General features: G+C 53.9%; 113 protein-coding genes, 1 pseudogene and 2 riboswitches (1 of these 116 only partly in view). Of the genes and pseudogenes, 66 read left to right on the top strand and 48 right to left on the bottom strand.

Annotated features, from left to right (window positions below; all coding sequences use genetic code 11):
- From E1N14_RS21305 to E1N14_RS21240, 14 genes are all read left to right on the top strand, one after another.
- A protein-coding gene (locus tag E1N14_RS21305) for a rod-binding protein (RefSeq protein WP_025009142.1) crosses the window boundary here: on the top strand, positions 1-18 show its end. 381 nt of this gene lie to the left of the window's left edge; only the last 18 of its 399 coding nucleotides appear in the window; the start codon falls outside the window, past its left edge; it ends in the stop codon at positions 16-18.
- Positions 15-1,385 (top strand): flagellar hook-associated protein FlgK, encoded by a 1,371-nt coding sequence (gene flgK, locus E1N14_RS21300; RefSeq protein ID WP_025009143.1) that lies wholly within the window; start codon positions 15-17, stop codon positions 1,383-1,385. Before E1N14_RS21305 ends, flgK begins: the two co-directional genes overlap by 4 nt.
- A gap of 10 nt (positions 1,386-1,395) precedes the next feature.
- Complete coding sequence (flgL, locus tag E1N14_RS21295; RefSeq protein WP_025009144.1) at positions 1,396-2,313, top strand: flagellar hook-associated protein FlgL; 918 nt, start codon at positions 1,396-1,398, stop codon at positions 2,311-2,313.
- 49 nt (positions 2,314-2,362) lie between these two features.
- Positions 2,363-3,343, top strand: a complete 981-nt coding sequence (locus tag E1N14_RS21290; protein WP_025009145.1) for a hypothetical protein — start codon at positions 2,363-2,365, stop codon at positions 3,341-3,343.
- Between the two features lie 101 nt (positions 3,344-3,444).
- The gene (locus tag E1N14_RS21285) at positions 3,445-4,227 is read left to right on the top strand and encodes a flagellin N-terminal helical domain-containing protein (protein ID WP_025009146.1); all 783 of its coding nucleotides are present in this window, start codon (positions 3,445-3,447) and stop codon (positions 4,225-4,227) included.
- A gap of 244 nt (positions 4,228-4,471) precedes the next feature.
- Positions 4,472-5,809 carry a flagellar filament capping protein FliD gene (gene fliD / locus E1N14_RS21280; protein ID WP_025009147.1) on the top strand — a complete coding sequence of 446 codons (1,338 nt, stop codon included), beginning with the start codon at positions 4,472-4,474 and terminating at the stop codon, positions 5,807-5,809.
- A gap of 11 nt (positions 5,810-5,820) precedes the next feature.
- Entirely contained in the window at positions 5,821-6,201 is a 381-nt protein-coding gene (gene fliS, locus E1N14_RS21275; RefSeq protein ID WP_025009148.1) for a flagellar export chaperone FliS, read from the top strand.
- Positions 6,194-6,535, top strand: a complete 342-nt coding sequence (locus E1N14_RS21270) for a hypothetical protein (RefSeq protein ID WP_025009149.1) — start codon at positions 6,194-6,196, stop codon at positions 6,533-6,535. The genes fliS and E1N14_RS21270 overlap by 8 nt, the downstream gene beginning before the upstream one ends.
- Complete coding sequence (locus E1N14_RS21265) at positions 6,532-7,764, top strand: flagellar hook-length control protein FliK (protein ID WP_062793329.1); 1,233 nt, start codon at positions 6,532-6,534, stop codon at positions 7,762-7,764. Before E1N14_RS21270 ends, E1N14_RS21265 begins: the two co-directional genes overlap by 4 nt.
- A 21-nt stretch (positions 7,765-7,785) precedes the next feature.
- Positions 7,786-8,223, top strand: coding sequence for a flagellar basal body-associated FliL family protein (locus tag E1N14_RS21260; protein ID WP_025009152.1), 438 nt, complete (start codon positions 7,786-7,788; stop codon positions 8,221-8,223).
- A gap of 22 nt (positions 8,224-8,245) precedes the next feature.
- Positions 8,246-8,956, top strand: coding sequence for an RNA polymerase sigma factor FliA (locus tag E1N14_RS21255; RefSeq protein ID WP_044736031.1), 711 nt, complete (start codon positions 8,246-8,248; stop codon positions 8,954-8,956).
- 15 nt (positions 8,957-8,971) lie between these two features.
- A complete protein-coding gene (gene motA, locus E1N14_RS21250) occupies positions 8,972-9,829 on the top strand; it encodes a flagellar motor stator protein MotA (protein WP_025009154.1) in 858 nt (285 codons plus the stop codon).
- Entirely contained in the window at positions 9,829-10,797 is a 969-nt protein-coding gene (locus E1N14_RS21245; RefSeq protein WP_025009155.1) for a flagellar motor protein MotB, read from the top strand. Before motA ends, E1N14_RS21245 begins: the two co-directional genes overlap by 1 nt.
- Positions 10,797-11,219: a hypothetical protein gene (locus E1N14_RS21240; RefSeq protein WP_025009156.1), complete on the top strand. Its 423-nt coding sequence runs from the start codon at positions 10,797-10,799 to the stop codon at positions 11,217-11,219. Before E1N14_RS21245 ends, E1N14_RS21240 begins: the two co-directional genes overlap by 1 nt.
- Before the next feature lie 12 nt (positions 11,220-11,231).
- Here the strand turns inward: E1N14_RS21240 and E1N14_RS21235 are convergent, their stop codons facing one another.
- The 4 genes from E1N14_RS21235 to E1N14_RS21220 all read right to left on the bottom strand — a co-directional run bounded on the left by E1N14_RS21235 (position 11,232) and on the right by E1N14_RS21220 (position 17,044).
- The gene (locus E1N14_RS21235; protein WP_025009157.1) at positions 11,232-11,663 is read right to left on the bottom strand and encodes an acyl-CoA thioesterase; all 432 of its coding nucleotides are present in this window, start codon (positions 11,661-11,663) and stop codon (positions 11,232-11,234) included.
- A gap of 173 nt (positions 11,664-11,836) precedes the next feature.
- Positions 11,837-12,517, bottom strand: a complete 681-nt coding sequence (gene mtnC / locus E1N14_RS21230; RefSeq protein ID WP_025009158.1) for an acireductone synthase — start codon at positions 12,515-12,517, stop codon at positions 11,837-11,839.
- Positions 12,518-12,756: 239 nt separating this feature from the next.
- Entirely contained in the window at positions 12,757-15,888 is a 3,132-nt protein-coding gene (locus E1N14_RS21225) for an efflux RND transporter permease subunit (RefSeq protein ID WP_062793330.1), read from the bottom strand.
- Between the two features lie 16 nt (positions 15,889-15,904).
- Positions 15,905-17,044, bottom strand: coding sequence for an efflux RND transporter periplasmic adaptor subunit (locus tag E1N14_RS21220; protein ID WP_025009159.1), 1,140 nt, complete (start codon positions 17,042-17,044; stop codon positions 15,905-15,907).
- 469 nt (positions 17,045-17,513) lie between these two features.
- Here E1N14_RS21220 and E1N14_RS21215 point away from each other — a divergent pair, with 469 nt between their 5' ends.
- Positions 17,514-18,461 carry a LysR family transcriptional regulator gene (locus E1N14_RS21215; protein WP_025009160.1) on the top strand — a complete coding sequence of 316 codons (948 nt, stop codon included), beginning with the start codon at positions 17,514-17,516 and terminating at the stop codon, positions 18,459-18,461.
- Between the two features lie 139 nt (positions 18,462-18,600).
- A complete protein-coding gene (locus tag E1N14_RS21210) occupies positions 18,601-19,338 on the top strand; it encodes a TorF family putative porin (RefSeq protein ID WP_025009161.1) in 738 nt (245 codons plus the stop codon).
- 126 nt (positions 19,339-19,464) lie between these two features.
- On the opposite strand, the gene E1N14_RS21205 is transcribed toward E1N14_RS21210, so the two are convergent.
- Positions 19,465-19,926: a GNAT family N-acetyltransferase gene (locus tag E1N14_RS21205; protein ID WP_025009162.1), complete on the bottom strand. Its 462-nt coding sequence runs from the start codon at positions 19,924-19,926 to the stop codon at positions 19,465-19,467.
- A gap of 87 nt (positions 19,927-20,013) precedes the next feature.
- A complete protein-coding gene (locus tag E1N14_RS21200) occupies positions 20,014-20,673 on the bottom strand; it encodes a 7-cyano-7-deazaguanine/7-aminomethyl-7-deazaguanine transporter (RefSeq protein ID WP_025009163.1) in 660 nt (219 codons plus the stop codon).
- A gap of 168 nt (positions 20,674-20,841) precedes the next feature.
- Here E1N14_RS21200 and E1N14_RS21195 point away from each other — a divergent pair, with 168 nt between their 5' ends.
- Positions 20,842-21,588, top strand: a complete 747-nt coding sequence (locus tag E1N14_RS21195; RefSeq protein WP_062793331.1) for a substrate-binding periplasmic protein — start codon at positions 20,842-20,844, stop codon at positions 21,586-21,588.
- On the opposite strand, the gene E1N14_RS21190 is transcribed toward E1N14_RS21195, so the two are convergent.
- Complete coding sequence (locus tag E1N14_RS21190; RefSeq protein WP_025009164.1) at positions 21,585-22,943, bottom strand: isochorismate synthase; 1,359 nt, start codon at positions 22,941-22,943, stop codon at positions 21,585-21,587. The genes E1N14_RS21195 and E1N14_RS21190 overlap by 4 nt on opposite strands.
- Positions 22,944-23,285: 342 nt before the next feature.
- Between E1N14_RS21190 and E1N14_RS21185 the strand changes: the two genes are divergently transcribed.
- From E1N14_RS21185 to E1N14_RS21150, 8 genes are all read left to right on the top strand, one after another.
- Positions 23,286-25,451: a TonB-dependent receptor plug domain-containing protein gene (locus tag E1N14_RS21185; RefSeq protein WP_062793332.1), complete on the top strand. Its 2,166-nt coding sequence runs from the start codon at positions 23,286-23,288 to the stop codon at positions 25,449-25,451.
- 2 nt (positions 25,452-25,453) lie between these two features.
- Positions 25,454-26,803 carry an ATP-binding cassette domain-containing protein gene (locus E1N14_RS21180; protein ID WP_025009166.1) on the top strand — a complete coding sequence of 450 codons (1,350 nt, stop codon included), beginning with the start codon at positions 25,454-25,456 and terminating at the stop codon, positions 26,801-26,803.
- Positions 26,793-27,476: an energy-coupling factor transporter transmembrane component T gene (locus tag E1N14_RS21175; protein WP_025009167.1), complete on the top strand. Its 684-nt coding sequence runs from the start codon at positions 26,793-26,795 to the stop codon at positions 27,474-27,476. Before E1N14_RS21180 ends, E1N14_RS21175 begins: the two co-directional genes overlap by 11 nt.
- On the top strand, positions 27,463-28,017 hold the full coding sequence (locus E1N14_RS21170; protein WP_037436264.1) for a hypothetical protein: 555 nt from the start codon (positions 27,463-27,465) through the stop codon (positions 28,015-28,017). Before E1N14_RS21175 ends, E1N14_RS21170 begins: the two co-directional genes overlap by 14 nt.
- Positions 28,018-28,030: 13 nt before the next feature.
- Entirely contained in the window at positions 28,031-28,762 is a 732-nt protein-coding gene (locus E1N14_RS21165) for a DNA-binding protein (protein WP_025009170.1), read from the top strand.
- Positions 28,763-28,978 (top strand): hypothetical protein, encoded by a 216-nt coding sequence (locus E1N14_RS21160; protein WP_025009171.1) that lies wholly within the window; start codon positions 28,763-28,765, stop codon positions 28,976-28,978.
- A 161-nt stretch (positions 28,979-29,139) separates the two neighbouring features.
- Entirely contained in the window at positions 29,140-30,321 is a 1,182-nt protein-coding gene (locus E1N14_RS21155) for a cyclic di-GMP phosphodiesterase (protein ID WP_025009172.1), read from the top strand.
- Positions 30,322-30,396: 75 nt separating this feature from the next.
- Entirely contained in the window at positions 30,397-31,014 is a 618-nt protein-coding gene (locus E1N14_RS21150; RefSeq protein WP_025009173.1) for a paraquat-inducible protein A, read from the top strand.
- Here E1N14_RS21150 and E1N14_RS21145 read toward each other — a convergent pair.
- From E1N14_RS21145 to E1N14_RS21130, 4 genes are read right to left on the bottom strand one after another with little or no spacing between them, the layout of a single operon-like run.
- Positions 31,005-31,310, bottom strand: a complete 306-nt coding sequence (locus E1N14_RS21145; protein ID WP_025009174.1) for a DUF3240 family protein — start codon at positions 31,308-31,310, stop codon at positions 31,005-31,007. The genes E1N14_RS21150 and E1N14_RS21145 overlap by 10 nt on opposite strands.
- Positions 31,307-34,360: an efflux RND transporter permease subunit gene (locus E1N14_RS21140; RefSeq protein WP_062793333.1), complete on the bottom strand. Its 3,054-nt coding sequence runs from the start codon at positions 34,358-34,360 to the stop codon at positions 31,307-31,309. The genes E1N14_RS21145 and E1N14_RS21140 overlap by 4 nt, the downstream gene beginning before the upstream one ends.
- A gap of 1 nt (position 34,361) precedes the next feature.
- The gene (locus E1N14_RS21135) at positions 34,362-35,384 is read right to left on the bottom strand and encodes an efflux RND transporter periplasmic adaptor subunit (protein ID WP_025009175.1); all 1,023 of its coding nucleotides are present in this window, start codon (positions 35,382-35,384) and stop codon (positions 34,362-34,364) included.
- Positions 35,381-36,559 carry a TolC family protein gene (locus E1N14_RS21130; protein ID WP_062793334.1) on the bottom strand — a complete coding sequence of 393 codons (1,179 nt, stop codon included), beginning with the start codon at positions 36,557-36,559 and terminating at the stop codon, positions 35,381-35,383. The genes E1N14_RS21135 and E1N14_RS21130 overlap by 4 nt, the downstream gene beginning before the upstream one ends.
- Before the next feature lie 150 nt (positions 36,560-36,709).
- On the opposite strand from E1N14_RS21130, the gene E1N14_RS21125 reads away from it, so the two are divergent.
- Positions 36,710-37,234: a helix-turn-helix transcriptional regulator gene (locus E1N14_RS21125; protein ID WP_025009176.1), complete on the top strand. Its 525-nt coding sequence runs from the start codon at positions 36,710-36,712 to the stop codon at positions 37,232-37,234.
- A 405-nt stretch (positions 37,235-37,639) separates the two neighbouring features.
- Here E1N14_RS21125 and E1N14_RS21120 read toward each other — a convergent pair whose 3' ends face one another.
- Positions 37,640-38,563: a YeiH family protein gene (locus tag E1N14_RS21120; protein WP_025009177.1), complete on the bottom strand. Its 924-nt coding sequence runs from the start codon at positions 38,561-38,563 to the stop codon at positions 37,640-37,642.
- Between the two features lie 227 nt (positions 38,564-38,790).
- Entirely contained in the window at positions 38,791-39,345 is a 555-nt protein-coding gene (locus E1N14_RS21115) for an aldolase/citrate lyase/malate synthase family protein (protein WP_025009178.1), read from the bottom strand.
- 146 nt (positions 39,346-39,491) lie between these two features.
- Between E1N14_RS21115 and E1N14_RS21110 the strand changes: the two genes are divergently transcribed.
- Positions 39,492-41,030 (top strand): DUF3612 domain-containing protein, encoded by a 1,539-nt coding sequence (locus E1N14_RS21110; RefSeq protein WP_062793335.1) that lies wholly within the window; start codon positions 39,492-39,494, stop codon positions 41,028-41,030.
- 104 nt (positions 41,031-41,134) lie between these two features.
- Here the strand turns inward: E1N14_RS21110 and E1N14_RS21105 are convergent, their stop codons facing one another.
- The 3 genes from E1N14_RS21105 to E1N14_RS21095 all read right to left on the bottom strand — a co-directional run bounded on the left by E1N14_RS21105 (position 41,135) and on the right by E1N14_RS21095 (position 45,433).
- Positions 41,135-41,452 (bottom strand): hypothetical protein, encoded by a 318-nt coding sequence (locus tag E1N14_RS21105; RefSeq protein WP_025009179.1) that lies wholly within the window; start codon positions 41,450-41,452, stop codon positions 41,135-41,137.
- A gap of 151 nt (positions 41,453-41,603) precedes the next feature.
- Positions 41,604-43,514: a methyl-accepting chemotaxis protein gene (locus E1N14_RS21100; RefSeq protein ID WP_025009180.1), complete on the bottom strand. Its 1,911-nt coding sequence runs from the start codon at positions 43,512-43,514 to the stop codon at positions 41,604-41,606.
- A 269-nt stretch (positions 43,515-43,783) separates the two neighbouring features.
- Positions 43,784-45,433, bottom strand: coding sequence for an electron transfer flavoprotein-ubiquinone oxidoreductase (locus E1N14_RS21095; RefSeq protein WP_062793351.1), 1,650 nt, complete (start codon positions 45,431-45,433; stop codon positions 43,784-43,786).
- A 232-nt stretch (positions 45,434-45,665) separates the two neighbouring features.
- Positions 45,666-45,801: riboswitch (molybdenum cofactor riboswitch) on the top strand.
- Here E1N14_RS21095 and moaA point away from each other — a divergent pair.
- The 14 genes and pseudogenes from moaA to E1N14_RS21025 all read left to right on the top strand — a co-directional run bounded on the left by moaA (position 45,789) and on the right by E1N14_RS21025 (position 54,807).
- Positions 45,789-46,769: a GTP 3',8-cyclase MoaA gene (moaA, locus tag E1N14_RS21090; RefSeq protein ID WP_025009181.1), complete on the top strand. Its 981-nt coding sequence runs from the start codon at positions 45,789-45,791 to the stop codon at positions 46,767-46,769. Its footprint overlaps the riboswitch before it by 13 nt.
- A gap of 109 nt (positions 46,770-46,878) precedes the next feature.
- A pseudogene (locus tag E1N14_RS21085) lies at positions 46,879-47,028 on the top strand (molybdenum cofactor biosynthesis protein); the annotation flags it as partial.
- Positions 47,021-47,497, top strand: coding sequence for a cyclic pyranopterin monophosphate synthase MoaC (gene moaC, locus E1N14_RS21080; RefSeq protein WP_025009183.1), 477 nt, complete (start codon positions 47,021-47,023; stop codon positions 47,495-47,497). The pseudogene E1N14_RS21085 and the gene moaC, both read left to right, overlap by 8 nt.
- 4 nt (positions 47,498-47,501) lie before the next feature.
- Positions 47,502-47,750 carry a molybdopterin synthase sulfur carrier subunit gene (gene moaD, locus E1N14_RS21075; protein WP_025009184.1) on the top strand — a complete coding sequence of 83 codons (249 nt, stop codon included), beginning with the start codon at positions 47,502-47,504 and terminating at the stop codon, positions 47,748-47,750.
- A gap of 1 nt (position 47,751) precedes the next feature.
- Positions 47,752-48,210 carry a molybdopterin synthase catalytic subunit MoaE gene (moaE, locus tag E1N14_RS21070; RefSeq protein WP_025889201.1) on the top strand — a complete coding sequence of 153 codons (459 nt, stop codon included), beginning with the start codon at positions 47,752-47,754 and terminating at the stop codon, positions 48,208-48,210.
- Positions 48,211-48,222: 12 nt separating this feature from the next.
- The gene (modA, locus tag E1N14_RS21065) at positions 48,223-49,023 is read left to right on the top strand and encodes a molybdate ABC transporter substrate-binding protein (protein ID WP_062793336.1); all 801 of its coding nucleotides are present in this window, start codon (positions 48,223-48,225) and stop codon (positions 49,021-49,023) included.
- Positions 49,024-49,689 (top strand): molybdate ABC transporter permease subunit, encoded by a 666-nt coding sequence (gene modB / locus E1N14_RS21060; RefSeq protein WP_025009185.1) that lies wholly within the window; start codon positions 49,024-49,026, stop codon positions 49,687-49,689.
- On the top strand, positions 49,686-50,780 hold the full coding sequence (locus E1N14_RS21055) for an ABC transporter ATP-binding protein (protein ID WP_025009186.1): 1,095 nt from the start codon (positions 49,686-49,688) through the stop codon (positions 50,778-50,780). Before modB ends, E1N14_RS21055 begins: the two co-directional genes overlap by 4 nt.
- A 123-nt stretch (positions 50,781-50,903) precedes the next feature.
- Complete coding sequence (locus tag E1N14_RS21050; RefSeq protein ID WP_025009187.1) at positions 50,904-51,266, top strand: YgiW/YdeI family stress tolerance OB fold protein; 363 nt, start codon at positions 50,904-50,906, stop codon at positions 51,264-51,266.
- Positions 51,267-51,321: 55 nt separating this feature from the next.
- Positions 51,322-51,843, top strand: coding sequence for a PepSY domain-containing protein (locus E1N14_RS21045; RefSeq protein ID WP_025009188.1), 522 nt, complete (start codon positions 51,322-51,324; stop codon positions 51,841-51,843).
- Positions 51,844-51,845: 2 nt separating this feature from the next.
- On the top strand, positions 51,846-52,523 hold the full coding sequence (locus E1N14_RS21040; protein WP_025009189.1) for a response regulator transcription factor: 678 nt from the start codon (positions 51,846-51,848) through the stop codon (positions 52,521-52,523).
- A gap of 49 nt (positions 52,524-52,572) precedes the next feature.
- Positions 52,573-53,835, top strand: a complete 1,263-nt coding sequence (locus tag E1N14_RS21035; RefSeq protein ID WP_025009190.1) for a sensor histidine kinase — start codon at positions 52,573-52,575, stop codon at positions 53,833-53,835.
- Positions 53,836-53,838: 3 nt separating this feature from the next.
- Positions 53,839-54,519, top strand: coding sequence for a TIGR01621 family pseudouridine synthase (locus tag E1N14_RS21030; RefSeq protein WP_025009191.1), 681 nt, complete (start codon positions 53,839-53,841; stop codon positions 54,517-54,519).
- 120 nt (positions 54,520-54,639) lie between these two features.
- Positions 54,640-54,807 (top strand): YqaE/Pmp3 family membrane protein, encoded by a 168-nt coding sequence (locus E1N14_RS21025; protein ID WP_025009192.1) that lies wholly within the window; start codon positions 54,640-54,642, stop codon positions 54,805-54,807.
- A gap of 51 nt (positions 54,808-54,858) precedes the next feature.
- On the opposite strand, the gene E1N14_RS21020 is transcribed toward E1N14_RS21025, so the two are convergent.
- On the bottom strand, positions 54,859-55,293 hold the full coding sequence (locus E1N14_RS21020) for a hypothetical protein (RefSeq protein WP_025009193.1): 435 nt from the start codon (positions 55,291-55,293) through the stop codon (positions 54,859-54,861).
- A gap of 112 nt (positions 55,294-55,405) precedes the next feature.
- Positions 55,406-56,062, bottom strand: a complete 657-nt coding sequence (locus tag E1N14_RS21015; RefSeq protein ID WP_025009194.1) for an FMN-dependent NADH-azoreductase — start codon at positions 56,060-56,062, stop codon at positions 55,406-55,408.
- Positions 56,063-56,170: 108 nt separating this feature from the next.
- On the opposite strand from E1N14_RS21015, the gene E1N14_RS21010 reads away from it, so the two are divergent.
- Positions 56,171-57,055, top strand: coding sequence for a LysR substrate-binding domain-containing protein (locus E1N14_RS21010; protein WP_025009195.1), 885 nt, complete (start codon positions 56,171-56,173; stop codon positions 57,053-57,055).
- Here E1N14_RS21010 and E1N14_RS21005 read toward each other — a convergent pair.
- The 9 genes from E1N14_RS21005 to E1N14_RS20965 form a co-directional block, all read right to left on the bottom strand.
- A complete protein-coding gene (locus tag E1N14_RS21005) occupies positions 57,024-57,533 on the bottom strand; it encodes a M23 family metallopeptidase (protein ID WP_062793337.1) in 510 nt (169 codons plus the stop codon). The two genes, E1N14_RS21010 and E1N14_RS21005, sit on opposite strands and share 32 nt — an antisense overlap.
- Positions 57,534-57,535: 2 nt before the next feature.
- Positions 57,536-57,778, bottom strand: coding sequence for a hypothetical protein (locus E1N14_RS21000; protein ID WP_025009196.1), 243 nt, complete (start codon positions 57,776-57,778; stop codon positions 57,536-57,538).
- Between the two features lie 60 nt (positions 57,779-57,838).
- A complete protein-coding gene (locus tag E1N14_RS20995) occupies positions 57,839-58,321 on the bottom strand; it encodes a GNAT family N-acetyltransferase (RefSeq protein ID WP_025009197.1) in 483 nt (160 codons plus the stop codon).
- Positions 58,321-58,917, bottom strand: a complete 597-nt coding sequence (locus E1N14_RS20990) for a hypothetical protein (RefSeq protein WP_062793338.1) — start codon at positions 58,915-58,917, stop codon at positions 58,321-58,323. The genes E1N14_RS20995 and E1N14_RS20990 overlap by 1 nt, the downstream gene beginning before the upstream one ends.
- A complete protein-coding gene (locus tag E1N14_RS20985) occupies positions 58,914-59,840 on the bottom strand; it encodes an alpha/beta hydrolase (protein ID WP_062793339.1) in 927 nt (308 codons plus the stop codon). The genes E1N14_RS20990 and E1N14_RS20985 overlap by 4 nt, the downstream gene beginning before the upstream one ends.
- A 79-nt stretch (positions 59,841-59,919) precedes the next feature.
- The gene (locus tag E1N14_RS20980; protein WP_025009199.1) at positions 59,920-60,153 is read right to left on the bottom strand and encodes a hypothetical protein; all 234 of its coding nucleotides are present in this window, start codon (positions 60,151-60,153) and stop codon (positions 59,920-59,922) included.
- A gap of 26 nt (positions 60,154-60,179) precedes the next feature.
- On the bottom strand, positions 60,180-60,575 hold the full coding sequence (locus E1N14_RS20975) for a VOC family protein (protein WP_025009200.1): 396 nt from the start codon (positions 60,573-60,575) through the stop codon (positions 60,180-60,182).
- Positions 60,576-60,602: 27 nt separating this feature from the next.
- On the bottom strand, positions 60,603-61,409 hold the full coding sequence (locus E1N14_RS20970; RefSeq protein ID WP_025009201.1) for a hypothetical protein: 807 nt from the start codon (positions 61,407-61,409) through the stop codon (positions 60,603-60,605).
- Positions 61,410-61,412: 3 nt separating this feature from the next.
- A complete protein-coding gene (locus E1N14_RS20965; RefSeq protein ID WP_025009202.1) occupies positions 61,413-62,072 on the bottom strand; it encodes a Bax inhibitor-1 family protein in 660 nt (219 codons plus the stop codon).
- A gap of 271 nt (positions 62,073-62,343) precedes the next feature.
- Between E1N14_RS20965 and E1N14_RS20960 the strand changes: the two genes are divergently transcribed.
- Positions 62,344-64,173 carry a LamG-like jellyroll fold domain-containing protein gene (locus E1N14_RS20960; RefSeq protein ID WP_062793340.1) on the top strand — a complete coding sequence of 610 codons (1,830 nt, stop codon included), beginning with the start codon at positions 62,344-62,346 and terminating at the stop codon, positions 64,171-64,173.
- A 53-nt stretch (positions 64,174-64,226) separates the two neighbouring features.
- Here the strand turns inward: E1N14_RS20960 and moeB are convergent, their stop codons facing one another.
- Both moeB and moeA read right to left on the bottom strand, forming a co-directional pair.
- The gene (moeB, locus tag E1N14_RS20955) at positions 64,227-64,979 is read right to left on the bottom strand and encodes a molybdopterin-synthase adenylyltransferase MoeB (RefSeq protein WP_062793341.1); all 753 of its coding nucleotides are present in this window, start codon (positions 64,977-64,979) and stop codon (positions 64,227-64,229) included.
- A 7-nt stretch (positions 64,980-64,986) separates the two neighbouring features.
- A complete protein-coding gene (gene moeA, locus E1N14_RS20950; protein WP_062793342.1) occupies positions 64,987-66,231 on the bottom strand; it encodes a molybdopterin molybdotransferase MoeA in 1,245 nt (414 codons plus the stop codon).
- Between the two features lie 274 nt (positions 66,232-66,505).
- Here moeA and ftnA point away from each other — a divergent pair, with 274 nt between their 5' ends.
- Complete coding sequence (ftnA, locus tag E1N14_RS20945) at positions 66,506-67,033, top strand: non-heme ferritin (protein ID WP_028780740.1); 528 nt, start codon at positions 66,506-66,508, stop codon at positions 67,031-67,033.
- 43 nt (positions 67,034-67,076) lie between these two features.
- On the opposite strand, the gene E1N14_RS20940 is transcribed toward ftnA, so the two are convergent.
- Together E1N14_RS20940 and ribB are read right to left on the bottom strand one after the other, a co-directional pair.
- Positions 67,077-70,274: an EAL domain-containing protein gene (locus tag E1N14_RS20940; RefSeq protein WP_037436267.1), complete on the bottom strand. Its 3,198-nt coding sequence runs from the start codon at positions 70,272-70,274 to the stop codon at positions 67,077-67,079.
- 258 nt (positions 70,275-70,532) lie between these two features.
- Positions 70,533-71,186: a 3,4-dihydroxy-2-butanone-4-phosphate synthase gene (gene ribB, locus E1N14_RS20935; protein ID WP_025009206.1), complete on the bottom strand. Its 654-nt coding sequence runs from the start codon at positions 71,184-71,186 to the stop codon at positions 70,533-70,535.
- A 114-nt stretch (positions 71,187-71,300) separates the two neighbouring features.
- Positions 71,301-71,487, bottom strand: a riboswitch (FMN riboswitch).
- A gap of 210 nt (positions 71,488-71,697) precedes the next feature.
- Here ribB and E1N14_RS20930 point away from each other — a divergent pair.
- A complete protein-coding gene (locus E1N14_RS20930; protein WP_062793343.1) occupies positions 71,698-73,836 on the top strand; it encodes a S9 family peptidase in 2,139 nt (712 codons plus the stop codon).
- Positions 73,833-74,108, top strand: coding sequence for a GIY-YIG nuclease family protein (locus E1N14_RS20925; protein ID WP_025009207.1), 276 nt, complete (start codon positions 73,833-73,835; stop codon positions 74,106-74,108). Before E1N14_RS20930 ends, E1N14_RS20925 begins: the two co-directional genes overlap by 4 nt.
- A 295-nt stretch (positions 74,109-74,403) precedes the next feature.
- Here the strand turns inward: E1N14_RS20925 and E1N14_RS20920 are convergent, their stop codons facing one another.
- The 3 genes from E1N14_RS20920 to E1N14_RS20910 all read right to left on the bottom strand — a co-directional run bounded on the left by E1N14_RS20920 (position 74,404) and on the right by E1N14_RS20910 (position 77,145).
- Positions 74,404-75,210: a phosphatase PAP2 family protein gene (locus E1N14_RS20920; RefSeq protein WP_051472817.1), complete on the bottom strand. Its 807-nt coding sequence runs from the start codon at positions 75,208-75,210 to the stop codon at positions 74,404-74,406.
- A 70-nt stretch (positions 75,211-75,280) separates the two neighbouring features.
- A complete protein-coding gene (locus tag E1N14_RS20915) occupies positions 75,281-76,495 on the bottom strand; it encodes a sensor histidine kinase (protein WP_062793344.1) in 1,215 nt (404 codons plus the stop codon).
- Positions 76,492-77,145 (bottom strand): response regulator transcription factor, encoded by a 654-nt coding sequence (locus E1N14_RS20910; protein ID WP_162173412.1) that lies wholly within the window; start codon positions 77,143-77,145, stop codon positions 76,492-76,494. Before E1N14_RS20910 ends, E1N14_RS20915 begins: the two co-directional genes overlap by 4 nt.
- Before the next feature lie 88 nt (positions 77,146-77,233).
- Between E1N14_RS20910 and E1N14_RS20905 the strand changes: the two genes are divergently transcribed.
- Positions 77,234-77,794 carry a class I SAM-dependent methyltransferase gene (locus E1N14_RS20905; RefSeq protein ID WP_062793345.1) on the top strand — a complete coding sequence of 187 codons (561 nt, stop codon included), beginning with the start codon at positions 77,234-77,236 and terminating at the stop codon, positions 77,792-77,794.
- A 90-nt stretch (positions 77,795-77,884) separates the two neighbouring features.
- Positions 77,885-78,676, top strand: a complete 792-nt coding sequence (locus E1N14_RS20900) for a class I SAM-dependent methyltransferase (RefSeq protein ID WP_025009215.1) — start codon at positions 77,885-77,887, stop codon at positions 78,674-78,676.
- Positions 78,677-78,748: 72 nt separating this feature from the next.
- Here the strand turns inward: E1N14_RS20900 and E1N14_RS20895 are convergent, their stop codons facing one another.
- Positions 78,749-79,906 (bottom strand): iron-containing alcohol dehydrogenase, encoded by a 1,158-nt coding sequence (locus E1N14_RS20895; protein WP_025009216.1) that lies wholly within the window; start codon positions 79,904-79,906, stop codon positions 78,749-78,751.
- A 193-nt stretch (positions 79,907-80,099) separates the two neighbouring features.
- On the opposite strand from E1N14_RS20895, the gene E1N14_RS20890 reads away from it, so the two are divergent.
- Positions 80,100-80,969 (top strand): AraC family transcriptional regulator, encoded by an 870-nt coding sequence (locus tag E1N14_RS20890; protein ID WP_025009217.1) that lies wholly within the window; start codon positions 80,100-80,102, stop codon positions 80,967-80,969.
- On the opposite strand, the gene E1N14_RS22185 is transcribed toward E1N14_RS20890, so the two are convergent.
- Both E1N14_RS22185 and E1N14_RS20880 read right to left on the bottom strand, forming a co-directional pair.
- On the bottom strand, positions 80,966-81,508 hold the full coding sequence (locus tag E1N14_RS22185) for a type II secretion system protein (RefSeq protein ID WP_025009218.1): 543 nt from the start codon (positions 81,506-81,508) through the stop codon (positions 80,966-80,968). The two genes, E1N14_RS20890 and E1N14_RS22185, sit on opposite strands and share 4 nt — an antisense overlap.
- Positions 81,509-81,659: 151 nt before the next feature.
- A complete protein-coding gene (locus E1N14_RS20880; RefSeq protein ID WP_025009219.1) occupies positions 81,660-82,724 on the bottom strand; it encodes a type I restriction endonuclease in 1,065 nt (354 codons plus the stop codon).
- 284 nt (positions 82,725-83,008) lie between these two features.
- Here E1N14_RS20880 and E1N14_RS20875 point away from each other — a divergent pair, with 284 nt between their 5' ends.
- Entirely contained in the window at positions 83,009-83,353 is a 345-nt protein-coding gene (locus E1N14_RS20875; RefSeq protein WP_025009220.1) for a hypothetical protein, read from the top strand.
- Positions 83,354-83,439: 86 nt separating this feature from the next.
- Here the strand turns inward: E1N14_RS20875 and E1N14_RS20870 are convergent, their stop codons facing one another.
- Entirely contained in the window at positions 83,440-84,966 is a 1,527-nt protein-coding gene (locus E1N14_RS20870) for a tetratricopeptide repeat protein (protein ID WP_025009221.1), read from the bottom strand.
- Positions 84,967-85,140: 174 nt separating this feature from the next.
- Positions 85,141-87,117 carry a ligand-gated channel protein gene (locus E1N14_RS20865; protein WP_062793346.1) on the bottom strand — a complete coding sequence of 659 codons (1,977 nt, stop codon included), beginning with the start codon at positions 87,115-87,117 and terminating at the stop codon, positions 85,141-85,143.
- 180 nt (positions 87,118-87,297) lie between these two features.
- Between E1N14_RS20865 and E1N14_RS20860 the strand changes: the two genes are divergently transcribed.
- On the top strand, positions 87,298-88,215 hold the full coding sequence (locus tag E1N14_RS20860; RefSeq protein WP_025009223.1) for a LysR family transcriptional regulator: 918 nt from the start codon (positions 87,298-87,300) through the stop codon (positions 88,213-88,215).
- 74 nt (positions 88,216-88,289) lie between these two features.
- On the opposite strand, the gene E1N14_RS22250 is transcribed toward E1N14_RS20860, so the two are convergent.
- Positions 88,290-88,610 (bottom strand): excalibur calcium-binding domain-containing protein, encoded by a 321-nt coding sequence (locus E1N14_RS22250; protein ID WP_025009224.1) that lies wholly within the window; start codon positions 88,608-88,610, stop codon positions 88,290-88,292.
- Between the two features lie 169 nt (positions 88,611-88,779).
- Complete coding sequence (locus tag E1N14_RS20850) at positions 88,780-88,953, bottom strand: hypothetical protein (protein WP_156018539.1); 174 nt, start codon at positions 88,951-88,953, stop codon at positions 88,780-88,782.
- Positions 88,954-89,307: 354 nt separating this feature from the next.
- On the opposite strand from E1N14_RS20850, the gene E1N14_RS20845 reads away from it, so the two are divergent.
- Genes E1N14_RS20845 through E1N14_RS20835 form a run of 3 tightly spaced genes read left to right on the top strand, consistent with a single transcriptional unit; the run spans position 89,308 to position 91,145 of the window.
- Positions 89,308-90,186: a patatin-like phospholipase family protein gene (locus E1N14_RS20845; protein ID WP_025009225.1), complete on the top strand. Its 879-nt coding sequence runs from the start codon at positions 89,308-89,310 to the stop codon at positions 90,184-90,186.
- Positions 90,187-90,189: 3 nt separating this feature from the next.
- Positions 90,190-90,720, top strand: coding sequence for a GNAT family N-acetyltransferase (locus tag E1N14_RS20840; protein ID WP_025009226.1), 531 nt, complete (start codon positions 90,190-90,192; stop codon positions 90,718-90,720).
- On the top strand, positions 90,717-91,145 hold the full coding sequence (locus tag E1N14_RS20835; protein WP_025009227.1) for a GNAT family N-acetyltransferase: 429 nt from the start codon (positions 90,717-90,719) through the stop codon (positions 91,143-91,145). Before E1N14_RS20840 ends, E1N14_RS20835 begins: the two co-directional genes overlap by 4 nt.
- 33 nt (positions 91,146-91,178) lie before the next feature.
- On the opposite strand, the gene E1N14_RS20830 is transcribed toward E1N14_RS20835, so the two are convergent.
- A complete protein-coding gene (locus E1N14_RS20830; RefSeq protein ID WP_025009228.1) occupies positions 91,179-92,345 on the bottom strand; it encodes an MFS transporter in 1,167 nt (388 codons plus the stop codon).
- A 343-nt stretch (positions 92,346-92,688) separates the two neighbouring features.
- On the opposite strand from E1N14_RS20830, the gene E1N14_RS20825 reads away from it, so the two are divergent.
- Positions 92,689-93,537, top strand: coding sequence for a PfkB family carbohydrate kinase (locus E1N14_RS20825; RefSeq protein ID WP_025009229.1), 849 nt, complete (start codon positions 92,689-92,691; stop codon positions 93,535-93,537).
- A gap of 331 nt (positions 93,538-93,868) precedes the next feature.
- Here E1N14_RS20825 and E1N14_RS20820 read toward each other — a convergent pair whose 3' ends face one another.
- The 4 genes from E1N14_RS20820 to E1N14_RS20805 all read right to left on the bottom strand — a co-directional run bounded on the left by E1N14_RS20820 (position 93,869) and on the right by E1N14_RS20805 (position 97,244).
- On the bottom strand, positions 93,869-95,176 hold the full coding sequence (locus E1N14_RS20820) for an ATP-binding protein (RefSeq protein WP_025009230.1): 1,308 nt from the start codon (positions 95,174-95,176) through the stop codon (positions 93,869-93,871).
- Positions 95,176-95,871, bottom strand: a complete 696-nt coding sequence (locus E1N14_RS20815; protein ID WP_025009231.1) for a response regulator — start codon at positions 95,869-95,871, stop codon at positions 95,176-95,178. Before E1N14_RS20815 ends, E1N14_RS20820 begins: the two co-directional genes overlap by 1 nt.
- Before the next feature lie 113 nt (positions 95,872-95,984).
- Entirely contained in the window at positions 95,985-96,440 is a 456-nt protein-coding gene (locus E1N14_RS20810; protein WP_062793347.1) for a CC0125/CC1285 family lipoprotein, read from the bottom strand.
- A 15-nt stretch (positions 96,441-96,455) separates the two neighbouring features.
- Positions 96,456-97,244 carry a MipA/OmpV family protein gene (locus E1N14_RS20805; protein WP_044735470.1) on the bottom strand — a complete coding sequence of 263 codons (789 nt, stop codon included), beginning with the start codon at positions 97,242-97,244 and terminating at the stop codon, positions 96,456-96,458.
- Between the two features lie 147 nt (positions 97,245-97,391).
- On the opposite strand from E1N14_RS20805, the gene E1N14_RS20800 reads away from it, so the two are divergent.
- From E1N14_RS20800 to E1N14_RS20790, 3 genes are read left to right on the top strand one after another with little or no spacing between them, the layout of a single operon-like run.
- The gene (locus tag E1N14_RS20800) at positions 97,392-98,096 is read left to right on the top strand and encodes an MOSC domain-containing protein (protein ID WP_062793348.1); all 705 of its coding nucleotides are present in this window, start codon (positions 97,392-97,394) and stop codon (positions 98,094-98,096) included.
- A gap of 17 nt (positions 98,097-98,113) precedes the next feature.
- Positions 98,114-98,449, top strand: coding sequence for a DUF4870 domain-containing protein (locus E1N14_RS20795; RefSeq protein WP_037436274.1), 336 nt, complete (start codon positions 98,114-98,116; stop codon positions 98,447-98,449).
- Positions 98,450-98,495: 46 nt separating this feature from the next.
- Positions 98,496-98,978, top strand: coding sequence for a hypothetical protein (locus E1N14_RS20790; RefSeq protein WP_025009233.1), 483 nt, complete (start codon positions 98,496-98,498; stop codon positions 98,976-98,978).
- Here the strand turns inward: E1N14_RS20790 and E1N14_RS20785 are convergent.
- Together E1N14_RS20785 and rsmD are read right to left on the bottom strand one after the other, a co-directional pair.
- Positions 98,969-99,271, bottom strand: coding sequence for a DUF1145 domain-containing protein (locus E1N14_RS20785; RefSeq protein WP_044735467.1), 303 nt, complete (start codon positions 99,269-99,271; stop codon positions 98,969-98,971). The genes E1N14_RS20790 and E1N14_RS20785 overlap by 10 nt on opposite strands.
- Positions 99,268-99,855, bottom strand: coding sequence for a 16S rRNA (guanine(966)-N(2))-methyltransferase RsmD (rsmD, locus tag E1N14_RS20780; protein WP_025009234.1), 588 nt, complete (start codon positions 99,853-99,855; stop codon positions 99,268-99,270). Before rsmD ends, E1N14_RS20785 begins: the two co-directional genes overlap by 4 nt.
- Positions 99,856-100,080: 225 nt before the next feature.
- On the opposite strand from rsmD, the gene ftsY reads away from it, so the two are divergent.
- The 8 genes from ftsY (at position 100,081) to E1N14_RS20740 (ending at position 112,004) form a co-directional block, all read left to right on the top strand.
- Positions 100,081-101,787: a signal recognition particle-docking protein FtsY gene (gene ftsY / locus E1N14_RS20775; RefSeq protein WP_062793349.1), complete on the top strand. Its 1,707-nt coding sequence runs from the start codon at positions 100,081-100,083 to the stop codon at positions 101,785-101,787.
- 3 nt (positions 101,788-101,790) lie between these two features.
- Positions 101,791-102,483 (top strand): cell division ATP-binding protein FtsE, encoded by a 693-nt coding sequence (gene ftsE, locus E1N14_RS20770; RefSeq protein ID WP_025012145.1) that lies wholly within the window; start codon positions 101,791-101,793, stop codon positions 102,481-102,483.
- Between the two features lie 3 nt (positions 102,484-102,486).
- Entirely contained in the window at positions 102,487-103,452 is a 966-nt protein-coding gene (gene ftsX / locus E1N14_RS20765; protein ID WP_025012146.1) for a permease-like cell division protein FtsX, read from the top strand.
- A 170-nt stretch (positions 103,453-103,622) separates the two neighbouring features.
- On the top strand, positions 103,623-104,480 hold the full coding sequence (gene rpoH, locus E1N14_RS20760; protein WP_025012147.1) for an RNA polymerase sigma factor RpoH: 858 nt from the start codon (positions 103,623-103,625) through the stop codon (positions 104,478-104,480).
- Positions 104,481-104,648: 168 nt separating this feature from the next.
- Positions 104,649-105,095, top strand: a complete 447-nt coding sequence (gene tnpA, locus E1N14_RS20755) for an IS200/IS605 family transposase (RefSeq protein WP_025012174.1) — start codon at positions 104,649-104,651, stop codon at positions 105,093-105,095.
- Positions 105,096-105,316: 221 nt separating this feature from the next.
- Positions 105,317-107,491, top strand: a complete 2,175-nt coding sequence (katG, locus tag E1N14_RS20750; protein WP_062793414.1) for a catalase/peroxidase HPI — start codon at positions 105,317-105,319, stop codon at positions 107,489-107,491.
- Positions 107,492-107,905: 414 nt separating this feature from the next.
- Positions 107,906-110,062: a hypothetical protein gene (locus tag E1N14_RS20745; protein ID WP_062793413.1), complete on the top strand. Its 2,157-nt coding sequence runs from the start codon at positions 107,906-107,908 to the stop codon at positions 110,060-110,062.
- A 10-nt stretch (positions 110,063-110,072) separates the two neighbouring features.
- A complete protein-coding gene (locus tag E1N14_RS20740) occupies positions 110,073-112,004 on the top strand; it encodes a toxin-antitoxin system YwqK family antitoxin (RefSeq protein ID WP_062793412.1) in 1,932 nt (643 codons plus the stop codon).
- The last annotated feature ends 11 nt before the right edge of the window (positions 112,005-112,015 follow it).

The raw sequence follows: 112,015 nt of genomic DNA, 5'->3' as shown, positions 1-112,015 counted from the left end.
CACAAGGAGACTGAATGAATCTGCTCAATAACGCCATGTCCGGGCTGAATGCCAGCATGGCGGCCTTACAAGTCATGTCCAACAACACCAGCAACGCCATGGTGCCTGGCTATTCCCGCCAGCAGGTGTTGCTCAGCTCAGTCGGTGGTGGCGCCTATGGCGCCGGTAATGGCGTCAGTGTTGATGGGGTGCGGCGGATTTCGGATCAGTATCAGGTGATGCAATTGTGGCGTACCGGCAGTGATGTGGGCTTCGCCGGTGTTAAACAGAGCTATGCCGGCCAGCTGGAACAGCTGATGGCCGCCGACAGCAACAACCTTTCTACCGGTTTGGATCATCTGTTTGCCGCCATGAATGCGGCCATGGAAAAGCCCAATGACCCGGCGCTCAGACAGGCGGTGCTCAATGAAGCCAACGGCGTGGCGCAGCGTTTCAACTCGATAGCCTCAGGGCTGGACAGTCAAGAGCAACAAATCGTCGGCCAGACCCAGGCCAGCATCAAAGAGATCAATACTCTGCTGGAGAAGATAGCTCGCTTGAATGAAGATATCGCCGCCGACGGGGCTGCCAAAGTGCCTTCGGCCTCGCTATTGGATAACCGGGATGCCGCAATAGCTGAATTATCTTCACTCATGGATATCCGGGTAGTGATGGATGACAAGGGCCTGGCCAATATCTCGCTCTCTCAGGGGCAGCCGCTGCTGAGTGGTATTGTTCCGGCAACACTCAAGGGCGTGACAGATCCGGCAAATCCCAAGCAAATCAATTTAGAGCTCAGTTTTGGCCAGTCTCAGTTTAAGTTGCAGGAGACGGGTGGTCAGCTGGGGGCTCTACTTAACTACCGGGATACCAACCTGAAACAGAGTCGGGCTTTCCTGGATGAACTGGCAACCCAGTTGGCACAACAGATGAATGACATTCAGGCTAAAGGCACAGATCTGGCCGGCAATAAGGCGACTCAAGCCATTTGGCACTTGGATGCTTCCAACCCGGCAGGCAGTCTGCGGCTCAATCAGGGCCTGAACTCCGGCGATCTGGCCTTCGGCCTGGATGGTACTCCGGGGGATAACAGCAATCTCAAGGCCTTTGTGGCCTTGGCCAATCAGGAGCTGGACTTTGCCTCCATGGGCAGTCGAGCCACCCTGGGCAATGCCTATGCCAGTAAGGTGGGTGAGCTGGGCAGTATTTCCCGGCAAGCGCAGCAAGAGAACAAGACAGCGCTGGCACTACAGAAAGAAGCACAGAGCCAATGGGCCAGCACCAGTGGCATCAATTTGGACGAGGAAGGGGTCAACCTGATCGTTTATCAACAGTCATACCAGGCCAATGCCAGGGTGATAGCCACGGCCGATAGGCTGTTCCAGTCCCTGCTGGACAGTATTTAAGGAGTCCTGAATGCGGGTAGCCATGTTTAATATGTACAGTGCCAACTTGCACTCAATGCAACAGACACTGAGTCAACTGGGGCAACTGGATCAACAGCTGTCCAGTGGCAAGGCCTTGCTGCGTCCTTCCGATGACCCCATAGGCAAGGTAAAAGTGCTCAACTGCGAGCGGGACCTGGCCAAGACTTCACAGTACATAAGCAATATCGACAGCCTGTCGACCAGTCTCGGACGGGTGGAAACTTATCTCGATAGCCTGGTGCAGGCGCAGACCCGGATGCGGGAAATTGTCATTTCCGCCAACAGTGGTCAACTGTCGGCCGCCGACCAACAGGGTTATGCCGATGAACTATCGGCCCTGATGGACACCTGTGTCGATATCCTCAACGCCAGGGATGCCGACGGCAACTATCTGTTTTCCGGCAACCTTAGCCGTACTCCGGCGGTAGCACTGGACAGCAGTGGCCGCTATCAGTTTCAAGGGGATGCCCAGCATCGTCAGGTGCAGATAGCTGCCGACTCCTGGGTCGATGCCAATGTCACGGCGCAGGAGTTCTGGTTCGGTAACGGTAGCCAGGATCTGCTCAATCAAGCCGCCGAGTATGTCGAAGTGCTGCGGGATCCGGCCAAGGCTCCCGGTGATGCCGACTTTGAAGCCGTGGCAGGCGCCATGATGCAGTCTCTGGATGATACCCTCTCCAGTATAGGCGCGGCGATTACAGACATAGGTGGCAAACAGAACCGCCTGAGTCTTGGCAAGAGCAGTCATCAGGAGATGGCACTGTTCACCAAGGAAGTGATAGGTGAAACCGAGGCGCTGGACTATCCGGCGGCAACCTCAGAGTTTCAGATGAAGCTGACAGCCTTGCGGGTGTCGCAGCAGAGTTTTGTCAAAATCAGCCAACTGACGCTGTTCAACCAGCTTTAATCAGGATTGGGGAGACGCCTAACTTGTTCCAAGACTGTCATAGGGTGCCATGATCCATTCGGTTACCGATGCCCTGCAACTGGCCGGGCAGATAAGACCCATCAGCCAGAGTGCCCCCCTGCTCGATATGACAGTGGTCAACAGCGCTCAGGAGAGTTGGCGCGAGCTGCTGCCTTATCGGCAAGTGGCGTTCGAGCGCTGGGAGCGGGCCACCCGGCTGCAACATAACATCAGTGCCATGCAGCTGGTGGATGCAGGTTTTGAAGAGGTGCTGCGGGTTCTTGAGAGGATGCGGCCCTTGCTGCTTATCAAGCCTTCTGCCGAACAGTTTGAGCGGCTGTTGTCGCTGCAAAAGCAGTTGCAGCAGTTGCAGCCCAGCTATCTGCAGTACCCCTTGTGGGATCCCATGTTCAACATCATCTATCCCAGACGCAGAGCCTTGCGGCGGCGCTTTCGGCTTAGGGCGGTTTCCCTGTTGGAGCCCAAACACAGGGAAGAAAGCCTGCAACTGCTGCTGCCGGGAGTCGATGGGCCACAGAGCCTGTCGTTGCAACTGCCGGCCAATACCGACCCGAGCCGTTTGGCACAGTTAATCAACGAGCAGCTGGCGCCTTTGGGTATCTCACTCAATGTCGAAAACCGAGAGGCTGTGTTTGAATGCGATGACCAACTGTGGCAACAGCTGCAGGGTAATCTCGGTCTCAGTGGCCAGGGTATGCGCCTGCCGGCCGGTGAGATGCACAATATCAGGCTGGAAGAACTGCTCGACTGGCGCGATCCCAGAGAATGGCGTTTCGACAGCCCGGAGATGTTGCGTCAGACCCGGGCCAAGCTGGAGCGTACTGCGCGGCGGATAGAACACTGGCGTCAGGATTGGCAGGCACAGAAACAGCAAGTCACCAGCAATTTATCACAGCAACTGGGGGAAATTTCTCTGCCACCTGTGGATGCTTGCTTCGGCTCGCAACTGGAGGCGTTGCTGGCCCAGGCCAACATCGGCCGAGGTCACGCCGAGGATCTGCTCAAATAATTTGGTCTTTTTAAAGTTTTTTTCAATCAGGCTTTCAGTTTGGTTTTTTCGGGTCGCTTTGTTGTTAATGACACAAATACACTCTTCGGGAGAAACAAACCATGTTGTCTGTACATACTAACTATGCCTCTCTGGTTGCCCAGAACTCCGTAAACAAAAACAACGGCCTGTTGTCTACCGCCATGGAGCGCCTGTCTACCGGTCTGCGCATCAACGGTGCCGATGATGACGCCGCAGGTTTGCAAATTGCCAACCGTCTGAACGCCAACGTTGTTGGTATGAGCACTGCCAGCCGTAACATCTCTGACGGCGTCTCTATGCTGCAAACAGCCGACGGTGCCCTGAGTGAACTGAGCTCTATCGCCAACCGTATGAAAGAGCTGGCAACCCAACACGCCAACGGTGTGAACTCAGCCGATGACAAAGCCGCTCTGGCCGCAGAATTTGATGCACTGACAGCTGAAGCTACCCGTATCAAGGACAGCACTGAATATGCCGGTGAAAAACTTTTCACCAAACTGGGTACAGGTGTTGCCATGCAGATTGGTGCCAGCAAGGCTGAAACCATGACAGTGACTCTGGCTACCCAACCTGATGTAACCAAAGCCAAGATTGACGATCTAGATACCATCAATACCTTCATCGATGAAATCGGTACCAACCGTTCTACTCTGGGTGCCAACATCAACCGTCTGGGCCACACTGCCTCTAACCTGGCCAACGTGACCGAAAACACCAAGGCTGCTGCCGGTCGCATCATGGACGCTGACTTCGCCAACGAATCAGCTGCCATGACCAAGAACCAACTGCTGGTTCAAGCCGGTACCAACGTACTGTCCCGTGCCAACCAGAACACTGGTCTGGTTATGGGTCTGCTGGGCTAAGCAAACATTTTGTTCCAAGCGCCGTCAGTCAAGATGGCGCTTTTTTTTAAGCTCGACAAAGAAACGGCGGAAGAGCTGATTCCTGTTTGAGGCCTTCCGAGGAAGAGACTGTACCAAGCTACAGTAGTCACTCTTAAATAACTTTCAAATTTTACAAAGGGTTAGCTTTGCCGTTTGAATGGCATACCTCTTGCTATCCCCGAATATTCCAAGGACACGAGTCTGTGTCTATGAGGAGTTGAAAATGATTTCCGGAATGAGTGGTGCCCAATTCGCGCAGCAGCTGATCAGTGCCGAGAGGGCCGGTAAAGACAATCTCTATCAAAGCAGCAAAACGGGCTACCAGAAACAGTTGGATGCCTACACCTTGCTGGATAAGGGGCTCGATCGTCTTAACAGCAAGCTGACAACCCTTGGGACCGATGCCTTCAAGGGCAATATCGCCGAGGTCACAGATGAAAACATCTATGTCAGCAGCTCGGCCAAGGCGCCGCAGGGGAATTTTCAGCTGTCGGTAGAGCAGTTGGCTCAGGCACACCAACTGGTCAAGCCCTTTGCATCGGAAGATGCCACTCTGCCGGCATCCGGGATTATTCAGATCAGCATGGGTGGCAAGAGCATGAGTGTGGATCTGGCCATGGTTAACAGCGGTGGCAGCGTTTCTGTCAGTGAGCTGCGGGATATGATCAACCAGCATCCCAATAACCCGGGCGTGCAGGCTAGCCTGGTACGCACCGGCGGCCAGGTGCAGCTGATGCTGACCTCGAAGGAAACCGGCAAGGCCAACAGTATTAGTATCAGTCTGGATGGTGCTGACTGGGGCATGGTCGAGACTCAGGCCGCTCAGGATGCCAAGGCTACGCTCAATGGCATGAGTATCACCTCGGCCAGCAACATGCTGACTCAGGTTGTGGACGGGGTGGATATCGAACTGCGTAAGGTTCATGAAGCCGGTGACAGCAGCAATATCAGTATCAAGGCGGATCAAGAGGCCGGCAAAGAGGCAGTTAAAGCCTATGTGGATACAGTCAATGAGCTGCTGCGGCAGATAAGTCAATTGACTCGAGGCCTGGGGGTTGATGCCCTGGATGACTCGAAAGACAAGGACGACAAGGATAGCAAGAGCAGCAAGATAGATGAGAGTCAGCTGGGGATCCTCAAGGGTGATACCAGCCTGAGAACCCTGCAACAAAGGCTACGTGAGCTGAGTTTCCAGGCTGCCCCCAATGGTTTGACTCTGGCCGATGCCGGTATCGAACTGACCCGTAATGGTGAGCTAAAGCTGGATGAGAAAAAGCTGGAAAATGCCCTGAAGACCCAGCCGCAGGCGATCAGTGATCTCTTCGGAGCCAAGGGCGGCATGGTCGATAAGGTTCAGGAGATCACTAAACCTTATACCCGTTTCGATGGCTATATGGATATGAAGAAGAACAACCTGAAACGCCAGTTGGATCGGGTCGAAGACAATATGGAACGCCATAACCGCATGATGGAACAGCGTTATCAGATCTACCTGAAGCAGTTCACCGCGATGGAAACCACCATCAATGAGTTGAACAGTGCCAGTGGATTGTTTTACTGAGGAATTATTCGATGTTTTATGAGCAGGATCCTTTCAGCGGCTACCGTCAGGCCAGCTTGGATGCCCGGGCCGCGGCGGCCAACCCCCATGAGATGGTGCGTATGTTGCTGGATGGCTTGCTGGATGAACTGGCCAGAGCCTCGGGGCATATGGAACGCAAGGCGTTTGAGGCCAAGGGCCAGAGTATCAACAAGTGTTTGAATGTGATCCATGGGCTTGATGTGTTGTTGGACATTGAAAACGGCGGCGAAGTAGCAACCAACCTCAACCGTCTCTATGACTATTGCAGTCGTCAACTGGTTAGCGCCAGTGTCGAAAATAACCCAGAGGCACTGCAGCCTGTGGTGCAGGTTATTCAACAGATTAGGGAAGGTTGGGCCCAACTTGAGTGAGTATGTGATAGCCCGCTGGCAAGCCTTGGGACAACGCCTGCAACAGCAGGCAGCGGCCGAAGACTGGCAGGGAGTATGCCGGGTCAACCGGCAGATGATCCAGTTGCTCAGGCAGCAGGGAAAGCCCCGTTCTCAGGCTGAGTTACAGGCGCGCAAACAGTTGGAGCTTTGTCACTCGCAAGTGATGCAACAGCTGCAAACCAAGAGTGAATCGCTACAGCGGCAGATGCAGCAACTGCTGGCACAACAAGAGGGCATGTCCGCCTATCAACTGACCCAACTCAGCCAACCCGAGTTTCAAGAGGGAAACATGAGTAAAGGAGACCTGTATTGAGTATTGCGCTGATCCCGGCGCTGGCTGAAACGCCGGCGAAAAAAGTGCCCTTGTCCGCTCACCCGGACAGCAGTGGCAAAAAGGATTCTTATCGGCAGGAAGAACAGTCTCTTTCTCAGGCCGCGACTCAGCCGGCCAACTCCACAGCTTCCGGCATGAATGCCAAAGCGCAGGGGGCTCAAGAGAAGGGCTCTCAGGTAAAGAGTACTCAAGGGCAAAGCAGCACAGTAGAAGATAGGGAATCAGGGACAGAGTCGGCAGGCGAGATGTCGACAAATACTGTGGTGGTAAAGGAACTCTTGCCGCCTTTGATGCAGCCAGCTGCAATCCAAGTGACCACTCCGCCAGGAGCACCCCTGGCGCAATTGCAGGGCCAAGGTCATGATGAAAATACAGTGCCACCTTTGGCCGGCATCACGGCGCAGGGCATTGTGGGCACGCAGCAAACCAATCTGTCACTGGCAGGCATCAGCCAACCTGTGGCAGCGAACCCGTTCAATGGTGAGGGCAGAGGTGTGGGTGATATGCGGGGACAAAGCCTGCAATTGGCCGCCGCCTTGCCTCAAGCGGCTACTCAAGTTTCGAGTGCGACAACTGAGGCCAAAGGCACGCCTTTTCTGCCCGTTGGCACCATGGCGCAGACCGCCATGCCGTCGCAACAGCTAACGGTCAATGCCGCGGCGCAGCTGGCGGCCTGGCATGCTGATCCTTCCAGCAAGCCTGTGGCTGAGCTTGGTCTGCAGCCGGAGGTTGCTGCATTGACAAGCGAGCGCCCGGGCGTGAGCCAGTGGGGCCCCTTGCCTCTGAGCGCTCAGGGAACTCAGGTGCAGCATGCCAGAGAGCTGTTGCTGCCACTCAGAGATCAACTGCGTTTTCAGATAGATCAACGCATTCAAACCGCCGAGCTGCAATTAACCCCGCCAGAGCTTGGACGGATAGAACTGAACATTCGCCTCGACGGTGACCGACTGCATATTCAGATGCATGCGGCCAACAACCATGTGCGCGATGCTCTGCTCAGCGGCCTGGAACGCCTGCGCAATGAACTGGCCATGGAACACAAAGGCAATATTTCCCTGGATGTAGCCACCGACAGCGAGCGACACCAACCTGAGCAGGATGCCAGAGAAGGGTATGCCGGCGCGATCGCTTCATCCCGGGTGGACGAAACCAAAGGTGACACAGAAGCCGAGCGCAGACGCGATAGGCAGCTGAACCTACTGGCCTGATGATAGAGATGAAAGATTGATATGAAACGAAATTTACTCATAGCTGCGTTGCTTATTCTGGCCACTGGAGGCGGTTTTTTCATCGGCCATCAGCCGCCTGCATGGTTGGGGAAATGGTTATCGGCGGAAGAAGAAGTGCAACCACAGGCCAGTTTTTACCCGCTGGATAAGATGATTATTTCGGTACCGGGTGATGAATATCCCCACTACCTGTTGCTCGAGCTGGCGCTCAAGTCCCGCAGTGACAATGCGGCCCAGGAGATCAAGGCGGCCGACCCACTTATTCGCAACACCATGATGCGAATGTTCAGCAGCAAGTCTTTCAACGTGCTGAATCAACCGCAGAATCTGGAAACGCTGCAACTGGAGGCCAGAGAATCCCTGATCAAGGTGCTGACCAAAGATCAATTTACTCTGGATATTGAAGAAGTCCTGTTCACCCGTATGGTCATCCAGTAAAGGAGGCGCCTTGGACAGTGAGATGACAGCCTATGATTTGGGTTATCAGGCGTATGGCAATGAGCGGCAATCCGAGCAGGCGTTGTTACATCAATATCTGCCCTTGGTAAAACGCACAGTTTGTTCCCTCAAGAGTCATTGTGGCCCGCTTATCGGCCAGGAGGACATGGAGCAGATAGCTCTGATGGCCCTGCTGGAGGCTGCCCGGCGCTATCCGGGTGAATATGATGCCGGCTTTATCTCCTTTGCCGGCCAGAGGATCCGTGGCGCCATTCTCGATGAACTGCGGCGCCTGGATTGGCGGCCACGCTCGGTGCGCCAGCAGGCACACTCATTCAACGATGTGGTCAGGCAGTTGACCCGGGAGTTGGGCCGTTACCCGAAAGACAGTGAAGTCACTGCAAGAATGGGCCTGACCCAGGAAGAGTACCGGGATTACCTGCATGCAACCCTGGCAGAATCCATGACCAGTTTGGATGAGATGCTGGGAGAGGGTTTGTCACTGGGCGGTCAGGACAAGGAAATTGTCGATTTTGAACGCAATCAGCTGTTAATTGCGGCAATCAAGCAACTGAGCAACAGAGAACAGGTAATTCTGTCGCTTTATTATCAGCATGAACTCAATCTCAGAGAGATTGCAGCCACCCTGGGGTTAACCGAAACCCGGATATGTCAATTACACAAGGTTGCCGTACGCCAGTTACAGGCGATTTATCGGCAGGCTCAACTCTGATTTGGAAGCCTGATAATGAGTAAGTTTGTTGGTTTAATGGTGATTTTGGTGTGTGTCTTCGGCGGTTATGCCTGGGCCGGCGGCAACCTGCTGGCCTTGTGGCAACCGGCAGAAATCCTGATCATCCTAGGTGCCGGCATCGGCTCTTTGCTGATTGCCAACCCCCGCGCTGTGCTGGTGGAGCTGTGGCAGCAGTTGCGCCAGATCGCCAGACAGGATACTCCTGAGCCGGAACTCTACCCTCAGCTGTTTGGCCTGATGAACATGCTGATGGCGCAGATCCAATCCCAGGGGATGAAGGTGCTGGATGCCCATATCGAAAATCCGGACGAGAGTTCGTTGTTTTTGATGTATCCGGTGGTGCTTGAACACCCTCAGTTGCTGCAGTTTTTGGTTGATAACCTGCGCCTGCAGTCGATAGGTAAAATCTCTCCCCACGATCTGGAAATGATACTCGAGGAAGAGATCCACAGAATCGAAGAAGACAGCCTGCGTCCCTCGCTGGCACTGGGACGAATCGCCGAAGCCATGCCGGGATTCGGTATTCTGGCGGCTGTGATGGGGATCATCATTACCATGTCCAACATTGATGGCCCCATCAGCCTGATCGGGGTCAAGGTAGCGGCTGCTTTGGTGGGCACCTTTATTGGGATTTTCGCCTGTTATTGCTTGCTCGAGCCGTTGTCAAAGGCGCTGGAACATCAAGTGGATCGGCAGATCAGTCAGCTCAAGTGTATTGCCGCCATGCTGACGACGTTCGCCAAGGGCAAACCGCCGATACAGGCGATTGATGCCGGCCGCAAACAGATCCAGACCGAGAGCCGCCCCAGCTTTGTGGAATTGGAACAGATACTGACAGAACAGAGAAGTTAATGGCACCAAGACAGGAAACTATCATTGTCCGTCGTGCTCGGGCGGGCAAACAACACGGTGCCCATGGTGGTGCCTGGAAGGTCGCCTTTGCCGATTTTACCCTGGCAATGATGGCGCTGTTTTTGGTGCTGTGGATCATGCAGGTGGCGGATCAGAAAGAGCGGGAAACCGTGGTTAAGTATTTGAATGGTGAGTTGTATCCCTCCGGCGATATCAACCCTTTCGATCTGCGTAACATCCCCTCGCTCATCGATCTGCAAGGGCAACCCAGTGTGCAGCAACCTGTGGTTCCTACCCCGGCCAGTGGTGATGAGATGCGTGGCCCTGCGCTGCGCACCCATGTACCAGAAGGCAAGTGGCAGCCCAAGGCCGGTATGGGGCCCAAACTGAATGCCATTATCCCAGGCGAGTTCGCCACTCAGGTGCAACTGGAAGTGTTGGCGCGGCAGATCCAGCGGGTCGTCGACCAGGCGGGTATGGGTAAAAACGTACAGTTGGACGCAGTGCCTCAGGGAATAAGGATCCGCATTCACGACAACAATGAACAATCTATGTTCAAAGTGGGCCAGGCGCAGATGCGGCCCTATTTTGAAGATCTGTTGTTGGCCTTGGCGCCTGTTTTGCAACAGGTGAAAAACCAACTGATCATCTCTGGCCATACTGACTCGCTGCCCTATGTCGGTCGCAGCTATACCAATTGGGAGTTGTCCAGTGAAAGGGCGCTGATCGCCAGGCAAACCATAGAGTTTGGTGGCGTGCGTCAGGGGCAGATTCTTCAGGTTAACGGCATGGCCGACCGGGTACCCTTTATCGATAATGAGCCCTTTAACCCGGCCAATCGCAGAGTGGAGATACTGATCCTCACCAAGGAAGCTTCCGAGCAGATCCAGAGCCTGGCGGGCGGAAAGGCACTCTTTGAGGCCAATGAGGCGGCCCGCTTTAATCAGCCAAGGGACAGGTACCAGTGATGACGGACAATAGCAGTGACGAGGCGCAGCGACGCGAGCATTTGCGTATCAGCCTGAGGCTGGGTAATGACGCCGACTTCCTGCTCGACTGTGATGGCATGACGGTGCAACTGGGACACTGGCACTGGTGGCGCCCCGGCAAGCTGGGGCTTGGAAATATCAAAGATATCAGCCGCGGCGGGGTTGGTTTGATCTCCGCCTGCCGTTTGCATCAGGGCATGAAACTGAAATTGCTGCTGAACGATGACCTGGTGTTACCCATCAGCATAACCCATTGCCGACAGTTGTACGGTCCACTGTGGTTTTACGGCGGCCGTTACCTGGAGCTGTCGACAGAAGATCTGTACCGGGCACTGCGCTTGGTACAGCAGCACAGGCGCAAACTGCGACAGGGCCGGCGCCAGCCTGTTCTCGAGCCCTGACTTAGCCTTGGCTTAAGCTTCCTGGCTGTGTTGCCTGAGAATCGTCAGCAGTTCCTGTGGTAGTTTGGCCTTGGTGCCTTTCTTGAAATCGTACATCACGGCGACAGAGCTGCCTGTAGTGGTAATGGCTCGCTGCGCCTTACTGTACGCCTCGTAATGCATGGTAAACCTGTCTTCACCTATGTCGCTTATTCTGATCCCTATCAACAGGGTATCCGGGTAGGTGACCGGGCGCTTGTACCTGGCCTGGTTTTCGCTTATTACCGGCCCCATTCCCTGTTTGTACATCTCACCCAAGGGAAAATGGCGGTTGAAGAAGTCGATTCTGGCGGTCTCAAAGTAGCGGAAATAGACCACATTGTTGACGTGTTGCAGGGCATCCATTTCGCCCCAGGCCACCGGGACTTGTGAGTGTTGTGGGTAACGCTGAGTAAAATTTTCCATATTTAAACGACCGTTTTATTTTTGTTGGCTCAGGATAACAACAGCGGCTCTCTGTCTCAAGAGGGGAACAACATTCCGTACAGGCGTTTATTTTCCGGGATACGAAATAGGTGTTGTAAACAATAAGGGGAGCCATTGGCTCCCCTTGATTTAGCGGTTAACTCTGCTTGTTATCAGTCAATCTTCAGCTCGGCGAAACTCTTCACCTGCCGGAAATCGCCTGTGCGTTGTCCGGCCTCTCGTACCATTTGGCAGGTGATCAGCCCGGCAGCGGCAGCGGCCTTGAGTTCGTCCACCATGTCGGAGACAAACAGTATCTGCTTGGGGCTCAGACTTATGGTGTTAATGATGTTGCAGTAGGCTTGCTTGTCCAGCTTGCCGCCGGTGCGGGTATCAAAATGACCGTTGAACAGCTCGGTCAGATCGCCGCCGTCACTGTGGCTGAACAGTAACTTCTGGGCTTCCACTGAGCCGGAAGAGAAGCTGTATATCCTGAGTCCCTGAGCCTTGTATTCCTTGATGGCTTCAATGAAGTCAGGATAGATGTGACCGGTAAACTCGTTCTTGGCATAGCCCTGTTTCCAGATCAGGCCCTGCAGTGTTTTCAGCGGCGTGGCCTTGCGGTCTTCGGCAACCCACTGCTGGAGTATTTCTGTTACCCGCGGCAGATCGGCATCCGGCTCCAGCGCCATCTCTTTGGTGTCGCTGATACAGTTTTCTACCAGGATATTATCTTGATAGCGTTCCAAAAATTCCGGCAATGCCTTGGCCGAATAGGGGAAAAGCACATCCTGAATAAAGTTAAGATCTGTCGTAGTGCCGGCGGTGTCGACGACTATGGCTCTGATACCCATAAGGTGAATTACTCCAAAAAGTGCTGTTTTCTGTGCAGATCCTAAGCTTTATTGGCGCGCTTGACCAGCTTCTTTAACCCTTTGTTTCCCTCCAATTTTACATTTTGGGCGGCATGCCAAGCCCAGAGGCCGGATGTGAGGTATGCAGCTGTTAAGTGATTGAAGCTCAATGGGGAAGTAGCCTGCTGCAGGCAACAAAAAGCCCGGCAAATAGACCGGGCTTTGAGGTGACAGGCGAATTACTCGGCCTGTTTTCGCTGTTTGCGTTCTTCGCGCTCACGCTTACTGAACATGCGCTCTACCACCACGAAGAAGAGTGGGATAAAGAAGATACCCAGGAAGGTCGAGCTGATCATACCGCCCAGTACCCCGGTACCAATGGCGTTCTGACTGCCTGAACCCACGCCGGTACTGACGGCCAGTGGCACAACCCCGAGGCCGAATGCCAGCGAGGTCATCAGAATTGGCCGCAGACGTACCCGCACCGCGTGCAGTGTCGCGTCAATCAGCTTGGCACCCTGTTCATAGTATTCCTTGGCGAATTCCACGATCAGAATGGCGTTCTTGGTTGCCAGACCCACAGTAGTCAACAGACCCACTTGGAAGAACACGTCGTTTGGCAGGCCGCGGCCATTCATGGCGATCAGGGCACCGATAATACCCAGAGGCACCACCAGAATTACCGCGAAAGGCACAGACCAGCTTTCATACAGGGCCGCCAGTACCAGGAATACCACCAGAATCGACAGCGCGTAGAGCGCAGGCGCCTGGTTGCCTGACAGACGTTCCTCATAGGAGAGGCCGTTCCATTCGATACCAAAGCCTGGAGGCAGTTGGTCAACCATGCCTTCCATGATGTTCATCGCTTCACCGGTACTGAAGCCTGGAACCGTCGCACCCTGGATATTCATCGCCGGCAGGCCGTTGAAGCGTTCCAGACGTGGTGAACCATACTCCCAGCTGCCGGTGGCAAAGGCTGAGAAGGGCACCATGTCTCCCTGGGTGTTACGCACATACCAGGAGTCCAGATCTTCAGGTTGCATCCGATACTTGGCATCGGCTTGAACATAAACCTTCTTCACCCGACCACGGTCGATGAAGTCATTGACATAGGAGCCACCCCAAGCGGCAGAAAGCACGTTGTTGACATCACCTATGTTGACACTCAGCGCCCGCAGCTTGGCATGATCTATGTGTAGCTGATACATGGGCGCATCTTCCTGACCATTGGGGCGTACACCCACCAGGTTGGGATTCTGAGCCGCCATGCCCAGCAGTTGGTTACGGGCCTGAACCAGCTTTTCATGTCCTTGACCATTCTTATCCTGCAGGAAGAGGTCAAAACCGTTGGCCGTCCCCAGCTCAATTACCGCAGGTGGTACGAAGGCAAACACAAAGGCTTCTTTCATCTGGCTGAACACCGCCATGGCGCGGCCGGCAACCGCCTGAACATCACTGCCAGGAGCAGTACGCTCAGACCAGTCTTTCAGTCCAACGAAGGCGATACCCATGTTCTGACCCTGACCGGCGAAACTGAAGCCTGCCACACTCAGAACTGATTTGACGTTTTCGTCTGCCAGGAATTGATCCGAGACCTTCTCCAATACCTTCAGGGTACTTTCCTGAGTGGCGTTGGTTGGCAGAATCGCCTGGGTAAACAGAATGCCCTGATCTTCGTCCGGCAAGAAGGCGGTTGGCATGCGGATAAAGATCCAGCCTACGGCCACAACCAGCGCCAGATAGATGGCACTCATACGTACCGAACGTTTGATGATGCCGGCAACAGTACCTTCGTACTTACCCGTCATGCGCTCGAAGTTGCGGTTAAACCAACCGAAGAAACCGGTTTCTGCGTGGGTATGCCCTTTCTTCAACGGTTTGAGCATAGTGGCACAGAGCGCCGGAGTCAGTACGATTGCCACCAATACCGACAAGGCCATCGCCGATACGATAGTGATGGAGAACTGACGGTAAATAACCCCGGTAGAACCCGACATGAAGGCCATAGGTACAAACACAGCTGACAGTGTCAGACCGATACCCACCAGTGCGCCGGTGATCTGGCCCATGGACTTCCTGGTCGCTTCTTTGGGACTAAGTCCCTCTTCCGACATCACCCGCTCAACGTTCTCCACCACCACAATGGCGTCATCCACCAAGAGACCGATAGCCAGTACCATGGCGAACATGGTTAGGGTGTTGATCGAGAATCCGGTGAAGGACAGGATGGCGAAGGTACCCAGCAAAACCACAGGCACGGCGATCGTTGGAATCAAGGTGGCGCGGAAGTTTTGCAGGAACAGATACATGATGACGAACACCAGTACCACGGCTTCCAGCAGAGTATGAACCACACCTTCGATAGAGTTCTTCACGAAGGGGGTTGTGTCATAGGGATACACCACCTGCATGCCGGCCGGGAAGAAGGGACGCATCTCTTCGACTTTGGCGCGAACAGCTTCTGCAGTATCCAGCGCGTTGGCACCGGTAGCCAGCTTGATTGCCAAACCTGTAGCGGGGCGACCGTTATAGAGTGACTCAATGGCGTAACTCTCGGAACCCAGCTCAACCTTGGCAACATCGCCCAGATAGACGTTGGCGCCCGAAGCGTTGGACTTGAGGATGATGTTGCGGAATTCCTCAGGCGTCTGCAAACGGCTCTGGGCCGAGATAGTCGCATTCAACTCCTGGCCTTGAACCGCAGGGGCCCCACCCAGCTGACCGGCGGAAACCTGGGCATTTTGTTCTCTGATCGCGGCGATCACGTCCAGAGTTGTCAGGTTGTAGTTGGTCAGCTTCAGTGGGTCGACCCAGATACGCATTGAGTACTGGGCACCGAACAGGGTGGTTTCACCCACACCGGGCACACGACTCATGGGGTCCTGAACGTTGGAACCTACGTAATCGGCGAGGTCGGCCTTGGTCATGGAGCCGTCTTCAGAAATAAAGGCGACTACCATCAGGAAGCCGGAGCTGGATTTGTTAACCCGGACACCTTGAGCCGTTACTTCCTGAGGCAGCAGGGCCATGGCGGCCTGCAGCTTGTTCTGAACCTGAACTTGGGCGATGTCGGGATCCGCTTCGGCGTTAAAGGTCAGAGTGATTTCGGCGTTACCGAAGCTGTCACTGGTGGACTTGATATAGCGCAGGTGATCTAGACCTGTCATGCGCTGTTCAATCACCTGGGTCACAGAGTCTTCAACAGTTTTGGCCGACGCACCTGGATAGTTGGCAGCAACCACAATGGTTGGCGGCGCAATATCCGGGTACTGGGAAACCGGCAGGGCCTTAATGGCCAGGACACCTGCCAGCATGATAATAATCGCGATCACCCATGCGAAGATGGGGCGATCGATAAAGAAACGTGCCATAACTTCCGCCCTGTTATTACTGGTTTGCTGTCATGGGTTTAGCCGTCACTGGCATGCCGGGACGGATTTTCTGCAGCCCTTCGACAATCAGTTTGTCACCAGGCTTGAGGCCATCGGTAACCCGCCACTGGTGATTGATGACATCGGCAGTCTTGATAACCCGAGCTTCCACCTTGTTTTCGGCGCCAACCAACATGGCCACAGCTTCACCCTTTGGATTACGGCTGATAGCCTTTTGCGGTACCAGAATGGCTTGAGGATCGACACCTGTGTTGAGAATGGCGCGAACATACATACCTGGCAGTAGTGTGTGATCCGGGTTCGGGAACTCGGCTCTCAGAGTCACAGAACCTGTGCTCTGATCGACACTGACCTCGGCAAACTGTAAGCGACCCTTGTGATCATAAGTCGAGCCATCTTCCAGCAGCAGAGTCACTTCAGCATCATCGGAAGCCTGCAGTTTGCCGGCTTTCAACATGCTCTTGAGACGCAGCATCTGGGTGCTGGACTGAACGATATCCACATTGATGGGATCCAGTTGCTGGATAGTCGCCAGAGGTTGAGCCTGGTTGGCGGTCACCAGCGCACCGGCAGTAACGCTGGACTTACCGATACGGCCGGAGATAGGCGCCTGTACTTCGGTATAGTTGACGTTAATGGTTGCAGTATTGATGGCCGCCTTGGCCACTTCCACCGCCGCCAGCGCTTCTTTATAGGAAGCATCTGCCTTGTCGTACTCTTCTTTACTTATGTACTTGGTCTTGACCAGTTCCTGGTAACGGGCCTGAGTTGCCTTGGCGGACGCCAGAGCCGCTTCGGCGCGGGCCAGATCGGCTCTGGCACTCTGCAAAGACGCCTTATAAGTAGAAGGGTCAATCTGATACAGTGACTCACCCTGCTTCACATCTCCACCTTCGGTAAAGCTGCGCTTCAGAATGATGCCGTTGACCTGAGGCCGAACTTCGGCTTCAAGGAAAGCTACGCTGCGCCCAGGCAGTTGCACTTGCAGTGCCTGCGGAGCCGACTTGACTTCGAGGACACTGACTTCCATAGCGGGGGCCGCCTGATTGCTTTTGGCTTTTTCAGCTTCCGACCCACAGGCCGTCATCCATAACGCCATACTTACAACTGAGGCAACTTTTAATACATGCCGCATGATAACTCCTAATCAGTATCTGCTTGCCGGGAAGGAAAAATGTCTTGTACGACAGGCTTCCTGGCGCAGTTAGCCAGCAAAATTTTCGAACCCATATTTATCGCACAAGCATTCTGTATCAACAAGCTACAGGATAAGCGAAAAGTGTAAATGAATGAAAATTTTTTAATCAATAAACGACACTATTGCCATTTATTTACATTTAGTTGTGAGATTTATGAATTCAACAACTTATGTATCCAAATCCCGTTTTTGCCCGTTTGGGAGAGATTCTGTTTTTGCCTTGGAGGCAGAGAGTTCTTTCCCAACAACAGCAAGCGTTTTATGGTTGAGCGAACCAAGGCAAAACTGCATAAATTTCTCTGCGTCATGCTGGATCCTCCACCGCGAGGCGAGTATTCTACTACTGTCACTATAATTTGATTAGTCACATAGAAATAAACCCACTGTCCCACAGGTGCAACAATAAATGGATCTAAACAGGGTACAAATATTTGCTCAAGTTGTTGAGCAGGGTAGTTTTACCGGCGCGGCCAAGGCGTTGGGGCTTACCAAGACCACCGTCAGTCGTAAAGTTGCCGAATTGGAGAAGGCGACCGGTGTTCAGCTACTGTTCAGAACCACCCGGGCATTGAGGTTAACCGAGGCCGGCGCCGAGTATTACAACAAGATCACCAAGATATTGGTAGACCTGGAAAATGCCGAGGCGCAGCTCAGTGCCAACCAGCAGCGGGTCAAGGGTAACCTAAGGGTAGTCTGCCCGATCGAGATGGGGCAGCTATTTCTCGGTCCGGTATTTGCCCGCTTTCTTGAGGCCTACCCGGATATCACCATAGAAGCTGAGCTGACTAATCGCAAGGTGGACATGGTTGAAGAAGGAATAGACATACTGTTCCACCTGTGTGGTATCGAAGATTCACGCCTGCAGCATTACCAACTGGTGAAGACCAGCACCACCCTGATGGCCAGTCCGGAATACCTTAAACGCCACGGTACTCCGCAGACCCCGGATGATCTTTGGCATCACAAGGGCATAGAACAGGGGGGCATCCAGCTCATCAATGATGGTTGCTGGAAGATTTTCGATGGTAAGGAATGGCAGGTGATCACTCCGGAGGTACAGCTCAAGGTCAACAATATTACCTTGGCCCGGGAAGCGGCCATTGCCGGTTTGGGGATCACTTGTCTGCCTCCCATGATCGCCGATGAAGCCTTGCAAAAGGGGGAGTTGGTCGCCGTGCTGGAAGACTTTCCCATGGAACATAACACCCTGTTGCTGTCTTATCCCAAACGGGCCTACTTACCTCGTAAGTACATAATCTTTATTGATTTTATCTATCAGGCCTTGTTCGGTTACTGGGGCAACATGCTGCTGGAGATCCCCGAGTATGTGAAGCGCCCCGAAGGCTTCGAATAAGCCGCTATGACTGCGGCGTTGCCGCAGTCATTCATAATTGTTCACATTCATTCCTCCATGGTTCATTCATCTAGATAACCCTGTTCACAACTTCTTCTTACTATCCGGGCTAACAATAATCATGCTCTGGTGGATAAAGATGAACCCAACTCATAAGCTGTTTTTATCAGGTTTGCTGCTGTGCAGCAGTTCTATGGCTCTGGCAGACGAAGCTCCCCGTTTCGCCGGTGGCAGTTTTGCCGGCAATCTGACCTTTGCCTCTGACTATGTGTTCCGTGGCGAATCGGAAACCCTGGATGGCGATGTGCCTGTAGTCCAGGGCACATTCAGCTGGAACCATGATGCCGGTTGGTACGCCGGGGTGTTTGCCTCCAATATCAAGTTTGCCGACCCCAACCTTGAGATAGTCACTGCGCCTTTCATCGGCAAGAGTGGTGTGTTGGGTGATTCAGGTTTCACTTATGATGTCATGCTGTTCTCTTATCTCTATCCGGGCGCGTCCTACTCCAACTACACAGAACTGTGGCTGAAACTCGGCAAGTCTTTCGGTCGGGCCCATCTGCAACTGGAAGTGACGCCGACTGTGGATGACTGGTTCGGTGTCGATGGTTGGCACGGGGTCAACTATGCCCTACACCCCAGTTACAGCTTCGAGAACGGTATCAAGGTATCCGGTTCTGTCGGTTATCAGGACCTGAGCGGCAATGGTGCCGAAGGATGGGGACACTGGAACTTGGGGGTAAGTAAGGAGTTCTATGGTTTCAACCTGGATCTGCGCTACCACGGCAGTACAGTTGAATCAGACCACAAGGTTTATGGTACCCAGACAGAGATCTTCGATGACAGATTGGTAATAGGCATCAGCAAGGCGTTTTAAGAACTGCTTCCCTGCAGTCTTTGTGAGTACGCCGGTTGGCGTACTCTTTTTTTAGGTAAGGTGCGAACAAGCTTGGATGCAAGGCGTGGTTCGCAGCAAATGGCCCTAGTCCTTTGCAAGACTTCCTTAGTACATGCTCTTTTCAAGATAGAGACGGTTGTCGGCAATATGTCCAGGCTCGGCGCGGAAGTCCACTACCTGATACTGATGGCTGATCAGCATATTCAACATAGAGCGGAACTGGTTGCGGGTCTTGACCTGGATCTGCTTGTAGCCGGCCTGGGTGGCCCAGCGCTCCTGAGCCTCAAGCATGCTGCGTGCCAGTCCCAGACTGCGATAATCGGGTAATACACCGCCCAGCCAACTGTAAAAACACTGCTCATCCAGAGCATAACCCAGCTTGAATCCCGCCAGCTCACCTTCCACAAAGGCCAACAACAACAAACAGGCATTGCCTGTCAGTCGACGCTCGAACTCCTGCTTTTGGTAGCCGGAATCAAACTCGGGGATCTGGGCACTCAAGGCCATGATCTCATCGATCTGTTGCTGATCTATTTCAGTAATAGCTTTGATTTCAATGGAGTACATCATCATTCTCTCAACGGACCGCAAAATGTCACAGGTTGCGGGATAAAAACTGGCCAAAATTATAACAGGTCTGGCCAGTTGAATGCATCAGGAGAATTGCTGCTGGTTTTCCGTCTGTAAGATCTTATCCTGAAGTACCCGCAGCAGCACGCCATAGGCCGGCAGGAACAGCCCCAGACTGACCAACAGCTTGAAGCCGTAATCCACGGCGGCGATTTCCGGCCAGTTGGCGGCCATGAAGGGGTCGCTGGAGGCGAAGAAGGCGATACTGAAGAACACCAGAGTATCCACCAGGTTGCCCACCAGGGTTGAGGCTGCCGGTGCGACCCACCAGGCACACTGGCGGCGAATTCTGGCAAACACTGCGATATCCATCAGCTGGCCCACCAGATAGGCGGCGAAACTGGCAAAGGCGATACGGAATACAAAGGTATTGAAGTCCGACAGGGCGCTCAGCCCCTGAAAATCACCCTGATGAAACAGTACGCCCATGGCATAGGAGATCACTAATGCTGGCAGCATGGCCTTGAAGATGATCTGCCGGGCGGCGGCCTGGCCGAATATCCGTACCGTCAGATCGGTTGCCAGATAGACGAAAGGAAAGCTGAAGGCACCCCAGGTTGTGTGGAAGCCGAATAGCTGAAACGGGAGCTGCACCAGATAGTTACTGGCACTGATAATAAGGATGTGAAAACTGACCAAGAGGATCAGTGCGCGTTTGAGCTGCGCGCCGGTTAACATTAACATATTGTGACCTTTTTAGTTGGCTGGGCGGGGTGAGGGAACCCGCATCTTCGGTTCGACCGAAAGGGCGCACATTATAGTGCCCATAATCCGGCTGACAAGGGGGAAGCGTAAAAAATGTCCAGTCCATCTCAAGCTACTCTACACTGAAAAGGAAGACAGGAGAGTAAAATGAATCGAATCTGCTGCCTGCTGCTGGCCTTGCTGACTTTTGTCTGGCCGGCCATTGCCGAACCGACCAAGATCCAGATAGCTACCGCCAGTTGGGGCGGTTATACCGAAACCAATGGCGAAGGCTATTATTTTGAGCTGTTGCGAAGGGTCTTTCCCGAGCCGGAATGGCAACTGGAAATCCAGTTTGTTCCCTTTCCCCGTTCCCTCTACATGCTGGAGCGTGAACAGGTGGACATGGTGTTAGGGCTCTATCTGGGGGATATCTCCAAGGGGATTTACAGCGCCAAAAAGGTGGAAACCGAGGTGATAGATGCCGCGGTGACCCCTGAGCTGGCCAGTGTTTGGCAAGGAATGGACTCACTGACCCATCGCAGGGTTCAGGCCCTGATCGCCTATCGCTTTTTTACCCTGACCCAGGTACCCATGCACTATCAGGAAAACAGTAGCCTGCTGGAAATGCTGCGCAAGGTGAATGAAGGCAAAATCGATGCCGTGCTTGACTATAAGCCGGACATCTTGCCGCTGTTGCCACAGTTGGAACAGCCCAGAAGATTGGTGCTTATTGAGGATGTGCTACGGGCAGATGTTTATTTTGCCTTCGCCAATAATCCCAAAGGGCTCGAGCTGAAGGCCTTGTTCGACCAAAGTTTTGAGCAGTTGGAGCGTTCCGGGGAATTGGCGGAGATTAAACAGCAGAGCCTGGAGCAGCTGCAACTGAGGATACAGGAACAGCCATCACCCTAGAAATCCAGCAGAATTGACATTATGGTGGCGAGCTTGTTTTCCAGCTCCTGCCATTCGGCTTCCGGGTCTGAGCCTGCGACTATGCCGGCGCCGGCAAACAGATTGATGCAGCCGGGTTCCAGCAGGGCGCAGCGGATGGCTACCGCAAATTCACTCTCATATTTATTCAGATAACCACAGGCCCCGGCATACCAGCCGCGCATATAGCCTTCCCGTTGGCGTAGAAAACTGATGGCCGATTCCCGTGGCAGGCCGCCGACGGCCGGCGTCGGATGCAGGGCCTGCAGCAGTTGAAAATCTTTTACCCCGTGCCGTAGCTCGGCGCGAATCGATCTGTGCAGATGCTGAATATGGTTGAGTTTGAAGATGGTTGGCGTCTCATCGGCACCGACATAGCGGCTCAGCGGAGTCAGTGCCTTGACAATATGCTCCCTGACCAGCTGATTCTCATGGCTGTTTTTGCTGTCATCCAATAGCTGCTGCGCCAGCAGTTCATCCTCTTCCGGGCTTAGGCCGCGAATGGTAGTGCCCGCCAGTGCTTCGGTATACAGCTCCTGCTGATGGCGGCGATAGAGACGCTCGGGCGAACAGGAGATAAAGCTGCGCTCAGGGCTGAATTCGAAGCCGAATTGAAAACTGTTGGGGTTGCGCCCTTGCCAACTGGCCAACACCTGCCAGGGATCCGGTGTGTCTTTCACTTGCAGCTGAGTCAGGCGCGACAGCACTACTTTGGGCGTGTCCTGGTTGAATCTGGGGGCAGTCACCTGTTCCACCAGTGTCTTCCAGCGTGGATAGTCGGGCCTGTCATTGCGTGACAGCTGTTCTGTCTTGGTCGGTGGCGTCATGGGGCGGGCCGGAACCAAGGCATCCAGCGCTGCTTGTGCCTGGGCTATTTCCGCTTGCCTGTCAGCCTGGCCCAGATTCAGGTTAACCAAGAGGCGGAAATGATCTGAACTGCGTCTCAGCTCTATTCTGGGTAACAGGAATCTGGCGCGGCCAAACTCGGGCCAGGAGGCGATTTCGCGGTCGAAGGCGACGCCGCCGTAGTAGCGGATCTCCTGATTACTGGAGTAGGCGCGCTGCTTTTCATAAATTTCGGCCAGGGCCTCGTCTGTGACTTCATCTTCGAAGCGGAAATCCAGGCAGCAGCCGATGGCGGCAACCTCCTCGAGTCTGTCTCTTCCTTGCCAATAAATTCTGGGATAGCTGGGTTGGGAAGCCAGCCAGGAGATCAGTGGAATTGCCTGTACCTCGGCGGCCAATTGGACAATAGGCTCTGCTGGCGTCAGCTTGGCCAGTTGACACAGCTTGTCTTTGAGTGACGAAATGGCCTGAGGCAGGGTAAGTGCAGACAAGGGGAGCTCCGAACAAAGGGATCCGGAAGCAGAAAGCGTCCGGCTAACAGTATCTTTAACACAAACTAAAGTTCCACACCTTGAGTGTCAAGCCGTCGAACGGGCCTGTGTGACGTGTAGCATGATCCCATTAATCAGCTTAGGTTAATGTGACACGAGTGGACATTTTTGCTCGGCAAATTGTCTTGATGGGACAATCTGTCCGCGACAGACTCTGTTATCTACTCCCTTTGTATTAATTTGTCGATCTGTATTGGTTTTTACCGTCACTGAGCTTGTAGCTTTTTTGGGCGGCGCCAGAATAGCCCGGATAATCCCAATCAGAAATGACAGAAGAGCCTTATGTCCCATATCCCGGTAAAACTCTCTGCCCTCGCACTGGCGTTGGGCTGTGCCATGCAGGCCAATGCGGCCTCTATCGAACGCGATCCACTGGTCAACAATGCAATGGACGTCATAGTGGTGCACGGTGAGCGTGCCAACGCCACTGAAGTTGCCACTACAAGTTGGAGCATTTCCGAAGATGAAATCAAGGCCTTGGGTGCCCAAAGCCTGGATGAAGTGCTGAAAAATGTTCCCGGTGTTTACGTACGTTACGGCGGCGAGGGTACGCCAAGGGTGGATATCCGTGGTTTCAAAACCCGCCATGTGACCCTGTTGGTCAACGGTGTACCGGCCAACAGTGCCGATGATGGTCAGTTTGATCCCAGCGTGATCCCAACCAGCCAGATTTCCAGAGTCGAAGTCTCCGTTGGCCCAACTTCAGTACTCTATGGCCCAGGCGGCGCCGGAGGTGTTATCAACATTATCACCAAGCGTGGCGACAGCGCCCCGGCAGTATCCGGCAACCTGGAATTGTCCAAGGACGATACCTTCAAGGGTGATATCAGTGCCGCCGGCTCGGGCGACAACTGGCAGGGACTCATCAGTGCCGGTTATCAGCACACTGATGGTTTCCCCATGTCTTCTGACTATCAAGTCACTGAGTACCAAGACAAATATCAGCGCAACAACGCAGATAAAGAGCTGACCAATCTGTACGCCCAAGGCAGCTATTGGCTCAGTGATAATACTCAACTCATTGCCAATATGGCGCTGCGTTCAGGCGAGTGGGGCAAGCCACCAAGAGATGGCAGCGGCAGCGGCCGGGTGAAGTTTGAGCGTGTCGATGACTATGATTCACAGACTTTCCAGCTGGGTCTGGCACATAAGTTCAATGATACTTTCACTTTCCGGGGTTTTGGTTATCACAACCAGAGCGACACCTATGAAACTGTGTACGGTGACAACAGCTACGCTGAGCTGACCCAGGCTCAGGACGGCCGCTCCAAAGTACAGGGGGCAAACCTGCAGCTGATCACCGACTTCGACACCGCGGGTATCCTGACCACCTCTGTGATTGCTGAAAAGCAGAGCTGGGAAGCGGTAGCCGAAAGCTTAGGTTCCTCCAAGTCCGGCAGCAGCAAGGTTGCAGCAGCCAAGGGCTCAGGTGGTGGTACTGGTTCAGGCGGCGGTAACGGCTCAGGCGGTAACGGCTCAGGCGGTGGTACTGGTTCAGGCGGCGGTAACGGCTCAGGCGGTGGTACTGGTTCAGGCGGCGGTAACGGCTCAGGTGGTGGTACTGGTTCCGGTGGCGGTAATGGCTCAGGTGGTGGCAGCAGTGAGTCTTTCGATGATTCGGCCTGGGTTTATACTGCGGCGGCCGAATATCAGTTCCAGTCGGAAGGCGATTGGGGCTTTACTCTGGGCGGCGCTTACCACGATATGGACAAGACCGAAGGCAACGAGAACGATTACTCGGCGCTGGCCTCAGGTTTCTGGCAAGCGGCTGACGATACCCGTCTGAGCCTGAGTGTGGCTCGGAAGGTGCGTTTCCCATCCATGCGCAACCTGTACTCCCTGTCTTCAGGCAATCAGGAACTGGAGACGGAAATCTCCAAGCATGTTGAGTTGGGACTGGAGCAAGGCCTGGGTATGAATACCGAGCTGCAACTCTATCTCTATCACACAGATGCCGATGATTACATTGCCAAAGATGCCAGCGGCATGTATCAGAACATGGGCAACTATCGCTTCCAGGGTTTGGATACTGTGCTGTCCAATAACAGCATAGAGAATCTGGATCTGAGCCTGAGTTACAGCTATCTGCATGCCGAAGACAGAGACAGCAGCACAGGTTTTGATGGTCTGGACTATCGTCCCAAGCACCAGCTGCGCTTCCAACTGGGTTACAAGCTGCCTACCGAGACCCGAATCCACCTGAATGTGGAACGCATCATGGATCAGAACTACTACGAGCAGGAGAAGATCGGCGGTCAGAAGGTGTGGCAGGAGAAATCACTGGATGATTACACCCTGGTAGACATCAATCTGGTACAGCCTTTGCTTAAAGATAAGCTAGAGCTCTATTTACGAGCCACCAACCTGCTGGACGAGAACTACTATCAGAGCGATTCTCTGCCTCAGGCAGGTAGACAAGTCTTTGTTGGGATTAACTGGCAGATCTGATAATGCGCTTACTCGAACTCGAAGGGATCAATTTCAATCATGGCTGTTTGCAGCCCTTGATATTGAGGGATCTGGATCTAAAAATAGAATCCGGCTCCTGCCACTGCATCAGTGGTCCCACGGGTTCGGGTAAATCCAGTCTGCTGGCTTTGCTTGCCGGGCTGCAACGGCGTCCCTGTGAAGGCGGCATTTTCCGCCGTCAGGGGTTGTTGGTGGGTCTGGTGATGCAAGATCCCCAGGTGCAGATACTGCGCCAGACCGTCGGGGCCGAAGTGGCCTTTGCCTTGGAAAACCTCGGTGTGCCAAGCGGCCAGATGATCTCCAGAGTGCAGCATGCATTGCGCCGGGTGGGGCTGTTTGTCTCGCTGGAAACTCAAGTCAGCAAGCTGTCTCTCGGACAGAAATATCGCCTGATGATCGCTGCCCAGTTGGTGAGTGAGCCTGCGGTACTGCTGTTGGATGAACCTTGGGCGCAGTTGGATGACGCCGGTGTCGATGAACTGCTGGCAGTAATCCGTAACCTGCTGGCGGAAGGTATGGCTGTGGTACTGGTGGAGCATAATCCCCAGGCTTTTTCCTCAGTTGTTGAACACTTCTGGTACCTGGACCAAGGGCGCCTGTTACCCGGCAGTTACCGGGTCGAATCCGCCAGCCATTTGAAACGCCTGGAGCCGGACCGAAGTCGGGAACTGGTCAGTGCCACTTCATTTGAATTTCGTTATCAGGGGCATTCGCCCCTGTTTGTGTGTCAGCAGGGCCTGTCTTTGGGCGCCGGTGAGCTGGTTACTCTGGTGGGTAACAACGGCTCGGGCAAGAGCAGCCTGCTGAAGGCGATAGCCGGTATTCAACCCGCGGTGGCGTCGATGCCACTGCGGGTCTTTGGCCGTAAGCCCAAGCCTGGTGCCTATGGCCCCATGCTAGGCCTGTTGATGCAGCGCCCCAACCGTCAGTTGTTTGAAGCCACAGTCATAGAGGAGATGCAGTTCAGCCTGCGCCGCTTCGACCTGCCGCTGTCCCGGGCCGAGAGCCTGCTTGAGCAGCTCGACTTGCTGCATCTTGCCCAAAGCTCGCCCCATACGCTTTCCTATGGGCAGCAGCACTTGATTGCCCTGGCCTCTATCGCTTGTTTAACCCCCAGCTTGATGCTGTTGGACGACCCCTTGGCGGGGTTGGATGGCAAGCATCTGGGGCAGCTTTGGCAGATACTCAACTATCTGCGGGAACAGGGCGGCAGCATAGTGATTGCCAGCCACAGACCCCTGCCGGGGTTACCTTGTAGTCAGCTGTGGCAGTTGCAACAAGGCCAACTGGAAATCGAGTTTGCCCCAGAGGAGGTTGCCTGTGTGGGCTAAAGGACGGCGCCACGGCCGTGCTTCTCCCAAGGGGCTGAATTTAGGTTTGTGGGGCAGTGCCACAGCCTTGTTCTTGGTAGTGACTCTGTCATCGGCAGCCTTTCTCCTGCCTCAGGCGCAGCTTCCCTGGCTGGCGGCCATTAATCTTATCTTGGTGGTTCATGGTATGCTGCAGCGCGGCGCCATAGGCGGGGTAATCCGCTTTGTTCTGCTGCAACTCGGCTTTACTTTGGGGCTGTATGCACTGATGCATGGTGGCGAGCAGCTGGGACAAGGTACCTTGGCGGTGGCCCGCATCACCTTGGCGCTGCTGCCGGGATGGTGGCTATCGGTTACCGTGCGCCCGGAGCGGATCGGTGAGGTGTTATGCCTGATCATGCCGGCTAAATGGGCCTTTGTGGTGGCCGCTTCTATAGGTCTGCTGCCCTTTATGACCCAGGAGATTGCCGAAATCTACCAACTGCAGCGGCTGCGGGGGGCGCGAATTGCGCCCAAGCAACTGCTCAACCCCCGCAACTGGCCTGAACTGGCCTACTGTGTGTTATTTCCCCTCTTGATCCAACTGCTTAAATTGGCCAAACAGATGGCGCTTGCCGCCAAGAGTCGCCATTTTGGCCACACTTTCAAGCCGACCCATTGGCAGGACAACCGGAGCGAACATGGCAACAAATAAAATCAAAGGATTTCAATTGCAGGATGCGCTCTTCATCGGCTTTTGTGCCACCTTATTGGTGGCAGTCAAGAGTATGCTCAGGCTGAAACTCGGCTTGTCGGGACATTCTATGTTGCTGATGAGCTTTTTCTATCTCACCTGTTACGGCATTGTCGGACGCATGGGCGCCATGACAGCTTGCGGCGCCTTGGCCGGAGTGGTTGCCATGACCTTGGGCGTGGGCAAAGGCGGCCCGCTTATTCTGCTCAAATTCGTGGTTCCGGCTGTGTCGATGGACCTGGCGCTTCTGCTGCTGGCCAATGCTTTCAATTTGCGCTGGCGTTTCATCGCCCTGGCATTGGTGGGCTGTATCGCCTGGGCCGCTAAAGGGCTGGTAGAGGATTTGCTGGTGGGCATGAGTGAACAGGTGGCCTTGGTGCGCTTTGGTCTCAAGTGTTTACAAGGTGGAGCCTTTGCCATAGTCGGGGCCCTGCTGGTGCCCCCCGTTTTGAGACGCCTCAAGGCTCACGATCTCCTCCACAAAGATACCCAGACAGATTGATTAAGGTTTATTGATGAAAGATTGGCTGATTTGTATAGACGATACCGATGATATTGGCACCAAAGGCACCGGCGAGATCGCTTCCGAGATTGCTGAATTGTTGACCCAGCAAGGCGGGCAAACCTCCCTGGTGACCCGGCATCAGCTCTATGTGCATCCGGACATTCCTTACACTTCCCACAATAGTGCCATGTGCTTTGGTTATCGTGGCGAGCTTACCTTGGAGGCGATACGTGAGGTGGCTATAGCTCATCTTCTCAGGGAATCAGCCAGCGCCGCCGACCCTGGGTTGGCGCTCTTGTCTCTGGCCGATTTCAGCGGCCAGGACGCACTGATGGCTTTTGGCCGTGAGGCCAAGCAAGAGGTCAAGACCAAGGAGCAAGCCTACGGCTTGGCCGAACACTTGGGTATCAGTCTCAGCGAGCACGGTGGCACGGGGCAGGGTGTTATCGGCGCGCTGGCGGGCCTAGGGCTCAGGCTCACAGGGAATGATGGCCGGGTGAAAGGCCAACTGAAATTTGGCCAGACAGATGAAGCGGCGCCCTTCAGCGTTGCCGACATACTAAATCGCTCTGAGCTGGATGGCGTATTGACCACAGATGGTGAGTGGTTGCAGGAAACCGACACTGTCTGGCTCGGCGGCAAGGTCAAAGCGGTGTGGGCCGAGCATAAGTTTGCCCTCCTGGTCAGCAAACGTGGCGCCGAGTGGCACAATGCCGGCAAACAGCAGCTGAAGGAGTTCTGAATGCAGCAATGGTTTGAACTAAAGCAGGGCAAACGCTTGTTTCTCGGTGGCAGCAGCAATCTGCAGGCCGCCCGAGAGGTGGCCGGCCAGTGTGTTTGTTTTGCCGAAGATGACGAAGATGAACAGATAGATGATGTCACTCGCTCCTGTTACAACTGCCAGTATCGCCGCTGGTTGAGTGAAGGCTTTCAATGTCTTGGCCCAATATCTGAATGAGATTGGCATCATAAAGACAAATTTTACCCCCTAGGATGCATAGGCATTTCCGGCTTTGGCTTCTAGAATAAGGCAGAGCCGAGTGACATTTGTTGGAGAGTCGTTAACCCCTGGCAAACGTTTTTCGGATTGAGGCCAAAAGCATTTGCCGGAGTGAAAGAATGACCGATGTGGTATCGACAGCAGCCCTTTTGAAGTTGCCCGTCACTCAATTGGGGATAGGCATGTATGTCTCGGCCATTGAGAACAACGGCCAATTGGCCGTCGCCAATGCCGGCCAGATCAGGAGCCGCCAGGCAATCACTAAACTCAGCAACAGCGGCATTCGCTTTGTCTGGGTCGATGTGGAGCGTTCCAGCGACAACTGTGGCCTGAAAAAACAACGCCCCGCCTTCAATCACCATCCCCGTAAAACCTCGGTGAACCATCAATTGGCAATAGGTCAGGCCAAACAGCTACTGACAGAAGCCAAGGGCTTAGTGCGCAAAGTCCTCAGTGAAACCTTCGAAGGCAAGGCAATAGAAGTCGAGCCTTTTGCGGCACTGGCAGACAATATGATCGAGTCGGTGATGCTCGACTCGGATGCGATGAAGTGCGTTTCCGCGTTGAGATCCAAAGATGCCTACCTGCTGGAACATTCGGTCAATGTTGCCTTCCTGCTGATCACCTTCGGTAAGTATCTCAAGCTAGATCGCGAGATGCTCAGACAGCTGGCCATCGGCGGTATTCTCCACGACATCGGCAAGATCAAAGTGGATAACAAGATACTGCACAAGCCGGGCAAGCTGACGCCGGAAGAGTTTGAGCACATGAAGCTGCATCAGGCCTACGCCATCGAGATCATGGAACAGGCCAAGGGCTTGTCTCAAGTGAGCAAGGATGTGTGTCTGATGCACCATGAAAAACTCGACGGCCGTGGTTACCCGAGGGGCCTGAAAGGAGATGCATTGCCGCTGCATGGGCGTATGAGCTGTATCGTGGATATCTATGATGCCCTTACCGCCACCCGCTGCTATAAAGAGGCGATGAGCCCGGCAGCCGCCTTTAAGATTCTGCTCAGTCTGACGCCCTTTCATCTGGATGAGAGCCTGGTGTACGAATTCATCCGTTGTATCGGTGTCTATCCGGTCGGTTCATTGGTGCAACTGTCCGATGGCCGAGTGGGCATAGTCTGGGAATCCAAAGACAGGGACGTGTTGCACCCCATAGTCAAATGCTTCTATTCATTGAAGTTTAAGCGATATACCGATGTGACCATGGTGGATCTGCAAAAGTCTGATCTCAACATAGACAGAGGTGTATCGCCCAGCTCTTTGGATGTCGACCCCAAGCCCTTCTATTGATCTGGCGGTAAACTGGGTAAACTGTTGGGCCCACCGAGTGGTGGGCCTTTTTGTTGAGTTTGTGGAGTGACCCCGATGCGCCGAATTTTACCTATCATGACCCTGTTATTGTCGCTGGCCTTGCTGATCCCCGGGGTGACTCAACCTATTTTGAGTGTCAGCGGCACGGTGGAAAAGGCCGAGCTGACCGAAGCCGGGTTGGACATGATTGCCGAAGCCGTCAGTGATGGTTCCGGACGCGACAGTGCCAGGGGAATGCTGGCGATGATCAGCGGTATGCTGGGGCTGAACAATCTTCAAGGTGAAATGGAGGTGTTCAACAAGACCCGCAGTATCTGGGGTACAGTGACCGAGCTGCATCAACACGGCAATACCCTGGTGGCGGCGCTGGTGATGCTGTTTTCCGTGATAGTGCCGGCCTGCAAGCTGGGGCTGATGCTGCTGGCTCAGGCGCCGCTGTCCAGTAAGGTGCGGCAGATCATCGACAGTATTACCGCGGCCATTGCCAAATGGTCCATGGCCGACGTATTTGTGGTGGCGCTTATCATCACTTATATGGCCGGCAACGCCTCGGCCGGCATGGGGGATTTGGTTCACACCCACGCCAGCCTGGAGTCGGGCTTTTGGTTCTTCCTCGGCTATTGCCTGTTGGCCATCGCCGGCCAGTATTGGCTCAAACCCCGTCAGTCCTGACCCAGCACGCCGTCTGTCGCTATCGGTACTATCCAATAGCGGCAGGGGTTGTGGCGGCAGACCTCCGCCAGGGTTTGCAGCAGCGCCTGCTGTGACTCTTGCGGGTGCATCACCTCAAACTTGTAGAATTCCCGATAACCTTCCACCTGTTCCTTGAGATTGAAGTGGCTGTGCTCGCGGCTGAAGCCACAGATATTGATCAGGCTGAAGCCTGATAGGTAGTCCAGCGACATCAGGGTGTCGACCACATCGTCTTTTAGATTGTGCTGCACTATCAGCACCAAGAGTTGTTTCATTGGCGTTTCTCCAGGGTTTGATACAGCAGTGGCAACAAATAGAGGGTGGTGATAGTGGAGGTGATCAGCCCGCCTATGACCACGATTGCCAGCGGTCTTTGAATTTCGGCGCCGGGCCCGGTGGCAAAGGCCAGCGGGATCAGGCCGAACATGGCGGTGGTGGCCGTCATCAGAATCGGACGCAGTCGGCGGGCGGCCCCCTGTTCGACCCGCTCACTGAGGCTGGCAAACAGATGCCGCGACTGTTCATAGTAGCTGACCATCACCACACCGTTGAGCACGGCTACCCCCAGCAGGGCGATAAAGCCCACTGAGGCCGGCACCGACAGGTATTCGCCCGAGATAAACAGGCTGAAGATACCGCCCATCATGGCAAAGGGGACGTTGGCCAGGATCAGCAAGGCTTTGGAGATATTGCCGAAGGTGGTGAACAGGATCAGGTTGATCAGCATCAGCGCCACGGGCACCACCAACAGCAGATTACGGGTCGCCCGTTGCTGGTTCTCGAACTCGCCGCCAAAATTCAGGCTGTAACCGCTGGGCAGAGACAGCTCAGAGGCCAGCTTGCCCTGTAGTTCTTCAACAAAGCCGACGATATCGCGGCCGCTGACATTGGTGGTGACCACGGCAAAGCGGTTGCCTTGCTCGCGCTCAATCAGTATCGGCCCTTCGCGATAGCTTATTTGCGCCAGTTCTCCAAGTGGCCTGAGGCTGGCATCCGGCATGACCAATAGCCTTTGCTCCAGTTGCGGCAGGCTGTTGATACCATCTGCTGCCTGGGCGATCAGCACGGGAGTTCGCTTCTTGCCCTGGATTATCTCGGTTATGGCAAGACCTTCCAGTTGGCTCTTGAGATATCGGCCAAACTCATCGGCACTCATGTTGTAACTGCGGGCCAAACCTTCCTTGAGGCGGAGGTTGATAAAGGGGCTGCCTTCGGTCATGGCGGTTTTGACATCCTGGCTGCCGCGAGTGGCGCTGGTCAGGTGTGCCGTCTCACTGGCCAATCTTGAAAGCGTCTCAAGATCTTCACCGAAAATTTTAATCGCCACATCGCCTATGCTGCCGGTAAGCATCTCGGAGACCCGCATCTGGATTGGTTGGGTGAAGTTGAAATTGATCCCCGGAAACTTGAGCACTTCGGTGCGTATGGCATCGATAAGCGCCTCTTTGCTGGCAAAGCGCCACTCTTCAACGGGTTTAAGTTCCATGAAGACATCTGTCTCATTCAGCCCCATGGGATCCAGCCCCAGTTCATCGGCACCGGTGCGGGCGACCAACTGGCGTATTTCGGGCACAGTGGCCAGCAGGTGCTGCTCTATCTGAGTATCCAGTGCCAGCGAGGCCTGCAGCGAAATCGACGGGGACTTCTCCAACTGCAGAATAATGTCACCCTCATCCAGGGTCGGCATAAAGGTTTTACCCACCTGAGTAAACAGCCCCAGGCTCAGTACCAGTGCCACCAGTGCCGTGGCGCAAAATGCCTTACCGTGCTGTAACACCCACTGCAGACTGAGCAGGTAGCGCGCCTTGAGCCAGCCAATGGCCTTGGGTTCGTTGGCCGCTTTTTCATTGACCAGATAGGAGGCCAGCACAGGGATCACCGTCAGCGACAGTGCCAGTGCCGACAGCATGGCAAACACTATGGTGATAGCCACTGGGGTGAACAGTTTGCCTTCGAGGCCGCTGAGGGTCAGTAGCGGTGAGAAGACTATGATCACTATCAGGGTGCCGGACACCACAGGCACGGCCACATCTTTGGTAGCGCGGTAGATGAGGTGCAGCCTGGGCAGGCGTTTGCCGCCGGCAATCTGGTTGACCATGTTCTCCACCACCACCACGGAGGAGTCCACCAACATACCGATGGCGATCACCAGACCGCCGAGGCTCATCAGGTTGGCCGACAGATTGAAGTAGCGCATCAGCATAAAGGTGGCCAGTGCCGCCAGCGGCAGCGACAGTGATACCACCAATGCCGCCCGCAAGTTGCCGAGAAACAGCGCCAGTAACAGAATAACCAACACCACGGCTTCAAACAGGGCATCTGAAATGGTGCCTATGGCCGTGCCTATCAGGTTGGCCCTGTCGTAGAACACATTCAGCTGGCTGCCGGGAGGAAGGGTCTTTTCTATCTGGGCCAGCTTTTCCCTTACCAGTTTGATGACTTGGTCGGTATTGGCATCCTTGAGACCGACGATCAAGGCCTCTGTGGTTTCTTCACCATTACGGGTCACGGCGCCGTAGCGGCTGAGATGGCCTATTTCGACCCGGGCGAGGTCTTGCAGGCGATAGCTGCCGCCCTGATTGGTGGCAATCACCAGTTGTTGCAGGGCCTCCAGCGAGTCGATGCGCCCTTCGGTGCGAACCGTCAGGTTATCTGTCCCTAGCGTGATGCGTCCGGCACCCGTGTTGCTGTTGTTGCTCTCGATACGGGCTATCAACTCTTCCTGGCTGATACCGGCCTGAGCCAGGGCGACTGGGTCAGGGGTGATCTGCAGTGTCTTGGCAAAACCGCCGAGAATGTTGACATCGGCGACTCCGGGCACGGTACGCAGCAGCGGCCTGATTTCCCATTCCAGCAACTGACGGCGTTCCAGCAGCGACAACGAGGGATTCTCCAGCGAGAACATAAAGATTTCACTGAGCGGGGTGCTCATGGGGGCAACGCCGCCTTCCAGATCGGCGGGCAACTTGTCCCATACCGCCGCCAAGCGTTCACTCACCTGTTGTCTGGCCCAGTAAATATCTGTGCCTTCGTTGAAGTCCAGGGTGATGTCGGTAATTGCATACTTGCTGGTGGAACGCAGTATCGCCTGCTTGGGGATCCCCAGTAGCTCAGTCTCAACCGGTACTGTCACCTGGGCCTCTATCTCTTCGGCTGTCATGCCGGGAGCCTTGAGGATGATTTTCACCTGGGTCGGCGAGATATCCGGGAAGGCGTCCAGCGGCAGCCCCAACCAGGAATAGGCGCCGGCACCACAGAGCAGCAGCGCTGTTATCAGGGTAAACAGCCTTTGAGTCAGGGAAAAACGGATAATGGCACTGAGCATGCTATTCGCCCCCCAAACCCAGGAGTATGCCTTTGACGGCCGCCACTGAGTCGCTCAGTACCTCGGCACCGACCAGTGTTTCATTGGGCGCCAGGAAGTAGCTGTCGGCGCTGGCACCTATCACTTGCACGTCGGTTGGCCGCAGCTTGTTTTGGCTGTGACTCAGCACTTGGCTGCCAGTGCCCCAGGAATAGAGACTCTGTTTGGGTACCACCAAGGCATTGATGGCCTGCAATGGAATAACCTGTAATTGCTGCCCGGGTTGCAGGCCGCAGCTTGGGGGAACGGCCTGGCTCCAGGCGTCGACAAAGCCCTGTTTGGCCAGCTGGTCCTTGCGACTTATCTGCAGTTGGCACTCTCCGGCCATCACGGCATTGACACTGTCTTTCTGGGCCAGGGGTAAACGCAGCTTAAGCCTGAGTTCGTCGGCGGGCAGTACCCCCAGCAGTGGGGCGCCGCTCATCAGCGGTTCACTGCTATCGCCGTATTGCAGCAATCCGGCCATGGGCGCGTGTAATGTCAGAGTCTCAGGACTCTCCCCCGGCTTAAGCAATTCACTGAAATGCTGCAGGTGTTCATATTGCAGCAAAGCGTCGAAATACTGCCGGCTTATCTGCGACCAGGTTTCGGCACCTATGGCGCCGTTGGCCCGCAACTTTTGGTTGCGATCATAGCGCTGCTTGGCGAGCTTGAATGCCGCTTCGGCGGCGGCAAATTGCAGTTGAAAGTGGGCAATTTCGGCGCCCTTAAGTTGCACCAGCGCTTGGCCTTCATCGACCCATTCTCCTTCGGCCACCAACCAGCGTCGCTGTTGGATGGTTTCCGGTGCCGTGAGATAGAAGCTGCTGCCGGGCTGAGCCGCCAATATTGCCGGTACAGGGGCGGCCTCTATCTGTTGTACTTGGTTCACTGAGGTGAAGCTGAGTGTCAGCTTGCCTAGGTCCGCAACCGAGATTTCCTGCGCCCACAGCGGGGAGAAGAACAGTGTCGACACCAGTGTGCCAACCAGGGTTTTAGGGGTCATAGGGTAACTCCGAGCGCTTGCAGTTGTTGGGAATGCAGCTGGGCTTGTGCCAGCCGGTTGAGCGACAGCCTGGCTTGGGTATCCAGAGCCTCAAGATGGCGCCGCAGCCAGGACTCATACTGGGCTGGGCCTTGTTCGGCCGTGGTCAGCAGGGTTTGGCTGAGCTGTTTGCTCAGCTGCACGGCTTGCTCCAGCCCTTGCTGCTCTTGTTGTAGCTGGGCTTGACGACGTTTGAGTTGCTGCAACTGCAGTTGGCTCTGCAGTAACTGCTGTTGTTGCTGTTGCTCCAGTTGCAGCCTTTGTTGCTGCAACTCGCCAAGCTGTTGCTGGTTCAGGCCGTTGCCAACAGGCAAGGGGATCTCCAGTGCCAGACCCAGAGACTGTTCATCCAGCCCTTGGGTGGTAGTGTTTTTGGCCGTGACAGACACCAGCCAAGGAGTGTCATCTCCTTCGAGTTGGGCGTTTGTGGTGAGTTGCTGACGTTGCTGCTGCAGCGCCAGCAATTGCCACATGGGATGCCCGGCTCCGGCATCATCCGGCAGTGGGGTATCACTTTCATCCAGCGATGGCAGCTGTTGCAGTCCGGTCAGGCGTATGAGTGCCTCATTGGCTTCTTGTTGTTGTTGCTCCAGTGGGAGTTTAGTGAGCGACAGCTCCAGCAGTTCTCGTTTTAGCAGCAGTACCGCAGTTGCCGGCATTTCACCACTTCGGCTCAGGGCCTGTTGCCGCTGCAGCAGTTGCTGCAGTACTTGTTGCTTGTGGCGCAGTTGCACCAGCTCCTGCTCGGCTTGTGCCTGTTGCCACCAATACTGACGCAACAGGCCAGAGAGATAGAGGCGCTGCAGTTGGCTCTGCAATTCCAGCATGCGTTCGTTAATGGGCTTGAGTTTGGCATTCTGGCGCTGCATGGCCGGCGACTGAAAAGGCAGGTTGAGCGAGAGCTCCTGCTCATAGCTGTTGTGGCTTTCCAGGCTGCCAAGATGGCTCAAACTGATGCTTGGCAAGCCTGTCAGCCAGTCCGAGCTGTGATATATTGGAGCCAGTTGTGCCGAAGATGTGTGCAGCCTGTTTTGACTCAGGGCCAGCAGGGCATCTCTGTCTGTTTCCGGGGCCGCTCTCAGCTGAAACACCATTAACAGCAGGCTACAACCCAGATAGAGGGGGCGGATTTTCATGGGAGTGTCTCTTGGGGAAATACCAGCCGCCAGCCTGGCACTGATTTGGCCTGTTGTCTTCGGCGACCTGTATCATATTTGCGCTTATGGGACATATGTACCATAAGTTAACTGCATGTTTTTAAAGCCTATTAATCGGGAGTTGCGTCAATGAAGGATCTGGTGATGATAGTGCTGCTCAGTGTGATCATGACGCTGAATCTGCTGGATGTGTTGTCAGATATGCAACTTGGTGTGCCGACTTATCACATAGTGCAGGAGAGCATTTTGGTGGCGCTTTCCGCCTGTGGTGCCCTGTATATCAGTGTTGATCTGATCCGCCGCAGCCGAGAGATGCAGTTACTCAAGTCAAAGTTGGCCAATGCCGATGCCAGGATCTGCAATATCTCCAGTCGAATGCAAGCCGCCCGCCAGGAATACACCCAGGCGGTACAGCAACAATTTGAGCTCTGGTCGCTGACCCGCAGTGAGCAGGAAGTGGCTTTATTACTGTTGAAGGGCTTGAGTTTCAAAGAGATTGCCAGTGTTCGCAGCACCAAGGAGAAGACGGTGCGGCAGCAGGCATCGGCAATTTACGCCAAGGCGGATGTTGATGGCCGCCATACCTTCTGTGCCTGGTTTATGGAAGACTTTATTCAACCCGTTGCTAGCGCCGATACTTCACAGGCGGCCTAAGACGCGGTTGGCATCTGTCGTTTTGAAGCGACTTTACACGCGTTTCTTGAAGCTAATCCTGCGGCGGCTGAGCAAGTAGGATTAGGCATTTTCCCCGGCAACTTTCCTCCTTGCTACCAGGCTATCCCCGTCACAGAGAGTGGGTTTCCTGCCAGTTAATGCATATAAAAAGGTATAAAAAATTTTTTCTTAGTGCTTTGGGTTCTTTATTATTGAGAATCGATATTGGCACCTAGGCTCCACAGACACCAATAATAGCTGCATTATTTAACTGTGGAGGTGGCGGTGAAGCCTGGCTATATCCTGCTGTTTCTCTTACTGGTGGTACTGGCATCGACCCAGACCCAAGGCTTGTTGCGGGCTCTGATTGAACTCAGCGCCTTCGCAGGCTTTTGTTACCTGTTTTCAACCCTGCCAGAGAATATAGCCAAGAGACGAGCTGCCGATAAACAGCCAGAGAATCACCCCAAGAAGTAAGGGCTTACTACCACTCTGCTGTAGTTTCCTGAAGGTGATACCACAGCCAATCAGGAACAAACACACCACCAGGGTACGCTTCGCCAGCTCAAATAGTTCCTGATAGATAAATTGACCCTGAGGCAACAAACTGGTGATGGCAATAGCCAGGCAGTAAAACAGAATAAACCCGGGAATATTGAGTTTACCCTTGCCTCCGAACAACAAGGCGCTGATTGCCGCCAGAGGCACTATCCACAAGGCGCGTGCCAGTTTGATGGTGGTCGCCGTCTTAAGTGCTTCCTCACCGTAGGCGGATGCGGCGCCCACCACGGACGAGGTGTCGTGAATGGCGATGGCGCTCCAAACCCCGAAGTCATGTTGGCTCAGCTGCAGCAGATGACCTATCACGGGAAAAACGAACAGGGCAACCGAGTTAAGTACAAAGACGCAGGCCAGTGCAATGGCGGTTTGTTCGTTGCGGGCATTGATAGCCGGTGCCACCGCGGCGATGGCGCTGCCACCACAGATGGCGGTGCCACTGGCAATCAAGTGACCGACTCGTCTATCCAACCCCAAAACCCGAGTCAACGCCGTGCCCGCCAGCAGGGTCAGCAATATTGATCCCAGGATTAACGGCAAGTTGCCCACAGAGGCGTCGATCGCCTGTTGCAGCGGAATGCCAAAACCCAGACCGACAATGGAGATGGCCAGCAGTTTTTTGGTCAGTTTCCCCAGATCCCAGTCCGATGGCAACCAGCCGAGATTAGCCAGCACAAATCCCACCAAGAGTGCCAGAGGTGAGGAGATTGCGGGGTGTAGGCAGGCGATGGCAAGCAGGCAAAACAGCCACTTTTTCTGCAGTTGGCTCATGGACAAGAGATAGCAAGATTCCGGGAGCGTTAGTATAAGTGAGGCAAAATGCTAGGAAAACTAAAATTAACTTAATGTCCAGCGTAAGTTCTACTGAATCTCTGACTAAGACAACAGGATCAGGGAAGCCAGTTCCCCGATCCTGAGTCTATGTCACTTCTGGCAGAAGTTTGCTGTGCCTTTTGCTGTGCCTAATAAGGCCAAGTGCCTATGACGCTCTGTTGCGATTAGACCCGTGAAGACAACTGATATTCATGGCCATCTTTGGTGGTAAAGCGTTTGCAACTCTTGTTGCTGCGTGGCTGACCGCCATCATTGTGCAACAGGCTAATCCACTCACGCTTGAGGCTGTTGTCCTGGCAGCGGCCATCGATGAGACAGCGTTCCAGCTGAATGTCTTCAATGGCGGCGCAGTCGCGGCTGCCGATGCAGCCCTGACGATCAAAACTCAGCTCCAGGTGACAGCCGCAATCATCCTTGAGCAGTATAGCTTCTGGCTCGCTGCGGTGGCCGCTCAGGGCGACAAACTGTTGTGGCTGTTTGAGGCCACACTGGCTGCCATCGGCAAAGCAGGCCAAGAGATGCTGATAGTAAACCACATAGCAAACCACCTCGGCATGTGAGCCGTTTGCCAGTGGGAACAGCCGGTCAAGCAGTTGCTTGGCATTGGCCATCTTGTCGGCGATATGGCGTTCACCGAGTGCTTCCACGGCAAAGACGGCTTCGGCGATGAAAGGGTTGTGCTCTTGATTGATTTTTTGCTGCATAGTGGAGATGTTCATCGTCTCGCCCTCGTGTTTTGCTTTCCTTGACCTGATGGCACTGTCGCCTCATGGCCGAACAATTCCTGTGAATTGCTTAATTTGTAGGCTAGCGTTTTTTTGATTACAATTTCACAATAAAAATTTTACAGTGTGAATTTTACAAAATGCGCCAAGACCAAAGCCTGATCCGTAAGTCACATTTTCTGGGTACTAAAATAAGAAACCTCAGAAAGCGCAATCACTTAACTATGGAAGACTTGTCGGCACGCTGTGTCAGGGTCGATCCTGAGTCGGCGCCGTCTGTGTCATACCTGTCGATGATCGAAAGGGGCAAGCGTGTTCCCAGCGCTGGTATGCTGGCGGTCATAGCCGCAGTTTTTCAGAAAGAGGTGAGTTGGTTTCTGGACGATGCGCCGGAGGAGCAGGCTATCACTCCGGACAAAGGGCGGCGCGGTGGTGTCAGTGGTATGCCGCTGGAGCCGGGCTTCCTGTTTTCCAATGATATTTTGCAGATAGCCATTCCCGAGATGCTGTCACAAACGGGGATCAGCGGCCGCCAGTTTGCCCACCTGTTGATCCGCGCCCATCAGGAACACCATCAAAACCATTTCCCCGATCTGGAACGGGCCGCCGAAGAGGTGGGTAAGAAGCGTCTGCCCTTGTCGGTAGAAGAGATGCTGGATCTCGCCGCGGCGCAGGGACTGAAGATCCAATGGTTCGCCCGGCCGGCAAAACTGCTGACGGATGCCCAGGGGATCTGTGCCGGGGAGTTGGTGACTTCCTACATGGAGCCGCCGGGAACGCTATTTCTCAACGAGATCCTTAAGTCTCAACCAACCAGGCTCAAGTACGATTTGGCGGTGCATATAGGTCACTGTGTGCTGCACAATCGCGATGGGCTGAGCAATGTGTTGACCGTGGGCCGCAGTGGTTTCAGTGAAACCGATCCCCAGATCCAGAGTTCGTCTCTCAATGCCCAGGATATTCTCCAGGCCTGGCGTGGCTTTGAGGCCAGTTTCTTTGCCGGGGCCTTGCTCTGCCCCAAGGTAGCATTCAGGCAACTGCTGGACAGATACGGCTACGAGATAGATGCTCACCGGCTGGCGGGGGTTTCTCCCTCGGTAGCGATGCGGCGTATGACAGTGGTTTCACCTTATCCTCACTGGCATTATTTCGATGCCTATGCTCCGGGCAAGCTAAAAGCTGTGTATCGGGGCAACGGTATTCCGCTACCCTGGGGGAATATGCGGGCGGTGGCCGACCCTTGTCAGCACTGGGCGGTATTTCGGATGATCACCGAGCCCAAGGAGGGCAGTTCGGCGCAGATATCCATTCTGGATGTGGAGCAACAACCCAGAATCTATTGCTGTGAATCGGTCAAGGTAGAAGACTTGGCCGGCAATCATCATGTGCTCTGTGCCGGAATAGATCTCAATCCTGCCATTGAGGCCCAAGGGGAGGATGCCTTGTCATTGGCGCAAGATCTTAAACAGGCTTGTGTCGAGCAGGGCGGAGAAGGTGCCATTCCCAGAAAGATAAAACAGCAACTGCTTACAGTAGCGCGGATACTCAATATTAATTGGGTCGAGCGTGGTATTGCCGGCGATGCCAGATTGATCTGCTCCAGAGGTGCAGTTTGCCCAAGACGACCCACCTGCTATGGCGAGCAGCCTGAGGTGAGTTTTCCCTGGCCCAAACAATAACCTTGGAACACTAGCAGAACTTTGGGTTGGTAAACACAGGCCATAGATAACTTATATTCATCTATAGTCTGTCTTGAATAGCGCTGGGCTTAACGGGTTTTAGCTCATTCCAATATGGCCATTACAAAGCCTATGGTCAACAGAATAGCCATGATCAGTCTAAGGCTGCTCTGTTGTTTCTGATAACGAATAATCACAGGATCCTGGCTGTTGGCCAGAGTGCCAGACTCCAGCGACTGTTTGACTCTTATCGCTATATTTGGTGAATCATTTTCATCTGTATGAGCCAGTTCAGGATACTGAACCCGTATATGTTTCAGTAGCTGCTGCCAACGCCAAAGCTGCAAGACAAAGAAGAGTCCTGCCAGAATAAACATCAGCCAGGCGATATGTGACAGCGCCCATTCTATCTGTGGTTCCATGAATACTCTTTTATTAGCCGAAAGAAAGTTGCGGCTATGTTATACCAATCAGAAGTAAGATTCAGGAGTTGCATGTGTACTCAAGGCTTTGCGGGAATTAGGTTCAGTATTCCCAACGGCAGTTGCAAGGCTGCCGTTGGGGAACCTGAGGTTAAACCTTGAAGCGGGCGACTAAGGTATCCAGCCTATGGGCCAGATTATTGAGTGCGTCACTGGCCGCGGCGGCGGCTTCAGCGGTCTCGGCTGTGCGCTGGGTTATCTCATTGATCTCACTGACGTTACGATTGATATCCTCCACTACAGTGGATTGCTCCTCTGTGGCCGCCGCCACTTGGATATTCATATCGCTTATCTGGGCAATTTGTCCTGAAATACCGCTGAGCGCCTGGCTGGCTTCATCCACGGCCTGAACGCCTTCACGGGAGCGGTTACGACTCAGCTCCATGGCACTGACGGCTCTGGCGGCTTCGGCCTGCAACTTATCTATCATTACCTGCACTTCATCGGTTGAGGCCGCGGTGCGGGAAGCCAGGTTTCGGACTTCATCGGCCACGACCGCAAATCCACGGCCGGCTTCACCGGCCCGAGCCGCTTCAATGGCGGCATTCAGTGCCAGTAGGTTGGTTTGCTCCGAGATGGCACGGATCACATCCAGAATGCCACCGATGGATTTGGTATGGGTCGCCAGAGATTCGATTACTTCGCCGACCTGAGCCACATCCTGCGACAGCTGGTTAATGGTATCCCGGGCGCGGGTCACCACCTGTTGGCCAGTGGCCGATTCGCTGTCGGCATCTTTGGCTGTTACCGCCGCCTGGGCCGCATTGGCGGCAATCTCGTTAACGGTTGCCCCCATTTCGTTGATAGCGGTCACCACCATCATGGTGCGGTCTTTCTGATCCTGGCTGTCGCTCATGGTCTGCTGGGCCTGCGCCGAGACATCCTTGGCTGATAACCCCAACTGTTCGCTGGTGGCGGCCACTTCGACTACAGAGTCCTGGATCTTGGAGATAAAGCTGTTGAAGCCCTTGGCCAGTTGGGCTATTTCATCTTCACCCTCGACCGGCAGACGTTGGCGCAAGTCGCCTTCGCCTTCGCCTATGTCGCGGAACATTTCCGCCACCTTGCTGATGGGGCGGCTAACAGAGCCTGCCACTATCACAGCCAGGAAGATGAAGCCGGCGGCAATCAATGCTGTCCATAACAGAATCTGGTAGGCGGCCTCTTGCAACAGGGCAAAGATTTCCCCTTGAGGAACTTGAGCTACCAGATACCAATCCATTGACGGAATATAGCTGCTGGCAACCAGCATATCGGTACCATTGACTTCGGTTTCGAGCAACTGGAAGTCGCTCTTATTCAACAGGTTGCTGACATTGCCTGGGTAGAGATCCTGCAAGTTACGCTTGCCTGTCAGACTCTTGTCCGGATGCAGTTGGATCTTGCCCTGATTGTCTGTGAGGTACACATAGCCGCTCTGCTCAATCTTGAAGGAGTTGAGCAGGCGCACCATATCGTCGAGTGACTTGGCCAGCCCCACCAGGCCGCGACCGTTGGGCTGTTGATAGTTAATGAAGAGTTTGACCTCGCCGTTGGCTTCGGTGAACACATTCAACATGCGTTCCTGGCGACTGTCTCTGTAGTTGAAGAACCAGCCGTCCTGCTGTTGATTGAGGATCCGCAGGAAACCGTCCTGGGTGTAATAGGCCGCCGTCTCGCGGTCGGCGTAGGAGGCTTGCGCCAAATGATACTGACGGGTCATGTCCTTAAGTTGTGAGATGACCAAGGGGACTTCGGCTTCGGGACGCCCCTGTTCCAACCAGTGTTTGAGCATCTGACTGTGGGCCAGTTGCTCGGCGCCGTTCATCAGTGTACTGATCTCCAGATCCAACTTATTGCGGATCTGCAGCATCAAGCTGGGCAGCTCGGAACCGAGCATACGTTGTTCGACAACTTCACGGGCACTGCGCTGGCTGAGCACACCAACTAGAATAGTCGACATCAGCACGGCCAGAGTCACCGTCAGTAAAATCTTTTGTTTGATGGTAAGCATGAGTTTCATAGCGATCGCCTATCCATATCCTTATTAATGTGGACAACAGCATTAATTAGCCGGCGTTGGTTACGGCCGCGAGCTAACACAGTGGCAGGGACTTTCCCTTAAGTCTTTGTAGAGTATAGGCATGCCAGCTGTTTTATGGGGCTGGATCTTATTGTAGAACCGGGATTATGACTAAAAATTGCCCTTGCTTCAATAGAGCCTAATGTTGCGTTCGGTAAATAAAAAAACGCGCCTTATAAAGACGCGTTTTTGTGGTTTAGGTTAATCAATTACATATTGGGATAGTTGGGACCACCGCCTCCTTCGGGCGTCACCCAGGTGATGTTCTGGCTGGGGTCCTTGATGTCACAGGTCTTGCAGTGAATGCAGTTCTGGCTGTTGATAACAAACTTGGGTTGCCCCTCGTCTTCAACCACCTCATAGACACCCGCAGGGCAGTAACGCTGCGCCGGTTCATCGTATTTCACCAGGTTGACCGCAATAGGGATGTTGGCATCTTTCAAACGCAGATGGCAGGGCTGATCTTCCTCGTGGAAAGTATTGGAAAGATACACTGAAGAGAGCTTGTCGAAGCTAAGCTTGCCGTCCGGCTTGGGGTAGTCAATCTTGCTGTAGGCGCTGGCTTCTCCCATCTGGGCATAGTCGGGATGATCGTCTCTCAGGGTCACAGGGAACTTGCCGCCAAACCAGTTTTGATCGATATAGTTAAAGGCTCCACCCAGGAAGGTGCCGAACTTGTGCATGGCCGGGCCGAAGTTACGCGAGCGGTAAAGCTCATCAAAGAGCCAGCTCTGTTCCAGCCGTTCCTGGAAGCAGTCGAGATCTTTTCCGCCTTCAACCCCGGCAATAAGGCCTTCGGCCAGAGTCTCGGCCGCCAGCATACCGCTCTTGATGGCGGTGTGGGTACCCTTGATCTTGGAGAAGTTGAGTGTCCCGGCATCACAACCTATTACCAGACCGCCTGGGAAGCTCATCTTGGGCAGAGAGTTGAGACCCCCCTTGGTGATGGCGCGGGCACCATAGCTCAAACGCTCGCCGCCGCTTAAGGTCTTGGCGATGACAGGGTGGGTCTTGTAACGCTGAAATTCATCGAAGGGGCTCAGATGCGGGTTCTTGTAGTTGAGGTCGATGATCAGCCCCACGGCAACCTGGTTGTCTTCCATATGGTAGAGGAAACCACCACCGCTGGCGCCTTCCAACAGCGGCCAGCCGCCACTGTGAACCACTTTACCCTGTTGGTGTTGCTCGGCAGGGATCTTCCAAATCTCTTTGAAGCCTATGCCGTAGTGCTGTGGTGTCTTGCCGTTATCCAGGTGGAATTTTTCTATCAGCTGCTTGCCCAGATGGCCGCGGCAGCCTTCGGCAAACACAGTATATTTGGCGTGTAGCTCCATGCCCGGCATGTAGCTGTCTTTGGGCTGGCCATCGGCGCCTATGCCCATGTCGCCAATCAGTATTCCCTTGACGCTGCCATCTTCATTGAACAACAGCTCGCTGGCGGCGAAACCGGGGAATATCTCCACTCCCAGGCCTTCGGCTTGCTCGGCCATCCAGCGGCAGAGATTACCGACGCTGATAATATAGTTGCCATGGTTGTGCATGGTCTTGGGTACCAGACTGTTGGGCAGATGTTTGGCATCTTCGGCCGACTTGAGCAGATAGATTTCATCTTCTGTAACCTGGGTATGTAGGGGCGCTCCCAACTCTTTCCAGTCACCGAAGAGTTCTTCCAATACGCTGGGTTCAAAGACGGCGCCGGAGAGAATATGCGCGCCAACTTCAGAGCCTTTTTCGACCACACAGACACTGATCTCTTTGCCGCTGTCTTTGGAGATCTGCATCAAACGGCAAGCCGTAGCCAGTCCGGCGGGGCCTGCACCGACGATAACAACATCGAATTCCATTGATTCGCGTTCCATCATGTCACCTCTATCCTTCAAAGTCCCCCGATGTAAACGGGTGTTTTATTTTTATCCAGCTCCAACCTTACCTGAAAATCCATCCAGGGCACAGTATTTGATCGGAAAGCGGCACAGGGATTCGATGAAATTTCTGAGTGAGACCTGTCACAAAAAGTCCACGCAGATTTGAGCCAAGTCGGGAAATACATTTTTAGGGGTATGGTTCGCCCCCCTTTTCGTCCTATAATTGGCGCAGACGGTTCTCCGAGCTTTTGGTCCTACGTCAGTGAAGATATGGTCCTTTAGCCGTGGCAATTTTGCCACCGGGGTGAGCAAAGAAATGCCCTCACCTCCCTGACTTGGAAAGGTGATCATGTCCCAGTTACAAGACAATTTTGGTCGAAGATTTCACTATTTGCGGATGTCAGTCACTGACGTCTGTAACTTCAAATGCAGTTATTGCCTGCCGGATGGTTATCGCCCGGAGGGCAAGCCCTCTTTTCTGACGCTCAGCGAGATTGAGAATCTGGTTGCCGCCTTCGCCAAAGTAGGTACCCGCAAAGTGCGGATCACAGGTGGCGAGCCTACGCTGCGCAAAGACTTTACCGATATCATCCGTGCAGTTGCCGATAACAGCGAAATTCACACTATCGCGACTACCACCAATGGTTATAGGCTCGAGAAGCACGCCAAAGAGTGGTACGACGCAGGGCTGAGGCGGATTAACGTGTCTGTGGACAGCCTGGACCCCAGGATGTTTTATCAGATCACCGGCGAGAACAAGTTCGATGAGGTAATGCGCGGTATCGATGCGGCGCTGGACGCCGGCTTTGAGCGGGTCAAGATTAACGCCGTGCTGCTCAAGGATCTCAACGACAAGGATCTGCCGCGTTTCCTGCATTGGATCAAACATACCCCCATAGATCTGCGTTTCATCGAGCTGATGGAAACCGGGTTGGGTCACGACTATTTCAAGGCGCATCACCTGGCCGGAGCCGATATCAAGGCCAGACTCGAGGCCGAAGGTTGGCAGTATGATCAGCCCGCGGCCGAAGATGGCCCGGCGCAAAACTTCAGCCATCCTGATTATCGTGGCCGTATCGGGCTCATCATGCCTTATGCCAAAAACTTCTGCGCCAGCTGCAACAGGTTGCGGGTTTCTGCCAAGGGTAAGCTGCACCTGTGTCTGTTCACCGAACATGGTGTCGATCTTCGGGATCTGCTTCAGAGTCCTGAACAGCAGGATGAGTTGATTGCCCGATTGCATCAGCAGTTGCAGCAGAAGAAAGAGACTCACTATCTGCACCAAGGTATTACCGGTGTGACCCAACACCTGGCCTCTATCGGCGGTTGAGGGTGGCGCTCGTTTGGGCGTCAGATACTTATCATCGCCATCTCGGTAGCATTCAGCAGCAGGAACTGACATGGGACATTGCAGTCATACCCATTTTGAGCCCTTGAATATCGCCAATCAAACGGCGCTGTTTTGTCTGCCCGCTTCCACCGGCGCATGCCGTACGGCCTGGAACAAGATCCTCAAAGAGCAGCCGGATGCCCGGCACCGGCCCTGTAACTTCGTATCCCATTTGAAAAAGGTTGCTATAGATGACTAATGCCTTTACCCATATCAATGCCAATGGCAACGCCCATATGGTGGATGTGACCGAAAAGTCGATTACCGAGCGCGAAGCCCGTGCCGAGGCCTATATTGAGATGTCTGCCGAGACGCTGCAGATGATCATGAGTGGCAGCCACCACAAGGGCGATGTGTTCGCCACTGCCAGAATCGCCGGCATTATGGCCGCGAAGAAAACCTCAGAGCTGATCCCTTTGTGCCACCCCTTGATGCTGACCAAGGTCGAGGTGGATCTACAGGCCGAGCCGGAGCAAAACCGGGTCAGGATCACCAGCCTGTGTAAGCTGGCTGGCAAAACCGGGGTTGAAATGGAAGCCCTGACGGCGGCCTCGGTTGCGGCACTGACTATTTACGATATGTGTAAAGCGGTGCAGAAGGATATGGTGATTACCCAGGTAAGACTGCTGGAAAAACGCGGTGGTAAATCCGGTCATTTTAAGGTGTAACGATATGATTAAAGTGCTGTTTTTTGCTCAAGTACGCGAATTATTGGGAACGGCTGCCATTGACGTCGAGAGCCAGCCGGGTTTGACGGCCGAGGCGCTGCGTGCCCAATTGGCGGCCACAGACGACAAGTGGGCCAGAGTGATGGCGTCCGACAAACTGCTGGTGGCCGTCAACCAAACCCTCAGCCCCTGGCATACAGAGATCAAAGCGGGTGACGAGGTGGCCTTCTTCCCACCGGTAACCGGAGGTTGAGATGCAAAGCGATCGTATTTTGGTACAAACCGCCGACTTCGATGTCCCGGCCGAATATGCCCGCATCGCCGCCGACAACAGCGACGGCGCCGTGGTGACCTTTGTTGGCAAGGTGCGCGACTTCAACGATGGCAGCGCGGTTACCGACCTGACGCTGGAACACTATCCCGGGATGACAGAAGCCGTTTTGGGGCAAATTGCCACTCAAGCCCGTGAGCGCTGGCCGCTGAATCAGCTGACCATAATTCACCGGGTTGGCACTATGCATTTGGGCGAGCAGATAGTGTTTATCGGTGTCAGCAGTGCCCACCGCAAGGCGGCGTTTGCGGCTTGTGAGTTTCTCATCGATTTCCTCAAGACCAAGGCGCCATTCTGGAAACTGGAAGCCGGTGAGAGTGGTCAACACTGGGTTGAGGCTCGCGATGCCGACGAGCAGGCCGCCAAGGCCTGGGAAAAGTAACCGGAGCTTGTGATGGTGCTATTGGAGCGATTGCTGAATTCGACGACCAGGGCCGTGCTGGCCGCGCTGGCGCTGCTCAGTCTGTGTCTGCCGGCTGCGGCGGCGCAAAGCGTTCATGTGGCTGCGGCGGCCAATATCAAGTTTGCCCTGGATGATATTGCCGAGCGTTATCAGCAACAGACAGGACGCCAACTCAAGATCTCCTACGGCTCATCCGGTAACTTTGTGGCGCAGATAAAACATGGTGCGCCGTTCGAGCTGTTTCTCTCGGCCGACGAGCGTTATGTTGACGCGCTGGCTGATGCCGGCATCACCCGTGACAAGGGGGTGGTCTACGCTTACGGGCGCTTGGCGCTGGTGGCTCCCAAGAATTCACCGCTGAAACTGGATCAAGAGTTACTGGGGCTGCAACAAGCACTGGCCGCCGGGCAGATCAAGCGCTTTGCCATCGCCAACCCGGATCATGCTCCCTATGGCGAACGCGCCCGTGCGCTGCTCAAGCAAAAGGGCCTGTGGCAGGAGTTGCAGGCCAACCTCATCTATGGCGAAAACGTTTCCCAGGCGGCGCAGTTTGCCTTGAGTGGTTCGACTCAGGGCGGCATAGTTGCCCTGTCGCTGGCAGTGGCGCCGCAGTTTCAGGCGAGAGGTCACTATCTGGCGTTGCCGGTAGACTCCCATGCCCCGCTGACCCAGCGCATGGTACTGCTTGAGAAAGCCAGCGACGATGCCAAAGCCTTTTATGACTATCTGCAGGGGCCGGAAGCGCGACAAGTGTTCAGCGCCTATGGCTTTGCCTTGCCCGAGGGAGGCTGAATGGATTGGCAGTCGCTGTGGCTCTCGGTCAAACTGGCTGCCATCAGTGTCTTGGTGCTCTTGCCGCTTGCCATCTTGTTGAGCCGCTTGCTGGCCTATCGTGAGTTTCACGGTAAGTCCTGGGTAGAGGCGCTGATCATGGTGCCCCTGGTGTTGCCGCCCACGGTTATAGGCTATTACCTCTTGGTAGGGCTTGGCAGTGAAAGCTGGCTTGGCCAATGGCTGCAGCAAACCCTGGGAGTGCAGCTGGTATTTCATTTCTCCGGCCTGGTGGTCGCCTCGGTACTGGTCAATATTCCCTTTGCGGTGCAGCCTATTCAAAGAGCCTTTGAAGCTATTCCTCAGGATGTGCGCGATGCCTGCGCCTGTTGTGGCATGAGTCGCACCAAACAGCTGTTCAAGGTGGAGTTGCCCTTGGTGTGGCCGGGGATTTTGACGGCCCTGGTGTTGTGTTTCTCCCATGTGCTCGGCGAGTTTGGTGTCGTCCTGATGATGGGGGGCTCCATCGCGGGAGAGACCAAGACGATTTCCATCGCCATCTACGACAGTGTCCAGGCGTTTGACTTCGCCTCTGCCGGTACTATGTCGCTTGTGCTCTTGCTATTTGCCATTACCACACTGGCATTGACCACAGGGCTGTCGCGGCGGCTCGGGAGATTGAAATGACCCCGACAGATCTGCATGTCAGCGTCCATCAAACCAAGGGGATCCCACTGCAGGCCGACTTTGTTTGCCGAGCCGGTGAAGTCCTGGCCGTGGTGGGGCCTTCCGGTGGCGGCAAGACCACGCTGCTGAGGATGATTGCCGGTCTCAATAAGCCGCAATCCGGCAGCATCCGCTATGGTGATAAACCCTGGTTTTCCGAGACGGTGGACCTGAGCCCGCAGCAACGCCATCTGGGGTTTGTGCCGCAACATTTTGGCCTGTTTCCCAACCTGAGTGCGGTCGACAATGTAATCGCCGGGCTGGATCATCTGCCCAAGGCCGAACGCCGGGCCAGGGCGCTGGATTGGCTGGAGCGGGTCAATCTGCACGGTTTGCCGGATCGTTTGCCGGAGCAGTTGTCCGGTGGCCAGAGACAGAGGGTGGCGCTGGCCAGAGCGTTGGCGCGTGAGCCTTCGGTATTGCTGCTGGATGAACCTTTTTCCGCGGTCGATCGCGAGACCCGTGAGCGCCTGTATCTGGAGCTGGCGCGGCTCAAGTCACAGCTGCATATTCCGGTGGTCATGGTGACCCATGACCTCAACGAAGCCTTGTTGCTGGCCGACCGCATGGTGCTTATCAGCCAAGGGCAGTTGCTGCAGCAGGGTGTGCCCCATGAAGTGTTGGCTAAACCCCGCAACGAGGCGGTTGCCCGGCAGATGGGCCTGAGAAACCTGTTTGACTCCGAAGTGGTGGCCCTGGAGCAGGAGCGGCAACTCACCTGGCTCAAGTTTGGCGAGCAACTGATTGCCTGTGACTATGACGCGCGCCTGAATCCGGGAGACAAGGTGCGCTGGGTGGTGCCCAATCAAGGCGTCAGATTTAACTCCATCAGCCGTGGCCGCCTGTGCCGCAGCTTCAATAAACTCAATGTCAGGCTCGAATCCCTGCTGGTAATGGGTGAATCTGTGCGCCTGCTGGCGGCAATCGAAGGCGTGGATCAGACTCTCAGCGCCGAAGTGCCGTTACATCTGGCGCGCAAGTTGGAGCTGGTTGCCGGTATGCAGACCGAAGTCGCGCTCAAATCCGAACAAATTCATATCCTCGAGCGCTGACAAAGGCTGCGTTTTTGTGCCTGTTGTTAACTAGATGATCAAAACTTAATCTTGCTTCCATCCTGGCTTCAAGCGCGGAAATCTATACTGCAGCCATTGAAACAACCACAGGAGTGAAACAAGATGCAAAAGTTAACTTATTTATTGGTATTATCCTCATTCTGCAGTGCCGCTGCTCTGGCTGCTTATACCGGTCCAGGAGCCGAAAATCGGGTTAGTACAGCGTCTCAGGTCGAGCAGGCCAACGATGACACCCAGGTGGAGCTGACAGGTTATCTGGTGAAGAGCCTGGGCGACGAAACTTACCTGTTCCGTGATGATTCCGGAGAGGTTAAAGTCGAAATCGACCATGACCTTTGGCGGAATATCAATGCCGATGTGAAAGAAAGCACTCTGGTGAAACTGACCGGTGAGGTCGACAAGGAGTGGGACGGCAAGGAAGTTGAAATTGAAAGTATCACTCTAGTTGGTGAAACTGCAAAATGAACCATGGCTTGTATGAGTGGCTGGCCTTCAGTGCCAGCGCTCGGATGGAGGCAAAATGAGACGTTTATTGGCGGGGCTGGTACTGTTTTCTTCGGTGGCAGTCGCGGCTCCCTCGCTGCTGGAATTGTTGAATGATAATGAACGCATTCAACCCATAGAGCTGATGCAGCGTATTGAGTCCCAGTTTCCCGGGGTGATCGTCGAGTTTGAAACCGATGTGGAAAATGGGGTCTTGGTCTATGAAATTGACCTGATAAACCCGGATGATCGTACAACTACGGAGCTGGATATACTCGCCAGCAACGGCGAAGTACTCAAGCGCAAAGTCGAACGCCTCGAGGCAGACGATATGGCCGAGTTGGCAGTGGTCAAACTCCTGGTCAAGAAGCAGCTCAGCTTTTCCCAACTGGTGGAAATGGCAATGCAAAACAGCAATGCTCATCTGCTGGAAGCCCAACTGGATAAAGATCTGGGGATTGCCTACCTGGAGCTGAAAGTAATGGATGAACGAGGCAAGCATAAGCTGGCGTTTGATATCGAAAAACAGCGGCCATTGCCTCTACTGAAATGGGACTGACAATGAAGATACTACTGGTCGAAGATGACGCAACCACACAGGACTATATCGTCAAAGGCTTCCTGGAGCAGGGACACAATATTGAAACTGCTGCCGATGGTCATCAGGGTTTGCTGTTGGCGACCAGTAGTCAGTATGACTTGGTAATACTGGATCGCATGTTACCCGGGCTCGACGGCCTCAAGGTGCTGGCGGCGCTCCGGGCCACCGGCAATCAGACCCCAGTACTGATCCTCTCGGCGCTCAGCCATGTCGACGAGAGGGTCAAGGGACTGCGCGCCGGCGGCGATGACTATATGACCAAGCCGTTTGCCTTCTCCGAGCTGCTGGTGCGGGCCGAGAAGCTGATGCTGCGCGGCCAGTCACAGCCGGCCAAGACAGATCTCAAGGTGGGTCTGCTGGAGATGGAGCTGCTGACCCGTAAAGTGACCCTGGACGGCACTGAGCTGATGTTGCAGCCCAAGGAGTTCCAGCTGCTCAAGTACCTGATGGAACATGCCAACCAGGTGATCAGCCGCACCCTGCTGTTTGAAGCCGTATGGGACTACCACTTTGATCCCAGAACCAATGTTATCGATGTGCATATCGCCAAGTTGAGACGCAAGTTTGAAGAGCTGGGTCACGGTGAACTGATTGAAACCATAAGAGGGGCTGGTTATCGTCTCCGCCAAAGCCATTAAGCCTTACCAGAGCAGCGTATGGCGTATCACCATCTTCTTCTCTGTGCTGGTGACTCTGATCATCGGCGCCTTGCTGTTTGCCCTCTATCAACAGCTGGTGACAGAGCAGCAGTCTCAGGTTGAGAAACACCTGGCGTCGGAGGCGCAGCGCTATCAACAGCTGGCCTTGAGTGTGGATCAACGTAGTTTTGCGGCGCAAATTCGCGCCGCCGATCCACAAACCGCACTTATAGCCTGGCAGGGCAGCCCGGATATGGTGGGGGCGCTGACCTTCATGCCCGACAATATGCCGCTGCTACCCAGAACCCGTGATTTCCCCATTCTCACCGGTGGCCCGGATAAGCTGCATATTCTCACAGGCGGCGTGGTGATGACCCGCTATGGCCCTGTGCTGATCGCTACCCGTACCGACCACCTGGCGACGCTGATCGAAAAGTTTCTCAGCGCAGCGGCTACCGCCGTGATGCTGACCGTGGTATTGACTTTGGCCATGGGGTACCTGTTCTCCAAGGCGCTGCTCAGGCGTCTGGTGCAATACAACCGCTTGAGTGAACGCATAGAGCGAGGTTACTACAACACCCGCCTGCCGGTGAGTCGCAACAGTGATGAATTCGACATGCTGGCGCGCCAGTTCAACCGGGTGCTGGATACCCTGGAGCACAACCTGACGGCAGTGCGCGGGGTGACAGACAATATTGCCCATGACCTGCGCACGCCTTTGTCGCACCTGCGGATAGGGCTGGAGCAGTTGCCGCAATATCCGGCGGAAGAGATCCCGGAGCGCAGTGCGATTCTTATTGAAAAGCTGGATCACTGCCTGGCGACCTTCAACGCCATGCTGTCGCTGACCCGCATTGAAGAAGGGCAGCAAAAACTGGAGCTGGAAAGTTTCAGCTTGCAGCAGATGTGCACCGATCTGCTGGATATGGCCGACGTGCTGGCCGAGGCAGAAGGCCAGCAGCTCAAGCTGGAAACCAGTGAGGACTGCCATATCACAGGTGACAAACACCTCTTGTTCCAGGCGCTGTTCAACCTGGTCGACAACGCCATTCGCTATGCGGGCGAGGGTGCCTGTATCACCATCTCGCAGCAAGCCAACCAGGTCATCATCAGCGACAATGGTCCGGGGATCCCGGAGGCGGAGCGTGAGCGGGTCTTTGAGCGTCTGGTGCGGCTGGATCCCAGCCGCCATCAACAAGGTACCGGCTTGGGGCTTTCCATGGTCAAGGCGATTCTATCGCGACACAACGCCAATATTTCGCTGGAAGATAACCATCCAGGTCTCAGAGTCAGAGTGACATTTCAGGTTTAACCCATGTATTCAGTGATAGCCACAGAGCCCGACTTTATCCTGTTGGACAAACGTCCTGGGGTTCATTTTCACAGCCAGCACGGTGAGGCAGGTTTGGTGGCCTGTGCCGAGCAGGATCTGGGCTGCAAGCTCTATCCCGTGCATAGACTCGATACCTTGACCTCCGGCCTATTGCTGCTGGCCCGTTCATCCGAGGCGGCGGCTGAATTTACCCGTATGTTCAGTGAACACAAGGTGCAGAAATATTATTTGGCATTGGCCAAGGGCAAACCGGGAAAAAAGCAGGGTTGGATCATAGGTGATATGGCCAAGTCCCGTCGCAGTCAGTATAAGCTGCTGCGTTCCACCGACAACCCGGCCGTTACCCAGTTCTTTTCCTGGTCGGTTGCCGAAGGGCTGCGCCTGTATCTGCTCAAACCCCACAGCGGCAAGACCCATCAGCTGAGGGTGGCACTTTCCAGTCTGGGGGCGCCTATTCTGGGGGATACTCTCTATGGTGGCAGCGCTGTTGATGCTGACCGTGGTTACCTGCATGCCTATGCGCTGGAGTTTGAATGGCGGGGGCAACCCCTTAGATACCTGAGCTTGCCATCTCAGGGCGACGCCTTTCTGCAGCCGGGAGTGTTGAGTCAGGTGCAAGCGTTAGCGGAACCTTGGACTTTGGACTGGCCCAAGCGCAAATGAATTCCGGCGTGGTCGAAACGTCGGCTGGCTTCGAGGCAAAGGTAAAAAAGGTTGCAAGCCGGGCGTCATGCTGCCAAGTTAAACGGGTTGTCCCTTTAATTCCTCGCCAGGAGTCATACCATGGATACCAACAAACTCTTGCTCGTCATCATCGCTATTTTACTGCCGCCTGTGGCGGTATTTCTCAAAGCGGGTGCCGGTAAAGACCTGCTGATCAATATCATTCTCTGTCTGTTCTTCTGGTTCCCCGGGCTGCTGCATGCGCTCTGGGTGGTGACCAAGAACTGATATCAACAACCGGCTTCAAGCGCAGAGAGCTTGGCGGTAAAGTGGCCGCAGTTACTGAGCGGCCACGATTCTGCCAAGCAGGTTAAAATGCCTGATGCTTGCGCCTTCCTGGCTCTGATTACCGAACAGCTTTAGCCACTTGTCCTGCGGCAGCCTGACTTGACTCTGACTGCTGTAGTGGCTGCTGTTATGATGAAAGTCGGCAGTATAGTTAAGCTGCCAGACACCGCTCTCTATCTCCTGGAGTTGGTAACTCAAGCTGAACTCCTTATCTGTGACCTTGCCTGCATCTTCATCAGGCAACAGGGTTACTGTCAGCAGCTGTGATTTGGCCAGGAACTCCCGGCTGAGTTCCTGTGTCTCCAAAGGAGCAGCACATTGGCAATAACGCAGCTCGAGTTGCAGTGGTTGTGAGTCCTTGGCCAGAGCCATGCCGCTTGCCAACAGGGCCAGCAAGCCAATCACAGGGTTAAGTATCCGCAACATCTTCAATTCTCCCTCCAAATCGTCTTTTGCCCTTGCAATAGAGGTGGGCTTTCAAGACGGGAGAGCCTAGCATCTTCGCCGGTCGATGAAAGGTTATTTACACTTATGAATGCTAGAGCATTTGGGCCAACTCTGTCAGTGAGTCTCTGGCTGCTGCGACGGAAGCCTGATGGCGCTCGTCGGCAAACTCCTGATATTCGCTGCGCACTTCATAAAACTGCTCCACCCCCAGATAGTGGCTCAGGGTCTTGATATGGGGACCCAGGTGATTCATTCCGGCGCGGATCCCTTCTTCGCCAAAGCCAAACTCGCCGCAGGAGTAAACCAAAACCAGTTTTTTGCCACTGAGTATCGGCCGCAGCGGAAAATCGCCGCGCTTTAAGTCGAAGCTGAATGTGCGGTTGATGCGTATGACCTGATCAAACCAGGCCTTGAGTGCCGCCGGCATGCCATAGTTGTACATGGGCGTTGAGATCAGAATGATATCGGCCCGCTGCAGCTCGTCGATAAGGCAGTCCGACAGTTCCAGCAGCCGTTGCTGCTCTGTACTTTGGTGTTCCTCCGGGGTGAATACGGCGGCAATCCAATCTTGGGTGATGGCCGGCAGTGCTTGGTCACCCAGATCACGATAGATGAATTCTGATAGGTTATTTTGGGCTTGCCAGTGATCGCAGAATAGCTGCGCCAACGACTTGGAAATCGAATTATAGCTGGGTTTGCCATTGTCGGTTCTTCTCGCGCTGGCATCGATTCTTAAAAGGGTTTTCATCACTTTCTCCGTTTGTTTGCTCAGGGCATAACTATCTGGAATACCGCTCGAGTTGACAAAGGGTCATTTCTCACTTATAGATGAGTAAAATTCACTTATTTGATCGCAATGTTTGCCCATTTACCCACACTGAATAACTTGAGAGTGTTCGAAGCCGCCGCCAGGCATCTGAGCTTCAAGCTGGCTGCGGAGGAGTTGAGCCTGACTCCGACCGCGGTTTCCCATCAGATAAGAAATCTCGAGACTCAGCTGGACACCCGCCTTTTTATCCGCCAGACCCGGGCGGTATCACTGACACCGCCCGGAGCAGAGTTGGCAGAATCCTGTCGCCAGGCCTTGCTCGGCATAGCTCAGGGGATTGAACGTTTGGGAGTGACACCAAACCAGCTGAGAGTTTCCACCACCCATGGTTTTGCCGCCCTATGGCTGGCGCAGCGATTGCCGGACTTTCAGCAGCGTTTCCCCGATATTCGGGTGTCGGTCAGCAGCGATGAAGGGCTGCAGCCTAGCGACCCTCTGGGTGAGACAGATCTCTGCATACGCTACGGCAAAGCGGCAGAAGGCGAAGAGGTGTTGTTTAGCGAAACGTTCGGCATTTACGCCAGTCCCGGTTATCTCAAGAGCAAGCAACCTCAGGTGACGCTGTTGCAGACCCGCTGGCAGAACCCGGCTCTCGACGGGCTCGATTGGCAGCAATGGCAACAGACCTATCACGAGTTCAAAGGTGCCAGAATGCTGGAGTTTACCCAGGAGGATCACCTCGTGCAGGCAGCTCTGGCCGGTGAAGGCCTGGCACTTGCCAGTTCTGTGCTGGTGGCCTCTTTGGTGGAGCGGGGTTGGTTGAAACCTTGCTTGCCGGGCAAGGTGTTGCCTGGACTCAGTTATCGGCTGCTGCCGGCTCCCGGCCGTGAGCAGAGCCACAGAGTCAGGGTGTTTCTCGAATGGCTCAGGCAGCAGGCACTCAGCGGGGCGCCAGATAGGTCACAGGATTGAGATAAAACGCCTTCTTGTATCCCTGGGGCGCATCATCCATCAACCAAGGCATGGGCATTAGACTGACTATGCTGTAGTGCAGATGGGGCGGCTTGCCTTTGGCATTGCCCGAGTCGCCGACCGTGCCCAGTTTGCTGCCCTGAGGTAGATAAAAACCGTTCGGCTCCAGGCTGTCCAGATGGGCGAAATAATGCAACTTCCAGCCTGGCCCCAAGGCCAGCACCACCTTGCCGCCGAGACGCCACTCCCCTTGATAGAGGCGCAGCATGGGCGTCGGGGCCTGCACTTGAGTGCCGCGGGCGGCGAAGATGTCTATGCCCTTGTGTACCCCTGAGGTGCCCCAGGGATAATACCAGAAACTGTCTTTATGCCAGTCTTTGGCGCTGGCCTGGTGAACCGGCACCTGTGGGGTTTCCGGGATCAGGGCACCGGCAAAGATCAGCAGTAGCAGCAGGATAAAGCCATAACGTTTCTTCATGGTCATAGGTCACGCTGTCGTTGAGCCAACTCTATGATGGCACTGATCGCCGCGCGGGCCTGGGGACTATTGTGCCAGCAGCTCGAGCCCATCAACTGGGCTATGGCGCGGGTGATATCGCTAGCGGATTCATCGGCCAGCTGCGACAGCTGACTGAATCCCAGCTGCTCAAGGCGACCAACGACTGTGGCTCCTACCCCCTTGAGATCGCACATCTGCTGTTTTTCCCGGTCACTGAAGGCCATGGCAACTCTCCTTGTAAATGCTTGTCCCTGGAATAATTCCACTGGATGTTTTTTCTTGGGTTAGATCTCTGCCAGTGGACAAGCCAACAGCAGCAGATCCAGACAGAGAATATCGTTTTCCACTATCGGCTCAGGGTAAGCGGCAAAGAAGTCCGGAACAATACCTTTGATACGAAAACCGCACTTCTGATAGAGGCCAAGCTGAGCCAGGCTGGAGTTGCCCGTGGCTATCCAAAGGCTATCCAGTCCCTTTTCCCGGCTCAGCGTCTGACACTGTTGCAATAGCCATTTACCTATTCCCTGGCCTTGGTGATCCGGATGAACGGCGAGGTTTTTTACCTCAGCCTGAATCTTTGTGGACGCCGGTGTCAGTTGCAGCAGTGCCAGCCCAAGCAGACGGTCTTCTGTATCCAGGGCTCTGAGCAGCAGACAGTCTCTCAGGTAAGCCTGCACGGCTTCGCGGCTGGGGTCGGCCAGCAAGAGTAAGGCCCACTCAGGTTCAGTGAGTGTTATGTCTGCGGTATTTGCCAGCTCCAGCTTCATTAAATTTGCTCCGCAGCCAGTTCCGGCTCGCCGTTGTGCCAGTGACTGTATTCCTCCCAGCGCCGTGCCAGTTCGCCATCACCCAGTTTGGGAATGCCGCTGCGCCTAAGCCACTGCCAATATGGTCCCCAGAGGTAGTCTTGCCAAAAGGCCAGAGAGCCCTGGAGGCCACCCAGGGTATCGGGATCCAGTTCGGGAAAGCTCTCCCAAGGCATGGGTGGAGTCGGCGCGAGCTGCTGGACTTGTGCCAGAAGCTCGCTGTGATCAGATTGCAGACACAGAAGGTAACCACCAAAGTCGGTGGTCAGTTGCAGATAGAGCTTTATCGGTGCCTGAAACTCGGTCTCGAAGTTATCGCCCTGACACTGCAACTGCTGCGCCAGCACTAGATAGTCAGGCAGGCCTTCTCCCAGCTGTTCTATCTCCATGCCATGTTGTTGTAAATAGCGGCGTAGCAGGTCAAGCAGAGCCGGCACCTGGTGCCGGCTTATCAGGCAGGAAAGCGCACCGCCATCGAAAGGACGGCTGATGGATTTTACCTGGGGGTAGCCGTCAGCCAGCGCTTGCCACTGAGTCACATCCGAGCTGCTTGTCATGCCGCTTCTTCACTGTCTCGACGCAGAATGGCCGCCAGTTGGGCCAGACACTCGCGCGCGGCCGAGCTGATATCGGCCAATTGGAAGAAACCATGGATCACGCCCTGAAAGCGGCAGGCTCGGGCATCGACACCGGCGGCTACCAGCTTGTGATACAGGGCTTCTCCCTCATCTCGCAGCGGATCAAATTCGGCGGTAATAATGTGAGTCTGACACAAGCCTTGAAAATCCTCCCGATAGAGGGGGCTGATTTCAGGATGGTTGGCGTCGACACCAGAACCTTGCTGATAGGCTTCAAAACCGCTGAGCAAGGCATCGCGGGTGATAATAAAGTCGTCGCCGTTGCTGCGGTAGCTCGCCATGGCAGCGGTGGCATCCAGCATGGGGTAGATAAGCAACTGCCGTTTCGGTTGCCAGCCCAGTTGTTTCAGGCGCAGGCAGGTGACCAGCGCCAGATGGCCGCCGGCACTGTCGCCGCCCAGAGTGACGCTATCCGGATCCAGCTGTAGCTGCGCCGCCTGGGCCAGTATAGCTTGGGTGGCCTTGAGCGCATCGTCGTGTGCTGCCGGATAGCAGTGTTCCGGTGCCAAGCGGTAGTCGACGGCGATAACCTGGGCTTTGCCATGACAGGCCAGATAGCTGAGCTGCTGCTCGTGAGTCACAAAGCTTCCGGCCACAAAACAGCCGCCATGGAAGTAGATAAGCGTGGGCCAAGGCCCCGGGGTATCAGGCAGGTAACGTCGCAGGCGAATGCCTTCCAGCTCCAGCTCCTGGGTGCAAACCTCGGCGGCGGGGCCCGCCAGCACCGCACTGGCTTCATAGCCCTGACGTCGTTCATTCAGTGGCTGCAGACGCGCGTTGGGACGACCGGTTGCAATAAACTCATCCACCAGTCGTTGTATTCCTGTTTCCAATCCCGTCATGGCGGGAACCTCCTGTGAAAACTTGTCCTGAGCTCAGAGGCGATCCTGTTGCTCGGATACGATATTCTGCACCTGACCATTACTCAGAGTGACTGTTAGCCCCTATGCTGCCTTGCAATCGGTAACTCCATACTTCTACTGTCTTACCGGCGGTGGCTTTGCCGCTGTCGACACCAAGTGTCTGGGTGTATTTATCCATGGGGGAGCGAGCAAGTTCAAGTAGCTTTATGCGGCTCATGCCGCAATACAGCAGTTTTCCGTCCTTGAGACGAAAACTATCGCAGGCAGAGCCAACAAACACAGGGAGAGGCATAAAAGTAATTTCTTCATTTCAAATACCTACTGGGGTTGATGGCATACGGCTTCGACATTGTTGCCATCGGGATCCAACACAAAGGCACCGAAGTAGTGTGCGTGGTAATGAGGCCTCAGCCCAGGCTGACCATTGCACTGACCACCATGTTCAAGTGCCAGCTGATAAAACCGGCTGACGGCATCGCGGTCGGCGGCAGTGAAGGCAATATGCCGCGGCGTATGGGGCGTCTTGGTTTCAATGATCCAAAACACGGGTTTGTTGTCCGGTCCGAAGGCGCACATACGCTGGCTGGGAAACTCGCTGTTCCACTCGGCTACCAGTTCCATCACCAAGGGGTAACCCAAGGCGCTTAGTGTTTCGAGATAGAAGTCGCGTGTCTTGGGGTAATCTGTGGCATAGCTACTGAGGTGATCTATCATTGGCATCCTTCCTTTGATTGTCATGGTTCAGTGCACCGGCACGAAGAGTTCGTCTGTGATGGTCAGTTTATCTTGCTGCAAGCGGTAAACTGAGTCGAGCATAAAAACAGCACTGCCTTGCCAGCAGAATCCGCCACTTCCCGAAATGCGTAATTGCTTATCGCGGCCCAGAGCCAGAGTAGAGAAGCCACAAAAATCGCCACTGCCAAGCTTGCCGTCGGCAAAGGCCAGTTTGTGGCGTTCAGTGGCGGTTATCAGTTCGACATAGGGCGGTATCTGATCGCCGGCGTCAAACTCGGTTTCCGATTGCCCCGGAAACAGCCGCAAACAGGCCTGGCCCATCTGCCAGCTTGAGGGAATAGCCAGCGCATCCGCAGCACCTGCGATTGGACAAGTTTGTTGACTGAAACTGCCGAGCTTTTGTTCTCTGTTGCTCTTGCAGTTGGCGGCGTTGTATTGCAGGGCCGCCAACACGGATTCACCCCCGAGGCGATAAAAGTGGCTGCCCCAATTGAGCTCTTCATATTCGGCCAGAGCTATGCACTCGTTGAGTTGACCACTGCGGGACAGACCCAGCAAGAGATCGCTTATCAGCCAGTAGTAGCGGCGAACATCTTCGATGGCTGGCTCGGTCGCGCCTTTGATTTTGGGGAACAACTCATAGCCACATTCTTGATGAAAGGCGGCGAGTGCCGCCGTTGCCTGTTGATACTCGCCTTTGGCATAACCTCGCTGGAAATCACTCCTGGCCTTGGCCAGAGCCTGAGTGCTGCACTCGGCAGCGCTCAGAGAGGAAAAAGCCATGGGGAGCAGCAACAGCAAGAGTAAACGCATGGGTTAATTCCTTCTTCCCAGAATGCTCAGGATCCGCAGGAATAGGTTGATGATATCCATATAAAGCGCAGCGGCGCTGTCGATGGCGTTGTCGACCGTTTTTTCCTTGGCGTTGGCCTGGCCCCAGTCATAGCCAATGTAGCCACAGAAGATCAATACCACTATCCAGTCGAGAATGCCGTGATGGGTCTTGAAGATAAACAGCTCCACCAGTTCGACAATGATCACCAATAGCAGGGCTATGGTCAGGGCGCCGGCTATGCGGGCAAAGAAGGCGGGAAACAGGGTACCCAATATCATCATCGCCAGAGTCACGATAGTCGTTATCCGCAGCGCCTCCAACACCAGCGTCGGGTCATAGCCGCTGACGACCAGGTTAATTATCAGGCCGAAGGGAACAACAACCAGGTTGTAACCGAGAAAGCTGACTGCAGGCTTGTCCGATGATTGGAACAGATAGATACCCGCCATACAGCAGCCAAAGTAGCCGATAAAGAACAACCAGATTGGAATAGTGGCGATGATTTCGGGGTCGATATTCAGCACCATCAGATAGTTGACCACAAAACCCCAGATCAGGGTCAGGCCGATGACCAGGTTGTATTTGCCGGCACTGATCTGGCCCTTATCGGTGCCGTAGTTGCGTCGCAGGCTGTTGTCCATAGCGGGAAATTTCCTTTTTGCAGATTTCAGGCGAGATTAAAGCGCCACACGATATAGAAAAACACCAAGCTCAACAAGGCGCTATCGCCCAAAACCCTGTGCGACATCTTCCAACCATCAAGCGCTTGTTGTGATAGAGACTTATGTTGTCCGCCTGTGTGTTTTGATAATGGTTTGTAACTTAATGATTTTGAAATAAAAGTGTTTATTTTGCTTCATCTGTCCTTGTTTAAATCCAGACTTTCTTACTAGCCTGAACTGGAGAGATATCATGCGACACTCAATTGGAGCACTGGTTCTGGGTGCCGTGCTTGGCCTGACGGGGTGTAACTCAGATAACGACAGTGGCACTCAAGCCGCAGCCGAGAGTTACACTCTGGTGGTCATGCCCGATACCCAAAAGTACTCCCGCTATAATCCCGAGCGCTACAACGCTCAAACTCAGTGGATTGCCGATAACTACAAGCAACAAAATATCGTCTTCACGGCGCATCTGGGGGATGTGGTCGACCTGCCTGACTCTGAGCAGGAATGGCTCAATGCCCGTGCGGCCATGAGCATTCTGGAAGCCAATCCAGCCACCCCATACAGCATATTGGCGGGCAACCATGATGTGCTGGCTTATCGTCAGTCCGGGGTCGATATCAACAGCAACTTCGACAGCGACAGGACCTTGGCGGCAGAGCCTTTCCTCAAGCATTTCCCGGCGTCTTTGCAGCAAAACAACTTTGCCAGTTTCCAGGGGACAGATGCCACCGGCTTCAACAGTTATCACCTCTTCAAGGGCGGTGAGCGCGAGTATCTGTTGCTGGCGCTCGACTGGCGTACCTCGGCGGCCAGCATAGCCTGGGCACAGTCGGTATTGGATGCCCACCCGGAAACACCGACCATACTCACCACCCATCAGCTGTTGAATGTGGCCGATGATGGCAACAACGCCATATTTACCGACAATGGCGCCATGCTGTGGGACAAGTTGATCAAAGACAACGACCAGATCTTCCTCACCTTTAACGGCCATCACCATGGCGAGGCCAAGATGGTGGCCAAGAACCGCTATGGCCGCGATGTGGTCATGATCTTGGTGGACTATCAATCGGGATTCTGGGGTGGCAACGGTATGCTGCAACTGGTGAGTTTCGATGAAGCCAATAAGCGGTTGCAGTTTCGTTCATTCTCACCTTGGGTTGCGGCCATCCCGGAGGCAGAGAGGCAGCCGCAGGATGTGTTGCAACGCTGGGAGTTTGAACAGCCCCTGGACTTTGAAAAGCGTTTTGCCAAGCTGAATCAGGAAGTGGAAACCGAAGGCCCGGGTAAGCTTGAAGGAACACTCGCCTACTGGATATTCGATGCCGAGCATAAGTTAACCAGTACAGATCCGACCAAGGTGCAGTTTATGGATCTTTCCGGGCGCGGCAATACCTTGAGCCTCAAGACCAAGGCGGGCAGCAGTGGCACTCAGGAGCAATTGTTTGAACTGCTCGGTGAAGCTCCTGGCTTCGGCCACGCCACTGGGGCGGCTCGTTTCAAGGGCGGCAACACCCTGGGCGGCTATTACCTCTCCAGCCAGACACCGACACTGGTTTCTGCCGATGGCCAGGCGGGTGTTCTGCCGCAGTACACCATAGAGATGATAGTGCGTCTGGCACCAGAGTGGCAGGCATCGGAAAATGCCTGGGGCGCCGTCTTTGCCCATAAACCCAGCCAGAGCCAGGTGTGTGAACACCATAAGCTGGATTGTGGCGGCGGCGATCCTTCGCTGGCGTTGACCGCCTCCAGTCTCAAGGAGTTCCAGTGGATCTCCACCTCCAACAATGGCGTGGGGCCCAGCAACTGGTCATGGGAAGTGGACAGGGATTATTGGTATCACGTGGCCATAGTCAACGACGGCCAATACGCCACTATGTATGTGGACAACTCCAGGGTAATGCGTACCGCCGAAGCCGAGCAGCATGGGCTGGTGAGTATTCCCGGCGGCGAATGGATGGTGGGCGCCTCCAGTTGGGACGGTGAGGTGGCCGATCTGTTCCGCGGTGATATTGCCGAGATCCGGATTGTCGACAGGGTATTGCCTGAGTCTGACTGGCTTAACGCCAAGTAAAAAAATGCTGAAAATCAAAGAGGCTGCCCAGGCAGCCTCTTGTTATTGCAGCTTCAACCGCAGACGGGGCAGTTGGGGATCTGCGGCAGCTTCATCTCGCGAAACTCCATGGTCATGGCATCGACCATCAGCAAACGACCATAGAGCGGCTCACCGATACCACTTATCACCTTGATGGCTTCCACCGCTTGCAGGCAGCCCATCATACCGACGACCGGCGCCAGAATACCCGACTCGACACAGCTGAGTTGCTGCTCGCCGAACAGACTGCTGAAACAGTGATAGCAAGGCATCTGTTGCTGATAACCGAAGACGGAGATCACCCCTTCCATACGGATGGCCGCAGCGGACACCAAGGGCACCTTATGCCGAAAACAGCTGCGATTGAGCTGTTCGCGCACCGCAACATTGTCGGTGCAGTCCAGCACCAGATGGTGCTCGGCAACCAGTTGATCCAATTCGGGATCATCCAACACACCATTGATGGTTTCTATCTGCAGATGGGGATTGAGCGCACTCAGGCTCTCTTTGGCCGATTCCACTTTGGGCTGGCCTATATTGCCATCCTGGTGCAGTACCTGGCGCTGCAGGTTGGACAGTTCGACAGTGTCGAAGTCCACCAGGGTCAACTTGCCGACCCCGGCAACCGTCAGATACTGACCGGCAGCGCAGCCTAGGCCACCGGCACCTATCATCAGCACCTTAGCTTGTTTGAGCTTCTCCTGGCCTTCAATGTCCATCGCCTTGATGGAGATCTGCCGGCTGTAGCGCAGCATCTCGGCATCTGTGAGTATCTCGTCGCTCATATCGGCCTCAGCACAGCACGCTGTTAAAGGGTTCTACCGTGACTCTGGTGCCCGCCGGGGTGTCGCCCTGCATCTGCTCCAGAATAATAAAACAGTTGGCCAGGCTCATGGAGGTCAGCATGCCCGAACCCTGTGAGCCGGTTACCGCCACTTCCAGTTCCCCGTCCTGGTTGCGGCTCAGAATACCGCGCTGGTATTCCACCCGTCCGGGCTGTTTACGTATGGGGGCAGTCAATTTGGCATCCAGTAGTAGTGGGGTTGGTTGTGGCAGCCCCTGCAGTTTATGCAGCAAAGGCCACACCAGCTTGTAGAAGGTCACCATGGATGAAACCGGGTTGCCCGGCAGACCACAGAACACCGCCTTGCCTATATGGCCGAGGGCAAAGGGTTTGCCCGGCTTGATCGCCAGTTTCCAGAAGCTTATTTTGCCTTCCTCATCGAGGATCTGCTTGGTGAAGTCGGCCTCACCGACCGAGACACCCCCGGAGGTGATCACCATATCGGCGCTGGCCGAGGCGTTGCGAAATGCCTGACGGATAGCCTCAGGATCATCTGCAATAACGCCGAGATCCTGCCACTCAACACCGGCGCGGCTGAGCAGGCCCTGAATCGAGTAGCGGTTGGAGTCGTAGATCTGGCCGGGAGCCAACTCTGAACCCACAGGGCGCAATTCATCACCGGTGGAGAAGAAAGCGATTTTAACCTTGCGGATCACTCTAAGGCTGCTGATACCTATGGTGGCCATCACCCCCATTTCGGCGGCACCTATCAGAGTGCCGGCCCTGAGGACCTTGGTGCCGGCCAGCAGCTCTTCGCCGCGGCCACGCACGTTGTCTCCGGCCTGCTTGCAAGGTTCTATGGTGATCAGCTCGCCATAGGCCTCGGTTTTCTCCTGCATTTGCACTGTGTCGAAACCCGCAGGCACAGGAGCGCCCGTCATGATGCGGACACAGCCGCCTGGCTGATACTGGCCTTCAAAGGGATGGCCGGCAAAGGAACTGCCCAGTAATTTCAGGCTGGCCTTCTCGGGTAAGTCGGCATAACGATAGGCGTAGCCGTCCATCGCCGAGTTATCGAACGGCGGCAGGTCTATGCTGCTGGCCAAGTCTTCTGCCAGTACCCGTCCCAGAGAATCCGACAGTTGCACGGTTTCGGTATCTTCCAACGGGGTGACCTGCTCGAGTAGCAGGGGCAGAGCGAGATCCGGGTGCATCAGCCCTGGATGGGCACAGACGTCTTGCGGCTTGGACATAGAGCAACCTTATTTGAGCTATTACTGAACCTGGTTGGCTATTATGCCACGCTGAAAGTGGATGACTATGATCTGCATGCCAGTTTTCGTGCCCTGGGCGCAGGCTTTTCCTTTTACAGTCAGCAGATTGCGGCAAATAACAAATGATAATTCAAGTTAAATGAAAAGTGTTTTCATTATAAATCATTGCGTTAGGTAAAGATTCTTGCATTTGTTGTGCCCCTTGATAACAATAGCGCCCATGAAACAGATACCAGAAACGAGAGGCAAGGATATGTTGGCACAAGCCATGATTGATAAGTTGAACGAGCAGATCAATATGGAGTTTTTCTCCTCTAACCTGTATCTGCAGATGAGCGCCTGGTGTGAAGACAAAGGCTTTGAAGGTGCGGCCAAGTTCCTGCGGGATCACGCCGATGAAGAGATGCAGCATATGCGTCGTCTGTTCACCTATGTCAGTGAAACCGGCGGCATGCCTCTGCTGGGCGCCATTGAAGCTCCCAAGGCCAATTTTGAATCCCTGCTGTCCCTGTTCGAGTACACTTACGAGCACGAGCAGCTGATCACCAGCAAGATCAATGCCTTGGCTCATACAGCCTTCACGACTCAAGACTATTCCACTTTCAACTTCCTGCAGTGGTATGTGGCCGAGCAGCACGAAGAAGAGAAGCTGTTCAAGTCGATTGTCGACAAGATCCGCCTGGTGGGCGAGGATGGCAAGGCGCTGTTCCTGGTGGACAAGGATCTGATGCAACTGGCGAGCGAAGGTGGCGAGACTGTGATGAATGCACAGATGGCTTAAGGCCACCTGGTTATAAAAGAGAGCAGCCTTAAGGCTGCTTTTTTTATGCCAGAAGTTGACGGATAAAGGACTCTCCCTGGATGAGGATCGGGGTCAGGCTCTTGGCAGGCAGAGGTCTTGAAAGTAGATAGCCCTGACCAAAATCACAGCCCATGGACTTGAGCAAGATCCATTGCGCGCGGGTCTCTATGCCCTCGGCCACCAGTTGCAAGTCCAGGCTCTTGCCCATCATGACTATCGCTCGCACCAGGCTGGCATCTGCCTCATTCACCAAGGCGTTATCGACAAAGCTCTTGTCGATTTTAATCACAGAGATAGGGAACTTGCGCAGATAGCTCAAGGAGGAGAAGCCGGTTCCGAAGTCATCCATGTGGATTGCCACGCCGAGTTGGCGAATGCTGTTGAGCACCTCCAGACAATGGGGGCTGTCGTCCAGCAGCATGGACTCGGTGATCTCTATATGCAGTCTCTCGGGCGCTATGCCGTGACGCTTGATGGCTTCGGCCAGCAAGGTGTCGAAGCTTACCCCACTGACATTGATGCACTGGCGGCTGGAGACGTTGATCGCCATATCCAGTTTTATTCCTTCGGCATGCCATTGGCTGAGGTCTTTCAGTGCTTGTTCCAGAACCCATTCGCCTATCGGCTCTATCAGGCCATTATTCTCCGCAATGGGAATGAATTTCTCCGGTGAAACCCAGCCGTATTCGGGGTCATTCCAGCGCAGCAGCGCCTCGACTGAGGTGATTTGGCCGGTTTCCATAGAGACTATGGGTTGATAATGCAGACAAAATTCCTGATGTAGCACGGCGCTTCTGAGACGTTGCTCCAGTTGCAAACGCTCCAGCATGCTGGCGTTCATGCTGGGGGTGAAATACTGGTAGTTGTCACGGCCATTGTCCTTGGCGCTGTACATGGCGGTTTCCGTGTTGCGGGTCAGGGCATCTATGTCATCGCCGTCTTCGGGATAGACACCTATACCAAAGCTGACTGAGATCAGGGTGTCCTGGCCATCGATATCGAAGCTGCTGCCGAATAGGGCTTTAACCCTGTCGGCCACGGCTGTCAGGGCGGCATCGTTCTTGTAGTGCGGCAGGATCACGGCAAATTCATCACCCCCTATGCGGGCAACAAACTTTTGTTCATCCGGTAGTGACTCCAGCCTTCTCGCCACCTGTTGCAACAAGAGATCGCCGCGTTTGTGGCCCAGCACATCATTGATATATTTGAACCTGTCGAGATCGATCAGCAGAATCGCCAGTTTGTGACCATGAATATGGGCCTGCAACAGCTCGTGGTGCAGCCTCTCGCTGAACATCTTGCGATTGGGCAACTTGGTCAAAATATCGAAATGGGCCTGATACCAGATGTCCTGCTCGTATTTTTTACGGTGGCTGATATCGACAAACAAACCTATGTGTTTGAGTATGTTGTTGTTATCGTCACGCACCAGGGTGATAGCCAAAAACTCAGGATAGATCTCGCCGTCTTTACGCCTGTTCCAGATCTCGCCTTCCCATTTGTTATTGGTCAGCAGGCTGTCCCACATCTGGCTGAAGAAGGTCTTGTCGTGGCGATAGGAGTTGAGTATTGAAGGATTCTTGCCCTTGACCTCTTCCAGGCTGTAACCGGTAATGCGGCTAAATGCCGGGTTGACCAGCTCAATACGGTTATCGGCATCTGTGATGACAATCCCCTCGCCGGAATAGTCGAATACTGCGGCGGCCTGTTTCAGTTGTTGATAGGATTTTTGCCTTTCGCTGAGCATTTGTCCCAGTGCCTTGGCCATGTCGGCCAATTCATCCTTGCCCTCGACCTTGATATCCAGATCCAGATTGGGATCCCTGGTCATCAAGCGCATGTTGTTGGCGATGGCATAGATCCGTCTGAGCAGATTGTGACTCAGGGCCCGGCCAAGAAACAACAGCAGGCCGATAGTGATGGCAGCCGACAGCAGATAGAGGGCGATAAGGCGCAGTGACTGACCGCGTTGGGCGTTGGAAAGATTGAGAATATCATCGGAAACACTGTCGGCTATGGCATCCATCTGGCGGATCCTTTCGCTGGCCAACTGCCACCAGACTTCGGGAGTCACCGGGGGCTTGGGTTGGCTCAGGGCCTTCAGGGCATCGAGCATCTCATCGTCGGAAATCTGCACCAGGGGGTCTATCTCTTCCACCTTGGCGCCCCGGCTTTGCATGGCCGCTATCAGCTGCATCTTGTGGCGATATTCGTTGAGCTTGTCCCTTATCTGGGCAATCGCCTGTTGCTGATTGGCACTCAGAGCCTTGCTCGATTTCAATTTTTCGAGGATCTGCTCCAGTGATTCCAGCTTGGCGTTAAAGCCTTGTTGGTATTGGCCATCGCCACGCAGCAGGAAATTTTTGAACTCATGCAGCAGGCCACCATACCCCAGCAAAGAGGCAAACTTATGCGCCTGACGCGTGATGGCATCTTGCTGACGCAGCTGCTCCCTGACATTGTTCAATGCCTGACTCTTGCTGTCCTGCAGCATAGCCTCCAGGCGTTGTTTGTGTTCCACAATGGCGCTGGCGCGGAATAGATCTATGCTCTGATCCTGCTCTGTTATCAATGCCAACAGCCGCTCATAACTGTCGGTGTCGAACTGACGCTTCAGCAACATGCCGTTGATCAGGCCGCGCTCACGCACCGCCAACTCCTGAATCCGCAACAGTGCGGCCAGGTCGGCATAGGCTCTGGCCTGCTGCACATTGCTCGACAGGGATTGCAGATTGGCAATGCCCAGCAAGAGTTCGTAGTTGAAATCGGAATAGAAATTCAGCGAGGCGCTCTCATCACGGCTCAAGAGTTCGCGCCGGTTGTTTTCCAGCGCCTGCTTGCCGAGCCGCAGAGCCTCCAGTTTGGTCTGCAATAGATGTTGGGCCGCAGGAGAGAGTTGTCTGGAAAGCTGTAACAGATGGGGAGAGTTTTGCAGGGCTGTTATCTGTGTTGATACCCGCTGCTGCTGCACCTGCAGACTGTCGGCAAAGCATTCACCATTACAGGCGATATAGGCGGCGCTGAGGCCTCTTTCCTGCTGTAGCTCATAGATGAGATCGGCCAGGCGCCGACCCACCTCGACAGCATGATAACTTTGGCTGGCCAAACGGTAGTTGTGCAGCAGTTCAAACAGGCGCACGCAACCCAGTAGACTAAGAACCAAAACAGGCACTAAGGCAAACAAGAGTAATTTGCGCTTTAGGCTCAGTTGGCTTAACACCTATGGCTCTCCTTGAAATTCTACTGACAAAGACCTGCCTGCAATCTACTCGAATACAGGCCATAAGGCTTGATAAGTAACATATTGCCTATCAGGGGGCGACCCGTTGTTCAAGGATTTCTAATCTAGGTCACGAAAATAAACCTTAAAAAGTGGAGGGTTAATGTGAGCCTTGTCGCAACAAAGTTTACCTGTTTGTTTAAAACAAAAGCGGCTATAAAGCCGCTTTTGATCAAATAGTTAAAGAACGCTTGTTTATTAGCCAGCGTTGGCCAGCAGAGATTCGCGATAGCTGACAATATCCTCGATGGAAAGAACCGGCAGGTCGTGTTTGTCACCAAAGGCAATGATTTGTGGCAGTCTGGCCATGGTGCCATCCGGATTGGTTACTTCGCACAGCACTCCGGCGGGTTTTAGGCCAGCCAGTTGCATCAAGTCCACAGTGCCCTCGGTGTGACCGCGGCGGGTCATCACACCACCGGGCTGAGCCCGCAGTGGATAGACGTGTCCTGGGCGGGCCAGGTCTTCCGGTTTGGCGTTGTCTGCAATGGCGGTCTTGATAGTCGTCACCCGGTCGGCAGCGGAAACGCCTGTAGTGACTCCGACTTTGGCCTCAATGCTCACGGTAAAGGCGGTGCCGAACTGGCTGGAGTTGTTTTCCACCATGGGCGGCAACTGCAGCGCCTTGATTTTCTCGTCGGTAAGGCAGAGACAGACAATGCCGCTGCATTCGCGGATCAGCATCGCCATCTGGGCGTTGGTCAGGCTCTCGGCGGCGAAGATAAGATCGCCTTCGTTTTCTCTGTCTTCATCGTCGACCACCAAAACACCGCGGCCTTGACGCAATGCTTCCAGGGCGGTTTCGACTCTTTCAATCGGGGTGCCAAAAGGCGCTAATAATGACTGATTCATGGTAAAAATCCTTAAATTACGGCTTGGGTTTTCCAGAATCAGGGCAAAGAAAGGAATAGCGGGCCTCTCTGCCGCTGGCAGAGACGTATCACTAAGCGGATCGCCTCGCGGCAATCTGATTCTCTTTCATCCGGACTGAGCCATCTAAATGGCAACACCGTCGGCTCTGGAATAGTCACGCTAGGTCGTGATGACACCAGATCTGCTGACCCCGCCAGAATCTGGCGGGCGCTCGCGGGCTTTCATGTCGCTGACACGATTTACCGCCGGTGGGGAATTTCACCCCGCCCTGAGAATTGACCTGTCACTTGTATGTGGCAGGCGGCAACAGCATGCGCCTGTTACATACAAATGACAAGCGACAGGGTCACATTTTCTGCGGGTGAAGGGGGAGCCTTTGAGAGTAGGGCTTAGATGGCAGGGCTTGCCGTTGGCGCCGGTCGGCGTCACTATATGCAGGCGGCCTGTAGTCGAGGGAGTAGGCCGCTGATATTAACGCTAAGGAAGAGTGATGAGTCGAGCAGGATCCCTGATGTTGGTTTTAGGCACAGCCTTGTGGCTGTGCGGATGCAGTGGAATGAATTCAGAAAATAAGCTGGTGGCACCGGTTGCCGAAAAACGTCCCCACACCATGAGTCTTCACGGTGTGACCAGGACAGACGACTATTATTGGCTGCGTGACGATGAGCGCAAGGCCCCGGACGTTATCGACTATCTGGAGCGGGAAAACGCCTATACCGCCGCGCGTCTTAAGCCTTGGGAACCACTGAAACAGAAACTGTTTAAAGAGCTGACCTCCAGGCTGGAGCAGGATGAGAGCAGCGTGCCATATCGCTGGCATAACCATTGGTATTATCGCCGTTTCGAGGCTGGGCTGGAGTATCCGGTGATCGCCAGAAGCCGTGAGCTCAATGGTGAAGAGCAGTTGCTGCTAGATGTTAACCGGCGCGCCGAGGGGCAGGAGTTTTACGCCCTTGGCGGAGTGTCTGTCAGCCCGGATGAGCAGATACTGGCCTTTGCCGAGGATACCCTCAGCCGCCGTATTTACAGCGTCTATTTTAAAGATCTTGCCACCGGAGAACTGCTTGCCGACAAGCTGACGGGCGTCGATGGCCGGGTGGTCTGGAGCAATGACAACCGTTATGTGTTCTATATCGCCAAAGACCCACAGACCCTGCTGGGATACCAGGTTTTTCGGCACAAGCTGGGAAGTCCCCAGAGCGAGGATGTGCTGGTTTATGAAGAGCAGGACGATACCTTCTATATCTCCCTCGGCAAGAGTCTGGATGAATCCCTGATTGTATTGCACCACGAGAGCACCACGACCAGTGAAGTTTCCCTGCTTGATGCCAACGCCCCGCTCGGCGAATTCCGGGCGTTTCTGCCGCGGGAAGAGGGCCACGAATACAGCATCGCCAAGCGTGGAGATGAATTCTTCATCCTCAGCAACTGGCAGGCGACCAATTTCAGGCTGATGAAAACCACGGCTGCCGATGCCGGCGACAAGCGCAAGTGGCAACAGGTGCTGGCCCATGATCCCGAGGTGCGCCTCGAAGACCTGTTATTGCTGGACGATTATCTGATAGTACAGAGCCGCAGCCAGGGACTGAGCCATATCAAGGTCTATCCCCATACCGATCTCAGCCGGGGCTATGAATTGGCCTTTGATGACCCGGCCTATGTAGTTGGTCTGGATATCAATCCCAGCCAGCACAGTCGCGAACTGAGGTTATATTACTCGAGCCCGACTACCCCCGAGAGTATTTACAGCTATCAACTGGATAAGCCGGGCGAGCGCAAACTCCTCAAGCAGGAAAAGGTATTGGGGGACTTCGAGCCCGGCAACTATCAGGCCGAGCGCTTGCTGATCCCGGCCCGTGATGGTGCCCAGGTGCCCGTGACTCTGGTGTATCGCAAGGACAAGTTCCGTAAAGACGGCAGCAACCCGCTGTATCAGTACGGTTATGGTGCCTACGGCCATATCATAGAGCCGGACTTCGACGCCTCTATTCTAAGCCTGCTGGATCGCGGCGTGGTCTATGCCATTGCCCATGTCCGGGGCGGAGAGATGCTCGGCAGGCCTTGGTATGATGATGGCAGGCTGTTTAATAAACGAAACAGTTTCAATGACTTTGAAGACACTACCCGGGCACTTTTGGATCTGGGTTATGCCGCACCCGGCAAAGTGGTTGCCGCCGGTGGTAGTGCCGGTGGTTTATTGATGGGCGCCGTGGTCAATCAGGCTCCGGGTCTTTACCTGGCGGTGGCCGCCCATGTGCCCTTTGTGGATATAGTAACCACCATGCTCGATGAGTCGATTCCGCTGACGACCAATGAATATGATGAGTGGGGCAACCCCAATGACAAGCCCTACTTTGACTATATGCTGAGTTACTCGCCCTATGACAACATTCGCCATCAGGCCTACCCGCATCTGTTGGTGACCACAGGGCTGCACGACTCTCAGGTGCAGTATTTTGAGCCGGCCAAGTGGGTGGCCAAACTCAGGGAGTACAAGACGGACGACAATCTGCTGTTATTACAGACGGATATGGAGGCCGGCCATGGCGGCAAGAGCGGACGTTTCCGGCAATTTGAAGATACCGCGCTGGAATATGCCTTCTTCCTCGGCCTGTTGGGACTGGAATGAGTGGTGATAACTGGCAGTTGTATATCCTGCGCTGCGCCGGGGGCGAACTGTACACAGGGATCACCAAGGATGTGACCCGGCGCCTGCAGGAACATCAGAGTGGCGGCCCCAAAGCCGCCAAATATCTGCGTGGTCGCGGGCCTTTGCAACTCGTTTATCGTGAAGAGATTGGCAGCCACGGTGATGCCTTGCGGCGGGAAATGGCGGTAAAAAAGTTGAGCAAGCGAGCCAAACTGAGTTTGATTGCGAAGTCCGTAGCTATGCCGGGGTGAGTGACCTTAAAAAAGAAAAAGGAGCAGGAGCGCCAATGGCCGGGCCATTACAGCGGGCGCTTCCTGCGGTCGGGAAGAGGGTCCCCAAGGAGGGGCCTATGGCCCATCAGGAAGATAGTGACAAAGAGCAGCGGCCGGCGAGTTCCACAACGCCAGTCGACGACTGTTTCTCTTATCAGCTAAAGCAGAAAACATGCCAAAAAATAACGCATTGTTTATGTTTGTTATTTTTGCAACTACCTTCCAACAAGTGTCCGAAGTAGTGTCCTCTTTCCTTAAAAAGTGACCGATTTGGCTATTCGGGTGTCCGCCGGACACTCGAGCAGGGCCCAGAGTGGTTTTGCCCGAAGCGAGAGTGGGTGATCAACAGCCAGGTGTTGGCCAACAGCGCACCTCCTAGCAGCAAGGCGCGTTGCCAGTGCAACCAATATTGCTCCGGGAAATCACAAGGATGCTTAACAGCCGCAGTCAACACGCTGATAGTCAGTAGTGTCAGCAGGGGTAACTGCCAGGAAGGCGGCAGTATAAGTTTGTGCTGTAGCCGACAGGCCATAATGGCTATCAGCCAGCCCAGCAATGCCCCCAGCGCGACATCCTGCGGCCAGTGTGCGCCAACAGCAATTCGGGACAAACCCACCAAGATAGCCAGTCCCAGTAGGCAGCAGGCCCAAAACCTGTCAGTGAAGAGTTGCCAGGCCAAACCGGCTAAAAGGAATACAGTCGCCGTGTGTCCGGATGGCAAACTATGCCTTAAACGTACTTCTCCAACTATATATGCCTCATCCACTGACATGGCCGGTCGGCCTACATTGAAATAGTGTTTCAGCAAGCTTATCACCAAGGCACAAGTTACCGAGGCAAGCAGAGTCGCCGTCAGCCATTGAGGGCGGCGCATCAGCAGTAAGAGCCAGAGAGAACCGGCCGTGGTGCCGTTACCCCAGTCGGTTAGAAGTGCCAGCGCTTCTTCGGAAAAAGCTTGTCCCAATTGGTTAATTTGAATAAATAATGCCTGATTCATCTCGGCTTTCAACAACAGCAGATGTCCCAAAAACAGCAGCCCTGGAAGTATAAGGCTTGCTGGTGTCGCACTGGGTGAGTGCATACAGGTCTCCGGTCTATGGTCAATACCGGGAGAATAGAGAGCCAAGTGTCGTTGAATTGTCGCAGCCGGTTCAGTTGTCTAGAGTCGTTCCAGCGGGAAAAGTGACGGTTGCACAGTAGCCCAGTGGTGAAGAAGATATTTGGAACCCCCAATGGTAACGGCGGCAGATGTCCCTTACCAACACCAATCCCACCCCGTATCCATCATGAGGGCTTTGGGGCTCGGCAACATAGTTGCCAACACTGATAGATTGCGCATTGGCTTTCAGGCTGACTTGGCCCTGAACACTGTGTTGAAAGGCGTTTTGCAGCAAATTGCTGATCAGCGAAGTCACCAGTTGCGGATGCGCCTGCAGCCTGAATGGCGTTATTGTCATTACCAACTCGCAGTCTGTCGCCTGACGTAGTGGGGTCAAAGGTTGCAACAGAGCTTCAATAAAGGCTTGATCCAACTTCATCCACTCGGCTTCAGCAGTTTTTTTGCGCCGGGCCAGCAGCAATAACACTTCTGCCAGCGACTCCATTTGGGTGACTGCGCGACGGATCCTTTCCCGGGTTTGGGCTCGTTCTGGGGCGAGATTGTGGAGTGAAAGTTTGAGCACAGTCAGAGGTGAACGAAATTCGTGGCTGATGTAATGAGTAAACGCGCGTTCCCGGGCAAGGGCTTGGCTGAGCTCGTTATGGCTTTTGTTCAGTGCGTGCTGCAGTTCAATAAATTCACTGGTATCGTCCTCAATACTTACAGGATCGAGGTTTTCCGGCTCGTTTTTCAGTTTCTTGGTGAGCCGGCTGAACGGCGCTGCAATCGCTGAGGCTTGATGACTGATATAGATACTCGCCAGGGCAAACAATCCAAGGGCGGTAAACACCAAAATCGCATCTACCATGAAGGCATCCCAGCCCTCGAGTTCAAGCAGGTCGACCCTTTGCAACAGGTACAGTTTTTTGCCTTTATGGTTCAATACCAACAAGTTGTATTCGCGGCCATCGGAGAGGTGCAGGTTGTGTAAACCTGGGATAGGTGAACCGAACTCTTGTGCCAGTTCGCCTGGAAGTTGCTCGTACAGGGTCAATAACTCACCAAACTGGCCCGATAAGGTTCCCAGGTTACCTGAGTCATAGAGTGCCAACACATTGGGGGCGATCAATGTTAAATAGCGACTGTGCAAGCGATTTTCCAGCACTCTGGCCCCTGTCTCCACTACCAGAAAGTAAAACAACATCAGGAGCGCGGCTCCTCTGAGAAAGCTGCGATTGATCTTGTGGGCGATGGAAAAAGTTGTCACTGCAACTTGTACCCTATCTTGGCTATGGTCTGGATCCTTGGTGTAGCAAAGGGTTTGTCCAGTTTTTGTCGCAGCAGATAGATGTGCTTTCGCAAGATGTCCTCATCCGGGAGTCCGTCCTGCCAGAGAGCCGACTCCAGCTCTTCTTTGCTGATGACTTGATTGGGGCGACGCATTAGGCAGGTTAACAGGGTAAAGCTGGCTGGGCTGAGACTGATTTGCGCCCCTTCCCGCCACACTTCACGGCGCTTGAGATCCAGGGAGATTTCCTTATAGCTCAGCCTTGAGGCGAAACCTTCTCCTGAGGTGCGGCGCACAACGGCTTGCATTCTCAGCCATAGTTCCTGGGTATCAAAGGGTTTAACCAGATAGTCGTCGGCACCTGTTATCAGCCCGGTATGAATATCTTCACGGGTATCTCTGGCTGTCAGCATGATTACCGGACAGTCGATCCCTTGGTTTCTCAGCTGTTGGCAAAGGCTGATGCCATCTAGCCCTGGCAGATTCAGGTCCAGCAGAATTAATTGATAGTGATGCGAAAGCGCCAATTGCAGCCCTTGGTTACCGTTTCTGGCGAAGTCCCAGTCCAACTGCGGCAGTTGTTCGGCGATCAAGGCGGCAGTATCCGGATTATCTTCAATTAACAACACCCTCACTTTCCTTAATCCCTCTGACAATTCGTAGACACTTGTCCAATTAGAGTTCGCTTCTTTCCTATGGTTCATTTGGAGGCGGAAGATGCGCAACTATTGCTTGGGCACCACGATACAAAGAAAATTCTGGCGTCGATCTTTAGGACATTGGCTCAACCAGCAAGGGTGGCAGAGAGGTGTTGAGCTGGGAGTCAAGAGTGGTCGTTCCACGGCGGCTATGCTATCGGTTAACCCCGGTTTACAACTGACAGGAATAGATCTTTGGCAGAATCAGCCCGGAAACTCTGCCTATGCAAACAATGCCGAGAACGAGAGAAAGGCGAGAAGGATTTGTCGCCGTTACTCGGGTTTAACCTTACTCAAGGGGGATGCCTTACAGCTGGCAGGACATTTTTCCAATGCCAGTCAGGACTTCGTCTTTTACGACCTATATGACTATCGTTGTTCCAACACAGAGTTCGTGACTCAGATATTACGGCTCTGGTATCCCAAAATTGCCCCAGGCGGGGCAATAGTCGGGCGTGACTTTGACAATCAGGACTGTTTGTGGGCCTTTGCCGATTTAGGTCTTCCGCATCCTGTGGCTTGTATTATTCGCGGGCGGGCGCATCCCAGATTAAAGGCGGTGTTTAAGCCTAAGCAATAGCGAATTGCGTGTATGAAGCTAATTTGATCTATCAAAGGGTTAAGTTGTAGCATCCGCCATGTTGACGATTGAATAGACAGGGAGCTTTTGATGACAAGCAAGGCAGAAGCAGAGTACCAAAGGCTGAATCAGCAGGCCTGGAATGAGCGTACCAAGTTACATCTGCAGTCAGAATTTTATGACGTTAAGGGGTTTCTCAGTGGTCGCAGTTCGTTGCGGGAAATAGAGCTGGCCGAACTATCGGTCAAGGGCAAGTCCTTGCTGCATCTCCAGTGTCACTTTGGTCTAGATACTCTCTCCTGGGCCAGAGAAGGGGCCGCCAGTGTCGCAGGCCTGGATTTGTCTGACGAGGCCATTACCAGTGCCCGCCAACTGGCGGAGCAAGCCGCTATCGACGCCGAGTTTGTTTGTGGCGACCTCTATCAGGCGCCGGCTTTGCTGCAGCGCCAATTCGATCTCGTGTATGCCTCTTATGGCGCGCTGGTTTGGTTGCCGGATCTACATCGCTGGGCAGAAACTGTGAGTGCTTGCCTTAAGCCGGGCGGTGAACTCTACCTGGCCGAGTTCCATCCATTGCAGGCATTGTTTGACGGTTATGACTACTTCCACACAGGTAAGGCCGATGTAGAGTTGGAGGGCAGCTATACCGAGAATGCTCAGGAAGCACAGCATACCACGGTTTGTTGGTCACACTCCCTGGCTGATGTCATCAGCGCCTTGTTGGCCAATGGTTTGCAGTTGCGGGCTTTTCGCGAGTATGACTTCAGTCCTTATGACTGTTTCGAGGGCTTGCAGGAGGATACGCCGGGGCGTTTCAGGTTATATCATCAAGGCAAAGCCATTCCCTTGGTCTACAGCTTGAGAGCGGTCAAGGAAGGCTAAAGAAACAGGGCCTAAAGGCCCTGTTTAAACTGTATTTTATCTCAGGCGTGAGAATCGTTTGGCTTGCTGAACTTACCAGGCCAGCTCAAGGATTTCACGGCTGCTGTCCAGACCGAGATCGCCGGTTTCAGATAAGGCGGTCATGCCGTGAGCTTCCAGTGCGGCAACGACATCGGCGATACGCTCTTGCGGTACATCATAGTCGCGCAGACGAGTCTTGAGGCCAACCTGTTCAAAGAAGGCCTGAGTGGCTGCAATGGCTTGCTCTATACGGCTGTCTTCATCACCCGAAGTGATATCCCAAACCCGCTCGGCATATTGCAGCAGTTTGGCGCGTTTCTGTTCCTTGCGCACCCGCCATACAGAGGGTAAGACTACGGCCAGCGTTTGCGCATGATCTATGCCGAACATGGCAGTCAGTTCGTGGCCTATCATATGAGTGGTCCAGTCTGCGGGTACGCCGCTGCCTATCATGCCGTTGAGCGCCGAGGTGGCACTCCACACCAGGTTGGCGCGGGCATCATAGTTCTCCGGCTCGGCCACAGTGACAGGGCCCACTTCAATCAGAGTCTTCAGTATGCCTTCGGCCATTCTGTCCTGAACTCTGGCATCCACGGGGAAGGTGACGTATTGCTCGACCACGTGCACGAAAGAGTCGACTACGCCGTTGGCGACCTGGATCTTCGGCAAACTGAAGGTCAGGCTGGGATCCAGCACGGAGAATACCGGGAAGCTCTGCGGATGAGTCACGGGGAACTTGCCACCCTGATGGCTGACCACGGCAAAAGCATTCATTTCTGAGCCTGTAGCCGGCAGTGTCGCTACCGTACCGACGGGCAGTACCTCTGTCACAGGAACCGGGTTGAAACCGTGATGCAGCAAGCTGCTGCTGTCGCCATCGAATTTTGCCGCCAGGGCAATAAACTTGGTGCCGTCCATCACTGAACCGCCACCGACGGCCAACAGAAAGTCGATGGATTCGCGCCGCGCCAGCTCGGCAGCCCTGGCCAGGGTGTCATATTTAGGGTTGGCTTCAATGCCACCGAATTCAAATACAACACGGTCGCCCAGCGCGGTTATGACCTTGTCCAGAGTGCCGAAGCGTTTGACACTGCCACCGCCGTAAGTCACCAGCACTCTGGCATTGGCCGGTACCAGTTGATCCAGTTCTGCCAGTCTGTCTTTACCAAATACTATGTGGGTAGGGTTGCGATAGTCGAAATTGAGCATGATATTTCTCTCTTCTACAGCCGAAAAACTATGGTTGCCATCTTAGTCCCCTCTGCTTGGATTGAAATACACATTGCTGGAGCATTTATGCCTATTCCTGCCTAGTTTGGTTAATTGGGGCTTGAATATGGCTATTTTGATGCTTTTTTCTGTAATGGTGCTAGTATCCAAACCCTGATGATTGGAGAGTGTTATGAGTGATATTGCAGCCTTAATGGCGGTCCTGGCGGTGGATGAAGGGGTGAACAGCACCAGCCTGCCAGGGGTGCATCTGTTTCGCAGTTCGGCCTATGGCAGCCGTGGCCCCATGTGTTATTCCCAAGGGATCATGATAGTCGGCCAGGGGCGTAAACGTGTCTATCTCGAAGATAAGATCTATGACTATGATCCGCAGAACACCTTGGTGATGACAGTGCCTATGCCGGTGGAGTGTGAAACCTTTGCTTCCGAGGAAGAACCGGTATTGGTACTCATGGTGGATATAGATCTGCAGCAACTGAACCAGTTGATCCGCATGATGGATCAACACCACAAGGTGCCCAAGGATCTCGATGATGCCCGTCAGAGCGGCTTCTTTGTTGCCGCCAACAGCGAAGACATGCTCTGCTGTGTCGAGCGTTTGCTGCTGGCTCTGCAGTCGCCGTTGGAAGCCGAGGTCTTGGGTCAGGCCATGGTGCAGGAGTTGCTGTTTCGGGTATTGGCTTCCGACAATGCGGCGCCTTTATATGCGCTGGCACTCAGTCATACCCGTTTATCCCGAGTAGAGAAGGCGCTCAAATATCTGCATCAGAACTATCGTGAAAGTGTGGAGGTAGAGCAGCTGGCCGAGTTGGTCAACATGAGCCCCTCGGCATTTCATCGCTGTTTCAAGGAGGTCACGGCCTCATCGCCCATTCAGTACTTGAAGAAGATCCGCCTCAATAAGGCCAAAGAGTTACTGCAAAGACAGCGCCTCAAGGTGAAGGAAGCGGCACTGGAAGTGGGCTATGAGAGCCCGGCCCAATTCAGCCGGGAGTTCAAGCGTTACTTCGACCAGAGTCCGGGAGAAGCTGCCAGGCTCTAAGGCTGACTCCAGAAGGTTTTGCGAACCGAGACCTCACCCGTATCCGGCTGATACTCCATGATCATTGTCGGTTCATTTTGCTGGATAAAATACACTGAGCGGTAGATGCAGGTATTGGGCGTTTGCTTATAGGTATAGGCCACGTCGACAGTGGTTGTAGGCAGATTGGCATCTTCTACATAGGCTATGCTGAGGTCGGTATCAGTGAGACCATGCCACAACTGTTCGCAGGCGTTGAAAATATGGGTGTCTTTGCCTGCAGTGGCATAGGGCCAGCCGTTGACACTGGAATCAACACTGCCATCACCAAAGCTGGCCAGATTGTCGATGGCGCCCTGATACCCCTTGGCCAGATAGCCACTGTGATAGAGTTTTACCGCAGATTCAAAGGCGGCATACTGGCCCCTGAACACCTGCTCTGTGGCGTCGTCGCGCAGATTGAGGAACTTGGGTGCGGCCACCACTGCCAGGATCCCGAGGATAATAATCACCACTACAAGTTCAATTAGGGTAAAGCCCTGATACTGCTTTGCTTTCATTACATCGCCCGGTTTATAGAATAGAGATATTGCCAACTGAATCGTCGCTAGCGCGGCAGTCTAGCCAAGCCTCTGACGTCTGGCAAGTCGGGGATAATAAGAATAACGGCGAACTCACTTAATGAAGTGGCTCGCCGTTCTATCTTTTGCTTTACTCGTAGAAGGTGATTGTTTGCAGTAAGGCTTCACTATGCAGGAATATATCGTCTACTGAGTCTAACGGATGACGGGTTTCATTCTTCTCATGATCCATTAATCCGAGATATTTCTGTTTGGTATTAAAGTGCAGTCTGCAAATAGGCTTGCGATTATTGTTGTCCAGTAGAACTCCGAAATAGCTTTGCGTATCTCGTCCGGTGATTCTACTAACATCGACTTTTTGTCTAAGAATCGCCTTGATGACATTGTAGCCTTCAACCTCTTCTTCGGTCGTAATTATCCTTGGCTTATTTTCGATTTCGCCATCTGAGCCTGAGACTTCCTCAACGTCATCGGTCGCTCTATCTCCCATTGCAGACTTAAGTCTTTCATTAATACCGTCCTTCATAAACTGTTTGAGAGCTTTGGCCGTGATCTCAGTAAACTGTTGTTTTACCTTTGGAGTTAGCATGCCGTCATAAACCCTGCTGGCAAAAAAGCGTACAAACTCTTCTTCAGGATTTTTGAACTGATCACTGATAATTCTCTTTATGTCACTTAGATATTTAAGTTCTCCTGCGGCATTGACGATAGATTCCATGTCAAATGTCGATTTTGTCAACTTTTTAACTTCCGGCACTATGTGTTCATCAATATTCTCCAGATCCAATACCAAAAAAGGCTTTTCATCCATCTTGTTGGGAGCGTCCAGATCAGTAAAAAAGAGGTACTGAACACCGTTGGTCAATATGGCAATTCTTGCCTTGGTGACTGAAAAATAGCGGAATAATTGGCTAGCATGTTTTATTGATAGCTTTTCGTTATATTTCTTGCACTCAATCAACATCAATACCTCTCCGTCTTTCATTAGCGCATAGTCGACTTTTTCTCCTTTTTTCGTTGGAGTATCGGCAGTGTACTCAGGGAGTACTTCATCTGGGTTGAATACGTCGTACCCCAATACAGAGCTTAGGAAAGGCATTATTAGTGCGTTTTTAGTTGCTTCTTCGGTTTGAAGGCTGGCGGATATTTGGGGGATGCGCTTTGATAGAGCTTGAATTCGTTCAATAAAATCCATTTCATTCACCTGTCATTTATCTAGAAAATGGGTGCTCCCAAGTACCACCATATAAATAGAAGCAGTTTTAAGGTTTTCGGCACTGACCGATAGTTCTCGTTAGCTGATTTAGGGTTTAGCTTAAAGTTCGCACAATATCCAGGTTAAGGTATTGTTTTGTATCAAACTATAGCTTTGTTCACACTCCGGTAACCTAAAGCATGGCAATCTTCGACTAGGCTGGTTGAGCCTGTGGCGGGATGACGGGCTAATATTGATACAGAAACTATCAGGGAGGAAAACAGATGAAATGGATTGGGATCTTGTGTGGCTTGCTGGTGTCACTGCCGGTAGCCGCGGCCGAAGGGGAATACTTCTCTGAGGAGATAGTTCAGCAAGGCACTTTAGCCAATGAAACCCTGCTCAGGGATGCCATGCCGGGAGTGGCTGCCGAAGTGGCTCGTCGCGGCTGCGAGGTGCCGGAGCAGTTTTTTGCCTTTGTGCTGGCGATGCCCAAAGGCAAAGTCGGTGAGCGCTACTGGCATGAACGCTGGATAGTCGAGGGTTGTGAGCGTGAGTACCCGGTGGATATCGAATTTCGTGAAGATGGTGTCAACGCCGCCTACTGGACCATCAAGAATAAAGGCTGAACCGCTGGGTTAGCGGTTCTGGCAATCATCTCAGAAAAGACAGACCCAGGCCTTGGCCGGGGTCTGTCTTTAAGGTTTAACACAGCTCAGGCGGCTTCTGGGTTGTTTTGCGGCAACTGCGCCCGAACCTCTTCGAGACGCTGCTCATACCAGGCGGTTTCGGCCTCGGTAAAGCTTTGCAACAGTTCCTGTTGCTGCAGTACCTGATCACCCAACAAACCGAACTGGTTATGTTCTTCCAGTTCCAGCTGCAGCCATACGGCGGCGTCTACCCTTTGGTCCAGCTCGAGGTAGGTTTCATACAGTTCTTCATAGGCCAGGGTTTCTCCGCCGAAGGCGGCCTTCTCCAGCCAGGGCAGCGCTTGTTGCAGTTCCTGGTATTCTCGCTTATCCGCATACAGCAAAGCCTGGCCCTTGAGGAGATCCAATCTGGCCTGGGCCAGGCTGTCTATGGGGTGCAGCGCCAGATATTCCTGCTTGAGTGCTTCGGCCTGCTGTTTTTCCGATTGGCTCAGACGCGCCGCCAGTGACTCTTTGGCCGCGATATACTCGGCTTCGTCCCCCATGGAAGCAAACTCGAAATGCATCAGTGCCAGCGGCAACTGGCGATTGACGCCCAGCCCTTGTTCATAGAGTTTACCGAGTTGAAAATGGGCACTAAGATCCCAAACCTGTGCCAGGGGTTCAAGTATTGCCTTGGCACGCAGATGATCCTGACTGTCGCGGGAGTGGTCGAGCAGGAAGCCGGCCAACACAGGACCTGCCACGCTATCATCTTCATCGGCCGCGGCCTTTTCCAACCACTCTCTGGCCTTGTGCAGATCTTGAGGTAATTGGTCACCGCGCAGGTAGCGCTGTCCCAGCATCAACTGAAAGTAACTGCTGTCCTGGGCCTGCTCTATCAACAGCTGCTCGGCCTGGCGTTTATCCACCGGGCCACCTAGGCCTTGCAACATCATTTCCGCCAGATGACCGGCGCTGGCCGCTTCACCCAGCTGGTGTGCCTTGGTGAGCCAGAATCTGGCCTGTTGCAAATCGGCTTCCCCTTGCCTGGGCTCCTGCAGCAATATCCCCAGATGAAAGCAGGCTTCGGGATCATCCTTGGCGGCGGCCAACTCGAGCCATTTCATCGCCTTACTGCCGTCCTTATCGAGTATCGGGTTACGGGAATAGACCCGTCCCAGTTGGCTCTGGCTCTCAGTATCACCGGCTTCGGCTCTGGGGAGTAAGTTTTGCTCCAGCAGCTGAATATTGTCACCAAAAGCAGGGTGTTGGCGCAGCTCCAACATCAGGTCATGGAGCTTGGCAAATTCATTGTCCAATGACGAGGCCTTGGCGGCCCAGTGCATCGCCTTGTCGGCATCGTTGGGCACCATCTCCAGCTCGGGACGGGTATAGAACTCATAGAGCATTTGGGCAGCGGCGGGATGATCTTTATTGGCGGCCTGCTCCAGCAGTGCTATGCCTTCATCGACTCTATTTCTGCCAATCAGTCTCAAGCCTTCATTGGCCATGGCATCCGGGTCGCCGCTTTTTACCGCCTGGGCTCGTTGCCACTTTTTCAGGGCGATAAAGAAGGCCACAAACGCGATAATGATCAGTATCAGTTTCATTGTTTTCCTTAACCTTGGGAATTTGGCGCGGACACAGTAAACGCTGTCATGGCGTTTTTTGCAACAGCTATTAAAAGACCGCGGCGGTGCGCGGTCTTTGGAGTGAGAGAGTTGAACGGCGCCAGTATATCCCAGAACTGTTCTGGCTTATAAAAACGGCATAAGGCTTCCTCGTTAGAAACTCCAGGTCATCCCCAGCCAGTAGCGGCGGCCGTCTTCGATATAGCCGTATTCTTCCTGGGTAATCTCTTTGTCCAGTAAATTATAGATACCGGCGCTGAGTTTGAGGTTTTCCATCAGCTGCAGGTTGGCACCTATATCCACCAGAGTGTAAGAGGGGGCCACCAGAGTCGACGAAGAGGGGCCCGTGGTGGGTTGGCTCTCTTCACCCCGGTAGTGCACTCTGGCCCAACTGCCCCAGCGGTCGTTGATTTGCCAGTTCAGGGAGGTTTGCAGCAGGTGCTTGGGCAATTGATTCAATGGACTGCCCTGATAGCGCCCTGTCTTTTGCTCTGAGTCCGTATAGGTGTAGTTGGCCGAAAGCTGGATGTCATCATTGATGTCATAGTTGAAATCCAGCTCGAACCCTTGAGTTACCGCTTCATCCACATTCACGTAAGTGGTGGGATCGGAGCCAAACTGGTTCGGACCGTCGGTACACTGACTCTCGGGGCAGGGTACCCGGGTGATCTTGTCTTCAAACTCGTTATAGAAGACGGTCAGGGCCGTGGTGATATTGTCGCCGAAGCCGGTGTGCAGCCCCAGTTCGTAGTTGATTGAAGTCTCGGGTTTGAGATCCGGGTTACCATACATATTGCCACCGCGGCTGACCTGGCCCCAATCCGGCACAGTTTGTCTCAGGCTTGGGGCTCTGAAGCCGGTGGAAACACCACCTTTGAGGGTTGTGCTGTCGGTCAGATCCCAGACTCCGTAGATACGGGGGCTGAAGTGCTCGCCAAAGTTTTCGTCATCATCCATGCGTAAACCGGCCGTCAGGGCAAAGGTGCCGCTTATGCGCCATTCGTTTTCGGCAAATACCGACCATTGGCGTCTGCTGATGTCACTACGGTCACCTATCTGGTTACCTGTCTTGTCGCTGAGATCCTGGTAGTTGAAGGCGGCCCCAAAGGTGGTGGTATGACTATCACCAAAGCCGGTGACCAGACTGGTCTGGGCATCAGTGTTTTTGATGGTCATCTCTCGGCTTTTGTTTTCGAACTCTTCATATTTGACCCAGGTATTACTCGTGCCTATTTCCCAGCGGCCCGAGTGTGCCAAGGAGTATTTGCGGCTCTCATATTCAGTGGTGGAGGACGCCGGGCAGCCGTAACGACCGCAGGATTCACCTGGAGCGAGCGGGGCGACGGTTTTGCCCAGGGTGCTGTCCAACTCTTGAACGGCATTGCTGACTTCCAAAATGATGTCGTGGTCGTCACTCGGGGTCAGCGAGAAACGGGCACTGAGATTGTTGGCATCTCGACCGCGGTAACCGCCGGTTATCTGGTCTTCTTCACGCTTGGTGTACTGGCCATAAAGTTGTAACCCCAGCCAGTTAGGGATCAGGGCACCGCTGACAAAGAAGTTACCCTGATAAATATTGCCGGATTCGCTGTGTTCCTGAACTGTGCTGTCCAGTCTGAGTTCTCCCTGCCAGTTTTCCGGAACCTTGCGGGTGATGATATTGATCACCCCGCCTATGGCGTCAGAACCATACAGGGATGACATGGGGCCGCGCACCACTTCGATTCTGTCTATTGCCGACAGTGGCGGAGTCCAGGCGCCTTCGACTCCCGGGCCATCGCTATTGGTGCGAGTCTCCCGGGATGACTGGCGCATGCCGTCCACCAGGATCAGAGTGTATTGGCTTCCCATGCCCCTCAGGCTAATGTCACGGCGATCGCTGCCACCGGTAACCACGACACCGGGAACATCCAACATGGCATCGGTAATATCGCGATAGAAACGGCTATCCAGCTGTTCTCGGGTAAGTACGCTGATAGAGGCGGGAGCATCCTTGAGTTGTTGCTCGTAGCCGGAGGCGGTAACTACTATGACTTCCATGTCTTGGGGCGCTTCATCGGCCTGTGCTGCAGGTATGAGGAAGAGTGCGGCAATGGCGCTGGCCAGAGGGCTGATTCGACACAAAGACATCGGCTTTAAACTCCTGAATGCATAATTGCAAATTTGGTAAATGAGAATGATTTTCAATGGCGAGAATTTACGCCGATGATACAATCCTCTCAAGCGCATTTTTCTGGAAACACAGTTAAGGAATGCTTTATGGCGACCGCCGTAACTGAGATGTTTTTGCTGTTGTGATGGGGCTTAAAGATGAATAGGCAGATGGTCAAGGCGATGCTGGTATTTGCCACCACAGTTGAGAAAGGCACTATGAATGCCGCCGCCAGGCAGTTATGCATGAGTACATCTGCCGTTAGCCAGCAGATCTTCAAGCTGGAGCAGCAACTTGGGCTTGGGCTACTAAATCGCAGCACCAGGGCGTTGACACCGACCGAGGCAGGTAAGCTCTTTTACCAGAGCTGTGTACAGATGATAGCTCTTGCCGATGAGACAGAGGTGCAGTTGAGTCGTTTGAAGGACGGTCCGGCCGGTGAATTGCGGATAGCCGCCCCTGTGGGCTTTGGTGGCGGTCTTCTCAGTGAGCCGCTAAGGCGTCTGTTGGAAGCGCATCCCGGCATTCAATTGTCGCTGCAGCTGCAGGATGAGACTGTGGATCTGGTGGGTAGTGGCATAGATCTGGCCATCTGTATCGGGCCTTTGGCCGATTCGGCGCTGGTGGCTCATCATCTGGCCGATTGGCAGATGCTCTTGTGCGTGGCACCGGACTTTCTGCGTAGGCGAGGGAACTCAATGCCCATGCATCCCGGTGAATTGCAGAACTGGGAGCGTCTGTGCCATAAGGGGAGTATGGTGCAGGACAGTATGTTGAGTCATACCGTCAGTGGTGAGCAGCTGTCTTTGGCGCCAGGGCGTCTGGCGGTCAACAATATGCAGAGTCTGATCCGCTTTACCTTGGATGGTTTGGGTTATGCGGCCTTGCCAGAGCCTGAAGTGCGGCAGTTTTTGCAGCAGGGCACTTTATTGCCTCTATTGCCTGACTGGCAACTGCCGCAGTACAGCGTTTACGCTCTGACCGCGGGACGAGAGGCGCAGGCGCCAAAGATCCGCGAAGCCATAGCAACCCTGAGTGCCTGTTTTGCAGAAGATGGTCCACAGGTTGCTGCTTGACTCAGGGTTGTCATTACCAGTGGATTGTCATTGCCAGTTGGGGAAATGGCTACAGGCCAAGACGGATTATTGCTTTACCAGCGGCTGTCGTTTTCACAGGGGCGGCCATCATTGTCGCCATCCATCTTGGTGTTGGGGCAGTAACGGTTGAAGTACTCGGCTTCGGCTCTGGAGGTCATCTGGCTGCAATACTGGCGTCCATCGCAGTGGAAGCCGGCGTCCATCTCTACAGGCTTACTGGCATAGCGCGGGGCGGTTTGAGCCGCTTCGCGGATGCTATTGCTTATGGTGTCTTGGTGAATGTCGGTCAGCTGCTGCGGTTCATTGCCGCTGAGTTTTACCCAACTCAGGTAACAGGCATAACCAAAAATAAAATAAAAAACAAAGCGTTTCATCTTTTTCCCTTAAGTATTTCGGCATCCTTGGCCAAATTGAAGTTGGCTTTGCATCTTTGAGTGGCTAAACCGCCCAAGGTGAAATTTTGCGTCGCTATTGCAGCCTGTTCCGGGGAAAAATTCAACTTAAATTTGACTTGTGTCACCCTATTACCGGGTGCAATGCAGTTTACTCTTCCGCCAAGGCCTGTAGCCTGTGCATTTCATCCTGCACCTGTTGCACATATTGGTCCCAGTAGCCCAACTGTCGAAATTCTTCCAGACAACAGCGATAGAGCTTGAGTTTGTGCTTGTTGGCCAACTGCGGCAGTAAGCAGATTTCTCCTTGATTGCTAGCATCCATTCCTTTTACTCCTGTCAGGCGATACTGCGTGGCTTCCTGCCACTGCAGATAAGTTACTTTTTAATCAGTTGCCTGATGGTGCCGACTCGACTGATATCGGCGGCATTTGGACCCGGCCAAGCAGGGGCAAGCCCTATGCCACCAGGGGTTGCCAAGGGTGAGTTGACAATCAATTTGAATGTTTTTGGCGGATTTCTTAATGAAAAATCAGCATAAGCTTAAGTAATTCAAGGCAAATTTCTTACTGCTAAAGTACGGGTATTTCAAGAGTGGCTTCCCCTGTGGGCCTTGCTTGGCTATGCTGCGCTATTGGCTGTATTGGGGGGAATCATAATGGTCACAGAGTTTTCGCAACTGCAAGGCACGGCTTTGGTGCTGGAGGGCGGTGGCCTGCGCGCCATTTATACCGCCGGGGTGCTGGATGCTTTCCTGGAAGCCGGAGTCATGTTTGATTATCAGGTAGGGGTTTCCGCTGGAGCCATCTACCCGGCTTCGTACCTTTCCAGACAGAAAGGGCGTAACCTGTTAATTCAGCAGCGTTATCTTGCAGATAAGCGCTACATGGGCATGAGGCATCTGCTAAAGACGGGCAATTATGTCAATACTGACTTCACCTATAGACGTATGGCTCACGAGTTGCTGCCGTTCGATTTTGAGACCTTCCTGTCCTCGGGGGCCGAATTCAAAATAGGTGCTTTCAACTGCCTTTCCGGTGAAACCGACTTCTTTGGCATGAGTGATTTTGGTGGCCACGACGAGCTGTTGCAGATACTGATTGCCTCAAGCAGCCTGCCTTTTATCTCCAAACCCGTCGCCATCAATGGGGTGCCTTATCTTGATGGTGGCATTGCGGCTCCTATCCCGCTGCAGCAAGCCAGAGCTGACGGCTATCAAAAACAGCTGGTTATCCTGACCCAGGCCGCGGATTACAGTAAGTCAGCCTTTAAGTTTAAATGGTTGGCACAAAAGGCCTATCGGCGTTACCCCAAGGTTGCCGAGGCTTTGCTGAGGCGCCATCAGGTGTATAACCAGGCACAACAGCAATTACAACAGGCAGTTGCTGAAGGGAGTGCCATGGTGATCCAACCCAAGATGGCGCTGGACTTGTCGAGGCTGGAGCGCGACATCAACAAGGTAGAGGCTGTGTATCATTTAGGGCTGGCCGATGGCCGTGAAGCGCTACCGGCTGTGCAGCAGTTCTGTTGTTTTGGTGAAAAGCAAAGGGCTGGATAGCGAATGGAGCCAATTACAAGCACCAACCTGACACTGCGCCGCTTAAGAGCGTCAGATCTTGCCGCCTTCAGCCGTTATCGGCAGGAGCCGCAGGTGGCTCGTTATCAAAGCTGGGACACCTTCAGTCTCGAACAAGCCAAGACCTTGTATGAAGCCATTCCAAAAGCTTGGGCGCTGAGCGGTCATTGGTATCAACTGGCTATTGAGCTTACCGACGGCACTCTGGCCGGCGATCTGGCCTTGCACTTCATTGATGAGCAGCAAGTGGAGTTGGGATTCAGCCTGGATCCACTCTGGCAGAGGCGGGGTATCGCCAGGGAAGCGGTATTCGCCGTGCTGGATTACCTGTTTCGTGAGCTTGGCAGACACAGGGTGATCGCAATTACCGACACGGAGAATCGCCCTGCCTGGCGCTTGCTTGAGGCCTTGGGCTTTCGCCGCGAAGGGCATTTTATCGACAATATTTTCTTTAAGGGACGCTGGGGCTGTGAGTATCAATATGCCCTGTTGGCAAAGGAGTGGTTATCCAAATGAAACAGCAAGTTGAAGTTCTGGAGCAAACCGCCGCTGTGGAGGACTTTATCCGTTTGCGGCAGATTACCGGACTGAGCCCTAGGCCGAGAGCCGGTGTCGAAAAGGCGCTGCCCAACAGCCTCTATGGTGTGCAACTTGTTTTCGAGGGTGAGTGTATCGCCATGGCCAGGGTAGTGGGGGACGGCGCAATTAATTTTGAAGTGGTGGATGTGGCTGTCGATCCCCGCTGGCAGGGACAAGGCTTGGGGCGTTTGTTGATGCAAAAGGTGATGGACTATCTGAAAGCTCACGCCTTCGAGGGTGCCTATATCACCTTGATGGCCGATGTGCCGCAACTGTACCTCAAATTTGGTTTCAGTTTCAGTTCACCGGCCAGTGAGGGCATGTATCTTGTCTGGCCGCCCAAGGCCGAGTTGAGTGCCTGAGTCCGGCCAAGGATCCTGAGCCTCAGCAGCGGCTCAGGGACGCAGTGCCGGCATCCGGCCACGGGTTGGTCGCACACTGGACAACAGCATATAGATACAAGTTGTGGTCAGACACAAGCCCAGATACATAGGCAGACCCTGCTGTTGCTGGAAGCCGTTGGCCACCAGAGGCCCGATAACTGAACCCACAGAGTAGCTGAGCAGCATAAGTTCGGTTGCCGCCACTATCTTGCTGCTGTCGAGGCTGTCACAGGCCAGCGTAATAGCGATAGGGTAGAGGGCGAAGGCGGCAGCCCCCAGCAGCAACAGGTTGAAGCCCATCACTAAAGTGCTGTGACTCAGCAAAATACCCACAACCCCGGCGGCGCCCAACAAACAGAAAAATGCCATCAAGAGAGTCTTGCTGAATCTGGGAGACAACCAACTGACCAGGGGTTGCACCAACATGGCTCCCAGGATCACTATGGCCATCAGTTTGCCCGTCAGCTGGTGGTCACCTGTCTGCTCGCTGAGAAACACAGGCATCAGGCCATAGATGGGGCCCAATACCAAACCTGCAACCAGACAGCCCATGATGGCAGGGCGACTGACATGCCTGACTTCTTTGAAGCTAATCTTCTGATGCTGTATTTTTTGTGGCTGGCAGCGCTTGGCCAGCAGTGGCGGCAATACGGCCAACACCAGTACTATAGCCACCAAAATATGCGGCATGGCACCATCGACACCCAACTGTCCCACACCCAGTTGTCCCAGGGCGTTACCGCCATAGAGTGAGCCTGTATAGAAGCCCAAACGCTTGGCTCTCTGCTTGGCGGTGTCGGCTATCAACAACCAGGACTCCACCACTACGAAGATGCCGGCCACGGCAATCCCGGCAATGAAGCGCGCCGCCAGCCAAAACTGACCATTAACCACCAAGGGCATGCCAGCCACTGTCGCCGCCAGTAGCAATAGAAACAGGATGAAGGCACCTCTGTGTCCCAGACGTGCCACGACAGGTGAAATACAAGTTGCCCCGAGCAACAGGCCGAAATAGAAAATACTCGCCAGCCAAGCCGCCAGATCTGTCGCTAAGCCAAAACCGTCCAATGCCAGCGGCAGCAGACTCATGTGATAGCCGGAAGCCAGAGCAAACAGGGTCAAACCCGCAACAGGTACCCAGGCACTGTTGTTGTGAGCGGTGGCGTGAGGTTGGGACAACTCAGACTCCAAATAGAAAAACGACCTTTTAAACGGAGATCAGTTTAAAAAGTCTGAATGGTGAAATTTTCCGCGAATATAGGAGTCTGTAGCGCTCGGGTAAAGTGAGTTTATTTTGTTGTCTTGGAAAGAAAATTTCACCAAAGTCTGGATGTTTAATAGTCTGTTTTAACTTTGAATAAATGTAAATAAAAACTCGCTTGAACGGCAATTTTTGCTGAGTTAAAACGGTGTTTTTAGCCGTTTGGCAATATCACCTCTTGTGGCCTTTGTTGTTGGCTGCGCTGCATTTAGTGTTTGCCCTGGGGTAAGATGGGGTCATTCGTTTCTGTGGACTATTTCTATGGCCAAGATTTTGCTCGTTGCCAACCTTAACTGTGACCGAATCTTATTGCTGGATAAACCCTTGCGTACCGGAGGTAGATTCCATTATCAGGATGGTGGCCAACGCTTGGGTGGTGGTGGCGCCAACACTGGCATAGGGCTGGAATGGGCCGGTCATAATGTGGCTCTGGTCAGTCAGGTTGGGCGAGACGAGATGGGCGATTGGCTGCTGGCCGAAGCCAGTACCCAAGGGCTGGATTGTCGCAGGGTGCAGCGGCGAGCAGGCAATACCTGTGAAATGTTGTTGGTGATGACCCCGGATGGCGAGCGCACCATTATCCGGCCGCAGCGGCCGATATTTGAATTGCCGGCGCCGCCCAAGTGGTCGCAGTGGGATGCGCTCTATATCAACTCCTCTGCCGAAGGGGCGGTCAGTTGGGCGCGAACCGCGCTGGAACACACTCTGGTGGTGGCACAATTGGCCAAAGATGACAGGCCAAGACCCTGCCATGTATTGCTGTCTTCGATAACCGATATGCAAGGGCGCAGCGAGCTCAGCCCCTGGCAGTTTGGGCGTCAGATAGCCGGTGATGCACTTAAATACTTTATTGTGACTCAAGGCGAGCAGGGCGCGGTGTTATACCAGGAGAGTGGTGAGACGCTGATAGCGGCGGTTCCGGCGAAAGTGGTGGATACCACGGGGGCCGGTGATGCCTTTGCCGCCGGGCTTATCCATGGTTTGGTATCGGGAATGGCAGTGGAACAGGCCATGAAGGAAGCCGCTCAGTGGGCGGCTTTCGCGGTTGCCTCGGAAACCTCGATTCCGGGAGACGCCTTGCGTCAGTACCTGCAAGCACAGCAGGATTGAGCTTGTCATAAAAATCCCGCATCAGTGTCATGCCGCTGTCATCAAGTGGGCTTAATCTTGCTGGCGATCTTTGGTTAGAGCTCAAGGGCTCTTCGGGTTTCTCCCTTCTTGTTTATTTATGTGCTAACTGGCTTGCCCTGCTCTTGAAGCAGGGCTTTTTTAATCCTGTTGCCCAAGGTTCGAGGCGATTGTCATCCCGCTGTCGCCTCTGTGTCATGAATGCGTCACCTAATAGCCCCAATATGTGCAGCGAGTCTTCTTTATGGCGCTGTGATTCGCCCGCTGATTCCCAACTGGTTTGCTGGTGCCCCGTTTCTTAACGGGGCTTTTTTTAGCTGCTTTGGCAGCTTGTTGCCGGTCTGGGTAACCAGATATCGAAACTTGGGCCACCGTTTGCTGTGTCGCTGACGCTAATGTCCCCACTGTGCTGGCGAATGATCTGGGCACTGATGGCCAACCCCAGGCCGTGCCCGCCGCTGCCGCGATCCCGTGATTTGTCTATGCGAACGAAGGGATCAAAAATGCGCTGTTTATCTTCATCCTGAATCCCTGGGCCATCGTTGGCAATATGCAGCCAGATCCTGTCAGTGTCGCCGCTGAGCCTTATGCTGACGCTTTGGCTGGCATAGCGGTAGCCGTTGCGGATGATGTTGCTGACAGCTCGGTGCCAGAGGCGCAGATCTACCATGGCCTCCAGTGGTTCTACCTTGGTGAGTTCAAGGGCGATATCGGTTTCAAACTGAAGGTGGGCAATCAACTCCTGCAGCGCGGTATCCAATGATTGGCAGCTCAATTGTAATGGCGCCTGACGTCGCTCCATTCTGGCGTATTGCAGCAACTCGTCCACCATGGTGCCGAGTTCATCCAGGTCCTGATGTATGCCTTCCAGATAAGACATTTGCTCCGGGCGCACGCCGGAATCGTCCAGCATGTCCAGATTGCAACGGATCCTGAATATAGGTGTACGCACTTCATGGGCAACGGCATTGGTGAGTTGTTTGTTGCTGTCGATGAGTTTGGCTATCTTGTCAGCCATCTGATTGAATGACTGGTTCAGATGCCCCACCTTGTGCCAAACACCTGTCTTGGCCCGTACTTTGAAATCTCCATTGGCAAAGGCACTGTGAACCCTTTCCAAGCGGCGCAGACGCCGGGCCAACAGGTAGAGTAGTACAAAGTTGATAAAAGCCAACACGGGAAACAGCACCCAGAGGGCAACGGATTCTTTGAAATAGTATTCCTGCCAGAAAGGAGCGGACTCATCGCGGCTGATGGCATACACCTTATCTGAACCCTGGAACATGATATAGGAGATATCCTCTTCCATATCTTTGACGTAGTGCCGGTTGTCTCTCAGGATCTGTTTTTCTTCAGCCGACAGCTCGGCCGAGTCCAAAGAGATGACCCTCAGCTGTTTGTGCACGTTGCCTAGCACCTGCTCAAGCGAGGCCTCAGCGCTGGCAACACCCTTGGCGGCCGAGATTTCAGACAACAGCTGGCTCAGTGACATATTGGTGCGATCCAGATAGTCGCTTTCCCACTCATCGGAGGAAAAGAAGTCCAACTGAAAGACAAAAATGATGGAGGTGAAAAACAGAAACACCAGCACCAGATAGGAGAAGATAAATAGGCGCTTCATTACCACCTATCCGGCACAAATAGATAACCCTTGCCCCTTACCGTGATTATCTTGCGTGGCAAACTGGGGTTGTCGCCTAATTTTTTACGCAAAATCACTACCTTGTTATCTATGCTGCGGTCTATTCCGTCGTACTCTATGCCGCGGGTTTCTTTGACCAGAAACTCCCGCGACAGTATTTCATCCGGATGTGAGCTCAGCAGCCACAACAGGTCGAATTCGGCAGTGGTGAGGTTGACCTCTGCCTGACTGACGGCGCAGAACTTGCGGGCATTGTCCAGATAGAGTTCACCAAACTGACGTTCACGGTTGCTCTCTGTGACCGCGCTTTCCTGCCGTCTCAGTAACATGCGGATCCTGGCCAGCAGTACCCTGGGCTGAATAGGTTTATTGACAAAGTCATCGGCGCCCATCTCCAGAGCTGCCACTTGATCCATGTCATCTTCACTGGCGGTGAGGATCAGTATCTTGCCTTGGTATTGGGCCCGGATTTCACGGCAGATACTCAAGCCATCGTTTCCCGGCAACATAAGATCCAGGATCACCAGCTCAGGTTGACGCTCGAGTATTTGCTGGCAGGCACAGTTGCCATCGTCTATCCGCTCTACATCGAAATGTTGGTTCCTGAGGTAATTGGTCAGAAGGTCACTGATCTTATTGTCGTCTTCTACGAGTGTTATGCGAGTGTTTGCCATTTCCTGCCGATAAGCTTGTGGATCAAGATAAAGCAAAATTAGCACCCCGATTACATAAGTGACAATTTGATTGGCATAAAGGGGGACTCAGTCACCCCTTTACCAGTGACCATTCAGTCTTTAACGCTGACATTACTGAGAATATAGCTGACTTCATAAACCCGGGTGCCTGGATTTTCCAGCTTCTGGTTCAGGCCGGTGACTTCCACTATCACTGAGGTTTCCCTCTCAATCGAGTTGGAGCCCCAGAGCCAGCTATTGTCATTGCGACCCACACCAAAAGTATTCACCGCATCCCTGTTGGTTTGTTCGCTGTCCAGGGTGAAGAAGGCAAATCCCCCTTGCTGGCTCAACTCTGCCGCTTTGCGCAGAATGTATTTGCGGGCCAGGGCCCTGTCAGTGTTGTTATTGCCGACAAAACTTATTTGCCAGGCATTTGAGGCAATTTGGGTTGTCTCAAAGCCTTTGCCAAAGGTCCAGAAGGATTTCTGGGTGTCATAAGGGGTAGCACAGCCACTGACAACTATGGCTAAGCCTGCGGCAAGCAAGAGGTTTTTAAGCGATTTCATCCAAGGACCTCAGATTCAGAAGTAATAAGTCAGTGCCAGGTTGGCGTTCCACTGCTGTTTGCCATCAACAATCGGCGAGTCGGCAATGGCGGAATCCAGGTAGCTGTAGTTGCTGCTTTGGCTGAGTTCGAGATGTTCCCCCAGAGGCACAATCAGCTTGTAACCTGCGTTGTAGGTGAAGGCTTTGCCCGGTTGGTAGGCCTTATGCTGCTTATTGGCTTCAGCCTTGCTGACTCCGAAGTAGTACTGGGTAAAGTCACTGCTCAGGTAGCTGACGCCGGCGTAGGGAACGACACTGCCCCAGCCCAGGTTCAGTGGTACGGCGTAACGGACCTGGCCGATAAAGCCGTTGTATCTGTTGGTTACGTCATGTTGTACCGAGGTGGACAGAGTACCGAATCCCAGTTGGGTATCCAGGTTGATACCCAGATCGCCACTCAGTTTACGTTCATGGATGCCGCCAAGCGCTGCCGCGTCTGAGTCTTTCAAGGCAATACCCGGACTACCCAGGTACACACTCAGGTTGAACAGATCTTTATCATTGCCGAAGAAACGGTAGTTGATATTGGCCAGTGAGGCGTTGAAGTCCTTGCCGTTATAACCCAGGTTACCGAAGGGACGCAGCTTGGAATCGACGCCTTGATAGAGTTCGCTGCCCTGATAGGCACCGGCAGAGACAAAGAAACTGTTTTCATGGCTGTAAATCTGGCCATTACGGATATAAACGTCAGTGTTGTCCGCCAAGGCGGCACTGCTTACTGCAGCCCCAACAAGGGCCAGGGCGCTGAATCTGAATGCTTTCATATTACTTCTCCTGAATACATAAGAAATCCCTGGTATTGTCCTCGGCGTCACGGCCATACAATAGCGCCGCTTTGTATGGAAATGTCCGTGATCTGTCCCGTAAGCTTGGAGTATGATCGGGCTTTGGCACCCGAAGGGAGACGTAACGTGACCAAGTGTTTGATTGACAAGATTTCTGGGCTGTATGCCGGTGATGAGCTGACATTCAGGGACAAGCTGGCAAGCGGGATAGATAACAAGTCTCGGATGGAGACGCTGGAGGTTTTCGGCGACAGGGTTGCGGGTGATGCCCAGGCGGATCCAAAACATCATGGCGGCCCGGATAGGGTACTGCATCATTTCCCTCGCGAGCACTATGGCCACTACCGGCGCATGGGACTGATAACTTCGGGGCAGGATGCACCTGCCATGGGAGAAAACATCAGCAGTGTTGGCCTGACCGAGGCGGATATTCATATCGGCGATATCCTCAGCTTTGGCGAAGTCGAGCTGCAGGTCACCCAACCACGTTCCCCCTGTTTTAAGCTCAATCACCAATATGGCCAGCGGGACTTTGCCCTTGCCATGCAGCAAACGGGTATGTCAGGTTGGTTCTATCGGGTGCTGAAGCCTGGCATCATAAGCTGTCAGGATGCCATGATACTGAAACAAAGGCGTACCGATATCAGTGTTGCCGAGGCGATGAAGCTGTATTTTCGCCCCGAATTTGATGCGGCCGCCTATGACAGGCTGCTCAGTTGTGAAGGTTTGGCGGCCAGCTGGGTTGGCAGCTTGCAGCGCCGACTGGAGCGGGGCAGCATAGAAGACTGGCAGATGCGCCTCTATGGCCCGGATAGTTTGGCTTTGAACTGAAAAAGTTAGGAAACAACATGGAAAAACAGGAAAGAGACATGGGAATGTTGGTGCACCTGGCGAGTTTTGCCGGTTACCTGATCCCTTTCGGCACTATCTTGGGGCCGTTGATCGTTTGGTTGATGAAACGGGAAGAGTTTGAATTTGTCGATGTTTGCGGCCGTAATTGCCTGAACTTCAAAATCAGTATGATCATTTACACCATCATCAGCCTGATCCTGATCTTTGTTGGCATAGGTTTGGTGCTGGTGGCTGTACTGGCGATTTTCGATGTGGTGGTGACCATAGTCGCAGCGGTCAAGGCCAGTGAGGGGGTGGAATACAAGTACCCCTTGGCAATCAAATTCCTGTGATCCCGGGCCATCCATAGATGGCCTTGTTGCTGACAGCGGAGGAGCAATGCGAGCCTTTTTATCCGGTATCAATAACTTTTGGGTCGGTCTGGTGTTCGGGTTGTCACTGCCGCTGTTGTTGATCGTGCTGACGCTGAGCGTGACCCTCTATCAACTCACTGACTTTGCCAATGATGTTGCCATAACCCCTCTGTATCAGCGTGGAGAGCAGACTTTAGCGCGGGTCGACCAACTGCTGGTGACTCTGGATCAACGACTCAGTGATGACGACCCAGGTTTATTGGCACCATTTAAGCAAATAGAGTTGTTGCCTGAGCTCAAGTTGTTGGCTCTCAGTGTTGCCAAGTTACAGGTTGAAGAGAACCAACCGGCTCTCTCTGCTGTGAAGGCTGAGCTGGCGACTCAACTCGATGCTTCCCTTAAGCAAAGGTTTGCGACAGCCGAGGCTGAAGCCCTGAGCCAGCATTTGCAGCAAATTCTGGAAATATTGGCCAAGGGTAAAGAGGCGCCTTTGCCGCCTCAATCCTGAGTGTTTGCCGAGGTTTCTGCAGCCAGTTGACTCAGCGCTCGTTGGCGGTAATCCAGCAAGGCAAACACCCCGAATAGAAAGGCGTTGAGATAGTCTTTAGCCTTGAGCGGCAACAACTGACAAAATATCGTGTGAAATATCAGCACCTGCAGCCCATGCATCATGGCGGTTACCCCGAGAAGTATGGTGAGTATCACGCCGATATTGCCTTCAAACGGGCTGAACAGGTTGAAAAACATCAACACCCAAGCCAATAGGGTCGCCAGTTTTCCCAACACTAATACGGCTTTCATGACTCTATTCCTCCCGGGAAGCGATACAGGCGGTAGCTGACCTGGCCGGCCTGCTTCTCTTTCAATGCCTCCCAGTCAGCCGGTATCGGCAACTGCTGCAATTCTGATTCCACTTCGAGATAGATAAGGGCGCCTGGGTTGAGCCATTGATGCCGGGCCAGCAGGGTTAGGGTTTGCTCGGCCAGTCCCTTGCGAAAAGGGGGATCGATAAACACGATATCGAAACGGCGATCGGCAGGGCGCGCCAAACCGGCCAATACATCGCCGTTGATGACCTCGGCACTGTCGCATTTTAGGGTTTGCAGATTCTGCTGCAGTTGCTGAGCGGCGGTTTTTTGCAGCTCATAGACTCTGGCAAAAGCGGCATAGCGGGACAGGGCTTCCAAGGCAAGTGCGCCACTGCCACCGAAACAGTCCAACACCGAGCTGCCACTGAGTTCACCTGCCAGCCAGTTAAAAAGAGTTTCCCGCACTCTGTCTGTGGTTGGCCTCAGGCCTTCCAGATCCTGGATGGGTAATTTTCTCGAGCGCCATTGGCCTGCGATAATACGAACCTGACCGCTGCCCGGTCTATTTTTGGCCATCTTGCCCCCGTGATTTTGCCTGAAGAAAGAAAGTGGTAGACTATGCCACCTTAAAAGCGTCGCTATTTTATAACAAACTCAGCCGAAAAGGTGAGATGAAGCTAAAGCCCTTTATCGCTCGGGAATGCCCATAATAGGCCCCGCTGCTCCAGGGAAATAGTTGCGACCTCAAGCGGGAGCCCGGCTCCTGAAGATCCCCCACGATGTTGAGCACTGGTAGCACTGATGGCAAAGAAAGGTTTTTTTTCCTGGTTTCGTAAAGACAAAAGTAATGACGAAGCCGAGCAGGCGGCCAAACTCGCCGAACAACAAGCCGCAGAAGCCGCGGCCGAGACCGAACGTTTAGCTGCTGAAAAGGCGCAGGCCGAACAAGCCGAAGCCGAGCGTATTGCTGCTGAAAAGGCACAGGCTGAACAGGCCGAAGCCGAGCGTATTGCTGTTGAAAAAGCGCAGGCAGAGCGGGCTGAAGCCGAGCGTATTGCTGTTGAAAAAGCGCAGGCAGAGCGGGCTGAAGCCGAGCGTATTGCCGCTGAAAAGGCGCAGGCGGAGCGGGCTGAAGCCGAACGTCTGGCTGCTGAAAAGGCACAGGCTGAAAAGGCCGAAGCCGAGCGTATTGCCGCTGAAAAGGCACAGGCTGAAAAGGCCGAAGCCGAGCGTATTGCTGCTGAAAAAGCGCAGGCAGAGCAGGCCGAAGCCGAACGTTTGGCAGTTGAAAAGGCACAGGCAGAACAGGCAGAAGCCGAGCGTCTGGCGGCTGAAAAGGCGCAGGTGGAGCAGGCCGAGGCTGAACGTTTAGCTGTTGAAATAGCCCAGGCAGAGCAAGCAGAAGCCGAGCGTTTGGCGGCTGAAAAGGCGCAGGCAGAACAGGCCGAAGCCGAACGTCTGGCGGCCGAAAAAGCGCAGGCAGAACAGGCCGAAGCCGAGCGTCTGGCCGCTGAAAAAAACCAGGCCGAACAGGCTGCCGAAGAAGCTCAACCTGAGCCACAGGCAAAACCTGCTAAAGAGGGCTTCTTTGCCCGCCTCAAGCGGGGGCTGATGCGCACCAGCGAAAATATCGGTAGCGGTTTTATCGGGCTGTTTCGCGGTAAAAAGATTGATGATGACCTGTTTGAAGAGCTGGAAGAGCAACTGCTTATTGCCGACGTTGGGGTGGAAACCACCAGTCGGTTGATCTCCAGCCTGACAGATCATGCTTCACGCAAGCAGCTCAAGGACGCCGAAGCCTTATATGAATTGCTGCAGCAGGAGATGCTGGCGACGCTGGAGCCTGTGAGTGTGCCTCTGGTGCCGGATAATGCCGCCGGGCCTTTCGTTATTTTAATGGTGGGGGTCAACGGCGTTGGCAAGACCACTACCATAGGCAAGTTGGCCAAACAGTATCAGCGCGAAGGCAAGTCTGTCATGCTGGCAGCCGGTGATACTTTCCGCGCCGCTGCGGTTGAGCAGCTGCAGGTTTGGGGCCAGCGCAACGATATTCCTGTGATTGCCCAGCATACAGGTGCCGATAGCGCCTCTGTGCTGTTTGATGCCCTGCAGGCCGCCAAGGCCAGAAATGTCGATGTGTTGATTGCCGATACCGCAGGTCGTTTGCAGAACAAGAGCCATCTGATGGAAGAGCTGAAGAAAGTGGTTCGGGTGATGAAGAAACTGGATCCGGACGCTCCCCATGAAGTGATGCTGACCCTGGATGCCAGCACGGGCCAGAATGCCATCAGTCAGGCGCAGTTGTTCCAGGAAGCCGTCGGGGTTACCGGTATCAGTATCAGCAAGCTGGATGGTACCGCCAAAGGCGGAGTTATCTTTGCCATTGCCGATAAATTTGGTATTCCTATTCGTTACATAGGCGTGGGAGAGCAGATAGACGATCTGCGTACCTTCAATGCCAAAGACTTTATCGAAGCCCTGTTCAGTCAGGAGAAGGCGGATAACTGATATATGATTCGATTTGAGCAGGTCAGCAAAATTTACGCCGGGGGCCAAAAGGCACTGTCTGATGTGAGTTTTCATCTTCAGCGGGGCGAAATGGCCTTTCTTACCGGGCATTCCGGGGCCGGTAAGAGTACCTTGCTCAAATTGATCACAGTTATTGAGCGCGCCAGCGCCGGCCGGGTATGGATCAACGGCCATGATATCGCCGGTATCAAGCGCGGCCATGTGCCTTACCTGCGCCGCGATATCGGGATGATTTTCCAAAGCCACCATCTGTTGATGGACCGAAGCGTGTTTGACAATGTGGCGCTGCCCTTGGTTATCGAAGGTTTTACCCTGGGGGAGATCCGCAAGCGGGTAGCCGGTGCTCTGGATATGGTGGGTCTCTATGGTAAAGAGCGCCATAACCCCATCATGCTTTCGGGCGGTGAGCAGCAGCGGGTAGGCATTGCCAGGGCGATAGTCAACAAACCCCCTCTATTGCTGGCCGATGAACCTACGGGTAACCTGGACCCTAAGCTGTCCATGGATATTCTCAGGCTGTTTGAAACCTTCAACGATGCGGGCACCAGCGTGCTGATTGCCACCCATGATCTCGGTCTTATCGCCAGAATGAAATACCGCACCCTGACCCTGAAGCAGGGGCGGATGATAGGTGGTGAAGAACTGGGGACCAGCCCCATGAGCGCTAAGGAATAAGCTATGTCTGCCCAGCCTTCATTGACCCGCAGTAAACTCCCGCTTTCCGGCCGGATAGTGATGTTCTTTATCCGCCATATACAGCATGCCATGGCCAGCATGGGTGAGTTGTGGCGCAACCCTATCTCATCGCTGATGACCATGGCTGTGCTGGGTGTCAGCCTGAGTTTGCCGGCCGCCTTGCAGGTGCTGGTAAAAAATGCCGAAACCATTACCCAATCCTGGAGCAGCGCGGCACAGATCTCCTTGTTTATTGAGGGGAACCGCTCAGAGCAGAGTATTCAGAGCCTGCTGGCACGGATAAAGGTCTACCCGGAAATAGACGAGGTCGACTATATCAATCGTGACGAGGCACTGGCGGAGTTCCAACAGCTGTCTGGTTTCGGCGAGGCGCTCTCCTATCTGGAAAGCAACCCTTTGCCGGCGGTGATCAGCGTTATCCCCACCGAAAAGTATTCCAGCCCCGCAGGCGCCAGAGAGCTTTTGACCAAGCTGGAGCGTGAGCCTGAGGTGAGCTTTGGCCGTCTGGATATCGAGTGGCTGGAGCGCTTACAGGCGCTGGTGCGCTTGTTGGAACGTACCGTGCTGGCGTTGGCGGCACTGCTGATCCTGGCTGTGGTGCTGGTCATAGGTAACACGATTCGCTTGGCTATCATGAATCGGCGCAGTGAAATTGAGGTCATGAAGCTGGTCGGGGCCACGGAAGCCTTTATTCAGCGACCCTTTCTCTACACCGGCATCTGGTATGGTGTTATCGGCGGTATTCTCGCCTGGGTGATAATCAACCTCTTGGTCTGGTACCTGGATGGGGCGTTGGCCTCGCTTTTGGGCCTGTATGGCAGCCAACTTGAGATGCAGTCCCTGACCTTTGTTGAGCTGCTGCAGATGATGGCACTGGCGTCATTTTTGGGTTGGTTGGGGTCTTTCCTGTCGGTGCGCCAACACCTGCGAGCCATAGAGCCTCACTGATGTAAAAATGAACTTATCTTCACTTGCATTGTCCTATTTTCGGGGTAAAAATAACCCCAGATGTTGGATACGGCGTTGACAATATATGTCAATTGACCGATAGTGCATCGGCTCATCAGCGTTTTTTCGACCCGAAATGAGCATCAAAGCAGTAAGAAACAGGAGCGTGAATGACTGATCAAACGCAATCAATGGCACTGATGGTTCCCCAGGGGAGCAGCAGTCTCGAGGCCTATATCCATTCGGTAAACAGCATGACCATGCTGGACGCCGAGCAGGAGTATGAGCTGGCGAAGCGTTTGCAGGAAACCGGTGATCTGCAGGCGGCTAAGCAACTGATTATGTCGCACTTACGTTTTGTGGTGCATATTGCCCGCGGCTATGCGGGTTATGGTCTGCCACAGGCAGACCTGATCCAGGAAGGCAACATAGGCCTGATGAAGGCGGTCAAACGTTTCGACCCTGATGTGGGTGTGCGTTTGGTGTCTTTCGCCGTGCACTGGATCAAGGCTGAAATTCATGAATATGTGCTGAAGAACTGGCGCATAGTTAAAGTCGCCACCACCAAGGCACAGCGTAAGTTGTTCTTCAACCTGCGTAAGGCCAAGAAACGTCTGGGTTGGTTCAGCGATGAAGAGGTCACTATGGTGGCGGAGAATCTTGGCGTATCCAAACAGGATGTGACCGAGATGGAGTCGCGAATGGCGGCGCAGGATCCGGCCTTTGACCTGACCAATGATCACGATGATGATCATGACTTTGCCCCGGCGCTTTATCTGGAAGACCATTCTTCCGACTTGGCGGCCCAGGTAGAAAATGACAACTGGGAATCCAATGCCCAGAACAAGTTGTTGTCGGCGATCAAGACCTTGGATGAACGCAGCCAGCATATTCTGCGGGCCCGTTGGTTGGACGATGAAAAGACCACACTGCAGGAGCTGGCCGATACCTATCAGGTGTCTGCTGAGCGGATCCGTCAGTTGGAGAAAAACGCCATTAACAAGCTCAAGGCTTGTATGGACGTATAACGCAGTCAGCAAACTATTCAGTAAAACCCGCCTTCTGGCGGGTTTTTTGTTGTCACCCTAAAACCACCTCCTATGGAGGTGGTGATCGTCAAGTCGGGGCTCAGCCCGAAGAGTGCCCATACTGCATACTGACTCGGTTTGTTACCAGCAAATCAAGGAGTAAGCAGTATGAGCCGATATGAAAGTGCATCGCACGTCTTCTATCGCTGTCAGTATCACATTGTATGGACGCCAAAGTATAGACACAGGATCTTGAAGGGCCGAGTTGGACAGGAGGTTTGTCGCAGTATTTATATCTATAGCGGCATGAAGAAGTGCCGGATAGTAGAGCTAAATGTCCAGATAGACCATGTTCACTTACTGGTGAGACTTCCGCCAAGCTTGAGTGTCTCGGAGTACGTAGGTTTTTTAAAGGGAAGAACTGCGATAAGACTGTTTAACAAATTCCCTTACTTACGAAAGCATAAATTATGGGGTAACCACTTTTGGCAAAGAGGCTACTTTGTAGATTCAGTGGGAGCAAACGAAGAGATCATTCGTAGATATGTAAGGTATCAACAGAAAGTAGAGGCAGAGGAATCAAACGGCCAGATCAAGCTTGGTTTGGATGGGTAATTCTTTTAGCCCCCTTCTAGGGGGCTGTTCAAAGCCACCTGCTATGCAGGTGGATTTTTTACTTTCTGCCGAGGATGTGCCGGGTAAACCATACAAATTATATGGTTAAGAAATGCTTAACGGATTAGATATATACTCCTTGTTCGAGTATAAAAATTAGTCAGCGTATGATGTGAGAGTAAGTCTACTGTAATGCTTGTACCAATATGGAGATAACACCTATGACCGGAAGTAAGCCCTTGGGCAAATGTCCAGTAATGCACGGCGCCAACACATCCATAGAGCAAGACATCATGAAGTGGTGGCCCAAGTCGCTCAAGCTCGACATCCTCAGCCAGCACGACAACAAGACCAATCCCATGGATCCCGATTTCAACTATGCCGAAGCGTTTGCCAAATTGGACTATGCCGGCCTGAAAGCCGATCTTAGGGCACTGATGACCACGAGCCAGGACTGGTGGCCGGCAGATTGGGGCCACTATGGCGCCATGATGGTGCGCATGGCCTGGCATGCGGCCGGTTCTTACCGCATTGAAGATGGCCGCGGCGGTGCAGGTACCGGCAATCAGCGTTTCGCCCCTCTCAATAGTTGGCCGGATAACGTCAACACAGACAAGGCTCGGCGTCTGCTATGGCCTATCAAGAAGAAGTACGGTAACAAGATTTCCTGGGCAGACCTGATCATTCTCGCCGGTACAGTCGCTTATGAAACCATGGGGCTGAAAACTTTCGGCTTTGCCGCCGGACGGGAAGATATCTGGCATCCGGAAAAGGATACCTATTGGGGCTCGGAGGAGGAGTGGCTGGCCACCAGTGATGGCCCCAACAGCCGCTATTCCGGGGAGCGCGAGTTGGAAAACCCATTGGCAGCCGTGATGATGGGGCTTATTTACGTCAACCCTGAAGGGGTTGATGGCAATCCGGATCCGCTGAAGACGGCCAAGGACATGCGGGAAACTTTCAAACGCATGGCAATGAATGATGAAGAAACCGTGGCGCTGACCGCAGGTGGCCACACTGTGGGTAAGTGTCACGGCAATGGCCGCGCCGAAAATCTCAGCCCGGAGCCGGAAGCGGCCGGCTTGGAAGAGCAGGGACTGGGCTGGCTAAACCACAAGAGCCGGGGCATTGGCCGCGATACTGTGGTCAGTGGCATTGAAGGGGCTTGGACAACCCATCCTACCCAGTGGGATAACGGTTTCTTCAAGATGCTGTTGCAGCATGAGTGGGAGCTGAAAAAGAGTCCAGCCGGTGCCTGGCAGTGGGAGCCTGTGGATATCAAAGAGCAAGACAAGCCTGTGGATGTGGAAGACCCGTCCATACGCCACAATCCCATAATGACAGATGCCGATATGGCGCTGAAGGTCGACCCTGAATATCGTAAGATTGCCGAGCGTTTTGCCCAGGATCAGCAGTATTTCAGTGAGGTGTTTGCCAGGGCTTGGTTCAAGCTGACCCACAGAGACCTGGGGCCAAGAAGTCGCTATCTTGGGCCGGATGTGCCGACAGAAGAGCTTATTTGGCAAGACCCAATCCCTAAAGTCGACTACAGCCTGACTGCCAAGGATGTCGCCGACCTCAAGACAGAGATCCTGGCCTCAGGGCTGAGTGTGGCCGAGTTGGTGGCTACCGCCTGGGACAGCGCCCGCACCTTCCGCGGCTCTGACTACCGTGGTGGCGCCAACGGCGCGCGTATCCGTCTGCAGCCGTGCTGCGACTGGCATGGCAATGAGCCGAAGCGGCTGCAAAAAGTACTCAAGGTGTTGGAGGCTATCCAGTCAGGTTGCGGTAAGGAGATCAGCCTGGCCGACCTGATAGTGCTTGCGGGCAGCGCCGCAGTTGAGAAGGCCGCGAGGGATGCCGGGGTCAATATAGAGGTGCCATTCCTGCCGGGGCGCGGGGATGCAACCCAAGAGATGACGGATGTGGAATCGTTCGCCGTGCTTGAGCCTTTGCATGATGGCTTCAGAAATTATCTGCAGGCCGATTATCGGGTGACTCCCGAGCAACTCTTGCTGGATCGCAGCCAACTTATGGGGCTCACGGCCCCTGAAATGACAGTGCTCATAGGTGGTATGCGGGTGCTGGGTGCCAACTTCGAGGGGGCATTACAGGGCGTGTTTACCGACAGGGTCGGTGTTTTATCCAATGACTTCTTTGTCAATCTCACCGACATGCGCTATCAGTGGCGACCGGTTGCCGACAACCTCTACGAGATTGTTGAGCGTCACAGCGGCGCGGTTAAGTGGACCGCAACCCGAGTGGACTTGGTGCTTGGCTCCAACTCGATTTTACGTTCTTATGCGGAAGTCTATGCCCAGGATGACAACGGCGAAAAGTTTGTTCGGGACTTCGTCAAGGCCTGGGCCAAGGTGATGAATGCCGATCGCTTTTAACTGAGAGCCAATAGACAGTATATGCCCGAGAGACATCTGGGGGTTGGAGTAGTGCAGCGTATGTAGCTGTATAATTCCAACCCCAGTTTTTTTGGCGTTGTACGGACTTAAAAAGGCTGCAACCTGACGTCAGGGTGGAAATCTGCCGCAGGGAGCAGAAAACGCCGGTTGCAGTAAAACTATGAGTCAGCAAGACTCTAGCCGCAGGAAAGGGTTGGTTGCCTCAAATGAGGTGGGACTTATTGTGGATTTTTGGCTTGGCCTTAAATAGAGGCTTTTTCCCAAAGCTATTGGCGAATTTGCGACGTTTACCCGGCGAAATGGTTAAAGCCTGCGGGGATGGCAGCAGAATTGTGACTCAGGTTCTGGCATAATGCAGCGCTAATTTTTAAGTGTTCTTCTTCAAGGAATGAAATGAAGCAGTATCTTTCCCTCTTCGGCCTGTTATGGCTTTTGTCCGCATGCACCCCCAATTCCCATGTTGAATTTGACCCCAAAAAAGGCGATCAAGTTGATTACTGGGTACAGGCCAAAGCCACTATAGATATAGGTGGACGTCAATTTACTCAGGACAGCAACTCCCTGATGCGTTATGAGGTGATTGAGACCTCGCCGGCGCTAAAGCTGGAGCTGGTACCTAAGTATATGGCTATGTCAGGCGGCGGCCGGCCTTTCAGTAGCTTTGGCGCTACCGATGACAACCCCGAGCTGCAGAAGATGTTTTCCAAAGGCTTTGAAGTCACTCTGGATAACGACTCAGGAAAACTGCTGGGGTTTAAGGCCAAGGACGATGAAACCTGGCAAAAAATATTGGCACGCTCTGGCCCTGAGCTAATCAAACTTTTGGCCCCGGGAATGGATGCTCCCGGCGTGTTGCAGGAGATCCCTGCCAAAGAGGGTAGTAAGCTGACTCTTGAGGGGTTCAACGGCCAGCAAGCCGAATTACTGGTCACCAAAGTGACTCCCGAAACCGTAGACACAGAGTTGACGGCCGAAAGTGATGATAGCCGCCTGTATGGGCATATGCGCCTGGCCCGCGATAGCGGCTGGTTGCAGAAAATGGTGTTGGTGCTGGAAACTAAAGTCGAACTCAGGGGACGACAAGGCAGCAACCATATGTTGCTTGTCATGGAGCGTAAAGATCTGCTCGATCAAGTAGGTGATCTGAGCAATCGAATTGCCCCCGATTCTCTGGATAACTGGATTCCGATAGTGACCGCGCCGCCCAAACCTGTTGACGGGCAGGAGATCAGCGCCGAAGCCTTATTCCAATACGGCAAAGGAGCATATCGCGTCGAATCTAAACATCTCCAATTGGAGTTATTGCTCGCCGAGCATGAAAAAGAAGTTCTGGGAGAGATCACTTATCGAGACTTCAAGGCATTGGACGCGGAAGATAAACCTATTGAAATGGAGTTTGCCGTTTTAGGCCAATTTGGCCCCTATCAACAAAATGACAAGCTAGTCACCAGTACCGCCATTGCACCTCTGGGCTGGAACCAGCGAAACCAGTTTGAAAAAATATCCTCCTTCAGCGCCATGGCAGATTTTATGCCACTCGAACTGGTATCGATTTCCGGCCAATGGCAGTCGGGACAAGAGCAGCAACTGGCGTTTGACGGCGGTATTGTCACCATTACACCGATAGCGCAGCAGCCAGATGAATATCAGCTGCATTTCAGCGGCACAGATGGCTATTTGTTGCCATTTTTTGATGGGCTTGAAGGTGAATACCGTTACCAGACGCCAGAAATCGGCCCCAAATGGCTCAATAGTTTGGATCGCAGCATACTATTTAGCGGCGAGAATGGGTTTAGGGTGAAGTTGACCAACCAGCCATCAGAGGTGACCTTCTTTGCTGTGAAGAAGCAGCAACAATCGAGCTTCAGCCGTGAGGTTAGCTGGGTAAGCCGCGAGGCCTTTGCTGCCGATTACACCCTGCCTCCAATGGATAAGAATTACCTTTACAATGACACCGGCGAAGACTCTGCCGATTTTGACCCTATGAGTTTCTCGACCCAGGCCGATACGCCGCAAGGTGCCAAGTTGACCCTGCCACAGGACTGGGCCAGTGTCTGCCAACTGCAGATAGAAGGCGATTTTAAACAAGGGCCGTCATCCTTGGTGTGGAAAGCGAAGTATGACAAATGGAAGCCTGCGCAACTCCAGTACCAACTGAGTACAGAAGATGGTCTTCGCCGTTATTTCTATGGCCTGGAAATACCCAGTCATCTGCATTGTGATGGACGCCCGGTATGGCAGCCAATTGACTATACCCCGAGTGAGCGCGCCTGGCTGGTGCCTATCGAAGTATTCGGTGAGCTGGATCTGCAGCAATCCACGCGGCAGTTCCTTCAGCAGTACCATCTCTATAATGCCGATGGCGTACAACTGCCTTTGCTGGATATACACGCTCACTATCTCAATACAGACCATGCGTCCCTGAGCGAAGCCGTTATGGAAGACAAATACCTAAGAGTTGCCGATAGAGTGGAGCGTATCAGCAAGCTCGAATATCAGGGCGAACCCCTGGATATTCGTTGGGTCAACAGTTTCCCGCCACTGCCTTAAGGACAAGAAAATGCGTGTATTGATATTACTTTGTTGCCTGATGAGCTGGATGGCCAGCGCCGAGACAGTGTGGCTGAATGATGATTGGCAAGTGGTCGACCGTGAGCAACAGGCCAGTTTTTATGTCAAAGATCCTCAAACTCAGGATCAACACGGTTGGCAAACCACCATCTATTATGTCGGCTCGGATATCCCCAGATTCAAGGGCAGCTTTGCCAAGCCGGGTATTTTCCAAAATGCCTTAGGTAGTTACCGGTTCTTTCACAATAACGGCAAGCTGTCTTCCGACGGCAACTATAACAGTAACAGCGAGATGGAAGGCCCGATCCGCTTCTATGATGAAGACGGCATCCTGACCATGGAGGCCAGTTTTGTTGATGGTAAGCAGCGGGGCACTCAGAAAAACTTCTACAGTAACGGTCAGTTAGAGGAAGTCTATGAGCAATTGGGCGACAAACGCGTTGGTAAAGACAGCCACTATTACCAGGATGGCAGTCTGCAGGCGCAACACTCGCTGGTCAATGGGTTGCCGGAAGGGGAGCAACTGGAGTACTACCCCGGGGGGCAACTGCGTGAGCGCAGCATGTATCTGGCGGGTAAACTGACCGGTGAGCGCAAACGTTATCACCGCAATGGCGAGCTGTCTTACATTGATACCTTTGGCCCTAAAGGCCAACAGGGTAAAGCCTATGAATACTGGGATACAGGTGCCAAAGAGGCCGAGTATGTTTATGTGGATGGCCAGCGGCAGGGGCCGGCCAAACGTTGGCACAAGAATGGGCAACTCAGTTGGGAAGGCAGTTACCTGCAGAATCGAGAACATGGGGAAAGCCGTCACTACGATGCACAGGGGCAACTGACTCGAGTTGAACACTATCAGCAGGGCAAGAAGGTGGGCGAGCAGCAAACCTTTTATGCCAATAGCTCGCAGCTGCAGCATTTAGAGCGCTTTGACAATCAAGGCCAATTGGTCTTTGAGCAAAAATTTGCCGATGACGGCAGCAAGACCATGGAATTCAGCGCCCGTTTTGTCAAAGACAAGCAGATCCTCGACAGGCAATACTTTAAAGAGGGCAAGCTTAGCTCAAGAATGCAGCAGGATATGACCCGGGTGTGGACTCTGTTTCAGAAGTTTGATTCCAGTGGGGTTGTCATTGAACGAGAGGAGAAACTGAAAGGTAAGCGCGAGGGGCTGACTCTACAAAGTTATCAAGGGATTTGGGACGATGAGCCCTATATAGAAACCAGTTACTACAAGGAAGGTAAGCTCCATGGTGCCTATGAGAAGAAACTGGTTAGCGGCAAACTGTTGGAGCAAGGCGAATACGCCAATGACAAAAAGGTGGGTACCTGGACCTACCTGGATGCCGGTAATCGCAGCACTGAAGAGTATGACAGCCAAGGGCGTCTGCATGGTGAGGTGAAAAAAATCCAGGTGCATGATGGTCAATTGTTGCAACTGGCACATTACCGGCACGGGCAGCTTGAAGGCGAATACCAGACCTACAATGAAAAAGGCGAGTTGCAAGCCAAAGGAAATTATAGTCAGGACAAACGGCATGGCCAGTGGCAGTACCAGGAGCCCTATGAAACCCAAGTGTCCCTCTGGCAAGGAGAGTACCATCACGGCAAAAAAGTCGGCACTTGGCTGGCCCACTCTGCAGCAGGTTATGAACTGGGGCGGGAGCAGTATGACGCCAAGGGGCAGGAACAAGGCAGCTTTTACTATTTCACCGAAGACGGCTTATTGAAAAAGGTCGCCCGTTATCAGGACGGGAAAGAACATGGTGATACCGTGTCTTACATCATGGGTAAACCCTACTATATCCAGATGTTCAAACACGGCGAGTTCTTGGGGAGTCGTGATGTCGATGACGATGAGTCGTCGAAGGGAGAGGGCGACTGCGATAACTCTACCTCATCGCTGCTGTTTGGTTGTTAATGGATATTTTA

It is taken from the genome of Shewanella algae, assembly GCF_009183365.2.
GTDB classification, from domain to species: Bacteria; Pseudomonadota; Gammaproteobacteria; order Enterobacterales; family Shewanellaceae; genus Shewanella; species Shewanella algae.
The sequence above is the reverse complement of the archived record's forward strand: the minus strand, read 5'-3'. Positions and strand labels throughout refer to the sequence as shown.

Coding starts and splice junctions, on each gene's coding strand:
- E1N14_RS21005 (WP_062793337.1), bottom strand. CDS start 57,533: ATGAAGAAACGTTATGGCTTTATCCTGCTGCTACTGCTGATCTTTGCC.
- E1N14_RS20860 (WP_025009223.1), top strand. CDS start 87,298: ATGAATAGGCAGATGGTCAAGGCGATGCTGGTATTTGCCACCACAGTT.
- E1N14_RS21115 (WP_025009178.1), bottom strand. CDS start 39,345: ATGAACATCTCCACTATGCAGCAAAAAATCAATCAAGAGCACAACCCT.
- E1N14_RS22185 (WP_025009218.1), bottom strand. CDS start 81,508: ATGAAAGCAAAGCAGTATCAGGGCTTTACCCTAATTGAACTTGTAGTG.
- E1N14_RS20870 (WP_025009221.1), bottom strand. CDS start 84,966: ATGAAACTGATACTGATCATTATCGCGTTTGTGGCCTTCTTTATCGCC.
- E1N14_RS21255 (WP_044736031.1), top strand. CDS start 8,246: ATGACAGCCTATGATTTGGGTTATCAGGCGTATGGCAATGAGCGGCAA.
- motA (WP_025009154.1), top strand. CDS start 8,972: ATGAGTAAGTTTGTTGGTTTAATGGTGATTTTGGTGTGTGTCTTCGGC.
- E1N14_RS21135 (WP_025009175.1), bottom strand. CDS start 35,384: ATGACCCCTAAAACCCTGGTTGGCACACTGGTGTCGACACTGTTCTTC.
- E1N14_RS20790 (WP_025009233.1), top strand. CDS start 98,496: ATGCGAGCCTTTTTATCCGGTATCAATAACTTTTGGGTCGGTCTGGTG.
- E1N14_RS20850 (WP_156018539.1), bottom strand. CDS start 88,953: ATGGATGCTAGCAATCAAGGAGAAATCTGCTTACTGCCGCAGTTGGCC.
- E1N14_RS21045 (WP_025009188.1), top strand. CDS start 51,322: ATGAGACGTTTATTGGCGGGGCTGGTACTGTTTTCTTCGGTGGCAGTC.
- E1N14_RS20740 (WP_062793412.1), top strand. CDS start 110,073: ATGCGTGTATTGATATTACTTTGTTGCCTGATGAGCTGGATGGCCAGC.
- E1N14_RS21285 (WP_025009146.1), top strand. CDS start 3,445: ATGTTGTCTGTACATACTAACTATGCCTCTCTGGTTGCCCAGAACTCC.
- ribB (WP_025009206.1), bottom strand. CDS start 71,186: ATGAATCAGTCATTATTAGCGCCTTTTGGCACCCCGATTGAAAGAGTC.
- moaD (WP_025009184.1), top strand. CDS start 47,502: ATGATTAAAGTGCTGTTTTTTGCTCAAGTACGCGAATTATTGGGAACG.
- E1N14_RS21120 (WP_025009177.1), bottom strand. CDS start 38,563: ATGAGCCAACTGCAGAAAAAGTGGCTGTTTTGCCTGCTTGCCATCGCC.
- modA (WP_062793336.1), top strand. CDS start 48,223: ATGGTGCTATTGGAGCGATTGCTGAATTCGACGACCAGGGCCGTGCTG.
- E1N14_RS21055 (WP_025009186.1), top strand. CDS start 49,686: ATGACCCCGACAGATCTGCATGTCAGCGTCCATCAAACCAAGGGGATC.
- flgL (WP_025009144.1), top strand. CDS start 1,396: ATGCGGGTAGCCATGTTTAATATGTACAGTGCCAACTTGCACTCAATG.
- E1N14_RS20835 (WP_025009227.1), top strand. CDS start 90,717: ATGAAACAGCAAGTTGAAGTTCTGGAGCAAACCGCCGCTGTGGAGGAC.
- E1N14_RS21165 (WP_025009170.1), top strand. CDS start 28,031: ATGAAAGATTGGCTGATTTGTATAGACGATACCGATGATATTGGCACC.
- E1N14_RS21010 (WP_025009195.1), top strand. CDS start 56,171: ATGTTTGCCCATTTACCCACACTGAATAACTTGAGAGTGTTCGAAGCC.
- moaA (WP_025009181.1), top strand. CDS start 45,789: ATGTCCCAGTTACAAGACAATTTTGGTCGAAGATTTCACTATTTGCGG.
- E1N14_RS21210 (WP_025009161.1), top strand. CDS start 18,601: ATGAACCCAACTCATAAGCTGTTTTTATCAGGTTTGCTGCTGTGCAGC.
- E1N14_RS20980 (WP_025009199.1), bottom strand. CDS start 60,153: ATGCCTCTCCCTGTGTTTGTTGGCTCTGCCTGCGATAGTTTTCGTCTC.
- E1N14_RS21050 (WP_025009187.1), top strand. CDS start 50,904: ATGCAAAAGTTAACTTATTTATTGGTATTATCCTCATTCTGCAGTGCC.
- E1N14_RS21000 (WP_025009196.1), bottom strand. CDS start 57,778: ATGGCCTTCAGTGACCGGGAAAAACAGCAGATGTGCGATCTCAAGGGG.
- E1N14_RS20960 (WP_062793340.1), top strand. CDS start 62,344: ATGCGACACTCAATTGGAGCACTGGTTCTGGGTGCCGTGCTTGGCCTG.
- E1N14_RS21040 (WP_025009189.1), top strand. CDS start 51,846: ATGAAGATACTACTGGTCGAAGATGACGCAACCACACAGGACTATATC.
- rpoH (WP_025012147.1), top strand. CDS start 103,623: ATGACTGATCAAACGCAATCAATGGCACTGATGGTTCCCCAGGGGAGC.
- E1N14_RS20785 (WP_044735467.1), bottom strand. CDS start 99,271: ATGAAAGCCGTATTAGTGTTGGGAAAACTGGCGACCCTATTGGCTTGG.
- E1N14_RS20820 (WP_025009230.1), bottom strand. CDS start 95,176: ATGAAGCGCCTATTTATCTTCTCCTATCTGGTGCTGGTGTTTCTGTTT.
- E1N14_RS20795 (WP_037436274.1), top strand. CDS start 98,114: ATGGAAAAACAGGAAAGAGACATGGGAATGTTGGTGCACCTGGCGAGT.
- mtnC (WP_025009158.1), bottom strand. CDS start 12,517: ATGGGTATCAGAGCCATAGTCGTCGACACCGCCGGCACTACGACAGAT.
- E1N14_RS20825 (WP_025009229.1), top strand. CDS start 92,689: ATGGCCAAGATTTTGCTCGTTGCCAACCTTAACTGTGACCGAATCTTA.
- ftsE (WP_025012145.1), top strand. CDS start 101,791: ATGATTCGATTTGAGCAGGTCAGCAAAATTTACGCCGGGGGCCAAAAG.
- E1N14_RS20965 (WP_025009202.1), bottom strand. CDS start 62,072: ATGGACAACAGCCTGCGACGCAACTACGGCACCGATAAGGGCCAGATC.
- E1N14_RS20810 (WP_062793347.1), bottom strand. CDS start 96,440: ATGAAATCGCTTAAAAACCTCTTGCTTGCCGCAGGCTTAGCCATAGTT.
- E1N14_RS21205 (WP_025009162.1), bottom strand. CDS start 19,926: ATGTACTCCATTGAAATCAAAGCTATTACTGAAATAGATCAGCAACAG.
- E1N14_RS21235 (WP_025009157.1), bottom strand. CDS start 11,663: ATGGAAAATTTTACTCAGCGTTACCCACAACACTCACAAGTCCCGGTG.
- E1N14_RS20815 (WP_025009231.1), bottom strand. CDS start 95,871: ATGGCAAACACTCGCATAACACTCGTAGAAGACGACAATAAGATCAGT.
- E1N14_RS20930 (WP_062793343.1), top strand. CDS start 71,698: ATGAGTCGAGCAGGATCCCTGATGTTGGTTTTAGGCACAGCCTTGTGG.
- flgK (WP_025009143.1), top strand. CDS start 15: ATGAATCTGCTCAATAACGCCATGTCCGGGCTGAATGCCAGCATGGCG.
- moeA (WP_062793342.1), bottom strand. CDS start 66,231: ATGTCCAAGCCGCAAGACGTCTGTGCCCATCCAGGGCTGATGCACCCG.
- E1N14_RS21130 (WP_062793334.1), bottom strand. CDS start 36,559: ATGAAAATCCGCCCCCTCTATCTGGGTTGTAGCCTGCTGTTAATGGTG.
- E1N14_RS21100 (WP_025009180.1), bottom strand. CDS start 43,514: ATGAAACTCATGCTTACCATCAAACAAAAGATTTTACTGACGGTGACT.
- E1N14_RS21170 (WP_037436264.1), top strand. CDS start 27,463: ATGGCAACAAATAAAATCAAAGGATTTCAATTGCAGGATGCGCTCTTC.
- E1N14_RS21160 (WP_025009171.1), top strand. CDS start 28,763: ATGCAGCAATGGTTTGAACTAAAGCAGGGCAAACGCTTGTTTCTCGGT.
- E1N14_RS22250 (WP_025009224.1), bottom strand. CDS start 88,610: ATGAAACGCTTTGTTTTTTATTTTATTTTTGGTTATGCCTGTTACCTG.
- fliD (WP_025009147.1), top strand. CDS start 4,472: ATGATTTCCGGAATGAGTGGTGCCCAATTCGCGCAGCAGCTGATCAGT.
- E1N14_RS21030 (WP_025009191.1), top strand. CDS start 53,839: ATGTATTCAGTGATAGCCACAGAGCCCGACTTTATCCTGTTGGACAAA.
- E1N14_RS21025 (WP_025009192.1), top strand. CDS start 54,640: ATGGATACCAACAAACTCTTGCTCGTCATCATCGCTATTTTACTGCCG.
- E1N14_RS20925 (WP_025009207.1), top strand. CDS start 73,833: ATGAGTGGTGATAACTGGCAGTTGTATATCCTGCGCTGCGCCGGGGGC.
- E1N14_RS21140 (WP_062793333.1), bottom strand. CDS start 34,360: ATGCTCAGTGCCATTATCCGTTTTTCCCTGACTCAAAGGCTGTTTACC.
- E1N14_RS21290 (WP_025009145.1), top strand. CDS start 2,363: ATGATCCATTCGGTTACCGATGCCCTGCAACTGGCCGGGCAGATAAGA.
- fliS (WP_025009148.1), top strand. CDS start 5,821: ATGTTTTATGAGCAGGATCCTTTCAGCGGCTACCGTCAGGCCAGCTTG.
- E1N14_RS20985 (WP_062793339.1), bottom strand. CDS start 59,840: ATGACGGGATTGGAAACAGGAATACAACGACTGGTGGATGAGTTTATT.
- E1N14_RS21155 (WP_025009172.1), top strand. CDS start 29,140: ATGACCGATGTGGTATCGACAGCAGCCCTTTTGAAGTTGCCCGTCACT.
- E1N14_RS21260 (WP_025009152.1), top strand. CDS start 7,786: ATGAAACGAAATTTACTCATAGCTGCGTTGCTTATTCTGGCCACTGGA.
- E1N14_RS21145 (WP_025009174.1), bottom strand. CDS start 31,310: ATGAAACAACTCTTGGTGCTGATAGTGCAGCACAATCTAAAAGACGAT.
- ftsX (WP_025012146.1), top strand. CDS start 102,487: ATGTCTGCCCAGCCTTCATTGACCCGCAGTAAACTCCCGCTTTCCGGC.
- ftsY (WP_062793349.1), top strand. CDS start 100,081: ATGGCAAAGAAAGGTTTTTTTTCCTGGTTTCGTAAAGACAAAAGTAAT.
- E1N14_RS20875 (WP_025009220.1), top strand. CDS start 83,009: ATGAAATGGATTGGGATCTTGTGTGGCTTGCTGGTGTCACTGCCGGTA.
- E1N14_RS20745 (WP_062793413.1), top strand. CDS start 107,906: ATGAAGCAGTATCTTTCCCTCTTCGGCCTGTTATGGCTTTTGTCCGCA.
- katG (WP_062793414.1), top strand. CDS start 105,317: ATGACCGGAAGTAAGCCCTTGGGCAAATGTCCAGTAATGCACGGCGCC.
- E1N14_RS21105 (WP_025009179.1), bottom strand. CDS start 41,452: ATGGAACCACAGATAGAATGGGCGCTGTCACATATCGCCTGGCTGATG.
- moaC (WP_025009183.1), top strand. CDS start 47,021: ATGACTAATGCCTTTACCCATATCAATGCCAATGGCAACGCCCATATG.
- rsmD (WP_025009234.1), bottom strand. CDS start 99,855: ATGGCCAAAAATAGACCGGGCAGCGGTCAGGTTCGTATTATCGCAGGC.
- E1N14_RS20970 (WP_025009201.1), bottom strand. CDS start 61,409: ATGCGTTTACTCTTGCTGTTGCTGCTCCCCATGGCTTTTTCCTCTCTG.
- E1N14_RS20920 (WP_051472817.1), bottom strand. CDS start 75,210: ATGCACTCACCCAGTGCGACACCAGCAAGCCTTATACTTCCAGGGCTG.
- E1N14_RS20840 (WP_025009226.1), top strand. CDS start 90,190: ATGGAGCCAATTACAAGCACCAACCTGACACTGCGCCGCTTAAGAGCG.
- ftnA (WP_028780740.1), top strand. CDS start 66,506: ATGTTGGCACAAGCCATGATTGATAAGTTGAACGAGCAGATCAATATG.
- E1N14_RS21240 (WP_025009156.1), top strand. CDS start 10,797: ATGACGGACAATAGCAGTGACGAGGCGCAGCGACGCGAGCATTTGCGT.
- E1N14_RS21015 (WP_025009194.1), bottom strand. CDS start 56,062: ATGAAAACCCTTTTAAGAATCGATGCCAGCGCGAGAAGAACCGACAAT.
- moaE (WP_025889201.1), top strand. CDS start 47,752: ATGCAAAGCGATCGTATTTTGGTACAAACCGCCGACTTCGATGTCCCG.
- E1N14_RS21110 (WP_062793335.1), top strand. CDS start 39,492: ATGCGCCAAGACCAAAGCCTGATCCGTAAGTCACATTTTCTGGGTACT.
- E1N14_RS20975 (WP_025009200.1), bottom strand. CDS start 60,575: ATGATAGATCACCTCAGTAGCTATGCCACAGATTACCCCAAGACACGC.
- E1N14_RS21125 (WP_025009176.1), top strand. CDS start 36,710: ATGAAGGATCTGGTGATGATAGTGCTGCTCAGTGTGATCATGACGCTG.
- tnpA (WP_025012174.1), top strand. CDS start 104,649: ATGAGCCGATATGAAAGTGCATCGCACGTCTTCTATCGCTGTCAGTAT.
- E1N14_RS20890 (WP_025009217.1), top strand. CDS start 80,100: ATGAGTGATATTGCAGCCTTAATGGCGGTCCTGGCGGTGGATGAAGGG.
- E1N14_RS21245 (WP_025009155.1), top strand. CDS start 9,829: ATGGCACCAAGACAGGAAACTATCATTGTCCGTCGTGCTCGGGCGGGC.
- E1N14_RS20995 (WP_025009197.1), bottom strand. CDS start 58,321: ATGAAGCTGGAGCTGGCAAATACCGCAGACATAACACTCACTGAACCT.
- E1N14_RS21195 (WP_062793331.1), top strand. CDS start 20,842: ATGAATCGAATCTGCTGCCTGCTGCTGGCCTTGCTGACTTTTGTCTGG.
- E1N14_RS21200 (WP_025009163.1), bottom strand. CDS start 20,673: ATGTTAATGTTAACCGGCGCGCAGCTCAAACGCGCACTGATCCTCTTG.
- modB (WP_025009185.1), top strand. CDS start 49,024: ATGGATTGGCAGTCGCTGTGGCTCTCGGTCAAACTGGCTGCCATCAGT.
- E1N14_RS21095 (WP_062793351.1), bottom strand. CDS start 45,433: ATGGAACGCGAATCAATGGAATTCGATGTTGTTATCGTCGGTGCAGGC.
- E1N14_RS21185 (WP_062793332.1), top strand. CDS start 23,286: ATGTCCCATATCCCGGTAAAACTCTCTGCCCTCGCACTGGCGTTGGGC.
- E1N14_RS20895 (WP_025009216.1), bottom strand. CDS start 79,906: ATGCTCAATTTCGACTATCGCAACCCTACCCACATAGTATTTGGTAAA.
- E1N14_RS20990 (WP_062793338.1), bottom strand. CDS start 58,917: ATGACAAGCAGCTCGGATGTGACTCAGTGGCAAGCGCTGGCTGACGGC.
- E1N14_RS21225 (WP_062793330.1), bottom strand. CDS start 15,888: ATGGCACGTTTCTTTATCGATCGCCCCATCTTCGCATGGGTGATCGCG.
- E1N14_RS20900 (WP_025009215.1), top strand. CDS start 77,885: ATGACAAGCAAGGCAGAAGCAGAGTACCAAAGGCTGAATCAGCAGGCC.
- E1N14_RS21220 (WP_025009159.1), bottom strand. CDS start 17,044: ATGCGGCATGTATTAAAAGTTGCCTCAGTTGTAAGTATGGCGTTATGG.
- moeB (WP_062793341.1), bottom strand. CDS start 64,979: ATGAGCGACGAGATACTCACAGATGCCGAGATGCTGCGCTACAGCCGG.
- E1N14_RS20905 (WP_062793345.1), top strand. CDS start 77,234: ATGCGCAACTATTGCTTGGGCACCACGATACAAAGAAAATTCTGGCGT.
- E1N14_RS21215 (WP_025009160.1), top strand. CDS start 17,514: ATGGATCTAAACAGGGTACAAATATTTGCTCAAGTTGTTGAGCAGGGT.
- E1N14_RS21180 (WP_025009166.1), top strand. CDS start 25,454: ATGCGCTTACTCGAACTCGAAGGGATCAATTTCAATCATGGCTGTTTG.
- E1N14_RS21150 (WP_025009173.1), top strand. CDS start 30,397: ATGCGCCGAATTTTACCTATCATGACCCTGTTATTGTCGCTGGCCTTG.
- E1N14_RS20805 (WP_044735470.1), bottom strand. CDS start 97,244: ATGAAAGCATTCAGATTCAGCGCCCTGGCCCTTGTTGGGGCTGCAGTA.
- E1N14_RS20865 (WP_062793346.1), bottom strand. CDS start 87,117: ATGTCTTTGTGTCGAATCAGCCCTCTGGCCAGCGCCATTGCCGCACTC.
- E1N14_RS21020 (WP_025009193.1), bottom strand. CDS start 55,293: ATGTTGCGGATACTTAACCCTGTGATTGGCTTGCTGGCCCTGTTGGCA.
- E1N14_RS20880 (WP_025009219.1), bottom strand. CDS start 82,724: ATGGATTTTATTGAACGAATTCAAGCTCTATCAAAGCGCATCCCCCAA.